Source organism: Streptomyces sp. NPDC047841 (genome assembly GCF_040704085.1).
GTDB classification, from domain to species: Bacteria; Actinomycetota; Actinomycetes; order Streptomycetales; family Streptomycetaceae; genus Streptomyces; species Streptomyces argyrophylli.
Genome location: NZ_JBEYRP010000018.1, coordinates 57672 through 173014 on the forward strand (window position 1 = coordinate 57672; position 115343 = coordinate 173014).

Sequence of the window (115343 nt, forward strand, 5' to 3'; positions counted from 1 at the left end):
CGACGGCCCTGCGCAGCGGGAATGCCACGCCGCCTTCCCCGGTCCATCCGAAATTGCCCTTGACGTCCCTGGTGGCGAGTTCGTGGAGCTTCTTGTGCTCCGTCGAGTTCAACCGCTTGGCGATGAACGTCTTGTCGTCCAGGGCCGCCTTGTAGGCGGCTATCATGCTCTGCTGATAGCCGGGGGAGGGCTTGTAGGTGCTGTCGGGGAGCTGCACATCGAAGTAGCGTCCGGGGTCGCGCTGAAGCTCGGGGATCTTGAGGAGGTCCCGCTTCGCCAGTCGGTGGGCGTTTCCGGTGATGTAGAAGTTCCACCAGTCTTTCTCGGGGTAGTAATCGGAAAGCGTCTTGAGTTCTGGTGCCGCCTTCTGTTCGGTGGGGTCGGATTCTTCCTGTGCGTCATAGATCTTGATGACGGCGCGGGTGATCTCTTCGGCGCTGTGGTCACCTCTGAACATGTGTTCGATATCGGACGAGACGACCGGAGGGAGTCCCTGTTCGAGGAGGAGCTTGGGAAAGAGCAGGTAGTGGTTGACTGTTGCGGAGGGAGGGTCGACGGGGTTGAGGAGGCTGAGGGCCCGGACGGTGCGAGCGATCGACATGATGATCGCGTGTTCGTTCTTCGTGCCTACGCGCTCCATCTCGCGGTAATGGCGTTCGAACACCGCGTCGATCAGGGCCGGCGCCTCGTGGCCTTGGTAGCGGACCATGATGGCGGGAGTGGCCTCGTCCGACACGACGGTGAGCAGGGCGTCACCCGTATAGGGCCAGGCGTCTCCCAGGTGCCGGGTGATCAGCGGCCGGCCGAGCAGCGTCTCCGAGAAGAGATCGGAGCTCACGTAGTGGGAATCCGGAAGATCGGTGAGCCAGCCGAGATCGGACCACCCGAGCGCATCGGCCTCATGGCCCGTCACGACCTGGTGCATACGGACGTAGTCGGCTGAGTTCACCGGCTTGGCCACGGCCTGCGGATCGTCCAGGAACTCGTGGTACGCGTCCGTCATGTGCTGCTGGTAGCCGGGGTCGGTCTGCTCGTAGTAGCCGCCCGGATTACCGAGCATCCTGGGATCCGTCAGGGAGGCGTTCGCTGCCTTGATGAGGTCATCGGCCCTGATGTAGACGTTCCACCACTGCTCTTCGTCCAGGAAATCCGAGATCGGCTGCGGACCGAGGAACTCGTCCTCGCCGTCCCCCTCCTCGGATTCCTCGAACACCGGCTCATGGGGCTCCTCGGACGTGTGGGAGGTACCGCCGGGAAGGCGGGAGGGCCCGGCTCCCGGCGTGTGCGGAGCGATGTCGTCGAGCGGGTGCGCGCCGCCGGACCTCCGCAGAGGGCCGCCCGTGGCCTCCACGGCGACGATGTGCCCGGCCTTCTCCCGGGTGGTCATGCGTCGCCATTCGGCGTCGTCGAAGTGCGCCGCGGTCTTCCGCAGGAACTCGTCGAACGCGCTGTCGGAGACGTCGCCGTGGCGGATGCCGCGTTGCGCGGCGTACGCCATCTTCAGGTCGGTGAGCGGGTTCAGCGGTGTGTGGACGGGAGGCGTTTCCCGCATGGCGTTGCCCGCCGCAGAGGGGGTCTCCTGGTGCGACGCCGCGGTCTTGCCGAGGATGCCCTTGCCGAAGGGTGTGGACGGCTCCCAGTCCATGTGCGCCGCGTGTGTCACCGCCATGTCGTTGCCGGTGCCGAGAGCGTCCGGCTGCGGTCCGCGCGGCGCGACTCCGTCACCGCGGGACGTGGCCTGCCCGGCCGTGCCGGTCCGGACTGACTGCTGCTGGTGGGATGCGATCCAGGCCCGCTGCTGCACCGAGCGGCTGCTGTTCCAGATGTGCGGGAAGGAGGGCAGGACGTGGGTGACGAAGTCGTCGTACATCTGGGCCGGGCCGCCGTCGTATTCGTTCGGCTTGTTGCTCAGGAAGCCGTCGGCGTACGTCACGTACGCGGCGGTGGCGGAGTCGACCGTCTCAGGGTGCCGCCGCAGGGGAGCGGTGGCCGCCGCGTACTTCCGCATGACGTGGCGCAGGCGGTCCGCGTCGAAGTCGGCCCGGCTCTGCACGGCGCGCTCGTCGAGCCCCAGCTCCCGTCGGATCAGCTCCACGTCCGCGTGACCGAAGCCGTGTTCCTTGGCGTAGGCCATGACGGGTTTGCGCCACCGGGAGTTCGGGTCGGGCGGCTGGTACGTCCCCCGCAGCTCGGGCTTCACCTCGAAGTCCTTGGAGTACCGTCCGGACGCGGTCGGCGGCTCGGAGACGACGATGCGCTCGTACCCGGGGGCGAGGCCTCCGCTGCTGGTCCGCCCGTAGCCCGCGTCGTGCCACGCCTGCATGCGGACGGAGCCGGTCGAGCCGTCATCCTCCAGGTAGTGGACGTCGTGACCGATCAGCGCGACGGCCTCCAGGTTCCCGGAGCGGAAGCCGACGTGTTGCACGCCGTGCCGCCGGTTCAGGTGGTCGTACAGGCGGAACTGGCCGGTGCGGGTGTCACCGCCCCAGGCGCTCAGCGCGGCGTCCTTCCCCCGCCAGAAGCCGGTGAGCTGGTGGATGTCCTCGGTGCCGAGCTCGGCACGCATGTCCCGGACCAGCTCGTCCCACTTGCCCTCCTTGCCCTGGCCGGGGTGCGGGTCGCCGGTGATGATCACCGCCTTGTAGTCCTTCGCCAGGTTCCGCAGGAGCTGCCGCGTGCCCTCGAAGCTGGTGTCGTGCTCCATCCGGCTGCGCAGACCCGACCAGTTCGTGGACTTGCCGGTGAAGCGGGACCACAGCACCAGCACGTCCTTCTCGCCCTCCGGGATCCGCACCCCCCGGCCGGCGAGCCATTCGGTGATCTCGGTGTCGCGGTGGTCGTCCAGCTTCCACGCCGTGCGGATTCTCGTCCGCAGCTCATCGGAGAAGTGGCGGGCGACGAAACCGGTGCCGTCCGTGACACCCCACAACTCCTTCTTCCGGTACATGGCGCTGAACTTCTTGTCGATCTTCCACTGCACCTGGGCGATACGGGTGGCCTCCTGGTTCAGCGGCTTCCAGACCTTGCCCTGCTCCAGGCTCGGGAGCTCCAGCCTCCAGATGCGGTCGGGGTGGATCCCGCTCTCCAGGTAGAAGGCCTCGATGGAGCGGGACTTGTCCCGGACCGGGTCGTGTCCGGGAAGGCCGGGACCGGGGCCGCCCGCGATGAGCACGTGCATGTGGGGCTCGTCGAGCAGCATCGCGAGGATGCCGAACTGGTCGCCGGACGCGTAACCGGGGTGCATGACCAGCGAGTTCTCGGGTGCGTAGACGGGCGGGCGCAGGGTCTGGCGCACACGTGGGTCCACGGCCGGCGCGTGCGCCGCGGACGGCCTCGGGGCAGGCTGTGCCGACGCGGGCCTCCCGAACGTCCGGGGCCCGCCTGGACCGCGAGAGGGGCCGGCCTGGCTGTTTCTTGCGGGACGGCCGTTGGGTTTCGTGCGTGTGGGGCCGGCGCCGAGGCCCTTGGGTGTGGCGGGGGGCAGGCCGTGTGCGGTGCGGAGGCCGACGGTGTGCTGGTGGGCCAGGGCCGCGCCCGCGTCGGGGTCGTGCAGGTGGTCGGCGAGGATGCGTACGGCGTCGGTGAGGGCCGAGTAGGCGGCGGGGCGGGTGCGGGCGAGGCCCCCGTCGAGGTGCGGGGGCATGTCGATGACGGAGCCGGTGATCGCGGAGGCGTCGGAGACGATCTCGCGGTAGGTGTCCTCGTCCAGCTCCGCCCGAAGCCGCTCGTGGATCGCGTCCGCCTCGTCCGGCGACAGCAGCCTGGTGTTTCCGCCCGACGCGTCGGGCTCGGTCGCACGGCCCTTGCCCTTGTCCACCGAACCCGGGGCGGCCTCCCCCGGCTCCGAGCCCCGCACGGCCGGCCCAGGGTCGGCCGCTCGTCCCGGGCCGGCCGGGGACGGCTCCCGCACAGCCGTCGACAGGGACTGGTCGCGGACGGGCGACGGAACGGAATCGGCCACGTGCGTGGCGGAGTCGTGCGGGGTGCCGGTCTGACCGCTGATGGTGAGGCGGGTCTTGATGAGGCCCGTTGCGATCGGTGATCGCAGGGGTGGCTCGGCGACGTGGTGCCCCGAGGACGACGTCTCCGTCACCTGCGTACCGGTCCGGCCGGGCTCGTTCGGCTCGTTCAGCCCCTCGGAGCCGCCCGCGAGAACCCGTGGCGGCGCCTGGTCCAGGTCCAGTTCGTCGCGCAGGGCACGGGCGTGGGCGCCGGCCAGACGGAGGCCCGTCCGGGGGTCGTCGTGGTGCTGGGCCAGAACGACGGCCACCTGGGTCAGGACCGAGTAGGCCGCGGGATCGGCGTCGGCCAGGCCCCTGTCCAGACTGAGCGGCGTGTCGACCACGGATCCGGTGATCCCGGAGGCCTGGAGGACGATACGGCGGTATACATCGGGGTCCAGCTCCGTCCGAAGCCGCTCGTGGATCGCGTCCGCCTCGTCCGGCGACAGCGGCCTGGTGCTCTCGTCCGGCGCGCCGGGCTCGGTCTGACGGCCCTTGCCCTTGCCCGTGTCCGCGGGAGACGGTGTCTTTGTGCCCGTGTTCGCGTCCGACCCGGAGACGGTGACACCGGCGGACCGCGCCCGCTCCACGGTGTCTTCCACCTCCCGCGGGGTTCCCCGCAGCAGCTTGTGGGCGACGATCGCCACGTGCCGGTCCACGGGGGACAGGCCGCCGAAGTCGCCGGCGTGCTCATCGAGCCGCGTGAGCAGTCCGTCCGTGTGCTCCGGGGATCCCCCCAGACGTACGTACGCCTCCGTCACCGCGGCCCGCAACGGGGCGGGGAGCCCGCGGTCGGCGGACGCCTTTCCCCAGAGCCGTCCGAACGACCGCAACGCGTCGGTGTCCTCCCGGTCACCGTCGCCCCGGCCGGTCGCCGAGTGCTCGGTTCCCGGACGGGACGTCGTTCCCGTGCCGGTCGCGGAGGGCACGTCACGCTGCGGACCGGTTGTGTCCGGCGAGGCGTCGTCGTGGGCGGGGGTCCGCGACCGGGTCCCGTCCGTCGCGTCGACGGGACCGGCCGCGGCGTCCTGGCCGCGCGTCGTGGCCGTCTCCGGTGCCGGGGCCGGGTGCGGCGTACCGGAAGCGGGCGTGGAGCCGTCCCGTGCCGGTTCCGCAACGTCCGCGCGTTCCGTCGGCTCGTCGAGGTGCCCGGCGGACTCCTGCACGGTGGCCGGAGTCTCCTGCGCGGCCTGGGTCTCGTGCGCGGTGGCCGGGGTCGCCTGCGTTGTGGCCGGGGTCTCGTGCGCGGGGGGCGTCGGCTGTGACCCCGGGTTCTCCGGCTCCCGGCGTCCGGGCCCGCCGGTGCCGCCGGAGGAACTGGTGGACAGCCGCTCGGGCCCGGTCGAGCCCGGCTGCGACCCGCGGGTCTCCTGACGCGAGGTACCGGCCGCCGGCCTGCCGGTGCTGTCGCTCTGGGTCTCCGGGCGGCCCGGGTCCCCTCCGGCCGTGCTCGTGGTGCTGATGCGCGGCGGGGCGGACGGGGGAGTCTGCCCCGCCGCGGGCGCACCCGGACGCTGCGCGGGAGTTCCGGCTGCCGTGCCCGTGCCCGTGCCCGCACCCGTACCGGCGGTCGTGGTGGAGCCGGTGCCGGAACTGGTGGGCAGCGGCCAGCCCGTCTGCGTCTGGTGGGGGGCGGGGGTGTCGAGAGCCGTCTGAGGCCCTGCCGCACCGAGACCCTCGGGGAGGCTGACGGCCGGGGCGTTGAAGGCAGGGAAACCGAGGGCGGGGGTGTCGACGGACGGCGGTGTGAACGGGTTCGGGGTCGCTTCGCTGTACGTGGGCGGGGGGGTGAACGCCGCGTTGTAGGTCCCACCGAGGCTGGAGTCGCCTCCGGTCGGGTACGGGGTGTACTGGGGCGGGGTGGTGAGGTCGTCGGGGGCTGCCGTGTTGAACTGCCCAGGGGACAGCAGCAGTTGGGGCAGTTTGAGGCTGGGGCCGAGAGAGCTCCTGATGACGCTGTGGACGGCGCCCAGGACGGGATGCTTGGCGTGGCCGAGGACGTCGCCGCCCAGCGCGCCGAACGTGGTCTCCTTGCTGGTGGTGAACTGGCCCTGCTCGATGTAGTTGACGACGGCCTCGGACAGGTTCTGGTGGGCCATGCTGAAACCGGTGTCCAGCATCAGGTGCGGCGGCTTCTCCTTCCACACCGACGGCATCGCCTCGGCCACCCCGTCCGACAGAGCCGTGCGCAGCGGCTGGTACGGCGCCCCGAGCTTCTCCATGGGATCCAGCGCCGACTTCAGCGCGCCGGCCAGGTTCCTGCCGCCGCCCCCGTGCGCCATGAACGCGTTCGCCCACTCCGCGCCCATCTCCCGGGCGACATCCGGACCCAGCCGGGAGCCGAAGGCCCGCTCGAACTGGTCGCCGACCGCGTGCTGGAAAGCGTCCTGGGCGTCCTTGGAGACGACACTGTGGGTGAGTTCGACCCGCATCGGCACCGTCAGCTTCGCCAGTTCGGGACCGAACGTGCCGCTGAGGTCGGCCAGGTCCTTGACCAGCGGGGCGTCGGCCAGGCCGGCCCCGGTCTTCACGGCGGTCGTGGTCCCGGGCGTCACCGCCCCCGTCAGGTCCGAGACGGCGGACCTCGTGGGAGTCGACGTCGAAGGATGCTTGAGGGCGTTCTCGATCGACTCCTGCATCGACTTGACGGCCGCCGGTGAGAACCCCTTCGAGATCAGCTTCTTGATCGGCCCGGTCACCAGCGGCACTCCCGCACCGATCGCACCCTGGACCGCACCCGAGAGCACCGCGCTGTGCCGGTACTGGTCCCCCTGCGAGGTGTGCTCGCCCCCCAGCGCCAGGATCCACCGCGCCAGCCCGTCCAGCGCCGTCGACAGTGCCACGTTCGTCACCATCGTCATCGCCGCATGCGTCAGGAACCGCCGCAGCGTGTTCCCGAACAGGATCTTGAACAGTTCCTTCAGCAGCGCCTGTTCGACCGCCGCCCCGATCGGGTTGAACTCCCACATGATCAGGGTGATCGCCCACTCCATCAGGAACGCCAGCACCTGGAGAACGATCATCAGGTTCGTGTAGTCCAGCTGGTACGCGAACTCCCCGGCCCCGTCCGCCAGCTGCGCCGCCGTGTCCCGCAACCCCGAGATGTAGTCCGCTCCGTCCCCCGACAGGAACGTCTTCATCGCATCCACGTACGCCTTGGGCCAGTCACCGTTGGCCCCCTGCGCCGTTCCGCCCGCGACCTGCGCCACCAGGTTCTGGAACTCGTCCAGGTACTTCACCAGCTCAAGGTGCGGAACCTGGACCTCGTTGCGCATCCGCTCGGACGAACCCAGGGGCACGGACATACCCGCAACGAACACCACGATCGGGTTGTACCAGGGCTCCTCAGTCACAACATCCCCACAGACGCGAACTCATCGATCGGCAACCGGTCACCGGCCCGTCGAGCGTGACACCTCACACAGGACGGAACTCACCATCAGTTATACGCGTCGATACATGTACGGGGTTCACACGTCTCGAATGCGGAGCACCTGCTCGGCGGGATGCGGCCGCACTGCGCAGGCGGGATGAGTCGTAACTCACACGTGCTGTACCCTGCGGTACTCGGATTCGTTGTGTGGTTGTGGGAGTAGGTAGGTGTGCCGAAACCCGACACACCGGACCCGGTCTGCGCTCCCTCGAAAGGAAGCACATGAAGTCTCCAGATCCGCCGCGGCCCGCCCGCGCGGCTCCGGCAAGCACACCAGTCATCCCGGGCGTGGCAGCCGGCACCGGCCCCGCCCCCTCGGAACCAGTTCCTCCGATGCCCACGGAATCGGCGACGAAGCCGCCGGCGCCCAAGGGCACGCCGGACGGACGCAGGGAACCCACCGGCTCGAAGACCAAGGCCCCACGGAAGACGTCGTCGCTCCAGCCCCCGGACGAGGGCGCGGAGACCGAGGCCGAGAGCGGTACGCGGACGCGGACCGACTCCCGTGAGACCGAGACGCAGTCCACCGGAGGCGCGGTCGCCCCGTCGCCGCTGTCGTTGCTGTCACCGCGCGGTCCGCGGCGGCGGGCCGGCACCGCCGCGGCCGAGACGGTCACGCCGGCCACCGCCACGCCGGAGGGTGAGGACGGCGCCGGCCGAAGCCGTCGCGACCCGGACGTCCTGGTCTCCGCGAAGGCGGACCCCGGCACCGGTGGCGCCGCCGCCGGCGAGGCCGCCGGTGTGGCCGAAGGCCGGACGCGGACGGCAGCGGCGGGACGAGGCGCCCGGGCCCTGCTGCGCGGCTCCCACCGCACCCTGCTCACCGTCGCCGCGGTCACCGGCGTCGTCCTGGTGGCGGGTGTCCTGGTCGGTCTGCGCGGTGGCGGTGGCGGCGGTCATGACCGCGCCGCCCCGGACCCCGCCGCCACCCTGCTCGATCCGGGTTCGGACGGCGGCCCGCAGGCGGGTGTGCCCGGTGCGCTCCCGGCGCCGTCCGCTCACAAGTCGGGTGCCGCCGGCGGCCACGTCTCCACGGGGCACGGCGACCCGAGCCCGGCGGGACACGGCAAGCATGCCGGGACCGGCGCGAGCGGGGGCGGCTCGCACGGCTCCTCCTCGGGGTCGTCGGCCTCGCACGGCCACGGCAAGACGGGGGGCGGCAGTACGTCCTCCACCGCGACCCACCCCGCCACCCATGCCACGAAGGCCCCCGCGGCCCCGCGTCACACGAAGGCTCCGTCCACCTCCGGCAGCTCCGGCGGTTCGGGCGGTTCGGGCGGTTCGGGTGTCATGGTGTTCAGCCACGCCTCCGGCCGCTGCCTCACGGTGGCGGGCGGCCAGGGCAAGGACGGTTCCCCGCTGGAGATCCGTGACTGCTCCGGTTCGGCCGCGCAGAAGTGGACCTTCGCCTCCGACGGTACGATCCGCGCCTTCGGCCTGTGCATGGACGCCGCGGGCGCCTCCACCTCCGACGGTACGGTCGTCCAGCTGGCGAACTGCAACGGCGGCCCCGCCCAGCAGTTCCGGCTCAACTTCAGGCAGGACCTGACCAGCGTCCTCGCCGACAAGTGCGTGGACGTGAAGGACCAGCGGACCGCCAACGGCACACGCCTGCAACTGTGGGACTGCGCCGGCACCGACAACCAGAAGTGGTCCAAGAAGTAACCGGACCCGATCACACGAGAGGACCTCACCGCCCCCGGTCTCCCGGTGCGATGAGGTCCTCTTCGCTTGGTGCCACCTGCTCGGCGAGCCGCCGACGCGCCCGTCAGATGTGCGAGTGCGGGGTGGGCAGGTCGTGGATGGCGTTCGTGTTGTCGGTCTGGGTCTTCTCGAAGTTCTTGCCCGAGCTCAGGGTGAGGCGCGCGGCGCTCTCCATGGCTTGCGCCAGGTCGCGTATGCCGTCCCTGAGCAGGTTGTGGAACGGCACGTAGTTCTGGACGTACTGCTTGCCGTACGAGTCGTTGCCCCACGGAGGGTCCGCCGGGTCGAAGGCGGTGTCGTCGGCGAACTGCTCGGCGGCGCGGTCCGTCGTCTCCGCGACCTGGTCGGTGGCGCCGGCGCCGGACTGGATACGGCTGGGGTCGGCTATGAAGACGTTGTCGTCAGCCACGTTTGTCACCTCCGGCGGGCCGCGGGGCGAGGACTTCCTCCAGTGATCCGCCGTCCAGGAGCTTGTCCAGGTCGACGCGGTCGAGGACTCCGCCGTCCAGCGTCGTCGGAGCGCCGGCGCCCGCGGCCTGGACGAGGGCCATGGCACGCGAGGTCACCTGGGCCCGCGACGCCGACATGGCCTCCAGCACGCTGGCCGCCAGTGCCTGCCCGGTCATCTCCTTGAACTTGTTGTTGGGGAAGCGCAGCCCCGACGGCGCCCCGTCGGAGCCGACGGTGACCTCCACGGCACCGTCGCGCGACCGCGCCGTGACGGAGATCGACTGGATCTCCCTCCTGGCCTCCATGAGCGCCTCGCGCGTCTTCATGAACTCGGCCAGTGCCTGCTGCTGCTGTTCCTGCAGTGATGAACTCATGGATTCTCCGTTGGTCGGGTGCTCCGGGTTCAGTGGCCGATCGAGGCGGGCAGCCCGCCCTCCTCGGTGCCCCAGACGTCCTTGCCCTTCCCCTTCCAGGCGGCACTGTCGGTCGCCTGCCGGGAGCCGCCGGCCGGTCCGTAGCCGGACTCGGTGGACGGGCGGCGCGAGCCGAGGAGTTCGTCGGAGTCGGTCTCCTCCTCCTCCCACTCCTCCGGCTCCTCGGGAGTGGCACGGGCGGCGAACGGGGACATGCCGTGCTGGATGACGGCACCGTCCATGTCGTTGCCGTCGTAGAGGTTGCGCTCCCGGTCGCCGCCGCCCTGGCCGCCCTGCTGGCCGCCCATGCGGTTCATGCCGGCCATCATCATCATCGGGGAGAGCAGCCCCATGGCGCTCTGGCTGTCGGTGTTCGCACCCCCGGTCATTGCGCCCGCGCCGACGCCGGCTCCCGCGCCGGCCCCCACCCCTGCCGTGAGCGCCTTGTTGGCCTCCGTCGCCGCCGCGCTCTGCGGGCTCGGGGTCGTCTGGTACCGCCCGTCCGAGGTGGTCACCAGTCCGCTGCCGTCCGTGTGTTTGTACTCGGTGACGCCGCCGGGGTGCCTGGTGATGGCGGTGCCGTCCGGCGTGTGAGTGGTGACCCCGCCGCCGCTGTAGGTGGGGATGTCGACGGACGGTATGTGCACGTTGCCGCCGCCGGAGTGGGGACTCGTCCTGTACCCCGTCGCCTCGGTCGTGGTGATCTTCCCGTTCGGGTGCAGCGTGGTGGTGCTGCCGTCCGGGTTGCGGGTGATGATGTCGCCCTTGCCGTCGACGGAGATGGTGCTGCCGTCGCCCGTGGTGATGCTCTTTCCGGCGCCGAGGTGGCTGGTGGTGGTGTGCCCCTGCGCGTCCACGCTGGTCACGTCCCCGTTGGGGTGCACGGTGACCTTGGAGCCGTCCGGGTTGTCGGTGGTGAGGCTGCCGTCGGAGTTGACGTGGGAGACGGTGCCGTCGGGAGAGGTCAGCTGTGTCTCGCCGCCCGGCTTGACGATTTCCGACGCACCGTTGTGGAACGTGGTCGTCTTGGTGCCGTCGGGTGCCGTCTGGGTCAGACTGCCGTCTGCGTTGCGGGTGATGCTGGTGCCGTCCGGGTTGCGGAGCGACTCACCGACGCCGAGGTGGCTGGTGGTGGAGTTGCCCTGCGGGTCGACGGTGGTCACGTCGCCGCCGGGTGAGACCGTCCGGCGGGTTCCGTCGGGGAACGTCGAGGTGATGCTGCCGTCGGCGCTCCGGGTGACCGAGTTGCCGCCCGGGTAGGTGGTCGTCACGCCGGTGGGCGTACGGGTGGTGGTGCTGCCGTCGATGTTGCGGATGGGCAGTCCGGAGCCGAAGTTCGTGAGGCCGCCGCCGTTCGCCGGCATGGTGGTGATGTTCGGTACGTCGCCGCCGAAGCCGCCGTTGCCCGTGAGGTCAGGTGTCTTGGTCGTGATCTGGTGGCCCGGCCCGTTGTCCAGCCCGTGCGAGGCGCCACCGTTGCCGGTGAGGTTCGCCAGGCTGTTGCCGAGGCCGTTCCCGACGTTGTTGAGCCCGTTGCCGAGGCTCTGGAAGCTGTTGTCGAGCCCGTCGCCGAGGCTGTGGAAGCTGTTGCCGAGGCCGTCACCCAAGCCTTTGAAGCCGTTGTTGACGCCGTCCCCGAGGTGGTTGAGGCCGTCCCCGAGCTTCTTGAGGTTGTCGTTCAGGCTGCTGTTGCCCTTGTCGCCGTTCTCCTGCTGCACGTCCGAGGTCAGCGACGAACCGGTGTCGCTGAAGGAGTACGCCGGATTCCACGACGGGTCGAGCACACGTGACCAGTCCTTCTGGAGGGTTTCCAGCACCTGCCGAGCAGGCGCGTCCAGATTGGTCTCGATGTTGGTGGTCCAGCGGTTCATGGCTTCCTGGACCACCGCGTGCCAGGTGGACGTGGAGGTCAGTCCGCCGAACGCGGTGTCCTCCGAGAAGTTCGACGTGAACGCCGCGCCGATGATCGTGTTGCTCTGGGTGTCGACTTCCTCCAGGATCTGGCGAGAGTTGTGCTCGAAGATCCAGTTCCTCATCTCGCTGAATACCTGGTTGAGTACATCCTGCGGATCGGCGGGGATGTTCTGCTCTGTCTTCGAACCGTCCGGCAGCGAGGTGGTGATGGGCTTTCCCCGCTGCCAGAAGAAATCCGAGTAGATCTTGTACAGGTCCGTGTACGCCTTGTACAGGGACTGTTCGGCCCCGACCAGGTCATCCCCGTGCAGCGTCTTGCTGACGTATCCCGTGGAAGGTGACCGGTGCTGCGGACTGAACCCCGGCGGCTGAAGCTGCGAGGTGTAGTTCTCGTACTTCTTGTGGAGGTCGTCGACCAGGAGCCAGAACGCGCCTGCGGCGTTCCCCTTCCAGGACGCCTGCTCACTGCCGAGTTGCCGCTTCCACTCCGCGAGGACCTCGGTCTGCTGCTTGAAGAAATCCCCTGCGGCGTCGAACGACCAGGCCAGTTCGGCGAACGTCTTGAGCTGCACGCCATCCACCGCGGGCGCACCGTCCCCCCTGACGCTGATCTCGCCCTTCAACGAGGAGTAGTTCGTCAGCAGGCTGCTGAGAGAACCGTCCGACCTGTCCCAGTACCCGTGGAACGAAGGATCGTCCAAGTAGGTGATGTCGGCCCGGCACTTGCGTGCCGCCTTGCCGCCACCACTCGTGAAGAACTCGAAGTGCCAGCCCTTGTTGCCGTCTTTCGGCACGATCCAGGCGAGGAAGTCGTCCTCGCTGTCGAATTGCTTCCCCCCTGCCTTGAACGAGTAATTGATCCAGGGGATACCACTGTCGCCGGTGGCTTTCGTCACGTCGGCGCGTGTGACCAGCGACCAGCCGGTCAACAGGTGGAGGATGTCTTCCCAGCTTTGCGCGGCCATGGTCCTACTACTCCGGGGATGTCGTCGGCGGTCAGAGGTTCAGGGAGTTCTGGCCGTTGCCGGTGCCACTGCCCGCCCCGGTCGCGGAGCCGCCGCCGATGGCTGACTGGTAGTCGCTGATCGCCTTCATGAACTTCTGCGACTCGACCTCCGAGAGGTTGTGCGCCTGCGCGTCCTTCATGGTCGTGATGACGTTGCGCAGATCGGCCTGGAGCTTGGTGAACCCGGCCTTGTGACGATTGAGAACCTCGTCGATCGCGGTGGCGGCCTTCTTCGCGTTGTCGCAGATGTTCTTGCCGCCGGTCTGGTCGTCTCCCGCCATCGGGCCGATGGCCAGTACCTGGGGCTTCTTGCTGACGTCGTAGAGCGACGTGGGGTGCGCGTCCGCGGACCGCATGTTGTCGATCACGCGGAGGAAGCCGCTGACGTCGGTGTCGATGAAATTCTGCAGGGCTGCAAAATCCAGTTGGTCCAGATGGTGGTTCTCGCTACCGGGCATGTGCGCCTTCCTACCGCTTCGACGTGTTGTTGTGCGGAGTTACATCCGGATGTCCATGAACCCCTGCGCGTTCGTCTGCACGACCTTCTTGTAGTTGTCCGAGACGTCGTTCAGGGTCGTGAAGAACCGCTCGAGGATGAGCGACAGGTTGTCCACCTCGGTGTGCCAGGTGGGCAGGACCTGCTGGTAGTAGACGTTGCTGTCGGCACCCGTCCAGGCGCCGACGACGGTGCCGATGTTGGTCTCCAGCTCGCTCATCGTCTTCGCGATCGCCCGGGTCTGCTCCTGCATGGCCGCGACCGACTGGCCGACCTGGAGGTGATCAATGTCAATGCCGTCCGACACGGTTTCTCCTTGGAAGTCGTGGGTGTACTGCGATGTGGTGCTGACCGGCCGGCGGCCGGGTCAGGATCAGGGAACCAGCGCCCCGTAGGTGCTGTCCGCGGTGGAGCCGCCCGAGGAGGCGACGCTCGTGACGCCCTGGCCGAAACCCGACAGGCCGCCACCGCTGTTGACCACGGCCTGGAAGTTGGACTCCTGCACGTGCTCGTCGCGCTGCATGCTCTCGCCGAGCGTGTTCTCCATCGCGATGCAGGTGTTCATGATCCGGTCGACCTCTTCCAGCCAGGTGTCGATCACCTGTCCGAACGCGACGCCGTCCCTGCCCTGGTAGTGCGTGGCGAGGGATTCCCGGTGCGACCTGACCACGTCCTGCGTGGACTGGAGGCCCTTGCGGGCCTGCTCCAGAAACCCGATGGACTTGATGTAGGCCTCTTTTGTTGACTTCTGGTTGTTGGTGTCCATGGTTCCTCTCCGCGGTGTCGTGAGGTGCTCCGATAGGCCGGAGCGGCCGTGCGGCCGACGGGAGGTGTCTCGATGCCGACACCTCCGCCGCCACTGTTGAAGACGAGATACGTGCCTGGACTGGTTCACACTATCCGTTGCGACGTCAACCCGCCTTCGCGTTTCCCTTGTTGCCCTGCTCACACACGGGTGAGCCCGTGGCCGTCGCCCGGCCCGTCACCGCGGCCTGCGCCGACAGGTCGGGGCCGGTGGGGAGCATGTCCAGCAGCGGGGCGGGCAGACCGTCCGCGGCGGACAGGTCGTACCCCAACGCCTTCGCGGCGTCCGCCGTGGGCACCCGGTACTTCACCCCGTTGTCCGTGACCAGATACGTGGTGGTTCCCGTGCCGCCCCCCGAACTGTTGAGCGCGCGCACCAGACTTCCGCTGCCCGGCGCCACCGCGATGCCGTCGACGGGCAGGCACGCGGGTGCCAGCGCCTTCAGCGGCGGGAGGGCCTCCTCGACGACCGTCTTCCCCGGCACCAGCGAGAGCGTCACCCGGATGCCCGTCGCGCCCTCGGCGTCGAGGCCGACGCACACACCGGAGGATTCGGGCACGCCCAGCAGGGCCGGCGGGTGCCCCGGAAGCTGTGAACCGGCCCGCCGTACAGCGGCGCTGGTCGCCGAACCCGAGGGTGCCAGCGCGTCGCCGAGTGCCTGCGCCGACAGGACCACCTCCGTCGGGACGGCTCCCCGGTAGGCCTTCTGCCTGACCTCCGGGTCGCCCAGGGCGAGCGCGGCCTGCGTCGGGGTGATCGGGACGAGACCGTCGCCGCCGAGCACGTAGTAGCGCTTGGCGGACCCGGGGGTCTGAACGGTGAACACCTGGCCGACCCGGGTGGCCTTGCCGTCCAGCGCCGGACCGCTGCCGCCCAGGCCCGTCACCGGGGGAGCCGCCAGGTCGGGGCCGGCGGGCACGGCGTCGAGGAACGCCGCGGAGACGGTGGTGGCGGTCGCACCGCCGTAGCCGAGCGCCGCCAGCGCCTCCTGACCGCCGGCCACCTTGAACCGGTTGTCCTGCCACAGCAGATAGATGTTGCCGTCGGGTCCCTTGACCAGCACGGCCTGGTCCTCCCGTACGCCCGTGCCCTCTTGCGCGCTGTCGACGGCGAGGACCGTCAGCGGCTTGCGGGCTCCGGAACCGGTCGTGGTGGTGGCCGCGCACACCTGCCAGGGGTGGCTGTTCAGGTTCTCCGTGGTGGGCAGCGAGTCGGGGGCGCCGGGGATGCCGACCTCGGTGCCGTGCCGGGCCGAGCTCAGGGAGTTGGCGGACACCGACACGGTGGTCATGCCGGCACCCAGCAGCAGACGCGCGGAGGGGTAGTTGCGCACGGTGTGGAGCCGGCCGTCGTACACGTACCGGGTGCCGGTCTCCTTCTCGACGATGAGCGCCTTGCCGCTTTCCCAGGTGGTGTTGCCGCCGGGCTTGACCAGGCCGAACACCAGGGATCCGGCGGACACGACGGCGGCGATCACCATTCCGTAGGTCATACCGCGGTTGGTCCGCCGGGTGGGCGGCTCCGCCGCATCGGGATCCGCGCGGAGCAAACCCGAGGTCAGCCGGGACACCAGGAACTGGTGGGCGATGACCTGGTCGCGTCGGGACTGCATGACGACACCTCCTCGGTTCAGCCGAACAGGCCGCGCAGGCGCTGGTACACGTCCAGGACCCACAGGGCGAGAGGGAGCAGTGCGAGAGCCGCGCCGGACTGGATCAGGTCGCCCGCCCGGCCCCAGTACGGCAGCAGCCGCCGACCGGGCACCGTCCAGGAGACGACCGCGGCGAGGGCCGCGCACAGCAGCAGGGCGGCGATGCCGAGGAGTTCCCCGTGCCGGCCGTGCCGGGTGGCCAGTTCGACGATCAGGAGCACCGTGCCGATGCCCGCGGGCAGGCTCAGCGCGATCCGCTGCCAGGAGGTGCCCAGGCTGCGCCCGTGCAGACCGAGCAGCACCGCCAGGACCAGCACGGTGACCGTCTCGGGCAGGCCGGGGTGCCGGGCCATCGCGGCGAGACATGCCAGGCAGACCACGCCCACGGCGGCGTACAGACCGGTCATCCAGTGGTCCACGGCGGCGGCGCCGCTCGCGACGTCGTCCTCGGAGCGTGGCTCGATGCCTTCCTGGAGCTGACCGGGGTTGGTGGGCAGCGGGGGCAGCCGCAGCCCCGACAGGGAGAAGGACATCATCGGAATGAAGGCGCCGAGCAGGACGGCGCCCGCGGCGACCGCGGCGGCGGCCCGGTGGGCGGAGACGTCGAGAGCGATCATGAGGGCACCGCCGAGCACCGCCGCCAGCGTCAGGACCCCGCAGGACGCGAACACGACCGGATAGCCGGTCACCACCGCGGTGGCAAGGACCAGGCCCACGGTGCCCGCCGCCCCCGCCGCGAGCAGATGGGCGCCCGCGGTGCGGGCCGAGCCGTCCCCGGCCTGCCCGCCGCCGACCAGCAGCAGACCCGACACCGCCAGGAAGGCGGAGCCGAACAGGCCCAGCAGCACGCCTCCTTGGGGGTCCTCCAGCACCCGGGCGGCCGAGCCCGCCCCGGACAGCGCGAGCAGGGCCGCGCCCGCGGCGAGGGTGATCCGGTCGCCGGGGTCGCCCTTCGCCGTGACGAGCAGCACCAGGCAGCCGAGCAGCGCGGCGGCCATGAGCACCCGCAGCACCCAGCGGCTGATCTGCGGGCTCCACGCGTGCGGGAGGTGCTGGACGACGGCCGAGACGGCCTCCAGCAGACTGTCGTAACGCACCGGCGGCAGGGTCTCGGTGTGCGGGCGCAGCAGCAGCGTCTCGCCCTCCCTCAGGTCGAGCGACTCGGGCGTGCCCTCGAGGTCCAGGGCATGGCCGCCGATCCGTTGCAGCACCCAGCCGCCGTGTTCCAGGCCGTGCTCGCTCAGGTCTTCGCCCGCGTGCCCCGCGATCACGGGCAGCAGGTCGGCTATCGGCACGTCGGCCGGGACCGCGAGGTCGAGTGTCTTGTCGGGGGCGCGCACCGTGAGGCGGCACAGCCCGTTCAGCGAGCCTTCGCTCATGGGGGGCAACAGCCTTCCGTGGAGAGATACACGGCCGTGCCGCAGCGTGCTCCGCCGGAACACGTGTGCGGCAGGGCGAAGCGGTCGGGACGCTCCGCCCCACCACGGCGCGCGTCTTCAGTCTGCCGGGTGAAGCGAGGGCGGTCGAGGCCATGCGATGCCTGAGCCGGAAATACCTGAGAGTCAGATACTCTCATGTCCGGAAGCGTTTCTTCACCCGAGCCCCTGGGAGCACATGTGTCCTCGGGTGGCTGCGATGCCGCCGCGGCCCGGCGCCGGGATCGTCCCCCGCGGTGACAGTCACCTGGATGTCACCCTGTGGTGAGCCCGCTCTCCAGGCCCCTCATCACCCCTGCGCGGGGGCCCTGCCGAACCGCCCTGTGCACAGTTGAAGGAGAGCCCAGTCGTGAGTGTGGTTGTCTTCCGCAGGCCGGCCCGCCGACGCGGCCCGGAACTGCCCGACGGTGAGCTGACGCTCCAGGAACCACCGACGCTCGCGGAGGCGGCCCCGTCGTCCTCGGCCAACATGCTCACCTATCTGCCGATGGCCGGTATGTCCGTCGGTATGGTGCTGCTGTATACACGTATCGGCAGTGGGACGGGCCCGATCATCTATCTGGTGGTCGGGCTGATGCTGCTCTCGATGATCATGATGCTGGTCGGGCAGCTGGTGAAGTCCGGCTCCGAGCGCAAGCAGAAGATGCAGGGGGTACGCCGGGACTACCTGCGCTACCTCGGCGGTGTGCGGCGCCGGGTGCGGTCCGCGGTCACCGAACAGCAGCGCGCGCTGGCCTGGAAGCACCCCGACCCGGCCGTGCTGTGGTCGTTCGCGAAGACCACCCGGCTGTGGGAACGCCGCGCCTCCGACGACGATTTCGCGGAGGTGCGCATCGCGGTCGGCGAGCAGCGCCTCGCGATGCAGCTGGTCAACAAGACGGCGAAGCCGGTCGAGGACCTCGACCCGCTGTCCGCGCACGCGCTCCGCGCCTTCATCAACGCCTATTCCACCGTGCCCGAGCAGCCCATCGCCGTGTTCCTGCGGGCGTGGGCGCGCATCCTGTTCCGGGGGGAACGCGAGAAGGTGCTCGCGACGGCGCGGGCGCTGCTCGCCCAACTCGCGGTGCTGCACACCCCGCAGGACCTGGTGATCGCCTTCTGCGTGGCGCCGGAGAACCGCGTGGAGTGGGAGTGGTCGAAGTGGCTGCCGCACGCGTTGCACCCCAAGGAGTCCGACGGCGCGGGACCGGCCCGGCTGATCACGTCCACCGTGGCCGAGCTGGAGGATCTGCTGGGCGCGGAACTCACCGACCGCGGTGTCTTCGAGGCGGGTGCGTCACCGACCAAGGACGAGCCCTACGTCGTGGTCGTCCTGGACGGCGGTCAGGTCCCCTCCGGCCACCGCTTCGAACGTGCCGGGTACCGCAACACCGTGCTGCTCGACGTCTCCGAGACGCTGGCCTGGAAGCCCGGCCGGACCGTGCTGCGCCTGCTCGTGGAGGAGGCCGAGGGGACCGCGCCGACGGCCGGGGCGTACGACGAGGTGAAGATCGTGCGGACCGACCGGAACCGCAAGGAGACGGCGATCCCGCTGGGCCGCGCCGACCGGCTCGGCCCCGCCGCCGCACGGTCCCTGGCCGCCCAGCTCGCGCCCATGCGCACCGGCGCCACCGCGCAGGTCGCGCAGCCGCTGTCCACCGACATCCAGCTCACCGCCCTCCTCGGCATCACCGATCTGCACCGCTACTCCGCGCAGGAGTACTGGGAGCGGCGGGCCGGGCAGAACAAGCGGCTGCGCGTGCCCATCGCCGTCGGGGCCGACGGCCGGCCGGTGGAACTCGACATCAAGGAGTCCGCGCAGGACGGCATGGGCCCGCACGGCATGCTGATCGGCGCCACCGGCTCCGGCAAGAGCGAACTGCTGCGCACCCTGGTCCTGGGGCTCGCCCTGGCCCACTCGTCCGAGACGCTGAACTTCGTCCTCGTCGACTTCAAGGGCGGCGCGACCTTCCTCGGCTTCGACGCCCTCCCGCACACCTCCGCGGTCATCACCAACCTCGCCGACGAGGCCGCCCTGGTGGACCGCATGCAGGACGCGCTGCGCGGCGAGATGCAGCGGCGCCAGGAACTGCTGCGCGCCGCGGGCAACTACACCTCCGCCCTGGACTACGAGAAGGCGCGCGCCGCCGGAGCGGACCTGGAGCCGCTGCCCAGCCTGCTGGTGGTCGTCGACGAGTTCAGCGAACTGCTCTCGGCGCACCGCGAGTTCATGGACCTGTTCGTGGCCATCGGCCGGCTCGGCCGCTCCCTGGGCGTCCATCTGCTGCTCGCCTCGCAGCGCCTGGACGAGGGCCGTATGCACCAGCTGGAGAGCCACCTGTCGTACCGGATCGGCCTGCGCACGTTCTCCGCGATGGAGAGCCGGGGTGTGCTCGGCGTGCCGGACGCCTACGAACTGCCCTCCCAGCCGGGCGCCGGATACCTCAAGAGCGGTGTGGAGCCGCTCACCCGCTTCCGTGCCGCCTATGTGTCGGGACCGTACCGGCAGCGGGTCGGCGCGCTCGCCCAGGAGAAGATCGCCGGCCAGGTGATGCCCTGGACCGGGGACTGGGTGAACGCGCGGGAGGAACCGGCGGCCGAGGAGCCGGAGAAGGCCGCCGGCGCGCAGGGAGACGACGAGGACGACACCAGCCTGATGGCGGTGGCCATCGACAAGCTGCGCGACGCGGGACCGCCGGCCTACCAGGTGTGGCTGCCGCCGCTCGGCGCACCGCCCACCCTCGACGCGCTGCTGCCGCCGCTGGTCCCGGACCCCGCACTCGGGCTCACCACCGCCGACTGGGAGGGCCGCGGCAAGCTGCGGGTTCCGCTCGGCATCGTGGACAAGCCGTTCGAGCAGGTGCGTGAGCCGATGATGGTGGACCTCAGCGGTTCCGGCGGCCACGTGGCCATCGGCGGCGGGCCGCAGAGCGGCAAGTCCACCCTCGTACGCGACCTCATCACCGCGCTGGCGCTCACCCACACCCCGCGCGAAGTGCAGTTCTACTGCCTGGACTTCGGCGGTGGCTCGCTCGCCTCGCTGGCCGGCCTGCCGCACGTCGGCGGCGTCGCCGGCCGGCTGGAGGGTGAGCGCGTGGGACGCACCCTGGCCGAGATGATGACGCTGCTCGCCCACCGCGAGCGGCTCTTCCTGGAGCACGGCATCGACTCGATGGCCACGCTGCGCCGCCGCCGGGCGGCGGGCGATTTCCCCGAGGAGCGGCACGGCGACGTGTTCCTGGTCGTCGACGGATGGCAGACCGTCCGGCAGGACTTCCAGGACCACGTCCAGGTGATCGGCCAGCTCGCCACGACCGGCCTCAACTACGGCATCCACGTGGTGACCACCACGACCCGCTGGGTCGAACTGACCGCCGCGATCCGCGACCAGTCGGCCACCAAGCTGGAGCTGCGGATGGGCGACCCGCTGGACTCCATGATCGACATCCGGCAGGCCAAGAGCATCCCGCGCATTCCCGGCCGGGGCCTGACGGTCGACTCGAAGCTGCACTTCCTCACCGCGCTGCCGCGCATCGACGGCGTCGACGACCCCGCCGACCTCGGCGACGGCGTCGCCGACCTGGTCCAGGCCGTGACCGAGAGCTGGCAGGGTCCCACGGCGCCCCCCGTGCGGATGCTCCCGACGCTCTTCGACGCCCGCGACCTCGCCCCCGCGCCGGAGGGGCGGCCCTTGCAGATCGCGCTCGGTATCGAGGAGAACCAACTGGCGCCCGCCTGGCACAACTTCGCGGAGACCCCGCACCTGGTGGCCTTCGGCGACACCGAGTCGGGCAAGACGAACCTGCTGCGCGTGGTCGCGAAGGCGGTGACCGAGCGGTTCACCCCGGCCGAGGCACGGATCCTCGCGGTCGACTTCCGCCGCGAACTGGTCGAGTCGGTCCCCGAGGCGTACCGGCTGGGACACGCGGTGTCGGTGGACCAGCTGGAGGAGTACGTGCAGGGTGTGGCACGGGCCCTGAAGACCCGTACGCCCGGCCCGGAGATCACACCTGCCCGGATGCGGCTGGCCGACTGGTGGGCGGGGCCCCGGCTGTTCATCCTCGTGGACGACTACGACCTGGTCGCCGCCCCCATGCGGACCGTCTTCGAGCCGTTGCTGGAACACCTTCCCCTCGGCTACGAAGTGGGTCTGCACATGGTCGTCACCCGGTCCGCGGCGGGCGCGGTGCGCGGCGTCAACGACCCGCTCGTGCGGCGCATGCTGGAGGTGAACGCCCCGGGCCTGCTGCTGTCCTGCCCGCCCAGCGAGGGATACGTGTTCGGCAACGTCAAGCCGCGCGTACTGCCGCCGGGCCGCGGCAACTACATCACGCGCCGCAGCGTGACGCAGATCCAGACGGCGTTCCTGGAGGACCAGACGGCGGAGGCGCCGACGGGCCACTGACCGCGGCGGCCCCCACCTCGGATGTCGAGGTGGGGGCCCGGCCGCCGGGGGAGGGGACCGCGATGGCCGGGGTGCGGTCGTGTGCCCGGTGGACAGGGCGTGGAGCGGGGGCCGCCGAAGGGTGGATGACGGGGCCGGGCGGGGTGAAGGGTCGGGTATCGGACGGTCGTCGGTGGCGGTTTCGGCGCCAGTGGCGGGGGACGCGTGGGGGCCGGGTTCGGCAGGAAGTGTCCGGCCCGGCCCCCGCGTCGCGAGGCCCGGTGGCTCAGGTCCGTCGTTGCCCGGCCGTCCGCCGGGACAGGCGCACCCGGGCCACCGCCATGGCCCCGGCCGCCAGGACGCCCAGCAGCAGGCACGCTCCCGCCAGCGCCCAGGCCCGGGGGACGACACCGCTCGTCGGTGCCGCGTCGGGCAGGTGCAGTGCGGCGTCCGGCCCGCTGGACGGTGCCGCCCCCGTGGGCAGCACCGTGCTCAGCGCGCCGGAGGGATCGAGCAGCGGCACCTCGGCGTGCGCTGCGGTGGCCTTCAGCCGGGCGGCGGTCTGGGCCGCGGTGAGGTGCGGCAGATGGGCCCGCACCAGGGCGGCGGTCCCGGCCACGAAGGCGGTGGCCACGGACGCGCCGCTCGCGACGTAGTTCCCGGTGCCCTTCGGGCCGATCCCGGTGATGCCGTCGCCGGGCGCGGCCAGGTCCGCGTGTTCCGGCTGCGGTATTCCGTCGGGGCGTTGACCGTTGATGTCCACGTCCATGACCGAGAGCACACCGACCGAGGCGGCCGGCCAGTAGGAGGCGGGCGGGGGAGCCGAGGACTGTCCGGAACCGGTCCGCGGCGCGGTGTCGGGTGCGGCCGGAGCCACCACGAGGACGTCCGCGGCGGCGGCGTGCTTGATGGCGGCCCGCAGCCGGGCGGTGTACGCGGGCAGGGCCGCCGAGACGTCCACCACCTTCGCGCCGGCCGCGATGCCCGCCTCGATGCCGTCGGCGACCATGTCGGCGCTCGGCCGGCCCCACTGGTCCGTGCCCCGTTCCGCGACGATACGGGCCTTGGGCGCGACGCCCGCGAAACCGCTTCCGGGCACCGCCGAGCCGGCGATCACCCCGGCCAGGAACGTGCCGTGACCCACGCAGTCCTGAGCGGCGGCACCGTCCGCCCGCACGCGCCCGGCGAGCCCGGCGGCCTGCGGAGCCACACCCGTGTCCACCACGGCGACCAGAACGCCGCCGCCCTGGGTGTAACGGTTGGCCTGCGCCAGGTTCAGGCTCAGCTGCGCCCAGGGTGTGGCGGCCACCTGGGTCGGCGAGGCCTTGGTGCAGGTGCCGGACTCCGGGTCGAGCGAGGGGGGTATCAACCGCAGTTTGGGCCCGGCCGACGCCGAGGCGACCGGCGTCGGCGTGGCGTCCCCGGCGGCCTCGGCGCTCACCGCCGGAACCACGGCGAGTGCCGCGCCGAGCAGCGGGGCCAGCACCGACAGACGCGGCGCACCGGGCCCGCGTCCCGGTCGGACCACCCGGACGTCTCCTTTCCGGGTTCCGCGTGTGAGACGGCGCGGGAACAGGCTGTCGTCGGTCATGTCATCGAATTCCCTGGCCCTGGCGACCGGTTGGCATGCCACCGGCCGCGGCTGAGGTGTCCCGCTGGATGTGGGCATGGGGACATGCTAGTCAGCTCGCGGTGGGGGCTCGGAACACATGTGACGATCGCGTCCCAGACACGGTGCCCTGGCCCGACCGTTGCCGACAGCGGGTAAGCTGCCCATGAGAAACACGTGTGGCAGTGGGCCGACGCCGACCAGCCGTACGTGGCCTCGCAAGGGGCGAACCGTAGAACACCGTTTCTTCGTTCGGTTTCGGCTCGGCACCGGCCGGCCGGCATCGACGGGTCACTTCCCGCGCCGGGCGGTTGCGATGCCACCCCTGCCGGATGTGACCGCGGACTGTGAGGACCGCGTGGCCGCCGTCCTCGTGAGGAGTGTGTGATGATCCGGCGCGGCACCGGTAGGCGAGGCGGGCAGGCCGACCGGCACCCGGCCCCCCGCCTGACAGTGTCGCGCGCCGGTGAACGGGTGCACCTGGTGCACACGGGCAGCACACCGCCACGGCGGCTCGCGGACATCGCCGACTGGCTCGGGCCCGCCCGTCCCGAGGAGGCCGCGGTGCTCGTCGGCGCCCCCCTCGGCGAGGACGGTGTCGAGGGACTGTGCGACCTGCTCGCCCCGGTGCTCCAGCGGTTCAAGGACGACGACGTACGGCTGCTGCGGCTGGTGATGTCGGCGGGAGCCGACGAGGCGGAAGGCCGCTCCTCCACGGCCAGGCTCATCTGCGAGCGGTGGGAACTCGACGTACTGGCGACCGCCGGGCCCGCGGTCGTCGTCCCGGACGGCACGCTCTTCTCACCCGACCTCCCCGACGCCCCCGGCGGCTGGTGGCACTTCTCCTTCCGCGAGGTACCGCGGCCCGTCGGCAGCCGGCTGCCCATCCCCGACTGGGAGGCCGGGCTACGGCGGATGGACCCGAGCCTGGTCGCCGACCACGTCGTCGAGCCGGTACCGGCCGGCCTGCTGATCCGGCACGCGGGCGTGGCCCCCGCCGCCGTGCACACCCTGCCGTACGCCGTGCCTCCGGACCCGGACCGGCCGCACCTGCTCGTCGACGCGGCGGACGTGCCCGCCGCGGGACTGGCGACCGTGATCGCCGCGCTGCCGGGACGGGTGCGCAAGGACATCCGGCTGCTGTCCCTGGACGGGCGCTCCCTGCTGGAGACCGGGCAGCAGGTGGCGGACCTGCTCGGCACCGACGTGCACGTGGCCAACGGGATACCCGTGGTGGTCGACGGTGACGACCCGGAGACGGACGAGGCGGGCGGGGCGTCGACGGAGCTGTACATGGTCGACGCCGACGGCACGCCTGCCTGGCGGCCGTTCGCGCAGACGCTCACCTGCGCGCCGGCAGCGGACGGCCGCGGGGGGCGCGCTCTGGTCAGTTCCTGGCACAGCCCGGCCCCGCTGCTCAAGGGTGCCCGGCCCGACGCCCTGCCCTTCGACCCGACCTGGAAGGTGGCGCTCACCCCCGCCGGTCTGTGGGCCGGCCCGCGCAGCAGCGAGCCCCCGCTCACCGCGGTGACCCGTACGGCGGACGCCGACACCGTGGCCATCGAGCTCGGTGCCCCGCGCCGGGCCCTAGACGACGCGCTGTGGCCGAGCCTCGACCGCCTGTTCGGGGAGCTCGACCCCGAGGTGCGGGAACGGGCCGTCGTCCACGTCCACGGTGTCCTCGGCAGCAAGGGCATGGAGCACCTGCGGCGGCTGACGGTCCGGCACAACTTCTCCCTGATGCCACTGGCACGGGAGGAGGCCGATGCCGAAGGGGCGGCGGCGTCCGTGCCGTCCACCGCCCCCGAGCCCTTCCCGTCCTCCGGCCTGACATCCGATCCGGAGCGGGAGGAAGAGGCCGCCCAGACGGACGAGACGGACGAGACGGACGAGAGCAAGACGGACGAGAGCGAGACGGACGAGACGCAAGAGACCGAAGAGACCGAAGAGACCGAAGAGACTCAAGAGTCAGAAGAGGCGCAGGAGTCCCAGGAGACCCAGGAGTCCGAGGAGACCCGCGAGGTCTCGCGGGCCGACGGGTCCGCGTTCCCCGAGCGCGGGAGCCGGGCCGAGACGCCGGTGGTTCCGCGGGAGCTTCCCACGCAGACCGGGTCCACGAGCGCGGTGCGCGCCTCCGGGCCGTCCCCGGCACGAGCACGCGTGCGTCCGCAGGAGCAGACGCAGTCGCCGGCCACCGTCCGTCCGCCGTCCGGCTCCTCCCCGGAGCCCGCGGTCGGCGCACTTGCGGCGTCGACCGGCACCACCGCCGCGTCCGCCCCCTCGGCGCCGTCCGGTCCGCGTACGGCGGCGGCGGGGGAGGTCTCCGCGTCCGGCACCGGCACGCCGGGGAAGCCGCCGAAGACGTCCCCGACGCCGGCAGGCACCCCTTCCGCGCCGCCTGCCTTGGGCACCCCTTCCGCACCCGCCCCGGGCATCCCTTCCGCGCCGCCTGCCCCGGGCATCCCCTCCGCGCCGCCCGCCGCAGGCACCCTCTCCGCACCTGCCCAGGACACCCCCTCCGCGCCGCCCGTCGCAGGCGCGTCGGCGCGGGAGGCCGCCGTACCGCCTCACGTGGGGGAGAAACCGGCCGCGCCGCCGGAGCCGCAGCCCCCGTCCGCGGGCGTCGGTTCCCCCTCCGAGCCGTCGCGTCGTGCGACCGGCCGCGCCGGCGCTCCGGACACGTCACCGGAGCGCGGCGCCTCGGACAGCGACCACAAGAAGCTCCGCGCCTATCTCGGCCCCTTCTGGAAGCAGCACCGCACGGCCGCCTCACAGATCGTCGAGCGCCTGTTCCCCGCTTCCTCGCGTGAGCAGTCGGACGCCCTGATCGCGGAACTGGTCGCGGTCCACGTCTATATGACGGCGGTGGACGACGCGCAGCTGCGCGCCGCGCTCGCGCAGGGCGACGACCAGAGCCGGACCCTGCTGCGCTGTCTGCGGTCCGGCATGCGCCGACTGCCCTCGTACCGGGGCGCCGCGGTGAGCACCGCCGAGGAATTCGTCGCGCGCCTCACGCCGGAGGCCGTCGGCGACGAGTGGGAGGGGAAGCTGCCGGTCCGCGCGGTCTCGGTCGGGCGTACCTATCCGGGGCCGTCCACCGATCACCTCCTCATCTGGTCGGTCACCGGGCGCCGTAGCGGCACCCGCGCCGGCGACGACGGCCAGGACGTCCTCTTCGCCCGGGAATCACGCTTCCGCGTCCTGGGGGTCGCCCGCCGTGGCCCGGCCACCGTCGGGCTCCTGCAAGAGGTGCCGCGACACGCGCACGCCTCGCTGCCGCACCTGGACGCGGCCCTCCTCAACCGCCTGCGGACCGTCCTCGACCCCCCCTCCGCGGCGCCCGAGCGGTACACCGGTCCACCCGCCCCGCCCGCCGGGACGTCGCCCGTCCCCGACACGGGTGACCAGGCGACCGGTCCCGCGGACAGCAGTCAGTCCCGACCAGCCCCTGCCTCCAGCGTCCCGCCCCGAGGAGCGTCATGACCCCCAGAACGCCGAGGTCCGCCGCCGAACCGATCGCCACGAGCGGCAGTGCGTCCGCCGACCGGCGGATCCGTCGCGCCGCGGCGCTGCCCATGCCCGACGGAGCGAGCATGAGCCCCCTCGCACCGGCGGATCCGCTGGGCGCCGGACCGGACGAGAGCACGCTGCGATCCCTGGCCTCGGCGCTGGCCGCGTCCCGCACGGCGCAGGACGAGCCCGAGACGGACCCGGCCGCATGGCGCCCGCGCGGCACGGAGGAGGCCGGCCAGGAGGCCGCGGCCACCGGCGCCGACGGCGCGGCGACCGCCCCGGCGGGCTCGCCGCCGCGCCGTGCGGGCGGCGGCCGGCTGACGTCGAAGGTGGCCGAGCGGCCGTTCCTGGTCGCCGCCGCCCTGGCCGGGGCGGTCGTCGCGGCCACCCCGTTCATGACGTCCAACGGCAAGGGCCACACGACGACGTACGAGGGCCTCGGGCAGGCGGACCCGGTGGCGGTGGGGTCGGGGGGCGCCCCCGACCGGCACCCCGACGCCTATCCCAGCCAGGTACCGTTGCAGGACCCGGGTACCGGTGGGGGGACGACGTCCGCGGACAACCTGCTGGACCCCGACGTCGGCGCCTGGCACGGCTCGACGGACACCTCCGCGGCGGGTGGCTCGCCGACGGCGCAGTCCCCGGTGGTGCCCGGCGTGCTGGCGGCGGATACCTCCGGCGCCCATACGCCCACGCCCTCCACCGGCACCACGGTGGCCGCCGCGCGGCCGGCGCAGGACGCCGACGCACCGGGTCCGGCGGTGGTCGCCGCGTCCTCGAAGAACGCCGCCGCCCACGGCACCGGCGCGCCCAAGCACGCGGCGACGGATTCGAAACCGGCGCGGACGACTGCCGCCGATGCTCCCGCCAAGGCCGCGACCACGACGGCGGCGGCCCGAACCGCGGGCACGGCGGCCACCGGCACCGCCGTGAAGTCCGGCGGCGCGGCCGGTACGGCCGCTGCCGCGCGGACCGCCTCGCCGACGTCCACCGATGCCGCCACCACGACGAAGGCCGCGGGCACGAAGGCCGCGGACACGAAGGCCGCGGGCACGAAGGCCGCGGGCACGAAGGCCGCGGGCACGAAGGCCGCGGACACCAAGCCCATGGATACCAAGGCCGCTGATACGAAGGCCACGGACACCAAGCCCGCGGACACCGGCGCGACGGACACCAAGCCCGCTGACAGCAAGCCCACGGAAACGAAGCCCACGGAAACGAAGCCCACCGACACCAAGCCCACCGACCCCAAGCCCACCGACACCAAGCCCACCGACACCAAGCCCACCGACACGAAGGCCGCCGACACCACACCCACCGGCACGACGGACACCAAGGCCGCGGACAGCACCCCGGCGTCCGACCGTCAGCAGGCGACGTCCACCCAGGCGGCCGGCACCTCGGCCGACACCCCCGCCGACCAGGCCGCCGATCCGTCACCCGCTCCGGCCGAGGCGGCCCCCGCGCCGCAGTGGAGCACCAAGGTCTTCACCTCCACGCTGACCCTGCGCCCCGGCGAGTCGGTGCACTCCGACCGGATGCGCATCACCATGCGTGCCGGCGGTGACCTCGTCATCTCCGACGAGAACGGCACCGTCCGCTGGTCGTCGGGCACCACCGGACAGAACAACTACGCCACCTTCAAGGCGGACGGCGAACTCGTCGTCCGGTCCGCCTACCAGCACACCCTGTGGTCCTCCCGGACGGGTGGTCACACCGGCGCCAAGCTGGTCATCCAGAACGACGGCAACGTCACGATCCTGAGCTCCGGCGATCAGACCCTCTGGGCCGCCGGAACCCAGCACTGACCCACCGCGAACACCGCGAACACGAAGGAGCAGGCGTGGCCCGCCATCTGATCACCGTCGGCCAGGAGAACGGGTGCGACCACACCACCATCGGCGCGGCACTCGCCAACGCCCGGCCGGGAGCCGTCATCAGCGTCCGGCCGGGCAGCTACCGGGAGACCCTGGTGGTGAACAACCGGGTGACCATCGTCGCCGACGGCCCGCGCGGCAGCGTCGAGATCGCCCCGGACAAGGGCGCCGCCGTCACGCTCGCCGCCGACGCCGTGATGCTGACCGACCTGCTCCTGCGGGGAGGCGCGGGCGAGCTGCCGGTGATCGACGCGGTCCGCGGCCAGGTCGCCCTGGACGGCTGCGAGGTCCTCGGAGCGGGCTGGACGGCCCTGCTCAGCCGCGGCAGCGGCTCCCTCGCCATACGGTCCTGCCGGATCACCAACCCCGTCGGAGCGGGCGTGGTGGAGGCCGGCACGACCGGCAGCGTCATCGCGGACTGCCTGATCGAGAACCTGGGCACCTCCGGTGTGGTGATCAGCGAGCAGGGCCGCGCCGATGTGCGCAACTGCCGTATCCGGGACGCGCGTGGCAACGGCGTGCTGGCCAACGGCCAGTCCCGGGGCGTCGTGGAGGACTGCGAGATCACCGCCGTGGAGAAGCCCGGACTCGCCCTGGAGGGCGGTACGTCGCTGCGGGTGGTGCGCACGACGCTGCGCGAGTGCTCGGTGGGCGTGCATCTCGCGAGCTCCGTGCGCACCGAGCTGTCCCATGTGCAGGTGTACGACTCCAGCAGTCACGGCTTCGTGGTCGCGGAGCGCTCCGACCCGCAGCTGTCGTACTGCGAGACCGCCCGCACCCGGGGCAGTGGCCTGTACGTCACCGGCCGCTCCCGCGGTTACTTCGTGAACTGCGCGTTCGACGCCGCCGAAGAGGCCGCCGTGTACGTCGACGAGTCCAGCACCCCGTCCCTGACCGGGACCCGGGTGACGAACAGCAAGACGGTGGGCGTGCTGCTGGAGGGCGAGTCCGCCGCGGAGTTCGACCAGCTGGACGTCGTACGGGCCGGCGGCAACGGGGTGTCGCTGTCCACCGGGGCCAATCCGCTGCTGCGCCGGGCCCGGATCACGGAGGCGCGCGGCGCGGGCATCCTGGTCGCCGGGAACGGCCGCGGCCGGTTCGAGGACTGCGAGGTGGGCGACTGCGCCGGGCACGCCCTGCGCGTCGAGGGCGGCGGCAATCCGCACATGGGAACCTCCGCCCTGCGCGGTGCGGGCCGGTCCGGGGTCTGTGTCGGTGCCAACGGGCGGGTCACGCTGCGGGACTGCGAGATCTCCGGCTGCTCCGCCTCGGGAGCCGCGGTCGAGGAGGACGGCGACCTGTCGCTCGTCCGCACCCGGGTGCTGGGCAGCGGCGGCCACGGTGCCCTCGTCGGCACGGGCGGCCGGGTCGCGCTGAAGTCCTGTGAGTTCAGCGGGAACGCCGGGGACGGCATCCGGATCGACACCGACCGCTCCGTCGAGGTCACCGACTGCACCGTACGCTCCAACCGCGGCGCCGGCATCAAACGCGCGCCGTCCCGGGGCGAGTTCACGCTCTCCGGTCTCACCAGCGTCGACAACAAGTCGCCGGACGAGGGCACCGACCCGGCCGCCGATCCGGTCGTACCCGAGCACACCGGAACCGATGCCGGCGGCACGGAGGGCGGCGTGCCGGAGAACGCCCTGGTCGCCGAGTTGAACGACCTCGTCGGTCTCACCCATGTCAAGGAGCAGGTCAACATGCTCGTCAGCCTGGGCAAGCTCGCCCAGCGACGGGCCCGGCTGGGCATCCCCGCCCCGCCGATGAGCCGTCACCTGGTCTTCGCGGGCCCGCCCGGCACCGGCAAGACGACGGTGGCCCGGCTCTACGGCGGCATCCTGGCGAGCCTCGGGATGCTGTCGTCCGGGCATATCGTCGAGGTGGCCCGCGCCGACCTGGTCGCCCAGGTGATCGGCGGCACCGCGATCAAGACCACCGAGGTGTTCGAACAGGCGCAGGGCGGTGTCCTGTTCATCGACGAGGCCTACACCCTGCTGTCCGACAGCAAGGGTTCCAGCGTCGACTTCGGCCAGGAGGCCATCGACACCCTGGTGAAGCTGATCGAGGACCACCGTGACGACACCGTCGTGATCGTCGCGGGCTATCCGAAGGAGATGGAGGAGTTCCTCGCCGCCAACCCGGGCCTGGCCTCGCGTTTCACCCGGACCATCGAGTTCGAGAACTACTCGGTGGACGAACTCGTGACCATCACCGAGTCCATGTGCGCGGGCCACCGCTACGTACTGGACCCGCTGACCAGGCAGGCGCTGGGGCTGCGGTTCTCCCGGATGCGACGGGACGCGACCTTCGGCAACGGCCGGGCCGCCCGCCAGGTCTTCGAGGAGATGGTCGACCGGCAGTCGCTGCGGCTGGCCACCCTGCCCGAGGCCAGCGAGGCGGACCTGATGCTGATGCTGCCCGAGGACGTCGGCGCCGACCTCGCCGAGGAACTGCGCACGGAGGTCAAGAAGAAGGGGCCCGGCGAGTCCGACGTGCTGGCCCGGCTGCGCGCCATGACCGGTCTGGGGGCGGTCAAGCGCGAGGTCGGCGGCATCGTGAACCTGCTCACCAACTACCGGCAGCGTGCCGCGCTGGGACTGCCGACCCCCTCGGTCAGCCACCACGCGGTGTTCTCCGGCCCGCCCGGCACCGGCAAAACCACCGTGGCCCGGCTCTACGCCGACCTGCTCAAGTCCTTCGGAGTGCTCTCCCAGGGCCAGCTCGTCGAGGTCGCCCGCGCCGACCTGGTCGGACGCTACATCGGGCACACCGCGCAGCTCACCACCGAGAAGTTCGAGGAGGCCGTCGGCGGTGTGCTCTTCATCGACGAGGCGTACACGCTGACGCCCGAGAACTCGCCGCAGGACTTCGGCCGTGAGGCCGTGGACACCTTGCTGAAGCTGATGGAGGACCGGCGCGACGAGGTCGCGGTGATCGTCGCCGGCTACCCGGCGGAGATGGACCGGTTCCTGGAGTCCAACCCGGGCCTGGCCTCCCGCTTCTCCCGGCACGTCACCTTCGAGGACTACTCCACCGACGAGCTGCTGTCGATCATGGAGGAGCAGGCGTCGACGGCGGGATACGTGTGCGCGCCGCAGACCAGGGAGGCCCTGCGCCTCCACCTCGACGGCCTGCCGCGCACCAAGAGCTTCGGCAACGCGCGTCTCGCCCGCCAGCTGCTGGAGACCATGATGACCCGGCAGGCGGGCCGGCTGGCGTCCCTGCCCGCACCCGACCTGGAGGCGCTCACCACCCTCCTCCCGCAGGACCTGCCCGAGGCAGCGCTCGCGGCGCTGCCGGGCGGGGAAGGGTGAGGTGCGGTGACACCGTGGCGGGCGGCGCCGGCCGGGCGCGGTGACTTCGCTCCCCGGTGCGTCCGGCCGGGCGCACCGGGGAAGCGGTCCGCCCGGCCCGAGGCCCGTCAGTCGGTGTCCGGTGGGCGCGGGGCGGCCCGCGGCGCCACCCGGGAGGCGATACCGAGCTTCGGACAGATCTGGAGCAGGTGTTCGCCGACGGTACGGTGCGAGAGGAACAGCCGCTCGGCGATCCGCTTGTCCGTCAGCCCGGTCACGGCCGGCTCTGTGGCCCACGGCCTCCGCGGAACCTGGAAGCTGTCGCCGTAACCGGGCCGGACACGGCCCGGGGCGAGCCTCTCGGCCGGGATGTGCACCAGTGCGGAGCGCAGCCACGGGGCCGCGCTGTCCGTGTCGAACGGCTTCACGGCGAGCAGGACCCAGCGCACCGGCCTCAGATCGCTCGGGCCGGTCACGACCCGCAGCGGGAAGCGCTCGCCCCGTGCGCCGTTCTCGATCCGCAGTTCGTCGAAACGGGTACGCACGCGGACCGTCACACCGGGGCCTGCTCTGTGCGGCGCCGACGCGACCACACCTCCGACGGCACCCGCGCCGATCACGGCGATGGCGGGCCGATGTGCCGACAGTCACACGTGTCCAGTAGGCAGAAATGGGTCAGGAGCCGCACGCCGGAAGTGGGGTGCGCTGCCGGGACCGGCCGGAGCCGGAGGCGGGTTCACGTGCGATGCCAGGGCGTCCCGCGGGCTCCGGCCGGGGCGACGTCACCGAGTCGGCGCGCCGCAGTCCGTGACGGACCGTCAGCCCGTGCAGCAGCTCACCGTCCCCTGCGTCGAGCACGCCGTGGACGTGCACCACGGCCCGGACACAGACCTCGGGCTCCAACTGCCCGAACAGCCTCTCCAGCGCCGGCCACAGGGATGCGTCGAGCGGCCGGTGCGGACCCCAGGGCCCGAGGTCGAGTGCGACGGTGTCGGCGCGGGCGGGGCGGGCCGTGGCGAGCAGCGGTGGTGCGGCGTCACGCGGTCCGATCCACAGACCCGACGAGGTCACCTCCGCCTTCCAGTCCCGGCCCAGCGACAGCGCGTCGGGCCCGGTGCCCGCGCTCAGCACCGCGGGGACCCGCCATTGCGTGACGCGCGCCGGCCGGCTCCCCTCGCTCGTCGCCGGCCCGTGGGCGAGGGTCCGGGCGAAGGGCCGCCAGGCGGGCCGGCCCTCCTCGTCGAACAGGTACTGGTCCGCGTCGGCGTCGCCGGCCGAGACGCCCTGCGGGACGGCCCTGCCGTTCATGACGGGCACACCCAGCGCCACGCCGACCTCGCGGCCCAGGAGGTCCGACACCTCCTGAGCGGTCCGTGACATCGGCCGACCCGCCAGCGAAACCAGCCGCAGCGAGCCGCGGACCCGCTCGGGGAGCGTCCCCATGACCACCGCGAGGACGGTGGCGGGAGTCCGCGGCGAGGTGATGATCAGCTGCGGCCGGCCGTCCTCCGGCGGTACGGCGTGCAGCCGGGCGTGGGTGGCGGGCGACACCGGTCCCGCGGGCCGCACGGCCAGCCCGGCCGGCACGGGTTCGACGGTGTGCCCGGCCAGTGTCTGGCGGCCCACCCGACGCACCGCGATCTCCCAGTCCGGAACGGGCAGATGACTGCTCACGTGCCGGGCGGCCGTGCCGGGCGAGAAGTGCCACCAGCCGCCGGGTCCCCCCGGGTGGCCGGGCGCGAAGAGACGACCCGCCGCCGTCACGAGCGCGGACCCGGCGGTGGCCAGGACGTCCACTCCCCACCGTTCGCTGATCAGCCGGGCCGCCGACGGGCTGTCGTCGGCGTCGTGGGCGCCCTCGGACATCACCAGTGTCAGCAGGCGCACCCGCGCGTCCCGGCCCGCCTCCAGCGCGGGCGCCAGCAGCCGGCCCAGCCCCTCCGCGCCGCCCTCGACCGAGGGCACGCCGACCACGACGAACGCCTCGTTCGGCCGGGTGGGGCCGAGCCGGCCGGCGAGCCGGGTGAGCCACACCGGCGGCCTGCTCCCCGAGTGCACCAGATGCAGGTGTTCGCCGACGGAGGTGACCGTCGATGCCGTCGCCGTGTCGTACCGAGCGCGGCCCGGGTCTCCCGCGGGGATGACGGTCATGCGGCCCTCACAGTCCATGGTCACGACGGAAGGAGACACACGAAGGGCAGCACACGGACACGCGTCGTCGACCTCGCGGCCGGCCCTGTGCTCCCCTGTGCCCGCCGGGTCCGTCTCCGGCACACGTGTCTCCGGGCCGGAGTCTACCGGACACATGTCGAGCGAAGATATGTGCATGATTCGCTGGTTTTGCCCTCGACGGGGGCGTAGGTTCGTCCAGATAGGTGTGAGACATCCCTGGGGAGAGGCGGACGTCATGGCGGCAGAACCGGTGCGGTTCAGCTCCGACGAGCGGCTGGAGGTGGTGACGATCCCCGTGTCCGACGTCGAGCGGGCGAAGGCGTTCTATCTACGGCTCGGCTGGCGACTGGACCGCACGCCACCGGCGAAGGTGCAGGTCACCCCGCCGGGATCGGCGTGCTCGGTGCAGTTCGGAGCGGGCCTGACCACGGCCGAACCCGGCTCGGCCCAGAACATGTACCTGTGCGTCCCCGACATCGTCGCGGAACGGGACAGGCTGGTGGAGCTGGGGGTCGAGGTGGGCGACTACTACCACACCGGAGGGCCCGCCCCCGAGCCCGGACTGCACCCCGGGCGGGAGAGCTACCGTTCGCACTTCCCCTTCCGCGACCCGGACGGCAACGGGTGGCTGGTCCAGGAGGTCACCTCCCGCCTGCCCGGCCGTATCGGTCCCGGCCCGACGGCCTTCACCTCCGCGGACGACCTCGCCCGGGCCCTGCGCCGGGCGGCCGCGGCACACGCCGAACGACCGGAGGGCACCGGCGACGCGGACCCCGGCTGGGCCGAGTGGTACGCCGCGTACCTGGTGGCCGAGCAGACCGGGAGCGGCGGCAGCTGACGCGCCGGGCCGGCGCGCGGCCAGTCAGATGACGTATGGATCCGCACGGGCGATGCCGCATCCTGGACCGGGGCAGGCCCTCCGGTACGCGTCACGAGCGCCGCCGGGGGGCGACCGGAGCCAGAAGCAGAGTGAGAGAGAGTGGGATGCACGACCCCGCAGACAGCCACCCGGACATCCACTGGCCGTCCGGCTTCTCACCTGCCGAAGCCCACGGCTTCCACCACGTCCAGGCCGTCGTGCCCGGCCCGCCCGAGCGGGTCTTCCGCGTGCTCACCGACGCGGCGGACTGGACCAGCTGGGTCCCGGGGTGCGAGGAGGTCAGCACCCGGACCTTCACCCAGACCTTCGAGGTGCTCTGGTGCGGCCACCGGTTCGAGGTCTACGTGGGGGAGAACGTACCGCCCCGCCGGCTCGGCTGGATGTGCCTGGGCACCAGTGTCCGGCTGTACCAGGGGTATCTGCTGACCGAGGTAGGGGAGGACACGGAGATCGTCGTCGAGAGCGCCGTCCGCGCCTTCCTCCCGAAGGCGTTCGACACGTTGTCGCCCACCTGGGTGGAACGCCTGGACGAACTGTGGCAGGCCCAGCTCGCCCGGCTGTCCGACGGTCCGCCGCCGGGCGTGTGAGCCGTTCCCCCGCCGCCGGGCGCCCTCCGGTGACACGCGGGCCGGGCGTGGGCCCGGCCCGGCGGCCCACCGGCCGGCTGGGCCGCCGTCACCTGCACGTCAGGCCGTGAAAGCCGTCCACGACTCCTCGGTGCGGAAGCCGGCCTGCTCGAAGAGCGGCAGCGCCTCCTCGCTGGAGTGCAGATACGCCGTGTGCGCCCCGGCGGCCCGGCCGTCCCGCAGGATCGCCTCGGTCACCGCGCGGCCGACGCCCCGCCGCCGGTGCTCGTGCAGGGTGCCGATGTTGGCGAGTCCGACATGCCGTTCGGTGAGGACCGCCAGACCCGCTCCGGCCGGCACCCCGTCCACCTCGGCGACGTAAGCCTGGACGAAGGACTGCCCGAGCACGCGGGGCGTGTACAGACTGCTGATGATCATCGGGGGAGCCCCGAAGGCGGCGCCGAGCACGGTGGCGAAGGTCTCGTCCTCGTCGTCGCGGAGCGGACGCACGGTCACCGGCCCGTGGCCGGACTCCCGGCTGTCGCGGTCCCCGTCCAGCGACAGCAGCATGAAGGGCTGCCGGGTCACTGTGCGGAGCCCGTGAGCGGCCGCGATGCCGACGATCTCGGTACCGGGCTCGCCCCGCAGCCGGATGCTCCAGGGCAGCTGTGCGACATGCGGTGCGGCCTTGTCGCAGAGCAGCTCGATCTCCGCCGCGTCCGGCACGTCGGCCACACTCATGATGCTGTTGAGCAGGGGGATCAGCGAGCGGGTGACGGCCAGCAGGGCGCCGCCCGGACCGCGCTCGTGCAGGCCGTCCGGGAGGGCACCGGCGAGCCGCTCCGTAGCCGTCTGGAAAGCCGCCGCGGCCTCGGAAACCACCTCGTTATTGGTCATACGTGTGAGTGTATCCCGAATCACATGTGGGCCGCCGCGCCGGTGAGTATGTGACATGTGTGTCCCGGGTCGGCCCGGTCCATGGACACATGTGCTGCCCCGCGGTCACGGGCGGCGGTCGGCACGCGTGACAGCCCGCTGTCGGAGCCCGACTGCCCGGCCTCATCTGAAATAGCCCTTATACCCATATTGTGCGTAGTGACTGCACACTGCGCGACAGGCTGATTCGTGGTGTTTGCGTGCGCCTTTCGCGGGAGGCTTGCAATGGCCCGGGGCCGTGCGGGACGGTTGCCGGAGGAAATCTGTTCCCGTATGGCAGGAAGGTGGTGAGGTGCGCACCGTGCGTGCCTCTGTTTGTGACTGCTTCTCGCAGCTGTTCCGCCCCTCGACCCGAGGCCGGCCGGCAGACCGGCCCGGCGTGGACTGAGGCTCCCTATCCTGTGCTGGTCTCCGACCGGCACGGCCGTCTCGTGCGCCTGAACGACGCCGCCCGGCTGGTACTGCCGGACGCGGTGAACGGCGCCCGGCTCTCCGCGCAGGTGCCGGCCTGGCTCGCCGACGCCCATCAGCGGGCCGTCTTCGCATCCCCTCCGGGCACTGCAGCCGAGGCCCCGCACGGAGCCATCGGCGACCGCTACTTCGAGGCGCACCCCACCGTCAGCGAGGGTGACGTGGTGTGGTGGCTGGTCGACGCCACCGACCGCCGCCAGGCCGAACGGGCGCTCAGCGACGCGCGGCGCCGCTCCGAGGTGTTGTCGCAGGCGTCCAGCACACTGCTGTCCACGCTGAACGTGCCGCGGTGCATGGAGGTGGCCGCTTCCCTGGCCGCCGAGCACCTCGCCGACGCCGCCGTCCTGATCGCGCCACCCCAGGGACGGCGCTGCTCCCTCACCCACGCCCGCCGAGGCGGCCCCGCCGTCCGGACCAGCCGGCAGGTCGACATCGCCGGTGTGCCCGGGCTCACGGAGGCGCTGCAGGGGTACCCGCCGGTCCCGGCCCGCTGGATCAACCCCGACGACATCCCCGACTGGGCGATCCCGGACGGCTTCACCGGCCCGGTCGGCTCCGTCATCGTGGCCCCGCTGCCCGGGCACGGCGTCCCGGCCGGCGCGCTCATCCTGCTGCGCTCGAGCACGGAGCAGGCCTTCACCGAGGGCGAGGAAGGCTTCGCCCGCCTGTTCGCCGCACGCGCCGGCGCCGCCCTGTCCGCCGCCCGCCTCTACACCGAGCAGGCCACGATCACCGCCACGCTGATGCAGGACCTGCTGCCGCCCACGCTGCGCACGGTGCACGGCGTGGAGTACGCCGGCAGCTACCGGCCCGCCAAGGACCACGAGCGGATCGGCGGTGACTTCTACGACGTCCACCCCGGCGCCGGCCCGGCCGAGGAGACGCTGGTCGTCCTCGGTGACGTGGCGGGCAAGGGCCTGGACGCGGCGGTCCTCACCGGCAAGATCCGTAACACCCTGCACGCCCTGCTGCCCCTGGCCGAGGATCACCAGCAGATCCTCAACCTGCTCAACAGCGCCCTTCTCACCTCCCGGCACACCCGTTTCGCCACCCTCGCGCTGGCCTCCGTACACCGCCGTGACGACCGGGTGCGGCTTCGGCTGACCAGTGCCGGACACATGCCGCCCCTCATCGTCCGCACCGACGGCACCGTGGAGGAGGCCGGCACCCGCGGCACTCTGGTCGGCGCCCTGCCGACCGTCACCGCGCGCACCGTCGAGACGGCCCTCGCGCCCGGCGAGACCTGCCTGCTGTACACCGACGGGATCACCGAGGCCCGCGGCGGCCCGCTGGGTGACGAGTTCTTCGGGGAGGACCGTCTGAGGCGGGCGCTCGCCGACTGCGTGGGCATGCCGGCGGAAGCGGTGGTGGAGCGGGTGCAGATGCTGGCCGCGCAGTGGCTGGGCACCGGCCGCCACGACGACATGGCCGTCATGGCCGTCACCGCCCCGACACCGGCGCGCTGAGCACCGTCGACGGCCGTGCGAGCGGTGGACCGACCAGGAGGAGCAGGTAGTGAGTGAGCCCACCGCGACAGCCGGTGCGGTGCAGCGGCTGTGGCAGGCCGTGATCGACGGTGACGAGGACCGGGCCGCGGCGATCGTCCACGACGCCCTCGCGCAGGGGGTGAGCCAGGAGACGCTCCTGCTCCGGGTCATCGCGCCCGTGCAGGAGAGAGTCGGCCTCGCATGGGCGGCGGACCGTATCAGCGTCGCCCAGGAGCACGCCGCCACCGCCATCAACGAGCGGGTCATCGCCTCCCTCGCCCACCACCCCGGCGCCGGCCGGCCCGCGCCTGACCGCGGCCGGGTGACGGTGGCCTGCGTGGACGGGGAATGGCACGCGCTGCCCGCCCGCCTGGTCGCCGAGGTCCTCGCCCTGCACGGCTGGCGGGTGGACTGCCTCGGCGCCCGGACACCCACCCCGCACCTGGTCGCCCACCTGCACCTGACCGACCCCGACGCGGTCCTGCTGTCCGGATCGATCCCCACCCACCTGCCGACCGCGCACGCCGCCATCACCGCCTGCCAGGCCATCGGTGTCCCCGTCCTGGCCGGCGGCAGCGCCTTCGGGCCCCGGGGGCGCTACGCCACCGCCCTGGGTGCCGACCGGTGGGCGGCCGACGCGCGGGCCGCGGTCGCCGTCCTGGCGGCAGGCGTACCGCGGCCGGACGCCTCGGCGATCCGGCACACGGTGGACGACCTGCCGCACCTGGCCGACCAGGAGTACACCCTGGTCGCCCGGTCCCGGCCCCAGGTCGTCAAGCAGACCCTGGCCGACCTGGACCACCGCTTCCCCGCCATGCGCGCCTACAGCGGCGCCCAGCGCGAACGCACCGCCGAGGACATCGCCCACATCGTCGACTTCCTGGCCGCCGCCCTCTACGTCGACGACCCCGACCTGTTCACGACCTTCCTCACCTCGACCGCCGGCATCCTCATGGCCAGGGGCGTCCCCGCCCACTCGCTGCCGGCGGGCCTCGACGCCCTGGCCGGCCAACTCCACGACTTCCCCCGCGCCCTGAAGATGCTCGACCACGGCAGGACCGCCCTGACCGAGGTCATCGCCCGTCCCGCCCCCGGCACACACGCATGACGCACATGCCACCCGGCGACTTCACCCTGACCGTCCGCCGCGAGTCCGGCACGCTGACCGTCCTGGTCGGCGGCGAACTCGACTACGACACCAGCGACGACCTCCTCGACGAGGTCAGCCGGCGGCTCACGGCCGGCGGCCCACCGCCGGCCGTACTTCCGCGAGCTGGCGTACATCGACTCCTCCGGGCTGACGGCCCTGCTCATGATCCACCGCCGTACCAGCGTCCTCGGAGCCACCCTCCACCTGGACAACCGGCCGGCCCACCTCGAACGCATGCTGCACGTCACCGCCGTCCTCGGCCACCTCACCGCACCGCCCACCCCCACCTGACCCCGCCAGGCCACCCGCACGCCGAGCGAGTCGCCCGGCCGGGGCTCCGGGAGTGTGGATCGGTATGTTCCCGGTGAGTCGCTGGTGCTGAAAAGGCATCATGCGGCCGGCGGCCGGCTCCGAGCGGTGCCCGTGCCCGCCCTGTGACCCCACGGTGCCAGGGCCCGGGGCGCCGTTCCTCGGACGCCGCACGCCCGGTGAACTCCCGCGCCCGCACACCTGCGTGGGGTGCCGGACCTCGATATGACGTCGGTCACTTCGGCAGGTTTTCCGCTCCCGCGTGTAAGGAACGGGCCGCAGCGCGCATTGCTGGGTGTGAAAGCCAGGAGGAAGGGAGCGCGTCCGTGACAACTGCCGAGCGCTTCCGAGATGTTTACGAGGAGTGCTACCCGCGCGTCCTCGGCTATGCGACGAGCCTCGTCGGACGGCAAGCAGGGGAGGACATCACCAGCGAGACGTTCACGGTCGCCTGGCGGCGAAGGCACGACATCCCCGACCCGGCGCTGCCGTGGCTTCTGGGGGTGGCCCGCAACCTGGTGCGCGAACTGCGCCGCCGGGACGCCCTCCGATACGCCATCGCCGCGGAGGAAGCACAGCGCATCAGCCGCGGCACCCCGACGTACGTCGGCGACGTCGCGGCGGAGGTCACCGACCGGCACATCGCGTTAAAGGCCCTCGCGAGCCTGCCGGACAGCGACCGGGAACTGCTGACGCTGATCGCTTGGCACGGTCTGAGCGCCAAGGAAGCGGCCCGGGTCCTGAACTGCACCGGCGCCACGCTGACGGTCCGGCTGTTCCGAGCCCGCCGTCGTCTGGAGAAGGCCCTGGAGACGGCACAGGCCACGGAGGCGGCGGCAGAAGCGGCGACAGAGGCGGCGTCCGCACACACCCCTTCGGAGGCAACGATCCACATCCAGCAGCAAGGAGCGCCCGCATGAAGAACTCCGACAAGCGGTCCGGACGGCCCGATGCCATGAAGGCGCTCACGGACGCGCGGCCCGACGAACTGAACCCCTCCCGGCTGGTGGACCCGCTGCGGCAGCGCCAGCTCTACGCGCACATCACCTCCGACCCGGCGGACGGCCACGTCACGCGCCGGAAGAGCCGGTACCGGCCCCTGGGAGCGGCGGTGGTCCTCGCGGCGGTGACGGCGTCCGTGGTGGTGACCGTGGGCACGCTCGACACCCATGCGCCGGACGACGCCTCCGCGGCCCGACCGCGGCCCCCCGCTGCGACGCGAGCGCCGGGCGGCGCCGCGGAGGTCCACGTGGACGGTCGTATCGAACTCCTCAGCGCGGCGAAGAAGGCGGAGACCTCCGCCGAAGCGACCTACTGGCAGACCACCACGCGATCGCAGTACACGGACGTCGCCGAAGCGAACGGCCGGCTCTTCGCCCTGCGCGTGACGTCGACGGAGGAATGGTCGGTGGGCGTGCGGCCCGGTACGGGGAGCCTGGCGGTCTCGGGGCTGAACTCCGTGACCGAGCCCCGGACCGCGGCGGACCGGGCGCGCTGGCACGCGGCGGGCTCGCCCCGCAAGGTCGAGACCGGGACGAGTACGACGTCGGGGGCCTTCAAGCACAGCTTCGTGATGGGAACCGGGCGCCCGACGGTCATGCGGACGAACACCGACGACAAGATCTACGCCCTCGGCCCGGACAACGTCTCCTACAAGGAACTGCGGGCACTGCCCTCCACCGACGGGGCACTCCGCCACTACCTGGAGAAGCTCTACGCCCAGGACGACAGCGCGGACAACGACACGTCAGGTCGCAGTACCTGGATGCTGCGGCAGGCGGGCAACCTCGTCACGATGCCCGTGAAGCCCGCCGTCCGTGCCGCGGCGTACCGCGTGATGGCCGATCTGCCAGGGGTCCGCGTGGTCGGACGCGTCACCGACACGCTGGGGCGCGAAGGCGTGGGAATCGAGCCCCCCGACACGTATCAGACCCCTCTGGGGACCACCAGGCAGCGACTCGTCTTCGACCCCGCCACCGGCGCCATGCTCAGCGACCAGTACCTGCTGGTGAAGCCCTCGGCCAGGGCCGGCAGGGCGGGCCTGGAGGCGGGCACGATGGTCGGTTGCCGGGCGACCACCAGGATGAACTGGGGCGAGCACCAGATCACCGTGCCCGAGAACGCCCGCGGCTGAACCTCGGCCCGGCCCCGCGACACGGAAACACACACGGCGGGCCGGCTTCGCCGCGCGCACACCGTATGACGTGCCCGGAGCGCCGTACGCGGTCTCGGCGCCGCGGGTCCCACCACGCGAGGTCCCCCGACCCCTCTCGATCGAGAAAGCCTGCACCCATGCGTCTTCACAAGATCTGCCTGTCGGCGGCCGCGGCGCTCGTCGTCTCCGCGCTGGGCGTGACCGCCTGCCGGCACCTGCCCGTGGGCGCCTCCGCCCCGGCGGCCAGGAGCATCTCCGACGACCAGGCCGCCGCCGGGCCGGAGACCGGACGGTCGGCGTCCGCCCCGGCCGCGTCACAGGCGGCCAGCCGGGCGCGGCCCGGGCTCCCCGCCCGGCTTCCGGGACTCGGCCCCAAGACCCTGGCGAAGGTCCCGGCCGACACCCGGCAGGTCGTCCTCGTCACCGGAGCCGGCCGGAACTCGGCCACGTCGAGAGTCGTCCTCTGGCAGCGGACCGACGACGGCTGGCGTCCCGGGGCCGTGTGGGAGGCGCACAACGGCTACAAGGGGTGGACCGACGAGCACTACGAGGGCGACCTGCACAGCCCGACAGGAGTGTTCGGCCTCAGCGACGCCGGCGGCCGCCTGCCCGACCCCGGCACCAAGTTGCCCTACCACCACTCCGGCGCCTTCTGGGTCGGCGGCACCGGCTTCGAGGGCGAACCGCTCAGCGGCTCCTTCGACTACGTCATCGCCATCGACTACAACCGGCAGCCCGGTACGTCACCGATGGACGGCACCCACCCGATGGGGGCGAACCGCGGCGGAGGCATATGGGTCCACGTCGACCACGGCGGCCCCACCCACGCGTGCATCAGCGTCTCCAAGACCCACATGAAGCAGCTGCTGCGCACGCTGGACCCCGCCGACCACCCCGTCGTGGTCATGGGCGACGCGGCTTCCCTGGCCCGTTGACGGTTCCGGGGCCCACCCGCACCGGCGGGCGCGGCGGTGCCTTCTCCTCGTCTCGGCATGCCGGTCCCGCACCCCCCGACGAGGTGCCGTACCGGGGTGACTTCGTGCGCCGGGGTGTGCGCGCGGCGGGGGAGTCGTCGCCGCGCTCGGCCGCCCCCGGGGCCGAGCGGGAGCCGGCCGCCCGGCCGCCCGGCTGCCCGATCGCCGTCGCCCGATCGCCGTCGCCCGACCGCCCGCTGCCGTCCGATCGCCGTCGCCCGGCTGCTGCCGCCCGCCCGGCCGGCTAGTGCTCTGACCGCATAGGTTGGCCGGTTTGGTGATCGCGGCGGTTGGATGGGGGGGTGACGTCCGTTCCGACCGCTGGAGGTGCGGTGGCCGAGCCTGTCCGTGTGCGCAGACTGACCGACCAAGAAGGGCAGAAACTGCAGCAGATCGTGCGCCGGGGCAGCACCAACTCGGTGCGCTACCGGCGCGCGATGATGCTGCTGGCCTCGGCCGGCGGGAACCGGGTGCCCGTGATCGCCCAGCTCGTGCAGGCCGACGAGGACACCGTCCGGGACGTGATCCACCGCTTCAACGAGATCGGCCTGGCCTGCCTGGACCCTCAGTGGGCGGGAGGCCTTCCCCGCCAGCTCAGCCCTGACGACGAGGACTTCGTCATCCAGACGGCCATCACCCGCCCGACCAAACTCGGCCAGCCCTTCACCCGCTGGTCCCTGCGCAAGCTCGTCGCCTACCTGCGCAAAGTCCACGGCCACGTGATCCGGATCGGCCGCGAGGCGTTACGCTGCCTGCCCGCCCGCCGCGGCGTGACCTTCCAGCGCACCAAGACGTGGAAGGAATCCCCGGACCCCGACCGCGAGGCGAAGCTGGACCGGATCGAGGAGGTCCTGGACCGTTTCCCCGACCGGGTCTTCGCCTTCGACGAGTTCGGCCCGCTCGGGATCCGTCCCACCGCGGGCTCGGGCTGGGCCGAGCAGAATCGTCCCGACCGGCTGCCCGCCACCTACCACCGCACTCACGGTGTGCGGTACTTCCACAACTGTTACTCGGTCGGTGACGACACCCTGTGGGGCGTCAACCGCCGCAAAAAGGGTGCCGCCAACACGCTGGCCGCGCTGAAGTCGATCCGTGCCGCCCGGCCCGACTGCGCCCCGATCTACGTGATCATGGACAACCTGTCCGCCCACAAAGGCGACGACATCCGCCGCTGGGCGAAGAAGCACAAGGTCGTACTGTGCTTCACCCCGACCTATGCATCCTGGGCGAATCCGATCGAAGCCCACTTCGGACCGCTGCGGCAGTTCACCATCGCCAACTCCAACCGCTCCAACCACACCGTCCAGACAGGGGCCCTGCACCTGCACGCCTACCTGCGCTGGCGCAACGCCAACGCCCGCCACCGTGACGTCCTGGCCGCCGAACGCAAGGAACGCGCCCGCATCCGCAGCGAGAAAGGCATCCGCTGGGGCGGACGTCCTCTCAAGACCGCAGCGTGAGCGCACTTTCTGCCCAGTGCGCAGCTCCTCGTGAAAGGCTGGGAGCATGATGGGTGGACCGTCTGAGAACCCAGAACTCTGGGCATTCCTGGAGTCACTGCACCGCGGCGAGTTCCTTTCCGGCACCGTCACAGCGATCGAACGGTTCGGTGTGTTCGTAGCGCTGGACGACGGACCCGACCATCCGGTCTTCCCCGGCGTCGGGTTCATCTCCTTCGCTGAACTGTCCTGGCGACGCTTCGAGGCAGCCACCGACGTTGTGCAGGTCGGGCAGCGCGTCTCATGCGAGTTTCTCCAGTTCGACACATGGAACCTGGAGGCCAGACTGTCCTTGAAAGCCACACAGCCGGACCCCTTTCAGGTATTCGCCGACGCCACCGCGGTGGGGCAGAAACTGCCTGGCCGGGTCACCAAGCTGATCCCGTTCGGCGTCTTTGTCCAGGTCGCCGACGGGATCGAGGGACTGGTTCACCTGCGCGAGCTCGCCTGGACACCGGTGGAGGCTCCAGCAGATGTCGTCCAGGTCGGCGACGAGATCACGGTGGTCGTCACCGAGATCGACCGAGAGCGACGCAGGCTATCCCTCTCCCGACGACAAAGCTCATCCGCCGACGTGTGACGCGCAGCGTTCCTGCGACGGTTTCCTTGCCCGAGCGCTCCTGAACGTCTGCTCAGCCAAAGGAAGACACACGCCCCAGGCCGGTGAACCTTTGCGGTCACAGCACTAGGCGCCCGGTGCGGGCGTCGGTGCGTCGGCGAGTGCCTCCGCCTTGGCGCGCGTCTCCGCGGCGCGCGCGACCCGCAACGAAGCGAAGAGGTCGGCCGACCGGGCCAGGTTCGCCCGTGCCTCTTCCCTCTCCCCGCGCTCCAACTGGGCGGAGGCCAGGTCGTCGAGCACCTCCGCCTGCTTGTACTCGTCGAGGACCTCCTCGTAGAGCCGCAGCGACGCGCGGTAGTCGGCGATCGCGCCGTCGAGGTCGCCCAGGCGCTGCCGGATGTAGCCGATGTTGCCCCGGACACCGGCCTCGTCGTGACGGTTCCCGGTCGCCCGCAGCAGGGGGAGCGCTTCCTCGCACGCGGCGAGTGCGTCCTGGTACTCGCCGAGGGCGGCGAGGAACCAGCCCATGATGGCGATCGAGCGCGCGATCTCCCACCGCCCGCCCAGCGACCGGGCGATCGCCAGGCTCCTGCGCGCGTTCTCCAGGCCCTCGGCGTAGCGCCGCTGGAAACTGCGCACACGGCTGGCGTACCGTTCGGCGAGCATCCGCTCCTTCGCGGGCAGCCGGTCCAGCTGACCGAGCATCAGGCCGATCGGCTCGTCGGCCCCGGCGACGTCACCCGTCTCGACCATGGCGATCGACAGGTTCGTACCGGTCCGGGCCACGGCCACCGGGTCGTCGAGGATCAGGGCCGCGTCGAGCCCGATGCGCGAGGCCGTCAGCTCCTCCGCCCAGCGGCCCGCCACCGAGTTGTACGCGGCCCACTCCCGGGTCAGCGCGATGCGGTGGCGCAGCAGCCGGGGGTCGTCGAAGGCGCGCACCGCGGCGGCGGCGGCCGACTCCTCCTGGCGGTACCAGTCCAGTCCCTCGTCGCGGTCGTCGATCGTCACGAGCACCACTCCCGGCGCCGGATCGCCGATCGGCTCGTCCGGGAAACGGGACACGAAGGTGTTCGCGGTGTGGGCGTTGTGGCACAGGTAGTCCAGCAGACGGGTCTCGGCGCCGGAACGGTCGTCCTCCTCCTGCCCGGCCAGTTCGGCGCCGTAGGCCCGTACCAGGTCGTGCAGGACGTAACGGCCGGCGGCGTCGCGGGAGAGCAGGCTGGCCGTGGTCAGTTCGCGCAGGTGGCGCCGGGCCGCCGGCATCGGGACACCCGCCAGCGAGGCGGCGGCCTGCGCGGACACCGCAGGGCCCGGGTGAACCGCCAGATGCCGGAAGAACCGGGCGGCTTCCGGGGTGAGTGCCCGGTAGGACCAGGAGAACACGGCGCGGACGTCGGCCCGCCGGTCGTCGCCCGTGAGGGCGTCCAGCCGGGGTATGGCCTGCCGCAGCTCACGCACGCCCAGCCGCAACGGCATCCGGGGTGCCGCGCTCAGCTGGGCACCGACGACGGCGACCGCCAGCGGCAGGTACCCGCACAGCTCGACCAGCTCGGTGGCGGCCTCCGGTTCCGCCCGGCACCGCTCCTGTCCGATCCGCGCGGCCAGCGCGGCCAGCGCCTCCGGCGGCGTCCAGACGTCGAGGCTGACGAGGCGGGCCCCTTCGGCAACGGCCAGACCGGTGAGCCGACTTCGAGAGGTGACGATGGTCAGGCACCCCGCGGAAGCGGGCAGCAACGGCCTGACCTGGTCCGGGTCCCGGGCGTTGTCCAGGACGACGATCAGCCGCAGGGACGCGGTCCGCTCCCGGAACACGGCGGCGCGCTCCTCCGTGTCCGGCGGCATCTCGCTGCTCGGCACTCCGAGTGCGCGGAGGAACCCGCCGAGGGCCACTCCCGGATCGAGGGGGTCGTCGGTCTCCTCGAAGCCGCGCAGGTTCACGTACAACTGGCCGTCCGGGAAGCGGTCGGCCACCTGGTGCGCCCAGTGCACGGCCAGCGCCGTCTTGCCCACTCCCGCCAGGCCGCCGATCGCCGAGATCACGACATGGCCGCCCTGCGCCGCCACCTGCGAGGTGATGCGGTGGACGGTGGCCAGGGCCTCTTCGCGTCCACGGAACGCCGCCAGGTCCGGCGGCAGCTGCCGTGGCACCCGTCCGGCACGCCGTACCGACGCCTGCACGAGGTGGCGCCGTTCCTCCTCGCTCAGTTCCAGGGCGTCCAGCAACTCGTTCAGCGTGGCCTGCCGGGGCAGGCTCCTGCCCCGTTCCATGTCGCTGATGGCCCGGACACTCACCCCGGAAGCCTCGGCGAGGCTCTCCAGGGTCAGCAGGGCCCGCTGTCGTGCCGCACGCAGCAGTCGGCCGAACGTCGCCTCGTCCATCCCACACCCTCTCCCGGAACCGCCGGCCCACGTGCCGAGGGCGCGACCGGCCAGACGCTAACAGTTCCGGAATGGGCGTCATCGGTGCGACGAGGGTCCGCGGGACCCACGCGCGGCCCGGTACAGGCAGGCAGGGACCGAAGGGGCCGGGATCTCGGAAACGTCATCGGATCCGCCGAAGGCCGGACGCGGCCACCCCCGGCCCGGCACGCCCGGCGCCGGGCGGAGCAGGCCGTGCGGGCAGCGTCACGCGGCCTTCTGCGAGGCGGCCGCGTCCGGGTGGAGGTCGTCCAGGGTGAGCCGGTGCGCCGGGGGATCGGGGAGGACGACCTGGTGGGTGAGGCGGAGGTCGGGGCCGGCGTGGAGCAGTTCGCCGGGCTCCATCTCGCGCCAGTGCGGGTTGTCGTCCATGCGCTCGCTGGCGACGACGACGGCGGGGAACTCGGCGAGGTTCGACGAGTGGACGCGCATGCGGCCGTGGGTGCCGCTGTGGTCGAGGTGCCGGCTGCCGTGCTGGCCGCCCGCCCGGCGCTGGAGGACGTAGAGGTCGTGGGTGTCCGGGTAGCGCAGCGCCCACAGTTCCTCCGGGGTGATGAGGATCAGGTTGACGGCGTAGACGGGCAGGTGGGCGGCGATCCAGTGGGCGGCGTGCCGGATGCCCTCGGTGACGTCACCGCCGTGCCGCCGGGTCTCCCGGGTGATCAGGGCGAAGAACCGTTCGGAGTCGGTGTCGCCCGCCACGAGTGACCGGTCCTCGCCCAGGTGGTCGTCGAGCTCGTCCAGGCCCTCGACGACCCCGTTGTGGGCGAAGAGCCGCCCGTCCTGCTCGAAGGGATGGGTATTGCGGACGTCCAGGCTGCCGGTGGAGGCGAAGCGGACGTGGGCGATGAACGTCGCCGACTCGACCTCGCGGGCCTCCTCGGCGAAGGCGAGGTCGCGGTAGGCGGCGGTGGGGGCCTTGTCGACGCGCGGGGTGCCGTCGGCGGCGTAGTGGCCGAGACCGGTGCCGTCGGGGTCCCGGTGGCTCTGCCGGCTGAGGCTGTCGGGGGCGTCCAGGAGCCAGAAGGTGGCGCGGGTACGGCGCGGGGCGCTGCTGAGGCCGAAGAGACGGCACACGGCGTTCCTCCAGGGGGCTGGCCGGGGCGTGGGGGTTCGGACAAGTCACCGAAGTCACCGGTTCCCGCTGCTGTGCTGGAGGGCGCACGGGGTGGGGCCGGTGGACGCCGGGCGGGACGGCAGTGGTTGAAGCGGTGTGCAGACGGGTGTGGCGGCGCCGATGAGTTCGACCAGGCCGTCACCACCGGTGGGCGGGGCCAGCTTGGACCAGTTGTTGGCCAGCCAGACGTTGCCGGACTGGTCGAGCTGGACGGCGGTGAGGTGCTGGATGGACTTGCTGCGGAAGCCGTCGGGCGGTGACAGTACGGAGCCCGTGGTGGAGCCGGGCGGGCAGGCGCCGGTGTTCGCGCCGCACAGGACGGAGACGGACGGGGTGCCGAAGCCGGCCACCCACACCCGGTCGGAACCGTCGACGGCCACGGACCAGGGGGCGATGCGCCGGGACAGCTTGTGCACACCGACGACCTTGCCGTCCGGCCCGATCTCGGTGACCGAGTCGCTGAAGAAGCTGGGCACCCAGACGTTGTTCCGGGAGTCGACGGCGAGGCCGAGGGGCCAGTCGAGCGAGGCGTCCTTGACGGGCGAGAACGAGGTCGGCTTGAAGTCGGGCCCGATCACGGTGACGCTGCCGCCCGCGTGACCGTCGAGGGGGCGCTTGTCCAGCAGCCTGGCGCCGTTGAGGCGGGCGTTGGAGACCCAGGCCCGTCCGTAGCCGTCGATCTGGAGGGAGAACGGGTGGTCGAGGCCACCGCCGGTGATGGTGATCGCCCTGGAGGGGTCACCGTGCGGGTACACGATCACGTTCCCCTTGCCGCGGTTGCCCTTCAGGCCGTAGAAGTTCGCTATCCACACGTTGCCCCGCTGGTCGACCGCGGTGCCCTGCGGGTGGTCCAGGCCGCCGTCCTTGAACCCCGTCGCGGGTGACAGCGGCTTCCCGGCGGACGAGTACGTCGACATGGCGTCACCGCCGTAGCTCGGCACCCAGACGGAACCCTGGTGGTCGATGGCGATGCCCCAGGCCCCGGCCTTCATGCCGCCGCCGCTGATGGGGCTGTTCAGCACGGGGTTGCCCACCGGGTCCTGAACGGTGACGAAGGAACTGGGGTTCCGCGTGCCGGGCAGCCAGTTGACGGAGGACCAGACGTTTCCCTTGGCGTCCACGGCCATGCGTCCGGGCGCGTAGACGTCGGGAGGGGTGTAGTGCAGGGCCAGCACCCAGGCCGTGGGCGCGGAGGTCAGGGCGGGGCGGTAGGTGTGCGCCCGTCCGGCCAGCGCGTACAGCTCGCCGGTGGACCGCCTCGGGTCGTGGGCGAGGTTGGACACGGCCTGCGCGGTGTCCTGCGGGGCGGCGGCCCGCGCGGGCGCCGTCCGGCGCAGCATGTCCCGGCATCGTCCGGTGTCCGCCCCCGGAGCGCACAGGGAGACCAGGTTGGCCAGGGTGCCCAGGGTGGCGAGGGTGGCGTTCTTGTCACCGTTGTCGTGGTCCGTGACGACCTTCCCGGGCCTGCCCGTGGCCGGGTCGGCCAGGTTGTACGACGTGGCCGCGGCGTTCTCCAGGCCGGGGCTGGGGCCGAAGATGCCGTGCCGGCCGGTGAACTGGGCCAGGGCGTAGCCGGTGGCGACGGTGGTCAACTCGTTGACGGTGACGGCGGATTCCCTGCGCTGCGGCACAGCGCCGCCCGGGCCGACACCCGCGACGGAACGCAGCCGCAGGGCCTTGTCCCCGGCGGCGACCGCTTCGACGTACTGCACGGAGCCCCCGCGCTGCACGGGGCGGAGCCGGAAGGAGCCGTGCGCGTCGGTGGTGGCGCGGCCCAGTTGCCGGACGCCGTGCCGGTCTCCCGCGAAGAGCCTGACGGTGGCGTGGGACAGCGGCTTCCCCGCGCTGGTGACCGTCCCGCGCAGGACACCCGCCGGGCCGGGCGGTGTTGTCGCGGGCAGCGCCGTGAGGGTGAGGGCCAGGGTGGCGGACGCGGCCAGGGCGGTGCCGCGCAGGGCGGGGCGGGACGCGGACTTCCGAGCGGTGCCCGGCTTCCGGGGCACCGCTCCGCGGATGCGTGTGACGGGGAACAAGGTGGGGGCCTTTCGTCGGGGCGGCACGGTGCGGGCCCTCGCACGGCGCCGGGCCCGGCCTGCCGACGGGTCCGGTGCCGGACGGCCGGGGGAGGCGGTACGGGCGGGGCGGGCGTTCTAGCCCCGCACGCTGCCGGGGTCGCGCAGGGTGAACCAGCCGATCCTGTGGCCGGCCAGCCAGATCAGCCCCAGGTACAGGTCCGGGTCGACCTGGCGGAGTTCGTCCCGTACGGCCCCGAACACGGTGGACGTGCGGGAGTAGTCGATGACGATGCATTCGCGGTCGTCCAGGCGGCTGGGTCCGGGCCCGACCATGGCGACGATGGACAGGATGTCCAGCGCGGTGAGCCGGTTGCTGAGGTAACCCTCCGGGCTGAAGACCTTGCCCCGCCAGCAGAACCGGTTCACCATGCCGGCGAGCACCCGTGCCCCCGTGCGCCCGGCCCCCGGGATGATGGCCACGCCCTCCATCGGGCCCCGGGGGACCTCGCCCGCCGGACTCTCGCGGAACAGCTCCTCGATCTGCTTGTCGTCGCTCCTGAGCAACTCGGTCTCGGTAGGCATCGCGATCTTCCTTCCGACCGTCGCCGCCGCCCCGCGCGGCACCCGCGGCCACGGTCCGCGACCGGAGACGGGCGAGCCGCGCGCGCGGGCACGTGGAGTCGGAAGTCCCGTCGCGGCCGGACAGCCGGGTCGCATGTCCGCGGCGACCAGTCGAGCGCTGTGATCGTTCGTGGATTCGTGCGCCGCTTCCTCCATCGTGAACCCACCGGGAGCGGCCCACCACCGCTGGGCGAGGCGGTCACGAACCGAAGCGAGGACCGTTCGGGTGCCCGACGCGCGGCCTGGGCGGGCGCGGGCGCGGCAGCGGTGCGAGCGTGGAAGCACAGGGGCCGAGTACGGGCGCTGGAGGACACGGGACGGAGCACGGTCATGGCTCGGGCGATCTGGTCAGGGGTGATCACCTTCGGGCTCGTCACCGTCCCCGTCGGCCTCTACACGGCGACCGAGGACCACACCGTTCACTTCCACCAGTTGCAGCGGGGCACCTCCGACCGGGTCCGCACCAAGCGGGTGAACGAGCGCACCGGCGACGAGGTCGGCACCAGCGACATCGTCAAGGGCTACGAGCTGGACGAGGGCCAGTACGTCGTGGTCGAGCCCGGCGAACTCGACGAGATCGCGCCGGGCCGCTCGCGGACCATCGACATCACCGACTTCGTCGACCTCGACCGGATCGAGCCGGTCTACTTCGACCGCACCTACTACATCGCCCCGCGCGGCAAGGAGTACACCGAGGTCTACGAGCTGCTGCGCGCCGCGCTGGCCGAGACGGACAAGGCGGGGATCGCCACCTTCGTCATGCGCAACAAGCAGTACCTGACCGCGCTGCGCGCGGAGGACGACGTGCTGGTGTTGCAGACGCTGCACTGGGCGGACGAGGTCCGCGACCCGGGCCGGGAACTGCCCGGGCTCCCCTCCGGCCGGGCGGGGCGGGGCAAGCAGCTGGACATGGCGCTGCAACTGGTCGACGCGCTCAGCTCCGACTGGGATCCCTCCCGCTACCGCGACACCTACCAGGAGAAGGTGCGCGAGCTGGTGAAGGCCAAGGCCGGGGGCCAGGAGATCGCGACGGCGCAGGAGCCTCCGGAGGCGACCGACGTGATCGACCTGATGAAGGTCCTCGAAGGCAGCCTGAAGGCCGCCCGGTCCGGCCGTGGCGACAAGGAGCCGGCCGGCAGGCACGAGGAGGAGGCCGGCAGGCACGAGGAGGAGGCCGCGCCGCGCAGGGCGGCCGCCCGGTCGTCGTCGGGCGCGTCGGCGAAGGCGCCGGCGCGGAAGGCTCCGCCGGAGAAGGCCGGGGCGGCGCGGGCCCGCGGCCGCGGTGCCGGCGGCAAGCGGGAGCTGGAGAAGCTGAGCAAGGCGGAGCTGTACCAGCGGGCGACCGAACAGGACGTTCCCGGCCGGTCGAAGATGAGCCGCGAGGAGCTCGTCGACGCCCTCGCCTCCCGTGGCCGCCGCCGCGGGAAGACCGCCGCCTGACCGCTCCCGGACCGCGCGTGCCGCCCGTCGTCACAGGTATCGCTCGGCGAGCGTGCCGGTGGCCGAGGCGCGCAGCGCCGCTTCCGCCGCGGCGATGCGGTCCACCGCCTCACCGTCGGCCAGGCCGGGCACGCACACGACCTCGCCGGTTTCCAGGGCCCTCAGTGAAGCGGTCACCACGTCCTCGGCGGGCATGCCTCCGTCGTCGTGTACGCGTGCTACCTCACCGGCCACCGGATCCTGGCCCTGGGTGAGGTGGAACTCGGTCGCCGTCAGCCCGGGGCACAGCACCTGGACACGGACCGGCGCCCCGTCCAGCTCGGCGGCGAGGGTGCGGCTGAAGGTGACGACGTAGCCCTTGGTCCCCGCGTACACCGCCCGCACCGGCAGCGGGCCCGGCGGGAGCGAACCGGCGAAGGCGAGAGTGGAAGCCACGTTCACCACGGCGCCGCGGCCGCGTGCCAGCATGCCTGGCACCGCCGCACGGGCGAGCCGGGTGAGCGCCACCACGTTCACGGCCGTCACCTTCTCCAGCAGCGCCGCGTCGGTCTCGGCGAAGGGGCCGTAGCCGTTGATGCCCGCGTTGTTCACCAGCAGCCCGACGTCGTCCCCGGCCGCTCGCCGGGCGACCCGGTCCAGGTCGCCGGCCTCGCCGAGATCCGCGACGACGGTGTCCACGCGTACGTCGTGCCGCCCGGTCAGCTCCGCGGCGAGGGCGCGGAGACGCTCCCCGCGACGCGCCACCAGCACCAGATCGTGCCCCTTGCCGGCGAGCCGACGCGCGTAGGCCGCACCGATGCCCGAGGAGGCACCGGTCACGACGGCTGTTCCCCCGGCGGGAAGGGGTTCGGGACGGTTGGACATGACTCCTCCTCGTATGCGTCGAGAGCACGACACGCCGGTACCCGTCGATCCGCCCCGGCACGCGGGGGGCTCATGCCGTGCGCAGGGTCCAGCTCCAGCGGTGCACCCCCGGTGCGACGAGGTAGGAGGGGAAGGTGTCGGGGCCGCAGGAGGCCGTACCGAGGCCCCGGTGCGCGGCGTCGATGTGGACCACACAGCCGGCCCGCGGTGTCAGCTCGTCGTGGTGCGCGGCGGCGGCGAGGTCCTCGGCGCGGTAGCGGGTGACGGAGACCTGGCGGGGCTCGTCCAGCTCGACCGCGAGTCCGCCGGCGCCGGGAGACGACAGCGTGAACCGCCTCACGCCGTGCCGGCCGCCGCTTTCCTGGGGGCGCAGGTACGGGGTGTACAGGTCGTCGACGGGCAGTGCGTGGTGGCCGACCGGCGCCCCGGCGGCCCGGTCCGGGTACGACTCCCAGGGACCCTGTCCGAACCACTCCATCAGACCGAACCCGGCCACCGTCTCGAAGACCGAGCCGATCCGCGCGACGTCGTGGAACTCCCCGGGCAGCTCGGCCGACTCCTCGGCCCGGACGCCGCCCTCGACGGGCGTGAACGTCTGCCGGTGCCGTACCTCGCCGAGGGCGCAGGCGTACGCGGCCTCCACGGTCACCCGTTGGCCGTCCCGGTGGACGGAGAGCACCCTGCGCACCAGCCGGTCCAGGCCCCAGGCGCGCCAGCGCGCCGCCATCCCGCCCAGCTCGTCGTTGTCGGTGGGCGCCCGCCACAGCGACAGCGTCGGGGCGGCGGTCAGCAGCGGGTGGCGCAGCAGCCCCTCCGGATCCACGTCGACGGCCGGCCCGGCCACGACCGGCTGCCTCGGCGCGTCCGCCGCCCGCAACCGGATCCGGGGCGCGCACACCTCCGTACCGGCCGGTGCCCACGGCTGGTCCCCGGCCGTCGTCACCCGCAGCGTCAGCCACGCCTCGCCGCCGTCGGCCGGCACCGCGAAGGGCAGCGGTACGGCCGCGGTCTCACCCGGCCGCAGACCGGGCAGCTCGGCCGGGGCGGTCAGGGTGCGGCCGTCGGCCAGCGCCAGCTCCCAGGTGCCGGTCAGCCAGTCCAGGCCGCGGAAGTGCTGGTGGTTGGCGAGGACGACGCCCTCGTGCCGGAAGGACCGGATGCGGACCGGTGCCGCGATCTCCCGGTGCTCGTACATCACGGGCTTGGGGGTGCGGTCGGGGAAGACGATCCCGTCCGCGACGAACGCCCCGTCGTGCAGGGCCTCGCCGAAGTCACCGCCGTACGCCCAGCGGTGGCCGGGCGCGGTGACACCGTTGCCGTACAGTCCGGCGCCCGCGCGCCCGACCGGCCTGCCGTCGCTCACGCGCTGGAGGATTCCGTGGTCCCGGAACTCCCAGATGAACCCGCCCTGAAGGCCCGCGGTGGCCTCGATGGCGGCCCAGTGGTCGGCCAGCGTGCCGTTGCTGTTGCCCATCGCGTGCGAGTACTCGCACTGGATCAGCGGCTTGGTCTGCCGCCCGGACAGCGCGTGGGCCAGGCAGTCCTCCAGCGGGGCGTACATGGGGCAGGCGATGTCGGATGCCACGTCCGGGTCCGCCCAGCCGCGCTTGGCGGCGCCCTCGTACTGGATCGGCCGGGTGGGATCGTGCCGGCGCACCCAGCCGGCCGCCGCGTCGTGGTTGGCGCCGTAGTCGGACTCGTTGCCCAGCGACCAGACGATGACCGAGGGGTGGTTCCTGTCGCGCAGCACCATGCGCGCGACGCGGTCCACGAAGGCGTTGAGGTAGCGCGGGTCGTCGGCGATCTCATGGGCGTGGTCGTGGGACTCGATGTCGGCCTCGTCGACGACGTAGAAGCCCAGTTCGTCGGCGAGGTCGTACAGCCACGGGTCGTTCGGGTAGTGGGAGGTGCGGAGGGCGTTGAAGCCGAACCGCTTCAGCAGCACCAGGTCCGCGCGCATGTCGTCGTACGACACCGTGCGCCCGGTCAGCGGGTGGAAGTCGTGCCGGTTGACGCCGCGGATGAAGACCCGCTCGCCGTTGACCAGCAGGTCCCGGCCGACGACGCCGACGTCCCGGAAGCCGATGCGGTGGTGCGAGGAGTCGGCGACCGTGCCGTCCGCGCGGTGCAGCCGGACGGTCAGCCCGTACAGCTCGGGCTGCTCCGCGTTCCAGGTGCGCACCCCGGGCACCACGGCGTGGATACGGGCCTCGCCCAGGAAGTCGGAGACCCGCTCGTCCTCGGCGTTGAGCCGGTCGAACTCGGCGTCCTGGGCGAGGAGGCCGCCGTCCAGGTCACCGGTGACGTACCAGCCCTGGGGCAGCGCCCGGTCGCCCGCCGCGTTGCGCACCAGGCAGTCCACGCGCAGGTCGCCGTCCCGGCGTGCCCGTACGGTCACGTCCGCGAGGTGCAGGGGATCGGTCGCGTAGAGCAGCACGGACCGGGTGATCCCGCCGTGCCACCACTGGTCCTGGTCCTCGATGTGCGAGGCGTCGGACCACTTGACCACCGTCAGCCGTACGACCGAGGGCTCACCGGGGCGTACGACGCCGGTCAGGTCGAACTCGGCGGCCAGGTGGGAGTCCTTGGAGATCCCGACGGGCCGTCCGTCGACGTGCACCAGCAGCACGCTCTCGGCGGCCCCGACCTGAAGGACGATCCGGCGGCCGGCCCAGTCGGCCGGGACGTCCACGTGCCGTTCGTACACACCGGTGGGGTTCGCGGCGGGCGCCAGCGGAGGGAACTCCGCGTACGGCATGCGGACGTTCGTGTACTGCGGCAGGTCGTCGGTGTCCTGCATGGTCCACGCGCCCGGGACGTGCGCCGTCGACCAGGTGCCGTGGACCGTCGCCTCCGGCGCCGGCAGCAGCTGGAAGCGCCATGCGCCGTCCAGGAGCAGCGCGCCGGAGCGCCGGTCGACGGCGTGCATGGGCAGCCGCCCCCAGGAGGTCACCTCGGGTGCCTGCCAGGGGCGCAGTGCCAGGAGTGGGTCCGTCAACGGATGGCTCCCTTGCCGAGGTCACCGATGATCTGCCTGGCGCCGATCGCGAAGACGATCAGCAGCGGGATGAGTGCGAGGAGCGCGCCGGTCACGACGATGCCGTAATCGGTGGTGCCGTGCGTGCCGTTGAGCTGGGACAGGGCCACCTGGAGGGTGACGTTGTCGGGGTTGGTGAGGGCGATCAGGGGCCAGGCGTAGTCGTTCCACTGGCCCATGAAGGTGAAGATGCCGAGGAAGGCCAGGCCGGGCCGGACCACCGGCAGGGCCACGTGCCAGTACTGGCGCAGGAAGTTCGCGCCGTCGATGCGGGAGGCGTCGAGGAGTTCGTCGTGGATGGCGCCCCTCATGTACTGGCGCATCCAGAAGATGCCGAACGCGTTGGCCGCGGCGGGCACGATCAGCGAGGTCATCGTGCCGATCCAGCCCAGCTTCGCCATGATCACGAACTGCGGGATGGCGGACAGCTGCGCCGGCACCGTGAAGATGAGCATCAGCAGCGCGAACAGCGCGTTCTTGCCGGGGAAGTCGAACTTGGCGAAGACGAAGGCCGCCAGCGAGTCGAAGAACAGGACCAGGAACGTGACCGAGCCCGCCACCAGCAGCGAATTCCACATCGAGCCGAAGAAGGCGACGCTGTGGAAGAGGTTGCGGACGTTCTGGAGGAAGTGCGAGCCCGGCAGCAGCTTCGGCGGGTAGGCGAAGATCTCCGACGACGTGTGCGTCGACATGATGACGGCCCAGTAGAACGGGAAGGCCGACAGCAGCAGACCGACGACGAGTACGGCGTGCAGGGCGATGCCCCGGGTGCGGGTTCCCCGGATGCGCCCGGACCCGCGGGTTCCTTGGATGGATGCCATGGTGAGGGGCCTTCCTAGTCTTCGCCCCGGCGCTGCACCAGGCGCCAGTTGATGATCGAGAAGAGGATGACGACGAGGAAGACGCCCCACGCCACGGCGGCTCCGTAGCCGAAGTCGTTGTTGTCGAAGGTCTGCTGGAAGAAGTAGAGGACCATCGTCCGGCCCGCGTGGCCGGGGCCGCCGGAGAACGTGGACTCGTTGGCGGTGTTCTGCAGCAGCACCTGCGGTTCGGAGAAGCTCTGCAGGCCGGTGACCGTGGACACGACGAGCACGAACAGCAGCACCGGCCGCAGCATCGGCAGCGTGATCCGGAAGAAGGTCTGCACGGGGCCGGCGCCGTCCATGCGGGCCGCCTCGTACAGCTCGCTCGGGACGGTCTGCAGGCCGGCCAGGAAGATGATGGCGTTGTAGCCGGTCCACTGCCAGGTCATCAGCGTGGCGATGGCGATCTTGATGCCCCACGGCGTGTTCAGCCACGCCACCTGATCGAGGCCGACCGCCTGCAAGAGGGCGTTGACCAGGCCGAAGTTGGTGGAGAAGACCGAGCCGAAGACGATCGCGACGGCCACCACCGAGGTGACGTTCGGCAGGAAGTAGGCGAAGCGGTAGACGTTCTTGAAGCGGACCGCCGAGTTCAGCATCACGGCCGTCACCATCGCCAGGAAGATCATGGGGAAGGTGGCCAGCGCCCAGATGACGATCGTGTTCCCGACCGACTGCCAGAAGTCGCCGTCGCCGAGCAGGTACTGGTACTGCGACAGGCCCGCCCACTCCATCGAGCCGAGGCCGTCCCAGCGGTGCAGGGAGACGTAGAACGAGAAGCCGACCGGTATCAGGCCGAAGCAGAGGAAGAGGAGGTAGAACGGGGAGATCGCGGCGTAGAGGTGCCAGTACCGGCGCAGACCCGTGCGGGGCCGGCCGGCCGGGAGGCTCGCCGCGGTCGGTGCGGGCTTGTCGAGTGCGGTGGCCATCAGTGGCTCACCCCCAGGTGCTCGGCGATCCGGCGGCACTTGCTCATGGCGTCGCTCCAGGCCTTGTCCGGGTCCTTGCCGAGGACGCCGACGTTCTTGATCTCGTCGAGGATGGGCTGCGAGAGCGCCACGTCGTACGGGCTGTTGTAGGCGACCGCGATCCTCTGCGCGGCGGGCCCGAAGACGTCGGTGGTGACCTGACCGCCGAAGAAGGGGTCCGGCTCCCGCAGTTGCCTCATCTCGTACGTGGCGGGGGTGGAGGGGAACAGACCCGCGTCGACGTACCCCTGGGCCTGGTTGGCGGCGTCCAGCATCCAGGTGATGATCTGGAACGCCCGCTCGGGCTCCCGGCACGCCCTGGTGATCGACAGGAACGATCCGCCGCTGTTGGAGGGCCGGACCGGCATCTGCGCCACGCGCCACTTGCCCTTGGTCCTCGGCACCCCGCTCTTGAGGTCGTACGTCGCCCAGGAGGCGCCGAGCTGGCTGGGCAGCTTGCCGTCCTGCACGGCCGACAGCTGGTCCGGTGTGCCGGTGACCAGGTCCGACACGATCTTCCGCCGCTTGGCCTCCACGGCCAGCGCCCAGGCGTCGCGCACATGTGCCTGGTCGCCGATGAAGTGCCGGTCCTTGTCGACGTACCGCTTGCCGCCCTGCTGCACCGCGTTGGTGAAGACGGACGTGATGTCGGTGAGCAGGCAGGTCCCCGGGATCCGCTTCCTCAGCCGCTCGCCGGCCGCGAAGAACTTCTCCCAGGTGTTCAGCTCCCGGGAGACGTCGTCGGGTTCGTAGGGCAGCCCCGCCTTCCGGAAGACGGTGTACTGGTAGAAGTGCGCGACCGGACCGCAGTCGATCGGGAACCCGACCATCGTGCCGTCGTCGGCGAGACCCTGCTCCCACTTCCACGGCAGGTACCGGCTCCTGTACGTGTCGGCGCCCAGGGTCCTGAGGTCGACGAACTGGTCGGCGTCGGGCAGGTAGGACGCCATGTCCTCGCCCTTGAGGCCTGCGATGTCGGGGATGTGGGCGCGGCCGGCCATGGTGGTGAGCAGTTTCGACCGGTAGTAGCCGCCGATCTTGATGGCCTGAAGGTCGACGTTCGCGCCGTAGCGGGCCTTCGCCTTCCGCACGACCGTGTCGCCGAGCCCGCCGTCCCAGTACCACAGGACCATGTTCCGGCCGGTGGAACCGGTCGGGACGGCGCAGCCGGACGCCAGGCCGCCGAGCGCCGTGGCGGCCGTGCCGGCCAGGCCCGCGCGCAGCAGGCCCCTACGTGAGAGCCGCACTGCTCCCACCGCCTTTCGGATCTGTTCGTGACGTCGCATGAGCGTGGGGGTGGGGTCAGCCGTGCGGTGCGGGGGGAGTGACGGGCGCGTACCGCACCGGTGGTCCGGGGTCGGCCGGCAGCCGGTCCGCGAGGAAGCCGTAGGCGCTCGCGAGGCCGGGGTCGGTGAGCGCGCGGCGCCACCAGCGGTCGACGCCGTACCAGCCGGGGGCGGCGAGTGCGCCGCCGTGGTGTTGGACGGACAGTCCGGCGGCGAGGACGGCGAACCGCAGCCGTTCCGCCAGCGGCCAGCCGCCCAGCGAGGCGGCGACGAAGCTCGCCCCGAACACGTCCCCGGCGCCCGTCGCGTCGAGGACGTCCACGGCGAGGGCCGGGACCTCCGCGTACTCGCCGGTCGTCTGGTCGACGGCCACCGCGCCGTCACCGCCGCGCGTGACGACCGCCACCGGGACCAGCTCCGCGAGGGCGCGCAGCGCGGCGGCCGCGGTGTCGGTGCGGGTGTAGGCCATGGCCTCGTGCTCGTTGGGGAGGAAGGCGTGGCACAGCGCGAGCTGGTCGAGGAGGCCGCGGGACCACCGCCGGGTGGGGTCCCAGCCGACGTCCGCGTAGACGCGGGTGCCGTTCGCGGCCGCCTCGGCGATCCACTCGCGGGGCTCGGCCTCCAGGTGCACCAGGGCGGTGCGCGCCCCGGGCGGGTCGCCCATCAGCGCGTCCTGCGAGTACGGCGGCTCCTGGCCGTGGGTGACGAGGGCGCGGTCGCCGCCGTGGGCGAGGGAGACGGTGACCGGGGTGGGCCAGCCGTCGGCGGTGCGGGAGAGCGAGAGGTCGACGCCCTCCTGGTCGCGCAGCACCTCCCGGCAGTGCGCGCCGTAGAAGTCGTCGCCGAAGACCGTGGCCAGCGAGGTGCGCAGACCGAACCGGGAGGCGGCCACGGCGAGGTTCGCGATCCCGCCGGGGCCGCAGCCCATGCCGGCCGTCCAGATCTCCTCGCCCGGTGCCGGCGGCTTCGCGAGCCCCGTGAGGACGAGGTCGTAGAAGAGCAGACCGGTCAGCAGCACATCGGGCCTGTCGTCGTCCACACGCCACCCTCTCGTCAGAACCCGTCAATTTCGATGACCGGAATCGTGCGCCGCTCGCCGAGATTGGTCAATAGTCGAGCATAAGTGAGCATGGATTTGATTGAAGATGAAGAGTAGTGTTCACCGCGTGCTGGCAGAGCGACGACATCAACTCATCCTGCGGGCCCTGCGCTCGGGCGGCCCCGCCGCCGTGACCGATCTCTCCGAGCAGCTGGGCGTGAGCCCCGCCACGGTCCGGCGCGACCTGGTCAAGCTGGAGGAGGACGGGCTGCTCACGCGGGTGCACGGCGGCGCGGTCGTGGAGGAGGGCGACCAGCCCTTCGCCGAGGTCGCCGAGGTGCGCGTGGCCGAGAAGGACGCCATAGCGGAGCGCGCCGCGGCCATGGTCGCCGACGGCCAGTCGGTGCTGCTCGACATCGGCACCACCGCCTACCGGCTGGCCCGCCGGCTGCACGGCCGCCGCCTCACGGTCATCACCAGCAACCTGGTGGTGTACGAGGAGCTCGCCGACGACGAGGGCATCGAACTGGTGCTGCTCGGCGGCATGGTCCGGCGCGAGTACCGGTCCCTGGTCGGCTTCCTCACCGAGGACAACCTGCGCCAGCTGCACGCCGACTGGCTGTTCCTCGGCACCAGCGGGGTCCGGCCGGGCGGACAGGTGATGGACACGACGGTCGTGGAGGTGCCGGTCAAGCGGGCCATGATCGACGCGAGCGACAAGGTCGTGCTGCTCGCCGACGCGGCCAAGTTCCCGGGTACGGGCATGGCGAAGGTGTGCGGTCCCGAGCACCTGGACATGGTGGTGACCGACGCCCCCATCGACCCGGCGACCCGGTCCTCCCTCGAGGAGGCCGGCGTCGAGGTGGTCATGACAGGAGCAGGAAAGGTGCGGACGTGAAACTGACGATCCTGGGCGGCGGCGGGTTCCGGGTGCCCCTGGTGTACGGGGCACTGCTGGCCGACCGCGGCGAAGGGCGGGTGACCGAGGTCGTCCTGCACGACCTCGACGACGGCCGGCTGCGGGCGGTCGCCCGTGTGCTGGCCGAACAGGCGTCGGCCGTGGCCGACGCGCCGGCCGTGACCGTCAGCACGTCCCTGGACGAGGCCCTGCGCGGCGCCGACTTCGTCTTCTCCGCGATCCGCGTCGGCGGCCTGGAGGGCCGCGCCGACGACGAGCGGGTCGCGCTGGCCGAGGGCGTCCTCGGCCAGGAGACGGTCGGCGCGGGCGGCATCGCCTACGGCCTGCGGACGGTCCCCGTCGCCGTCGACATCGCCCGGCGGGTGGCCCGCCTCGCCCCCGACGCCTGGGTCATCAACTTCACCAACCCCGCCGGACTGGTCACCGAGGCCATGTCCCGCCACCTCGGGGACCGCGTCATCGGCATCTGCGACTCCCCGGTCGGCCTCGGCCGCCGCATCGCCAGGGTCCTCGGTGCCGATCCGCACACGGCCTGGATCGACTACGTCGGCCTCAACCACCTCGGCTGGGTACGCGGCCTGCGCGTCGCGGGCCGGGACGAACTGCCGCGCCTGCTCGCCGACCCCGCCCTGCTCGGCTCCTTCGAGGAGGGCAAGCTCTTCGGCGCCGACTGGCTGCGGTCCCTCGGCGCGATCCCCAACGAGTACCTGCACTACTACTACTTCAACCGCGAGGCCGTCCACGCCTACCAGCAGGCGGAGAAGACCCGCGGCGCCTTCCTGCGCGACCAGCAGGCCCGCTTCTACCAGCAGGTCAGGGACCCGGACCGGAAAGCCCTCGACGTCTGGAACCGCACCCGCGCCGAGCGCGAGGCGACCTACATGGCCGAGAACCGCGAGACCGCGGGCGCCGGCGAACGCGACGCCGACGACCTCTCCGGCGGCTACGAGAAGGTCGCCCTCGCCCTGATGCGCGCCATCGCCCGCGACGAGCGCACCACCCTGATCCTCAACGTCCGCAACCGCGGCACCCTGTCGGTGCTCGACGACGAGGCCGTCATCGAGGTGCCCTGCTTCGTCGACGCCAACGGCGCCCACCCGGTCGCCGTCGACCCGCTGCCCGGCCACGCCACCGGGCTGGTCTGCGCGGTGAAGGCCGTCGAGCGCGAGGTGCTCGCGGCCGCCGAGTCCGGCTCCCGCGCGACGGCCGTCAAGGCGTTCGCGCTGCACCCGCTGGTCGACTCGGTCAACGTCGCCCGCCGGCTGGTCGAGGGCTACACCGCGGTCCATCCCGGCCTGGCCTACCTCGCCTAGGGCCTCTCGTCCGGCTCATGCCCCCTGATCCGGCCTGATCCGGACGGAAGATCCCAGCCAGCCGCTGAGCAAGCGCTTCCCGCCCTCTTCTGGAGACCTCCATGCACGACGAACGCCGCCGGATCGAGGAGCGCGCGGAGCGCCTCCACACCCAGCGCGTCAAGCCCGCGGTCCACGCGGCCACCGTCCCCTTCGAGGTGGCGGCCTGGCAGGCCCCCGGGGAGCCGGTGCCCTTCGAGGAAGCCGCGGCCGCCCCGTACGAGCCGTTCGCCACGGACACCCCCTGGGGCCCGCCCTGGGGCACCACCTGGTTCCGGCTGCGCGGCCGGGTGCCCGCCGGGTTCGCGGGCCGCCGCGTCGAGGCCGTCATCGACCTCGGCTTCGTGGGCGACTGGCCCGGCAACCAGGCCGAGGCCCTGGTCCACCTCACCGACGGGACCCCGCTGAAGGCGGTCAACCCGCTCAACCAGTACGTGCCGATCGCCAACCCCGCGACCGGCGGCGAGGTGGTCGAGTACCTGCTGGAGGCCGCCTCCAACCCGGACATCCTCGCGGGCGACTTCGCGGCCCCGACCCCGCTCGGCGACGTCCTGACGGCCGGCGACGAGCCGCTCTACACCTTCAGGCGCGCCGACATCGCCGTCCTCGACGAAGAGGTCTGGCACCTCGACCTGGACCTTCAGGTGCTCCGCGAGCTGATGCCGGAGCTGGGCGAGCACGACCCGCGCCGGCACGAGATCGCGCACGCCCTCGACCACGCGCTGGACCTGCTCGACCTGGACGACGTCTCCGGCTCGGCGGCGGCCGTCCGCGAGGCCCTGAAGCCGGTGCTGTCGAAACCGGCGCACGCGAGCGCCCACCGCATCTCCGGCGTGGGCCACGCGCACATCGACTCGGCCTGGCTGTGGCCGATCCGCGAGACCAAGCGCAAGACCTCCCGGACCTTCTCCAACGTCACCTCGCTGGCGGACGAGTACGAGGAGTTCGTCTTCGCCTGCTCCCAGGCCCAGCAGTACGAGTGGGTGCGCGACAATTACCCGCGCGTGTGGGCCCGCATCCAGGAGTCCGTCAAGAAGGGCCAGTGGGCGCCGGTCGGCGGCATGTGGGTGGAGGCCGACGGCAACCTGCCCGGCGGCGAGGCCGTCGCCCGCCAGTTCGTGCACGGCAAGCGGTTCTTCATCGAGCACTTCGGCATCGAGACCAAGGGCGTCTGGCTGCCCGACTCCTTCGGCTACAACGCGGCCTACCCGCAGCTCGCCAAGCTGGCCGGCAACGAGTGGTTCCTCACCCAGAAGATCTCCTGGAACCAGACCAACAAGTTCCCCCACCACACCTTCTGGTGGGAGGGCATCGACGGCACCCGCATCTTCACCCACTTCCCGCCGATCGACACCTACAACGCCTGCTTCAGCGGCGAGGAGATGTCCCGCGCCGTGCGCAACTACGCCGAGAAGGGCGCCGCGACCCGGTCGCTGGCCCCGTTCGGCTGGGGCGACGGCGGGGGCGGCCCCACCCGCGAGATCATGGAGCGCGCCCGGCGCCTGCGGAACCTGGAGGGCTCCCCGCGGGTCGAGATCGAGCACCCGGACGCCTTCTTCGCCAAGGCCCGTGCCGAGTACGAGGACGCGCCGGTCTGGGTCGGGGAGCTCTACCTGGAGTTGCACCGCGCCACCTACACCTCCCAGGCCCGCACCAAGCAGGGCAACCGGCGCAGCGAACACAAGCTGCGCGAGGCCGAGTTGTGGGCCACGACCGCCGCCCTGCACGCGCCCGGCTACCGGTACCCGCACGACAAGCTCGACCGGCTCTGGAAGACCGTCCTGCTCCACCAGTTCCACGACATCCTGCCGGGTTCCTCGATCGCCTGGGTGCACCGCGAGGCCGAGGCCGAGTACGCGCGCGTCGCCGGGGAACTGGAGGCGCTGACGGCCGAGGCGATCGCCGCGCTGGGCACCGGCACCGCCCGGGTCTTCAACACCAGCCCCTACGCCCGCGCGGAGGTCGTCCGCGACGGCGCGGGCGCGCCGGTGTACGTCGAGGTCCCGGCGAGCGGCAGCGCGCACCTGGCGGGCGGCGCCGAGGCTCCGCGGCCGGTGACGGTCGACGGCGGCCGGGTCCTCGACAACGGCCTGGTGCGCGTGCGGATCGCGGACGACGGCACCCTGTCCTCCGTGTACGACCTGCGGGCCGGCCGCGAGGTCCTCGCCGGCCAGGGCAACCTGCTGCGCCTGCACACCGACCTGCCGAACTACTGGGACGCCTGGGACGTCGACAAGCACTACAGGAACCGCTACACGGACCTGCTGGACCCCTCGGAGATCACGGTCGTCGAGCAGGACCCGCTCCTCGGCGCGATCCGGGTCAGCCGCTCCTTCGGCAACGGCTCGACGATCACCCAGACGATCACGCTCCGGGCCGGCAGCCCCCGGATCGACTTCGAGACGGACATCGACTGGCACGAGGCCGAGAAGTTCCTCAAGGCCGGCTTCCCGGTGGACATCCGCGCCCCGCACTCCTCCGCCGAGATCCAGTTCGGCCACGTCCAACGGCCCACCCACACCAACACCAGCTGGGAGGCGGCCCGTTTCGAGGTCTCCGGTCACCGCTGGCTGCACATCGCGGAGCCCGGCTACGGCGTCGCCGTCATCAACGACTCGACGTACGGCCACGACGTCTCCCGCACGGTCCGCGAGGACGGCGGTACGACCACCACCGTCCGCCTCTCCCTGGTCCGCGCCCCGCGCATTCCGGACCCCGGGGCCGACCAGGGCCGGCACCACCTGACCTACTCCCTGCTGCCCGGCGCGAGCATCGCGGACGCGGTCGCCGAGGGCTACGCCCTCAACCTGCCGCTGCGGGTCGCCGAGGCCGCGGGTGAGCCGCGGCCCGTGGTCTCGGTCGACGGCGAGGGGGTGACCGTCGAGGCGGTCAAGCTCGCCGACGACTCCTCCGGCGATGTCGTGGTCCGCCTCTACGAGTCCCGCGGCGGGCGCGCCCGGGGCCTCCTGCGCACCGGCTTCCCTCTGGCCGCCGCCCAGGTCACCGACCTGCTCGAGCGCCCCCTGGAGGACGCCGCCACGGACGGCGACACCGTGGCCGTCGAGCTGCGCCCCTTCCAGATCCTCACCCTCCGCCTGCGCAGGAGCTGACCGATGGCGATGCAACCGTGGTTCACCGACGCCAAGCTGGGAATCTTCGTGCACTGGGGCATCTACGCCGTCGACGGGGTCCAGGAGTCCTGGTCCTTCTACGACGACATCGTGCCGCACGACCGGTACATGTCCCAGCTCGAGCGCTTCACCGGCGCCCGCTATGACCCCCGGGCATGGGCGGACCTGTTCGCCCGCGCGGGCGCCGGGTACGCCGTCCTGACCAGCCGCCACCACGACGGCGTCGCCCTGTGGGACACCGCGTACGGCGACCTGAACCTGGGCAGGGACTACGTCGGCCCCTACGCCGACGCCCTGCGTGAGAGGGGCCTGAAGGTCGGCCTGTACTACTCGCACTCCGACTGGAACCACCCCGACTACGCCAGCACCCGCAAGCCGGGCCGCCCGCCGGAGCTGGAGGACAACCGCTACTCCGAAGTGGCCGCCGAGGACGAGGACCTGGACGCCTGGGAGCGGTTCATCGCCTACCGGGACGGCCAGGTACGGGAGCTGGCCTCCCGCTACCGGCCGGACCTGATGTGGTTCGACGGCGAGTGGGACCGCAGCGAGGAGCAGTGGCGCATCCCCGAACTGGCCGCGCTCATCCGCTCGTACGTCCCGCAGGTCGTCTTCAACGCGCGCATGCTCGGCGAGGGCGACTACGCCACTCCCGAACAGGGCGCCCCCGTCGTGCCCCCGGACGGCCCCTGGGAACTGTGCCTGACGATCAACGACTCGTGGGGCTACCAGCACCACGACCACAACCACAAGTCCCTCGCCCAGCTGATCCGCTACTTCACCGAGACCATCGGCGGCGGCGGCAACCTGCTGCTCGACGTCGGCCCCACGGAGGACGGGACCATCCCGCAGCCGCAGGTCGAGCGCCTGGAAGGGCTGGGGAAGTGGATCCGCCGACACGCGGAGGCGGTGTACGGCACCGTGCGCGGCCTGCCGGCCGGGCACCACTACGGTCCCAGCACCCTCTCTCCCGACCGGCGCACCCTCTACCTCACCCTGTTCGACGCCCCGCGCGCCGGGATCGGCGTCCGGGGCCTGGCCACCAAGGTCGACAAGGTCACCGTCCTCGGCACCGGCACCGAACTCCGCCACCGGGTGATCGGCGGGCTCCACGAGGCGGTCGGGGTGCTGTGGATCGACCCGCCGGCCGAGTCCGACCTCGACCCGCACGCCACCGTCCTCGCCGTCGAACTGGACGGCGAACTGGAGCTGTACCGGGGGTCAGGCCGGTTCTGACCCCGGTGCCGCCTCCCGGACGACGCCGCACGGGACCCCTCACCGTTCGACCGGTTGCGACAGGGCGCGCTTGACCTGCCGGGTCCGCTCGTCGGTGAGGACCTCGACCCGGTCGTTCGCCAGAGCGTCCATGGTCTGCCCCGCGACATCCTCCACGCTGATCTTCGACGCGTCCGTGAAGGAGCTGAGATCCGTCTCCACGAAACCGGCGTGGACCCCGATCACGAGGGTCCCCTGCTCGCGCAGGCCCTCCCGCAGCGCGCCCGTCAAGGACCACTGGGCCGCTTTGGAGGCCGCGTACCCGGGATAGTCCGGCCGGGAGGCCCACGACGCCGTCGACAGCATGTTGACCAGTGCGCCGCCGCCGTTGCGGGCCAGGACCGGGGCGAAGGCACGGGAGACGGCCCAGGTGCCGAAGTAGTTGATCTCCATCGCCTCGCGCGCGCCGTCGAAGGAGCCGGTCAGCAGCTTGGTGTCAAAACCTCCGACGCCCGCGTTGTTGATCACGATGGTGACGTCGTCGGCGGTCGCGGCCGCCGCGGCAACCTCCTCCGGCACGGTGACGTCCAGACGGAGCGCGATCAGGTCCGCGTCGCTCACGCTCGCCGGATCGCGGACACCGGCGTAGACCTTCGCCGCTCCCCGTGCGATCAGCGCGCGGGCGAACGCGTGGCCGATGCCGCGATTGGCCCCGGTCACCAGGGCAGTCGATCCTTCGATGTCCATCACACTTCCTTCCCGCTGCCGCCCGCCGATCACAGCCGGCACCCGGCGAGGGACCCGCTTGCGCTCCCTCACCAGCGTGCATCGAACGCCGCGGCGCCGCACGCGAGACAGCGCGCGGCGGTGCGGGCCCGATGCCGGCGCCCCCAACCGGCCACATCGCCGCCGAGCCACGGCCCAGGTCCTCGCAGACCCCAGGCACCCCGTCCGGCCGTCCGGGCCGACGGCCCGGCCGGACGGCACGCACCCGACCGAGGGCACTGAAAAGGTTGAAGCCTCATCCCTCGGGCCGGGCAACTCCTGGGCCGTGCACCGGTGACGGTCGCTCGGCCTGTCCGCACCCGCCTTCGCGCTGGGCGAGGCGATGTACGAGAGCTGGCGGTACACCACCGCCGCCAACAACTGTGACGACACCGTCAGCGTCTCGGTGACCTACCAGGACGGGGCGACCGGCCCCTGCGCCACCCTCCCCCCGGGCGCCGTCACCACGGTCGGGGAGGGCCACCTCGGCCAACACGGCCATCCGGACCCCCTGGCAACCTGCCGGCCGTACTGAAGTCCGACGCAGGGGCGCGACGGCGGCTATCGGGCAGCGTCCACCAGGCGGGCTTCCTCCGCCCTCGTCGCCGTCGGCGGTCGCCGCCCGCCGGCCCGCGAGGTGAGCGGTGCCTCCGCGAGGAGCACGAACCGGCCGTCCTCGCGGACGCCCGCCTCCGCACGGCCGCCCAACTCCGCCAGACGCGCGCCGAGATTGGCCAGCCCCTGGCCGCCGCGGCGTCCGGCGGCCGCCGGGACGACGCCGTCGTTCACCATGACCAGCCGCGCGCAGCCGCCGGACACGGTGAACGTGACGTGGCAGCTCCTGGCCTCGCTGTGCCTGATGACGTTCGCGGCCCCCTCCCTGAGCACGATGGCCAGGGCCTCGTCGAGTGCCGGGTCCAGCTCGTGGGGGGTGGTGATGTCCATGGTCACGTCGGCGCCGGCCATGGTCAGGACCGATCGCACCGACTCCTGCTCGGCCGCGAACGAGAGGGGGCTCCGGTACCCCCTGGCCACCCTGCGCAGGTCGGTGAGGGCCTGACGTGAGGCGGCCACCATCGCCTCGATCTCCTCACGGGCGCGGGCCGCCTCCGCGGGGACCAGCCGGTGGGCCAGCTCCCCCTTCAGGATGATGGAGGAAAGGCTGCACCCGAACACGTCGTGGACGTCCCGCGAGAAGCGCAGCCGTTCCCGCGCCACCGCGGCCCTGACCAGCTCCTCCCGGTCCTCCCGGGCCTCGCGCACCTGGGTGACGAGACTGGAGAGTCTGCTGAATCCCCAGATCATCCAACTGGTCAGCACCGTGTCCACGGCGTCCGACACCGCAGGGAGGAACGGCTCCCGGGGCCAGGAGACGCCCAGGACGCTGAGGACGACCAGGGACCAGACGAGCCAGGCTCCGCGCATGTCGACGAGCAGGACCGAAGCCGCCAGCAGCCCTGTCATGCCGGTCCAGGGTTCGCCGAACCAGTGCAGCGGCAGATAGGCCAGCGCGGCCTGCACCCCGAGGACCGCCAGCAGCCGGCCGTCCGGCACCTGCCGGGTCCCCGTCGTCATGACGACCGCCTGCGCGGCGAGCATGAGGGCGACGAGCACGAAGAAGGCCACCAGGAGCGCGGGCCGCGTGTGCGCGTACAGCAGGCCGAGCAGGCTCTGCCAGACGATCCAGGCGAACGGGGCGAAGGCGACGATCCGGGTCAGGGGACGCATGGGAGTGTCATGGTCCGGCAACCGGCCGAGTTCTCGTCCGCATGTGGCCTCCGGGGGACAAACAAATCTCCGCTTCACCGCACGGTGCTCCCTGCCCCACGACCCCCGCACGTATGCGGCCCGCGCGCCCAACATGACGTAGATCACGGCGACATGCACACCCATGAAATATTCACATCGGTACTCGTGAGGGGATCACTGGGCCCCACGACACGTTTTTTGCGAGGCTGCTAGGCAGGTTCCGCATGACAGTAGAGGACTCAGATGACAGACATCACGGTTCTCGGGCCGTTCTCCGCTGCCTACAAACAGTCTTCGTTCGCGCCCAGCGCCACCAAAACCCGCCAGATCCTGGCGCTCCTCGCACTCCAGGCAGATCGCGTCGTCGCCGCGTCGACCCTGATGGAGGAGATATGGGGCGAGAAACTGCCGCGCAGCGCCACGACGACACTGCAGACCTACATCGTGCAACTGCGCCGGAAGCTCTCCGCCGCGCTGGAGGACGGCACCGACCCGAAGGACGTGTTGGTGACCCGGCACGGCGGGTATCTCCTGCGGGTCCGGCCCGGACGTGTGGACGCGCAGGAATTCGAGAAGCTGGCGGCTTCCGGGGGCAAGGCCTTCGAGGGGGGTGACGTCCGCACGGCCTCCAGGCTCCTCGGCCAGGCTCTCGGGCTGTGGCGCGGCCCCGCACTGATGGATGTGAAGGTGGGCCGGGTGCTGGAGCTGGACGTCGTCCGGCTCGAGGAGAAGCGGATGACCGTCCTGGAGCAGCGGATCGACGCGGACCTGGCACTCGGCCACCATGGTGAACTGGTGCCCGAGCTCTCGGTCCTGACCGCCCGGCACCCCATGCACGAGACGTTCTGCGCGCAGCTCATGACAGCCCTGTACCGGTCCGGCGGCGCGTGGCGGGCCCTGGAGGCCTACCAGCGTCTCCGTTCGGCCATGGTGGAGGAACTGGGTCTGGAACCCTCGCAACGGCTGAAGCGGCTGCACCAGGCGGTGCTCTCCGGTGAGGAGTTCACCGACCACCGCAGCCTCGCCGCGCCCCGCCCCCGCACCACGGTCCGCCTGAGCAGCCGTACCACGGCTGCCTGACGCCGCGCCCCGCGCCGGTCCCGGGCCCCGGTGGCCCCCGGGACCGGCGCGTCCCGTGCACCGCGACGCCCCGACGAGGCAGTCGCGTCGCGTTCCGGCGGAGGCCCGCTTGAGGCCCGGCAGGACACCGCGCGGACGTTCACCCGGTGTTCAAGGCAGATTCCAGGCGGGCTGGCCAGGCTTCGGAGCATGAGGAATCCCCATCTCGCGGACCACGGGCGGGAGCGGAGGAAACCCCTGGAGAGTCGCCCGTCCCCCCATCCGCCGCACTCGTGAGGCCCCATGTGCACCCCCTGTACATCCGACACGCCCACAACCGGCGCCGAGCCCCGCGACGCCGACGTCATCCCGCTGCCCGATCGCCACGCCCCGCAGGTGAACCTGCTGTTGCCCCGCGCCCAGGCCGGCGACCGGCAGGCCATGAACGATCTGCTGCGGCACGTCGCCCCCATGGTCGTGCGGCAGTGCCGGCGGGTCACCCAGCGGTACGGCCCGGACGCCGCGCAGGAGGCCATGCTCGCGATCTACCGCGGCCTTCGCGGCCTGCGCGAGCCGGGCGCCTTCTACTCCTGGGCCCGCGCGATCGCGGTACGGGAAGCCGTCCGCGTCCGCCGCCGCCTGGGCGACCTCGGTGACCAGGACCTGCCCGATCTGGTGCAGGACACCAATCCCATGACCAGCGTCCACATCAGCGACGTCCTGGACCGGTTGCCGCACCACCATCGTCAGGTGCTCACCCTGCGCGCGATCTACGGCCTGGACGAGCAGGAGATGGCGACGGCACTCGCCCTCCCGCTCGGGACGGTCCGCTCCCGGCTGTACCGGGCCCGGCGCAACTTCCACGACGCCTGGCACCAGCAGTCCGCCTGACCGTCCGGGAACCCGGCGGGACGGCGGGGACCGCCGTCCCGCCGGGTTCCCCGCGCGGTACGGCGGTCCCCGCCGCGCCGGGCCGTCAGGTGACGGCGGCGCGCTGCCGGTGGCGTGGCTCCAGGTGCTCCCGCAGGGTCACGGCCTGCCGCAGGTGCCGTACGGCGGTCAGCACGTCGTGGTGGGAGACGTACAGGGAGTTGACGCCGAACCGCAGCAGGTCGGGCGCGCGCATGTCGCCGATCACACCGCGGGCCGCGAGCGCGCTGACCAGCGGGTAGGCCTCCGGGTGCCGCAGGGCCACCTGGCTGCCGCGCCGGTGCGGTTGCCGTGGGGTGACCACGGTGAAACCCAGACCGTCCAGCAGGGCGTCGGCGCAGTCCATGAAGAACCCGGTCAGCGACAGGCTCTTGGCCCGCACCTGGTCCATACCGACGCCCTCGAAGGCGGTGAGGGCCGCCTCCAGGGCCAGCAGGGAGAGGATCGGCGGCGTGCCGATACGGGCGCGCTCCACTCCGCGGGCCGGAGCGTACTCGCCGCGCAGCGCGAAGGGGTCCGCGTGCCCGTTCCAGCCGGTGAGCGGCTGGTCGAAGGCGTCCTGGTGGCGTCGGGCGATGTAGAGGAAGGCGGGGGCGCCGGGGCCGCCGGACAGGAACTTGTAACCGCAGCCCACCGCCAGGTCGACGCCCAGTTCGTCCAGCCGTACGGGCAGCGCACCGGCCGCGTGGCACAGGTCCCACAGCATCACCGCCCCGGCTCCCTGGACGGCACGGGTGACGGCGGCCATGTCGTAGAGCTCGCCCGTGCGGTAGTCGACCGGCGAGTAGCCGGCCACCGCCACCTCGTGCCCGCGTTCGGCCAGGCAGCGCGGCAGGTCGTCCACCGCGACCCGGAGGACCTCCAGGCCGAGCAGCCGGGCCACCGAGTCGGCGATGTACACGTCGGTGGGGAAGTGGCCGGGATCGGTCAGCAGCAGCCGCCGTGCGGGGCGCAGCCGCGCCGCCGCGGTCAGGGCGTTGAACAGGTGCACGGTGGTGGAGTCCCCCACCACGGTCTGTCCGGGCGCCGCGCCGAGCAGGCGCCCGATCGTGTCCCCCACCCGCAGCGGCGCCTGCCACCACCGGTGCTCGTTCCAGGAGCGGATGAGGCCCTCTCCCCACTGCCGGTGGACCGCGTCCGCGAGCGCCTCCGGCACGGCGGCCGGCAGCGCGCCGAGCGAGTTGCCGTCCAGGTAGACGACGCCGTCCGGCAGGACGAAGCGTTCCCGCTGTGCCGCCAGCGGGTCCCCGGCGTCCAGCGCGGATGCCCGTGCCGCCAGTTCCTCCAGGACGGTCGCGCTCCCGGGGGAGTCCGGTCGCCTAGACACGTCCCCGCACCGTCCAGATCTCCGGGAAAACGGGACGGGCGGCCCGTTTCTCCAGCCAGGCGACCCCCGACGAGCCGCCGCTGCCGCTCTTGGCGCCCATGGCCCGGCGGGTGGCGAGCAGATGGTCGCCGCGCCACCGCATGACCGTCTCGGCGATGTCGGTCAGCGTCTCGCCGAGGGCCAGCAGCGGGTCGTTCTGCGGGCCGGCGTAGACGCGCCGCCAGACGTCCTCGACGCCCGGGTCGGCCTCGTAGGGGGCGGTCACGTCGCGGTCCAGCACATGGCGCGGGACGGGGAGTCCGCGGCGGTGCAGGTAGGCCAGCGTCTCGTCGTACAACGAGGGCTGGTTCAGCAGCTCCTCCAGTTCGGCGTAGGCGATGGGGTCCGCCCGCTGCGGGTTCATCAGCGAAGGGGACTTGTCGCCGAGCAGGAACTCCATCTGCCGGTACTTGGCCGACTGGAAGCCGGACGCCGCGCCGAACGCCTCGCGGAACCCGTTGAACTGGGCCGGGGTCATCTTCGCTATCGGCCGCAGGGAGTCGTTGAGCGCGTGGTGCGCGCTGATGCTGCGGCGCAGGGCGTCCATGGCGCACTCCAGGTCGTCCTTGGCCAGCGCTCCCCGGGCGGTCCGCCACTCGTGGACGACCAGGGTGAACCACAGTTCCATCACCTGGGTCGTGACCAGGAACGCCATCTCGTACGGGGCGTCGGTCAGGGGCTGTTGCAGGGAGGACAGTACGGAGGCGTGGACGTAGTCGTCGTAGGGCGTCCTTCCCCGGAAGGCCACCAGAGGGTCGTCCGTGCCCCGGTGGCGGGGCAGTGACGTGGTGTCGGTCATCGTGTCTCCTCGATAGGGGGCACTGGTCAGCGGGAGCGGGAAGACGCCGGCGGTCGTCGAGCGGCGCTCTTCCCGCCCGCTCACGAGTCGAAGTCCAGCACCGTCTCGTCGGTCTCCGGACGGGCGCGGCAGGCGAGCGTGTACCCCGCCGCGAGTTCCGCCGGCCCCAGCACGTACTGACGACCGGTCGTGACGGCTCCGCGGGTGACCTTGGCACGGCAGCTTCCGCACAGGCCCTCCCGGCAGGAGTACGGGATCTCCGGCCAGGCTCGCACCAGTGCGTCGAGCACCACCCGGTCCCGGTCCCCCATGGCGGTCACGGCCGTACGTCCGCCGAACGAGGCGGTGATCCGGGCGCGGCGATCGCCCTGTCCGGCCTCCGGCGGTGCCGGGTCGCCCGGTGCGGCGGAGAAGAGTTCGAAGCGGGTCCGTGCCGGGTCGGCGCCCCATCCGGTCAGCGCCTCGCGCAGCGACGTGACCATCTCCCAGGGCCCGCAGAGGTAGAAGTACGTGTCGTCGTCCGGTTCGGCGCCGACCGCGGACAGGAGGGCCGGCAGCCTCGTGGTGTCGAGGCGACCGGAGAGCAGTGCGGCCTCCCGGGTCTCCCGGGTCAGGAGGTACAGCGGCTGGAACCGGTCGAGGTACGCGTCCTTGAGGTCGGCCAGTTCGTCGGCGAGCAGCACCGACCGGGCCGTACGGTTGGTGTAGATCAGTGACACCCGGCAGCGCGGGTCGTCGCGCAGGGCCGCCGCGGCCATGGTCAGCAGGGGGGTTATCCCGCTGCCGGCGGCCACCATCACATGGTGTGCGCCGGGCCGTTCCACGAGCCCGAAGCCGCCGCTCGGCGGTGCGACGTCCAGCGTCTCACCGGCTTCCATCGCGGTCGTGGCGTACTCCGCGAAGCCGCCGGGCCCGAGTCGCCTGACCACCAGGCGCAGTTCGGGCGGCGCGAAGGGGGGCGGGCAGACGGAGTAGCTGCGCCGGATCTCCGTCCCGTTCAGGACGTGCCGTACGGTCACGTGCTGGCCCGGCCGATGGACGAAGGTGTCGGCCAGCCGGTCCGGGAGGTCCAGGGTGAGGGCCACCGCGTCGTCGGTGAGCGGCCGTACCCGCCCCACCCGCAGCCGGTGCCATCCGGTGTCCTGGACGGCGGGCGCCGCCATGGCCTGCTCGGTCGTCGTCACGGCGCCGTCACACCGCCTTCAGGTGGGCGAAGGACTCACGGCAGGCGGTGCACACCAGGATCGTCTGGCACCCCGTGGCACCGAACGGGCCGAGCGGGCGGGTCGCCACGGAACCGCAGTGCGGGCAGGGCCGGCCCAGGCCGAGCCGTACCGGCAGCGGCGCCGCGGCGGGTGCGGGGGGCACGATGCCGTGTGCGGCGAGCTTGCGGCGGCCCGCCTCGCTGATCCGGTCGGTGGTCCAGGCGGGCGCGAGCGCACGGGTCACCCGTCCTTCGGGGTGCCCGCACTCCGCGAGGACGGCCCGCAGCTCGGCCGTGATCACCGGGAGCGCCGGGCAGCCGAGGTAGGTGGGCGTGAAGACGACCTCCATCACGCCGTCCTCGCCCTCGCCCACCGACCGGATCACGCCGAGGTCGGCCAGGGTGATCATCGGCAGTTCCGGGTCCGGCACGGCCTCCACCCGGGCGCGGACCCGGTCGGCGTCCAGCCGCGGGACCGCGCTCACCAGACGCCTCCGGGGTACTGCCGGAAGACCGACTGGAACTCGGCCAGGAGCGGGGCGAACGCCTCGGTGTGCACTCCCGCCCGCCCTCCGGTCGCCTGCCACGACGGTGCCGGGACGGTGAGCCCGGCCTCCGCCAGGACCTCCGCCACCTCCCCTTCCCAGGCGGCCCGCAGCCGGGCCGGGGCGCAGGCCGTGCCGGCGGCGTCGAGCCGCGCCGTCAGCGCGTCGGCCTCGAACAGCTCGGCCGTGTACGGCCAGACGTGTTCCAGCCCCGCCTGCATCCGCCGGCGGCTCTCCTCGGTCCCCCGGCCCAGCCGCACGGTCCACTGCGCGGCGTGCAAGCGGTGGTACTCCGCCTCCTTGGCCGCGCGGGCGGCGAAGGACGCCAGCTCCTCGTCGGCCGATGCCGCCAGCTCCGCGTAGAGCAGGCTCGTGCTGTGGGTGTACGCCAGCTGCCGGGCGATGGTGACGGCGAAGTCGCCGTTCGGGAGCTCCGACAGCAGCGCGTTGCGGAACTCGCGTTCGGTCCTGCGGTAGGCGAGGTCGTCGTCGCTGCGGTCCGTGCCGTCCCGCCGGCCGCTGAGGGTCAGCAGCGCCCGGGCGTGGCCGAGCAGGTCCAGCGCGATGTTGGACAGGGCGAGGTCCTCCTCGACGGTGGGCGCGTTGGTCACCCAGGCACACAGCCGCTGGCAGAGGATCAGCGCGTCGTCACCGAGCCTGAGCGCGTACTCGGCGATGTCGTGGTCCCGGGTGCCGGCCAGGGCACCGGTGCGTTCACTGGTCATGGTCGTCTGCCTCGTTGAGCGGCGTGTACATCTGCGGGTACCGGTAGGGCTTGCCGGCTCCGTTGCTGAAGAAGGGGTCCTTCTCCCCGGGGGAGGAGGCCCGCACCGCGTCGGAGCGCACCACCCAGATCGACACCGGGTCGCCGCGCCGGGTGTAGAGGTCCCGGGCATGGGCGAGGGCCATGTCGGCGTCCGCGCCGTGGACCGATCCGACGTGCTGGTGGGCGAGGCCGCGGCGGGACCTGAGGAACACCTCCCAGGACACCTGCGCCCGGCCGGTCTCGCGGCTCATGCCTCCTGCCCTTCCGCCGCCCGGCGTGCCGCGTAGGCGTCGGCCGCCGCGCGCACCCAGGCCCCGTTCTCGTGGGCCGCCACCCGGTGCGCGAGGCGCTGTCTGCCGGTCTGCGCGCCGCCGGCCAGGGCCGTGCGGTACAGCTGCCAGTCCACCGGGGTGAAGTCGTAGTGCCCGCGCTCCTCGTTCCAGCGGATCGCGGGGTCGGGCAGGGTCACGCCGAGACGCTCCGCCTGCGGGACGACGCTGTCCACGAAGCGCTGCCGCAGCTCGTCGTTGGTGTGGCGTTTGATCCCCCACGCCATCGAGCGCCGGCTCACCGCGGCGCCCAGGGCCGCGGCCCGTGCGTCCCCGCCGCCCTCGGTCGTGTCCGGCGGGCCGAACATCAGGGCCACCGCGGGCAGCCACCACCGGTCGACCGCGTCCTGCGCCATCTCCCGCTGCTCCCGGGTGCCCCGGCACAGCGCCCACAGCAGGTCGTAGCCCTGGCGGACGTGGAAGGTCTCCTCCTGGCACACCCGCTGCATGGCCCGCGCGTACGGGCCGTAGGAGGTGCGGCACAGCGGCGCCTGGTTGATCACCGCAGCGCCGTCCGTCAGCCAGGCGATGGCCCCGGTGTCGGCCCAGGTCAGGGCGGGATGGTTGAACGTGTCGGAGGACCGCTGGTGTCCCTTGTGCAGCGCCTCGAGGAGTTCGGCGCGGGTGACGCCGAGGGTCTCCGCCGCCGCGTACAGGTACAGGCCGTGTCCGGCCTCGTCCTGCACCTTGGACAGCAGCACGGCCTTGCGGTGCAACGACGGCGCCCGGGTCAGCCAGGACCCCTCCGGCTGCATCCCGATGATCTCCGAGTGCGCGTGCTGGGCGATCTGCCGGATCACCATCCGCCGGTAGCCGTCGGGCAGCCGGTCCCGGGGCTCGATCGTCTCGCCGGCCGCGATGAGTGCCTCGAAGTACGCGTCGCGCTGCCCGCCGTCGTCCGCGCCGGCGGCCGTGGAACCTGCCTCCGTGATCACGTGGAACCTCCGCTCGCCTCCGTCCGGCCCGTGTGCAGCACTGCTGGACAAGGGCCTCACCTACGAAAGGAGTGCCGGTGCGGCCGGTCCAATCCCCCGGCCGCTGACGGAAATCGAGTGAGGAAGGCCACAGTGGCGGCAGGGATTGCCGGAGGGTCCCCCGTCCTCCTTACCGATCGAGATCTTGGCGTACCGAGAAAGGCGGACGGCATGAGCACCATACGAGAGCTACTCACCGAACTGACCGGGACGTCGGAGTACGCTGAGAAACTCAGCGACGACACCCCCCTGGCCGCCAGCGGCATCGACTCGGGGGACCTCGTCCGGCTGATCCTGCTCATCGAGCAGCGCACGGGCGTGGAGATCACCGCCGGGGACATGGAGCACCTGTCCACGATCGCGGACTACGAGCGCTTCCTCACCGACCGGGCCGGCTCCGGTGCGCAGCCGGGCAGCGCGTGATGTGGCTGACCCAGCTGCTGCAACGCAACCGGCAGTGCTTCCCCGGCCGGACGGCGCTCGTGGACGCGCACCGTTCCGTCACCTGGGCCGAGTTCCACGACCGGGTGACCCGGCTCGCCCACGGACTGCACGAGCACGGCATCCGCCCCGGCGACCGGGTGGCCGTCCTGTCCCTGGACCGCATCGAGGTGCTGGAGACGTACTTCGCGCTGGCCCGTCTGGGCGCGCTGTTCGTCCCCCTCAACCACAGCCTCACCCCCGCCGAGGTGACCGGGATCGCGGAGCGCTGCGAACCGGCGGCGGTGATCGGTGAGTCGGCCCTGCTGGATCGGCACCCGGATCTGCCGGTGCGGACCCGACTGCCGCTGGACGGACCGGAGTTCGCCGCACTGTGCGAGGCGGGCGGGCCGGCACCCGCCGGCCCCGCCGCACCGGCCCCTGCCCTCCCCGACGTGCCGGACGACGCCCTGGCGGCGATCCTGCACACGTCGGCGACCACGGGCCGGGCCAAGGGGGTCGTCGTCGACCACGCCTCGTTCCGGGCCATCGCGCTCGGCTGGCTCGCCCAGGTCCGGCCCACGGACGACATGGTGCTGGTCAACTGCTGCCCGCTGTACCACGGCAGCCTGGTGGTCTCGCTCACCTACATGGCCGCGGGCGCCACCGTGGTGCTCATGCCGGGGTTCCAGCCGCAGCGGGCGCTGGCCGCGATCGCGGACAACCGGGCCACGCACATCTGGCTCGTGCCGCAGATGCTCCGTTTCCTGCTCCAGGCGAAGTCGCTGCGGAACACGGACCTGTCCAGTCTGCGCGAGGTGCTCTACGGCGCCGCGCCGATGCCCGCGGAGGTCCACGCCGAGGCCGTCGAACGGATCGGCTGCGGCTTCCGGCAGGTCTACGGGATGACCGAGGTGGGCGGCCCGTTCGTCACGCTCGGTCCGGACGAGCACCCCGCGCCGGGCACCGTCGACGTGATCCCGGCCGGCCGGGTGATCCCCGGCATGTCGGTGCGGGCACTGGACCCGGAGGACCGGGAGGCGCCCCCCGGCGTCATCGGGGAGATCTGTGCCCGCGGCCCCGGAGTGATGCGCGGGTACTGGAACGACGACAAGGCCACCGCGGAGATCACGACGGACGGCTGGGTCCGCACCGGCGACCTCGGCTTCGTCGACGGCGAGGGCCGGGTGCATCTGATCGACCGGTGCAAGGACCTGATCATCCGGGCGGGGCAGAACGTCTACCCCCGGGAGATCGAGCAGGCGCTGCGGTCCCACCCCGCGGTGCACGACGCCGCCGTGATCGGGGTGACGGACGCCGACTACGGGGAGGTGCCGCTGGCCTTCGTGGTGGCCGAGGACGGGACGACGGCCGACGAGGTGCAGGCCCATCTGACCGGCCTCCTCGCCGCGTACAAGCGGCCCCGGCGCATCCGGTTCATCGACGAGGTGCCCAGGAATCCCGCGGGCAAGATCCTCAAGAAGGCGCTGCCCGTCTGACCCGCGCCCGCGCCGGGCGGCGATCCCTCCGCCGCCCGGCGCGACGGCGCGGTGCACCGGACGAAGCAGCTCCGCACACCAACTGCCCTGCTACAGCCGCCCGTTGTCGTCGGGACACCCGATGACGAACATCACACTCGGGCGGCAGGCGGGCTATCCGTCGTGCGCGGCCGTGCGAAACCACAGGTCGGCGGCGTCAGCCCCCTCACAGCTCACGTGTCCGCGGAGTACGTCACGACGATCCCCCCGGCTGCGTGTGAACCCACCGTAGTGATGCCGACGTGGTGACAGTAGAGTCAAGCGGCACCGCAGGGACGCCGGGGCGCATCGATCGGGACGGAAGTGCGGAACCATGCCCATCAGAATCCTGCTCGCCGAGGATGTCGAGATGGTCCGCGGGGCACTGGTCGCCTTACTGGAGCTGGAGGAGGACCTGCTCGTCGTCGCCTCCGTCAGCCGGGGGGACGAGATCGTGCCGGCCGCCCTGGAGACCCGGCCCGACGTGGCGGTGCTCGACATCAGTCTCCCCGGCACGGACGGGCTCACGGCAGCGCAGGAACTCCACCGCAAGCTGCCGAGCTGCCGCACCCTGATCCTCACGTCCTTCGGCCGGCCGGGCCTGCTGCGGCGTGCTCTGGCCGCCCACGTACAGGGCTTCCTCCTCAAGGACGCCCCGCCGGACCAGCTCGCCGCGTCGGTGCGCACGGTCGCCGCCGGCCGGCCCGCCATCGCCTCCGAGCTGCTGCTGGAGGCCTGGGAGCATCAGGAGAGCCCCCTGTCGGCCCGGGAGGCCGAGGTCCTCCGGCATGCCGCCCGGGGCGCTGACGTCGTCGAGATAGCGACGAGCCTGTGCCTGTCCCAGGGGACCGTGCGGAACTACCTGACCTCCATCGTCGCCAAACTCGGTGCGCGCAACCGCGTCGACGCGGTCCGGATCGCCTACGAGGAGGGATGGGTGTCCTGAGCCCGGACGCGGCCGGCACACCTCGCGCCGCAGCCGTTCAGCACCGCGGGCGCTGGTGGCCGTCGGCGGGCAGGGCCGCGGTCAGGCGGCGGAGGGTGGCGGCGACCGCGAGCGCGCCGGGGGCGCCGGGCTCGATGAGCGTGTAGTGGCCGACGCCGGGCAGCACGACCGTCTCCAGGTCGTCGTGGACCGCCGCGTAGTCCGCGAACTGCGTCAGCGGCACCTCCTCGTCGACCGAGCCGTGCAGCAGCACGGTCCGCACACCCGTCGTCCTCGGCCCCCTGAGCAGCGTCAGCGGATCCACGTACGGCATCCGCGCCTCGAACAGGTCCTGTCCTCCCAGGAGTTGCAGCGCCGCGTCGTTGCTGAGCCGGTCCCGGCGGGTGGCCTCCAGGTCGGTCAGCGGAGCGAGGGCGAGCACGGCGGGCGGGAGGGACGACGTGTACCACGGCGAGCCTGCGGGCAGCAGGGCCCGCGCCGCGCACCACAGGGCGAGATGGCCGCCGGAGCAGTGGCCGGCCAGGACGTACGGCCGTCCCTCGGGCAGGGTGTCGACGATCCGGGCGACGTCGTCGAACGTCTCCGGATAGCCGCCGGCGCCTCCGGACCGGCGAAAGCCCGGCAGCAGCACGGAGAAGCCCTGCCCCGCCAGCCAGGCGGCGAACGGCGTCAGGTGCATCCGGTCGTAGCGCCAGTACCCGCCGTGCAGCAGCAGCACCAGTGGGGCGTCCGCGTCCTCGGCGGGCCAGGCGTCGTAGACCTGGTGGGGATGGTCGCCGTATCGTCCGTGCACCGGCGCGAGGACCGGCCTGAGGCTCAGAACGCGCCGCTCCTCCTCGGCGGCGAAGGCCGAGATCTCCCTGGCGGTCATGCGGTGCTCCTTCCGCCTACAGGCCGAGGTGGACGCCGCCGGCCGCGTCGAGCCACTGACCGGTCACCCAGCGGGCGCCGTCGCTCGCCACGAAGGCGACGACGTCGGCGATGTCCTCCGGCTGGCCGAGCCGGTCGAACACCGAGTGCGCGGACAGCGCCTGCCTGATCCGCGGGTCCTTCAGGGTCGGGTTGATCTCGGTCTCGGTGAAGCCCGGGGCGACCGCGTTCACCGTGATGTTCCGCGGGGCGAGCTGGACGGCGAGGGGCAGCGTGAGATGGTCCATGGCCGCCTTGGTCATGCAGTACGCGATGATCGACGGGTACGCGAACCGCGTGGCCGCCGACGACACGTTGACGATCCGGCCGCCGTCCCGCAGCCGGCCGAGGCCCTGCTGGATGATGAAGAACGGGGCCTTGGTGTTGACGGCGAAGACGCGGTCGTAGGCCTCCTCGGTGACCTGCTCGATCGGCCGGGGCAGCGTGATCCCGGCGTTGTTGACCAGGATGTCCAGACCCGGTTCGGCGTCCGGGGCGTACGCGGCCAGCTCGCGGTCGAACGCGGCCCACAGGGCGGCCGCGTCGCCGGGGACGCCCAGCTCCGCACGGATCGCGAACGCCCGGCCGCCGTCGGTCTCGATCTCCTTGACCGTACGGTCCGCCGCCGCCTCGTCGTGCCCGTAGTGGACGGCGATCAGCGCGCCCTCGCTCGCGAGCCGTCTGCTGATGGCCCGTCCGATGCCGCGGCTGCCTCCCGTCACCAGAGCGGTCCTGCCCTGGAGTCGTCCTGTGCCTGCCAATGTCGTCTCCTTCGTGTCCGGCTCGGGCGCCATCCGACACTGATCGACGAGGAGCCGGCCGGTCAAGGTGGTCCAGGGGAACTCAAGCCGGATGTGCGGGGGGACCCAAGGTGATGTCAAGCGGGCTTCCACCGGAGCTCAAGTCCTCCTGATATCAAGCGCCTTATCCTGCCGTACGACAAGATCACACAGTGCGGAGAAAGGCTGTTCAGATGCGACGTGCGCTGTGCCCCGCGGAAAACCTCTACGTCGCCCAGCGGAGCAGGGCGGTCCTCTCCTGCGTCCTGGAGGGCCCCGTCGAACCGGCCCTCCTGGCCGAAGCGTTCGAGGCGGTCACCGCGGCGCAGCCGACGCTGCTGACACGTATCGTCCCGGACGGAGACGGCCACGCCCTCGCCCCCCTCCCCGAGGCCGAGCGGCCCCGGCTGCGGCTGCGCACCGGCGGCGAGGAGGCGTACCTGGAGGAGTTCAACACCCCGCTGCCGGTGGGGGGCCCGCTGACCCGCGCGGTGCTCGTCAGCCATCCCGACACCGAGCGGTACACCCTGATCCTGAGCATCGACCACGTCGTCACCGACGGACACAGCGCGATCGCCCTCCTCAACGCCCTCTGGGACCGCTACCGGGAGCTCGTCGAGGGCACCGCGGCCCCGTGTCCGCCCGTGACCGAACTCCCCGGTCCCGTCAGCGCGTTGCTGCCGGCCGAGGATCCGGAGGAGACCCGGAAGTACCTGCGGCAGCGGGTGGAGCGGACCGGCAGCCACCCCGTCGAACTCGTCCCGTTCGACACCGGCGCGAACGGGGAGGAAGCCGGCGGGGAACCCCACCGGATCGAGGTCCGGCGGCTGCTGCTCGACGCCGGACCGACCGCCCGGCTGCGCGAACGGGCCCGTGCGGAAGGCGTGTCCGTGCACGCCCTCATCAGCGCCGCCATGCTGCTCGCCGCCCGTCGGCGCCTGGACGGCACCGGCACGCGCGTCCTCGGGTGCGTGTCACCGATCGACCTGCGCTCGCGCCTGACGCCCCCGGTGCCCGCCGGCCGCATGGTCGCCGCGGTCACCATGCACCTGCAGACCCTGCCCGTCGGCGAGGACACCGGCCTCGTCGAGCTGGCCCGCGAGGCCGGCGCCGGGATACGGGACCTCCTCGACCGCGGCGACCACTTCCGGGAGATGCGGATCATGCCCTCGGCCGCACAGCATCCGGCGCTCCACCTCGGCACGGTCATCGTCACCAACATGGGCGTCGTGTCCGGCCCGCGCCTCCCCGAGGGCACGCGGCTCACCGACGTGCGGCTCGTGCCGGCCCGCGAACACTACTTCCCGCAGGCCGGCCGCAGCCCGATCATGGCCTGCGTCACCTCTTTCGACGGCCGTCTCGCCATCGAGTTCCCGCACCACACCGCCTGTTTCAGCCGGCCCTTCATGCGCGAACTGCGCGACGAGGTCCGCGCGAGCCTGCTCGCCCTCGCCGAATAGGGCGAGGGCGAGCAGGAAACGGCGGCGGCACGCGCGGACGGTGAATCGCTACGGGAGATTCCCCTTCTCCAGAGCCGCCGCCACGATCCCACCGATCCGCGCGATCGGCTCCGGCTCGGTCATCTCGTAGTGGCCGCAGGCCACCTCGTGGTCCTCGACCACACCGTCGACGTACGCGCCCCACTCCTCGGCCTTGCCCCGGGCGTCCGAGGGGTCGTCCGAGCCGCCGGCCCCGGCCGCACCGCCGACGGCGCTGAAGAACAGCACGTCCCCGTGGAACACCTCCGGGCTGAACCCGGGCGCGATGCGCAGGTTGTTGCGCATGACGCGGGCGATCCGCTCCGCCTCCACAGCCGTCACCTCCGCACCCGCCGCCGGGCCGGACGCGTCGAGCAGCCGCAGCAGTCCGGCCACGTCGGCGGGCGCACCGTCCGGCAGGTGGACACCGGTCAGCCTGGAGAGCAGGGACACCACCTGCCGTTCGGCCACCTCCGGGGACGGCGGATGCCGGTGCAGCAGCGGAGCGTCCAGCATGGCCAGCAGCTCCACACGCTCGCCCTCCCCCTGCAGCGCGGTGGCCATGGCGTGGGCCACCATCCCGCCGTAGGACCAGCCGAGGAGCCGGTAGGGGCCCTCCGGCTGGATCTCGCGCAGCAGTCCCAGGTACGACTCGACCATGTCCTTCGGGTCGGCCGCGGGCGGTGCGCAGCCGTCCAGCCCGCGCGCCTGGACGGCGTAGACGGGCTGCCGGTCGCCCAGGTGGGCGAGGAGCCCGGCGTACCGCCAGCCGATGCCGCCGCCGGGATGCAGACAGAACAGCGGGCGCCGGTCGCCCGCCGCGCGCAGCGGGAGGACCGGGGCGAAGGCGTCCAGCCCCCCGCCGCGGCGGCCCGCGTGGCCCAGCAGCCCGGCGACGGTGGGGGAGGCCAGCACCGCCGAGCCCGGCACGTCCAGCAGGCCCGCGTCGCGCAGCCGGCCGGCCAGGATGACCGCGCGCATGGAGTCGCCGCCCAGGTCGAAGAAGTTGTCGTGCACGCCGACCGGCTCCACCCCCAGGACCTCCTGCCACTGCGCGGCGACCGCGCGCTCCAGGCTGCTGCGGGGGGCCTCGTACGAGGTCCCGAGGTGCGGCCGGGGGGCGGACGAGCGGGCCGGTGCGTCCGTGCCCTCCGGGGCGTCCCCGGGGAGCTCGGAGCTCGACGGGGCGTCCGGCGCGGCGGCCTCCGCGCGCGGGCGGGCGGCCGGGCGCGGAGGGTCGATCCAGTGGCGGCGGCGGTCGAAGGCGTAAGGCGGCAGGGGCGCCCCCGGCCCATGGTCCCGGGCTCCGTCCAAGGGCGCGAGATCGACCGGTACCCCGGCCGTCCACAGCCGGGCCAGCGCCTCGGTGAACACCTGGACGTCGGACCGCGTGCCCTTGGCGTGGCGCATGGTGGTGACCGTGGCCGGCGGCGCATCCGGCAGACACGCCCGGACCAGCTTCGACAGCGTGTCGCCGGGGCCCACCTCCACCATCAGCGGTTCGCCGTGCCCCCACAGGGTCCTGACGCCGTCGGCGAAACGGACGGTCCGGCGGAGCTGGTCGACCCAGTGCTGGACACTGGTCGCCTGTTCGCCGGTGACCCAGGTGCCGGTGGTGTCGGTGACGTAGGGGATCCGGGGCGGGCGCAGGGTGACGCCGCGCACGGCCTCGGCGAAGTCACCGAGGATCGGGTCGAGCAGGTGCGAATGGGCCGCGAGGGACAGCGCCAGCCGGCGATGCGGGACCTCCTCGGCCGCCAGCCGCCGCTCCAGCGCCGCCACCGCCTCCTCACTGCCCGCGACGGTGCAGGCGTCCGGACCGTTCACCACGCTGAGCGACAGACCGCCGGTCAGCAGCGGGCGCAGCCGCGCCTCGTCCAGGGCCACGCTGACGGTGGCGCCGCCGGCCGCGACCATCAGCCGTCCGCGCTCCGCCACCAGCGCCAGCATCTCCTCCAGGTCCATGACCCCGGCGAGACAGGCCGCGGTGTACTCGCCGAGGGAGTGGCCGATCATGGCGTCCGGACGGACCCCGCGCTCCATCAGCACGGTCGCCAGGGCGTACTCGGTGACCACCACCGACAGCAGCCCCTGCACACCGTCGTCGGCGGTACCGGAGGCGAACAGCGTGTCCCGCAGGTCCCGTCCCAGCACGGGCCGCAGGACGCCGGCGCAGTGGTCGACGACGTCGCGGTACGGGGCGCAGCCGCGGTACAGCTCCGCGCCCATGCCGGGGTACTGGGCGCCGCCGCCGGGCAGCAGGAAGGCCAGGCGCGGGGGGCGGTCCGCGCCGCGCGGGGGCGTGTCGGACAGCGGACGGCCCAGCGCCTCGACCGCGTCCCGGCCGTTCTCGGCGACCACCGCGGCCCGGTGGGGCATGGCGGGGCGGCGGGTGCGCAGGGTGTGGGACACCTCGGCCAGGTCCGCGCCGGGGTGGTCGGACAGGTGCCGGGCGAGCCGGTCGCACTGGCCGCGCAGGGCTCCGGGAGTGCGGGCGGACAGCGGCAGCACCTGCCACCGCGCCCCGGGGGTGTCGCTCCGGTGCACCGGCCGGTCCCGCTCCGGTGCCGGCGGTGCCTCCTCCACGACGACGTGTGCGTTCGTACCGCCGATGCCGAAGGCGCTGACGCCCGCCCGGCGCGGACCGTTCCCCGGCTGCCACGCCTCCGGTTCGGCCGGCACCCGGAACGGGCCGCCGGCCAGGTCGATCAGCGGGTTAGGGCGGCGGAAGTGCGCGACCGGCGGGATCAGCCGGTGCTCCAGGACCAGCACGGCCTTGATGAAGCCCGCCATGCCGGCCGCGGCCCCCAGGTGGCCGATGTTGGGTTTGACCGACCCCAGGGCGCAGAACCCCGTGCGGTCGGTGGTCTCCCGGAACACCTTGGTCAGCGCCTCCACCTCGATGGGGTCGCCGAGGTTCGTGCCCGTGCCGTGGGCCTCCAGGTAGCCGATGGAGTCCGCGTCGACGCCGGCCAGCGCCTGGGCCGTGAGGATCACCTCGGCCTGCCCCTCGGTGCTGGGCGCGCTGAAACCCACCTTCCGCCGGCCGTCGTTGTTGACCGCCGACCCTCTGATCACGGCCCTGATCCGGTCGCCGTCCGCCAGGGCGTCGCCCAGGCGTCTGAGGACCACCACGCCCACGCCGTCTCCCGGCACGGTGCCCGCGGCGTCCGCGTCGAAGGCCCGGCAGCGGCCGTCCGGCGAGAACATGCCGCCCGGGACGTGGCGGTAGCCGAGCTTCGCCGACGGGTTGACCGAGACCGCCCCGGCCAGCGCCATGTCGCAGGCGTGGTTCAGCAGCTCCTGACAGGCGGTGTGGATGGCCACCAGCCCCGTGGAGCAGGCCGTCTGGAGGGACAGGCTCGGGCCCGTCAGCCCGAGTTCGTAGGAGATCCTGGTGGCCAGGGTGCCGAGCGAGTTGGCGGCGGTGCTGTGCATCAGCTCCACTGAGCCGGGCCGGCCGGCGAACCGCGGATACACGTGGGACGCGTAGTAGCGGCTGTCGCCCGCACCCGCGTAGACCCCGATCGTCCGCTTCTCCCGGTCGGCCGCGTACCCTGCCGCTTCCAGCGCGTGGTAGGCGCACTCCAGCAGCAGCCGCTGCTGCGGGTCCACGACCGCGGCCTCGGCGGGGCTGTAGCCGAAGAAGGCCGCGTCGAACAGGTCGACCCCGTCGACGACCGAGGCCCTGCGCACCAGGGAGGGGTCCTCCAAGTCCGCCGGATCCCCGCCCGCGGCGAGGAACTCCTCGTCGGAGAGGGGACGGATCGACTCCTTGCCGGCGGCGACGTTCTCCCAGAACTCCTCCACTGTGTCGGCTCCGGGAAACCGTGCTGCCATGCCGATGACGGCGATGTCGTTGTCCGTGGTGTCAGTCATCGCCGCCGGCCCCCTGCTCCTGCCTGCTCCGCCGCACGGACCTGTTCCGTGCGGTGCGCTGCCGCTGCGCCCGTTGCCGTGCGTCCGCCAGGGAACCGTCCCCGGCGGGTCCGCCGTCCTCCGGTACGGGGACGGCCACCCGGTCGGCGAGGTACCGGGCCAGTGCCGCGACCGTGGGATGGCTGAACAGGTCCACGACGGTGAGGGCGCAGCCCAGTTCCCGGTTGATCGAGGTCATCGCGCGCACCAGCAGCAGGGACGTGCCCCCGAGGTCGAAGAAGCTGTCGTCGACCCCCACCTGGTCACGGCCCAGGACCTGGCGCCAGATCCCGCACAGCCGGTCCTCCAGCGCCCGGCGCCGGCCGGTGTCCGGATCGGCGGGCCGCGGTACGGGCGGCGCCTCGCTGGGTGCCGTCCCGGCCGCCCGCAGGACCCACCTGCCGTCGGCACCGGCCGGCCCGGCGGCGTCCGCGGCGGCCCGGTGCAGCTCCCCGATGTCCGTGCCCTCGCGCAGCGCCACCCGGGCCGCGAGCCGGTGCACCGGGCGCGCCGGGCCCGAGAGCCGGCCGCGTACCCAGGGACGTGCGCGGTCGACGCCGATCAGCAGGTGCGGCTCGTCCAGGGACCGGGCGAGGTCGAGGGAGCGCAGACCGTCCCTGTGGCCGAGGACCCGGTAACCGCGCGCCTCGGTCAGCGCCCGCAACGCGTAGCCCCGGCTCATGCCGATGTCGTCCCACATGCTCCACGCCAGGCTCTGGGCGGTCAGCCGGCCCTCGCGGTGCTGACGCACCGCCAAGGCGTCCAGGAAGGCGTTGGCGGCGGCGTAGGCGCCCGTCATGGAGCCGCCGAAGAAGCCGTTGACCGAGGAGAAGGACAGGAACGAGGAGGCCGCGTGCTCCTCGGCCAGCCGGTGCAGCACCCAGCCGCCGGTGACCTTCGCGGCGAGCGCGCCGCGCCACCCGTCCAGGTCGTACTCGGCCACGGGCCGCTGGTCGAAGGCGCCCGCGAGGTGCACCACCCCGGCCAGCGGGGCCGACCACTCGGCGGCGGCCTTCTCCACCGCGGCGCGCACCTGCGCCGGGTCGGTGACGTCGGCGCACTCGTAGCGCACCTCCCCGCGTTCGCGCAGCCCGCGGTACGCCTGGATGCGCCGGGCCGTCTCCGGGTCCCGGCCGGCGGACGCGTCCCAGGTGTGCTCGGGCGGCAGCTCGGTGCGGCCGATCAGCAGGAGCCGGGTGCCCGGGGTCGCGAGCAGATGCTCGGCGACCAGCGCGGACACGCCACCCAGGCCGCCGCTCACCAGCAGGAAGCCGTCGGCCGCGGCCGGGGACCTGCGGGGGAGCGGATCGGGCAGTGGTGCCAGGCGGCGCACCCAGCGCTCGCCGTCGCGGTACGCCACTTCCGGGTCGGTCACCGGACCGCCCGCCTCGGCGAGGATCAGGCGGGCCGCCTCACCGGGGTCGGCGACCGGGAGGTCGAGCCGGCCGGCGTCGAGCCAGGGCAGTTCCTCCCGCAGGCTCCTCAGCAGGCCGCCCGCGGCCGCGTGGAGGCAGGACGGCCGGTCCTCGGGCAGCACGTCCTGGGTTCCGCCGGTCACCAGGCGCAGGCCGACGGAGCGCTCCGGGGTGCCGTTCCCCGCCAGCGCCCTGGCCAGGCACACCAGGCTGTCCACGCCGTCCCGCTGGGCTTCCTGGAGGTCCCCCACGCACGCGGGCTCCTCGCTGCCGGAGGTCAGCGCTCCCAGATGGATCACGGCGTCCACCGGACGCCCGTCCACGGTCAGGCCGGCGAGCAGTGCCTCGTAGTCCTCGGGCCGGTCGACGCGGACGCGGTAGTGCGCCGCGTCGACACGGCGGAACCCGGCGGCCGCGGTGACGACCGTGCACAGGGCACCGCCCCGCCGCAGCTCGGCGGCCACCTCCTCGGCGACCCGGGCGCCCAGGGCGTCGCGTCCGGCGAGCACCAGGGTGTGCCGTGCGGGGGACGCCGTGCTCCACGGGCGCCGCACGCGCCGCCACACCGGGCGCAGGAACCAGTCCGGCACGGTCGCCGCGGTGCCCAGCAGCACTTCGGTGCGCCGTACGTCCTCGTCGAACTCGCCGGCCTCGAAACGCTTGCGCAGCTGCGTCCGCTGGATCTTGCCGATCTCGGTCTTGGGTATGGTCCGCTGCTCCACCGGAATCACGTAGGCGGGGGTGATCCCGGTCTGCCGGGTCACCTTGCCGCGCACCGTGCGCAGTGCGTCGGCCAGGTCGGTGCCGGGGGCGACGTTCAGGAACAGGGCCAGTTCGTCGGTGTCCGCCGCGGGGTCCGGCCGCACCGCGCAGGCCGCCGTGAACGACCGCTCCACGAACGGCAGTTCCTCCACGCACGCCTCGATCTCGTGGCTGTAGTGGTTGACGCCGTTGATGATGATGACGTCCTTGGCCCGGCCGGTGATGTACAGCTCGCCGGAGCGCAGGAAGGCCAGGTCACCGGTGTCGAACCAGCCGTCCTCGGTGAACGACTCGGCGTTCTTCTCCGGGTTGTCGTGGTAGCCGGAGGTCACCGAGGTGCCGCGGACCTGGAAATGGCCGACCGTGCCCTCCGGCACGACGTGGCCCTGGTCGTCCACGACCCGCATGGCGAACCCGGGGTAGGGCAGCCCGCAGCTGACGAAGCCGTCCTCGTCCGCCGCCGGTTCGGCCGGCAGCACGGCGTCCGTCACCACCGAACAGGTCTCGGACATCCCCCAGCCGGGGTGCACGACCGTCGACGGCAGCCCGAACGGGGCGAGCACCTTGAGGAAGCGGCGGGCGGTGGCGGCCACCACGACCTCTCCGCAGTTCATCACCAGCCGCATCGGCGACAGGTCCCAGCGCCGGCCGGCCATCCGGTCGGCGTGCTCGGCGGGCAGACCGAAGGCGAAGTTGGGGGCCCAGGTGACGGTGACCCGGTGCCGGTCCGCCAGGTCCATCCAGCGCAGCGGGTCCTCGAGGATCCAGGACGTGGGCGCGTGGACCTGCCGGCAGCCCAGGTAGACGTCCCTGAGGTGGAACATCACGACGCCGGTGACGTGGTCGAGAGGGATCCAGTTCAGCGAGACGTCGTGTTCCGTCAGGCCGTTGACCTGGGCGGTGGCCGCGGAACGGGTGAGGACGCCCCGGTGGCTGATCCGGACCGCCTTGGGCAGGCCGGTGCTGCCGGAGGTGAGCAGCAGGAGGATCAGGTCGTCGGGGCGCGCCGGATGCCACGCGGAGTCGGCGGGTCCCGAGCGCAGCTCGTCCACCGTGGTGAGCCGCAGGTCCGTCAGCCCGCGCCGGCCGGCGAAGGCGCGCAGCCCGTCCTCGTGGCCGCCCGAGGTGACGATCCAGGGGCGGCCCAGCATCCCCCAGACGCCCTCCAGCTTGTTCACCGCCCCGCTGTCCTCGGCGTAGGAGGACGGCACGGTCAGGGGCACGGTGACGAACCCGCCGAGGATGCAGCCCCACAGGGCCGCCAGGAAGTCCTCGGTGTCGTCGCACTGGAGTATCACCTGGTCGCCGGGGCGCAGTCCCAGCCCGCGCAGCCCGCCCAGGACCCGGGACGCCTCCTCCGCCAGGCTCGCGTAGCTGCGGCGCAGGACGCTGCCGTCGGCCCGCACGTGCACCACCTCGGCGTGCGGTCCGCCGGCGGCCGCCCGGCGCAGGGCTTCCGCCCACGTCCGCACCTCCGGCTCGGACAGCTCGGGGCCCTCGCTGAGCGAGGGAACCGCGTCCCGCCCGGTGCGACCGGCCGCCGCCTTCGGGGCTTGACCGGCCGCCGTGCCGGTGCGCCCGGCGGGGCGGGAGGCGGCCGGCCCCGCGTGCAGCCGGCCCAGCGGCTCCGCGTCCTCCTCCAGCTCCACGGTGACGTCGGCCACCCCGGGCAGTTCGGCCAGCGCCCTGCGCCACCGCTCCGCCTGCTCCGTGCCGATCCGCGGGAGGCTTCGCAGCGCGGCGGTGTCCAGGGCGCCGTCCGCGGTGCGGGGCAGGTCGCGGACGCCCACGACCCGCGGCGTTCGTCCGCCGGGCGCCGCACCCCGCAGAGCCCGCTCCGCCCTCTCGACCGCGTTCGCCCGGGTCGGTACGGCGAGGACGGTCGGCCCGGCGGTGTCGCGGTCCTCGGGCGGCAGCACCGCACACTCCCGGATGCCGCCCACCGCGAGCACCGCCCGTTCCAGGGCCCCCGGGTCGAACGGCTCCTCCACCGCGGCGGCCCGCGAGGACCACGGGCCGGGGTCGGGCAGCCCGCTGATCCGCAGGTCCGGGTCCGCGGCCACCGCGGCGAGGGTCTCGCGCAGTGAGTCGGCCAGCCGACGGACCGTGGCCTCGGCGAAGAGGTCGGTGTCGTACTCGACGTGGCAGGTCAGCCCGCCGGGTGCCCCGTCGCCGGCCCGGCGCTCGGTGAACTCGACGAACAGGTCGAACTTCGCCGTGCCGGTCGCCGTGGGATGAAGAGGGGCCGCGTTGGCGCCGAGCCGCAGGACGGCCTCGGTGTTGTTCTGCAGGGCCAGCATCACCTGGAACAGGGGGTGCCGGGCGGCCGCGCGGGCCGGGTTGAGCTCCTCCACGAGCCGGTCGAACGGCAGGTCCTGATGGTCGTAGGCGGCCAGGTCGAAGGCCCGCACCCGGGCCAGCAGGTCGCGGAAGGCGGGGTCCGCCGAGGTGTCGGTGCGCGTGACGAGGGTGTTGGTGACCAGGCCGACCATCTCGTCCAGGGCCGCGTCGCCGCGCCCCGCGACCGGGGTGCCCAGGGGGATGTCGGTGCCGGCGCCGCAGCGGGTGAGCAGGGCGGCCAGGGCGCCCTGGAGGACCATGAACAGACTGGCCCCGCCGGCGTCCGCCAGCCGCAGCAGGGCACGGTGGAGGCCGGCGCCGATGTCCACGCTCAGGCTCCGGCCGCGGCGACCGGGCACGGCCGGACGCTCCCTGTCCGCCGGCAGCGCGATCTCCTCCGGGAGACCCGCCAGCGACTCCTTCCAGAACGCGAGCTGACGGCCCATCAGGGAGTCGGGATCGCGCAGCCCGTCGAGCAGCTTCCGCTGCCACAGCGTGTAGTCGGCGTACTGGACGACCGGCGGCGCCCAGTCGGGGGCCCGGCCCTCCAGCCGGGCCGCGTACGCCGTCGAGAGGTCGTGTGCGAACGGCACCAGCGACCACCCGTCGGCCGCGCTGTGGTGCAGGACGAGCACCAGCGCGCGGGGCCCGCGCCGGGGGCCGTACAGCCCGGCCCACAGCGGCAGGTCCCGCGTCAGGTCGAACGGGCGGCGCTTCGCCGTCGCGACGTGCGCCTCCACCTCCTCGGCAGGACAGTCCACGACCTCCAGATCGGGCCGCACGGTTCCCGGCGCGCGGATGTCCTGGTACGGAGTGCCGTCGGCCTGCGGCAGGAGGGTGCGCAGGCTCTCGTGCCGGTCGACGACGTCCGCCAGGGCCGCGCGCAGGGCCTCGTCGTCGACCGGCCGCTCCAGCCGTACGACGAGCGGCATGTTGTAGGTGGCGACCGTGGTGTCGATCTGGTTCAGGAACCACATGCCCTGCTGGGCGGAGGACAGTGCGATCCGGCCCGCGCGCCCCGCGGGCACCAGCGCCGGCCGTGCCGTTTCCCGTGCGGCGGAGGGGGCCGGCAGCCCCTCGGCGATCTGGGCGGGAGTCGGCTTGGTGAAGATCGTCCTCAGGGCCACCTCGGCGCCGGTGACGGCACGCAGCCTGGTCCGCAGCTTGGAGGCGAGCAGGGACTGCCCGCCGAGGTCGAAGAAGTCGTCGTCCGGCCCGACCGTGTACGCGGGCAGCCCCAGCAGCTCCTCGAAGAGGCGGCAGACCACGGCCTCGGCCTCGGTGGCCTCCGGGCCGCCCGGGGTCCCGACGCCGTCGGCCGGCGGCGCCTCGCGGCCCGGCGTGCCGTCGGCGGCCGGTTGTGGACCGCCGTCCGGCCCGGGGGACACGTCGGCGGAAGCCTCACCCGACGTGCGCGGGGCCGCCCGGCCCACCGTGAACGTCGTTCCGGTCCCGCCCAGTTGCTCCAGCAGGGCCAGGAGTCCCTCCAGGTGCCCGGCGAGCGCGTCCTCGGTGTACAGCGCCGGATTGGCGTCGAAGGCGAAGTCGAGACCGGCGCCGTCCGCGCCCGGCCGCACGGTGATCAGCAGGTCGTCGACCGCGCCGCCCGACAGGTGGTGCGGCGTCGCGGGGTGGCCGCCGAAGTGCAGCCGGTGGGAGAACGGGACCAGGTTGACGAGCGGCCCGAACAGCCGCCGGTCACCGCCCAGGAGCTTCAGGTCCCGGCGCAGGTCCTCCCCGCGGTACTGCTGGTGCCTGCGCACGGCCCGCAGCTCGGCGGCCGCGGCCGGGACCAGCTCCCCCGCCGTGGTCTCCGGACGCACGGACAGTCGCAGCGGGAGGTTGTTCGACACGGTGCCCGGCGTGCGCAGGGCGGCCGATCCGAGCCGGCTCATGGTCGTCACGCCGAGGATCACGTCCTCGCGGGCCGTCACCCGGTGCGTGTACGCGGCGACGGCCGCCAGGAGCAGTTCGTTGCGGTTCGCGCCGCACTCGGAGGCGACGGCCGAGAGCCGCCCGGCGGTGGCCGGGGACAAGGCCGCGGCACGGCGCAGGAAGGCCGGCGAGGGCAGCGCGCTGCCCTCGGTGAGGGTGGCGGCCCCGGGGAGGCCGGCGAAGCGCCCGGTCCAGTAGGCGCGGTCACGCTCGTACCGGTCCGAGGCCCGGTAGGCGGCCTCCTCCTCCAGCAGGGACCTAACGGGGGCGAACGACGCGCCGGGTACCTCCTGCCCGGACACGAGGGCGGAGTAGATCTCGGCGGTCCGGCGGAAGACGAGCAGGTAACCGTAGCCGTCGAGGAGGATGTGGTGGGCCCTCATGAACCACAGGTGGCGGTCGTCGGCCACGGTGAAGAGGGCCTGCGTGAACAGCGGGTGGTCGTCCAGCGACACCGCGGTGGCGAGTTCCGCGCGCATCCACGCCTCGGCCGCCGCCGTCGGGTCCGGCGCGGACCGCACGTCCTGCACGTGCAGCACCCAGTCGGTGCCGGGCGCCGACAGACAGCGCGGTCCCTCGGGCGTGTCGACGAAGCGCAGCCCGAGTGCCTCCGTCTCGGCGACGGTGCGGCGCAGCGCCGTCTCGAACAGGTCCTTGTCGACGGGTCCGTGGATCTCCAGGTACTCGCCGGTGTTGTAGGCCGGGCTCCCCGGGTCGAGCTGCTGCCCGTACCAGATGCCTTCCTGCGCTCCGGTGAGGCCCGCCGGCGCATGGCTCTGCCCGGCCGACGCCGCGGGACCCGAGGCCGTGGCCGGCCCGGGATCACGCCGCGGCGGCGACATCGGAACCTTGGATCCGTCTGCGTCTTGGAGCACGGTGATCACCCTCGTCAGACAAATGGACAACGGCTGCGTGGCTCGCACGCCGTGGTGGCGGCGGCACGGGGGTCCGGTCACCCCGGACAGGAAAGGGGTGGCGGCCGTCCCGGACAGGCAGGGGTGGCGGCCGGGGCGCGGGGACCTCATCCACCCCGCACCGGCCGCGTTCCGGCCAGCCGGACGGCGGCCGGGGACACGGGAACCGAGCGGTCGCCCGGCGCGCGGGCCTGGCACGTCCACCACGCGGGAGTCCCGTCCGCCGGGACCCGCGGAGTGCCACCGCGGTCTCCGGTCCCGGCGGCCGGCACAGACGACGCGGCCGTCAGGACGGCGTCGGCGGGAAAGCCTGTCACGGACCGCTCGGCGGTCTTCGCCCCGGGCCGGGTGAAGGCGCTCCGAACGGCACGGCCCGGGCGATGCCGCCGGTCGCCAGGGCAGTGGTCCACTCGGAGTGCGCGGGGGCGTTCATCAGGTCTCCAGCGTCGGAATGCTCGGCGCAGCCAGCTTCGGCACCCCACCTAGAACCCCGGTCAAGAAGCGGTTGAGAACGTGACCGCGACGGCCAAGGCACCCTCAAGGCCGGCTCAAGCACGCCGTGACACAGTCGCATCGCCTCGCGCGCCGAGGCACGTCACCGTGCAACGGACCGCGCGAGACACCGTCCGGGCCACGGCACGGACAGGCCGCTGACCGGCAGGCGGCTGCCGCGACGTCCGCGAGCACCGTCCTGGCCGTCCCGCGCCGCCCAGGGGCGCATCCGGTGCCGCGCGCCACCCCCCGCCCGCGCACAGCCCGTCCCCGACCGACAGCCTGTACAGGCGACTGACAGGAGCCGTACCCCCATGACCGTTCCCCTGCTGTGCTTCCCCTTCGCCGGAGCAGGCGCCAGCTTCTTCACCCCCTGGCAGCGCTACGACCTGAAGGCCACCCGGGTCCACCCCGTCCAGCTCCCCGGGCGTGAGCGGCGCCTCGACGACCCGCCCTTCCCCGACGTCTTCACCGCGGTCGAGTCGCTGGCCGGCGAACTCGTCGCCCAGGCCGGTCCGCCGGCGGGACCGGTGGCCCTCTTCGGCCACAGCTTCGGGGCGATCCTCGCCTACGAGATGGCGCGCCACCTGAGCGAGCGGCGGGGGATGACGGTGGCCCACCTCTTCGTCAGCGGTTCGGCCGGCCCCACGACCAGGCGCGAGGCCGGTGCCACCGGGCTTCCGGACGAGGAGTTCCTGGCCCGGGTGCGCGAGTTCGCCGGGTACGACCACCCGACGCTGGCGGACCCGGACCTGCTGGAGCTGCTGCTGCCGGCCCTGCGTTCCGACGTGGAGATGCACGAGGCGTACGTACCGGCCGCGACCGACCCCCTCGACGTGCCGATCACGTCCGTGCGCGGCCTGGACGACACGCTGGTCTCGTCCGAGCAGGCACGTCAGTGGGAGACGGCCACCCGGTCCGGGTTCCGCATCGAGGAACTGCCCGGCGGCCACATGTACCTGACCGAGTATCCCGGACCGCTGCTGAAGCTCATCGACGACGAACTCAAGGCGTGGGCATGAGGCTGCGCGGAAAAACGGTCATCGTGACGGGCGCCGCCCGCGGCATCGGCCGCGCCTGCGCCGAACTGCTCGCCGCCCACGGCGCCGACCTGGTGCTGGTCGACGTCGCGGACGATCTCCCCCTCGTGCCGTACGCCCTCGGCAGCGAGGGCCAGCTGGCCCACACGGAGAAGCTGTGCCGGGCGCACGGCGCCACCGTCGTCTCCTGCCCCGCCGACGTACGTGATCTCCACGCCGTCGAGGCCACGGTCGCGACGGCCGTCGAGCGCTTCGGACGGGTCGACGCCGTGGTGAACAACGCCGGTATCGCCGCCCCGTCGGGCAAGGCGGTCCACGAGATCGCCGAGGACGAGTGGAACATCATGCTGGACGTGGACCTCTCCGGGGCCTGGCGCATGACCCGGGCGGCCGGCGAGGTGATGGTCCGGCAGCGCTCCGGCAGCATCGTCAACGTCTCCTCCACCGCCGGGCTGGTCGGCTACCGCAACTTCGCCGCCTACGTCACGGCCAAGCATGGTCTGATCGGCCTGACCCGTGCCGCCGCCCTGGACTACGCGCCGCTCAAGGTACGCGTGAACGCGGTGTGCCCGGGGTCGGTACGGGACGACCCGGTGCTGGAAGGACGCATGCTCTCCGAGATAGCCAAGTCCCTGGACGTGCCCGTCGCGGAGCACGAGGAGATCTTCGTCCAGGCCCAGCCGACGAACGAACTGGTCGAAGCGGGCGACGTCGCCGAAGCCGTGCTGTGGCTGGTCGGCGACGGCTCGCGCGGTGTCACCGGCAGCGTGGTCACCGTCGACGGCGGATTCTCGGCCAAGTAGTACGGCCGCCACGGCCCGCACCTGCGACAGGGAGCCCCAGATGTCAGCGGTCCTGACCGCATACGAGTCACACAACGCACTTCCGCGCACCGAACGTTCCCGCCCCAGCGACCAGCACGCGGTCGTCCTCCGCGCAGACCGGCGAGTGGACCCGGAGGTCCTCGCCGAGCGGCTGCGGGACGTCGTCGAGGGGTGTCCCGTACCCGGCGAACGAGACCTCTGCGCGGTGGTGCGGCGCGGTGCCGGGACATCCCGGACGGTGTGGCTGGAGACGGTGCCGCACCGCTCGGACGACCCCCGGGCGGTGCGGGCACTGCACCGGGAACTGCTGCGGCCGGTACCCCGGTACGGTCCGGCGCCGGTGCGCCTCGTGATCCTGCGCTGCACGGACGGCGACCGGCTCGTCTTCACCGCGGCACGGCGGTGTCTCGACCGGGCGTCCCTCACCTCGGTCGCCAGGGCCGTGACGGAGAACCCCGACGGCCCGGTGCCGCGGCTGTGGTGGGACCTCCCGGTCCCGGGCCCGGACGACGGGGCGGAGTCGGCACGGGTGGCGAACGCCGGCGTGCGCGGCGCCGACAGCGGCCCCGGCTGCCGAGCGGCACACCGGTTCACGGTTCCCGCGGCCGGCCACCGCCCGGCACCGGCGGCGCCGGAACTGCGCGCCGCCCAGCTGGCCGCGGTCGCGTACACGGCGATGCGTTACCTGGACCGCGCCGAGGCGACCGTGGACGTGGTGCGGCGCCGCCACCGCAGCGCCGCCGTGCTGGGAGCGGCGGAGGAAACGGTGCCGCTGACGCTGACGGAGACGGACACCACGGGCGGGCTGCTCGCGCAGGCGCGGTCCGCCCTCGACGGTCTCGCCCGGGCCACAGGCGCCGGATCCGGGCCCGGGGGCGACGGCGAAGGCGAGATACCGCGGATCACCGTGGCGTTCGACGACGACAACCCCGGCGGTGACAACCCCGGCGGCGAGGTGTCGTACTTCCCCGGCACCCGGCCCGGCACCCCCCTCGCCGTCCACTGGTTCGACCAGGGCTCCGACGGACTGGAAGGGGTGTGCCTCTTCGACGAGAGCAACCATGACAGGACCCTCGTCGAACAGTTCTGCCGGCACCTGACCGCGGTCCTCGGACAGCTTCTCGGACAGCCGCCCACGACGCCCGTCGACCGTCTGCGGATCCTGGACGACGAGGAGGAGGCCGCGATCCGGGCCCTGGCGGACGGAGGCCCGCTCGACGCGGAACCCCGCTGTGTCCACCGTGCCTTCGAGGAGGTCGCAGCCGCCCAGCCCGACGCCGTGGCCGTCGCGTACAAGGAGGAGACGCTCACCTACCGCCGGCTCGACGCGCGGGCCAACCGCTTCGCCCACGCGCTGAGGTCCCTGGGCGTGGGGGAGGGGGACCGGGTCGGGGTCTGCATGGAACGCTCCGCCGATCTGGTGGTGGTGCTCCTGGCCGTCCTCAAGAGCGGAGCGGCCTACGTCCCGACCGACCCCGGCTATCCCGCGGAGCGGATCGCCTACACGGTCAAGGACGCCGGTCTGCGGCTCGTGATCGGCCCCGACGAGGACTCGGGGCCGGGCATCGCCGGGGTCCGCACGGTGTCCGTCGGCGACCTGGCGTCGCGCGCCGAGCAGGAACCGGACACACCCGTGCCCGACCGGACCGACCCGGGACGGCCCGCGTACGTCATCTACACCTCCGGCACCACCGGCCACCCCAAGGGGGTGCTCGTCCCGCACCGCAACGTCACCGCACTCGTGGAGGCCACCCGCTCGGACTTCGCGCTCTCCGCCGACGACGTGTGGTCGCAGTTCCACTCGGTCGCCTTCGACTTCTCCGTGTGGGAGATCTGGGGCTGTCTGCTCACCGGGGGGCGGCTGGTGATCGTGCCGTACTTCGCGGCCAGGTCACCGCAGTCCTTCCTGGACCTGCTGGTGTCGGAGCGGGTGACCGTCCTGAACCAGACGCCCTCGGCGTTCGGCGAGCTCGTCCGGCTCATGGGACCCGGCGCGGGCGAGCAAACGGTGTCGGTGCGGCTGCTCGTCTTCGGCGGGGAGGCGCTCGACCCCCGTGTCCTCAGGCCCTGCCTGGACGCCGACGGCTGGTCGCGGTGCCGGTTCGTCAACATGTTCGGCATCACCGAGACCACGGTGCACGTCACGGCGCAGACCGTGACCCGGACCGAGATACTGCACGGCGACCGGTCGGTGGGCCGCGCGCTGCCGGGCTGGCGGGTGACCGTCCGGGACAGCAGGGGCCGGCTGCTCCCGCGGGGCGTACGGGGCGAGATCCACGTCGGTGGCGCCGGCGTGGCGCTCGGCTACCTCGACCGTCCGGAACTCACCGGCGAACGCTTCCTCGACGATCCGGCCGACGGCGGCACCGTGTACCGCAGCGGCGACTGCGGCAGGCTCCTCCCCGACGGCCGCATCGAGCACTGGGGCCGGCTGGACAACCAGGTCAAGATACGCGGCTACCGCATAGAGACCGACGAGGTGCGGGCCGTCCTGCTGGAGGACCCGGCCCTGTCCGACGCCGTGGTGGTCCCCGGCCCCGACAACGTCGGCGGTCTCCGGCTCGACGCCTACCTGATCTTCCGCGACGGCGTGCACACCGGCCACGCCACGGCGGAGGTGCGGGAACGCGCGGCCAGGACCCTGCCGCAGTACATGCTGCCCAGCACCTGGACGCCGATCACCGAGATCCCCCGCACGATCAACGGGAAGCTGGACGCCGGCAGGCTGCCCGCACCGCGGCCCGGCGCGCCGGAGAACCCCGTCGGCACGGTGCCCGGACCCGAAGCGTCCGAGGCGGCGGAGACCGGGCTGCTCGCCCAGGTGTGCTCGGTCTGGAGCGAGGTGTTCGGCTTCGGCGTGGGGCCCGACCACGACTTCTTCGGCATCGGCGGGAACTCCCTGCTCGCCACCCGGCTGACGGCCCTCTTCCGGGAAAGGGGCCTGCCGGCCCCGCAGACACGGGACCTGTACCGCAATCCCACGCCCAGAACGCTCGCCGCCCGACTGGAGCGCTGACCGGGCCGGCGCTTCAGCAGGTCGCCGTCGCCGTCGCCGGCTGCGCGGTGCGGCCGGTGTGGTGACGGCGCATCCGGTGGAAGGGGACCAGGGCCAGGGAGCGGACGGCGACGGCTGCGATGACACCGGTGGCGACGGCGACCACGACCCAGCCCAGCGGGGTGCTCCACGGCGCCCCGGTGAGGGACAGCAGCCGTATGCCGTAGGTCGCGCTCGCCGCGGTGGTGAAGGTGAGGGCCCAGAAACCGAGGCCGAAGGGCAGCTGCAGGTAGTCCTTCACCAGGACGAGGTGGGGCAGGAGCAGGGCGGCCATCGCGCCGAGCAGGATCTCGTGGACCGTTCCGGGCCGGCCCCCGGTGATCGCCCACCAGGCGTTGCCCGCGACGGCGGGCGGCGCCGAGAAGATCGCCAGGGTCGGCAGCAGCGGCCGGGGGAGTTCGGGACCGGTCGCGAAACGGGCCAGCAGCAGGCTCCCGGTCAGCAGCCAGAACAGCATGCCCGCGGCGAACAGCACCTTCGCCGCACCGGGGTGACCGATCGTCGCGACGGACTGGGCCGAGATCAGGGACGCCGCGACCGTGGGCAGCAGATGCCCCCCGTGCAGCGTCGCCGGGTCGCGCGGCACGGTCAGCAGCCTGGCGACGAACCACGCGCCGAAGCCGGCGCCGAGGGCCAGCATGACCCACACCAGCCCCCTCCCCACCAGCGGGAACCACACGGCGAGCCGGGCCGACATCAGCGAGGCGGCGGCGGGCACGAGGGCGGCGAACGGGCCGAGAACGGGGTGGCGCAGATCGTCGGCGACCTCGCGCGGCCCGAGCCCGGCCGCGGCGTAGCGCAGCACGGTCACCACCCACGCGGTCGCGGCCACCACCCAGAGGACGGTCCCGATCACCCGCGGCGCCCCGAGCCCGGCGGCGGCCGTCCAGGTCGCGGCCAGCCCGGACAGGCCGAAGGAGATGCCGAAGGCGTTGAGCGGAAGCCTGCCCCGGACGCGCCGCGCGGCGTGGCCGGACCGGCCCGGACGGGGGGTGGATACGGACATCGGGACTCCAGTGGTACGGGCGGTCGACGCCCTGCTTCCGAGGACGCTCCGATCTTGCGGTGTCGCCGTGGCATGAGTCCAAGGAATGATTCTCATCGGTTCGATAGGTGTGGCGCATGAGCGGTGCGCGAGAACAGGAGGACCCCCGGCCCCGCGAAGACGCAGAGCACGCACGAGCGAACGGAAAACCCTTTCGGCGCTGTCGGTGCCGGCTGTTAGCTTCATGCGACTCGCGTCGGACTCGAGCGCCAAGCGCTCGCGAAGGAGGGCTACTTGACCAGGTTCGGAAGGACGGGCGGGAGCAGACGGACGGTGGTGGGCGGCTGTGCGGCGGCACTGCTGGCGATTGCTTCCGGTACTGCGTACGCGGTGGACAACCTGCCGCCGAAGCAACCGCTGCTCCAGGATCTCCAGACCCAGAGCAAGCCCTGCGCCACCGGTGACGCCACGCCGTACGTGTCGGCGCCGCCCAGGCTCAGTGCCCTGCTGTACGACCCGGAGGAGGACAACCGGCCCTTCGAGTCCAGCCCGGTGCAGGGCGAGTTCGAAGCCTGGTGGACGGACCCGGCCGGGGCGGAGCAACGCCGTACCTACACGACCTCCACCTTGTCGTCGGGCTCGCGGTTCTACTGGACGTTGCCGGACGACACACCCGCGAACACGGTCGTCTCCTGGCACGTCCGCGCGAACGACGGCCAGGCGAAGTCCGCATGGAGCGATGAAGGCGACGGCTCGGTCTGCTCGTTCGTGTACGACGACGCGAACCCGGAGAAGGCGGCGATCAGCTCCCCCGAATACCCTGAGCCCGAGGACGTGTTCTGGGTGGACGGGGTCGGCGTCTACGGGCACTTCACCGTGGACTCGCCCTCGGACGACGTGGTGTCGTACACGTACAGTTTCCTGGACGGCCCGCATGGCACCGTGTCCCCCGAGCGGCCGGGCGCTGCCGTGACCATCCCCTACCTGCCGCTGACTTCGGGACCCAAGAATCTGACGGTCCGGGCGATCGACCGGTCCGGCCGCAGCAGCGGAGAGACGCTCTACCGTTTCAACGTGAAGTCCGGGCGTCCCCCCGTCGCCCGCTGGAAACTGGACGACCCGGCAGGCTCCCGGACGGCCTCCGCCGAGACGGGCGCCCCCGCCCGGGCCGGCACCGGAGTCACCTTCGGCGGTCCGGCGCCCTCGGGGACCGGGACCACCGCCGCAGTGCGCCTCGACGGCGGCGGTCACGGCTTCCTCACCCCGGACGCCGCGGTCGCCGACACCGGCAAGTCGTTCGCGGTCAGCGCCTGGGCCCGCCCCGCTGCAACCAGTGGGACCATGACCGTCGCCAGCCAGGACGCGGACGTGCGGCCCGGCTTCACCCTCGGGCTGCGCACCCCGGGCAGCGGGCCCGTCTGGTCGTTCACGATCGGGGGCGCGACGGTGTCCGGCGGCGCGCCCGAGACCGGAGAGTGGGCCCATCTGGTCGGGCTGTACGACGCCGAGACGGGTCGCGCACACCTGTACGTCAACGGTCATGAGGTCGGCAGCCCGACCGAGGCGACTCCCGCCGGGACGCCCGGCGCGTTCCAGATCGGACGGGCGCAGGGTGCCACCGGGTACCGCGACCGGTGGCAGGGCGACATCGGCGACGTACAGGTACACGACCGGGTCGTCGTACCGGGCGAGGCGGCCGAACTGGCGCGGCGCAAGCCGGAGTCACGCGGCCACTGGTCGCTGGAGACCGAGGCGGACGGCGCGAGCCCCGAGCAGTCGGGCGGCGCACCGCTGCGGCTCGGCGGGGGAGCCTCGATCCACCGCGACTCCGGCGACGGCTGTCTCCCGGAGATGGACCCCGACTGCGCCTACGCGCCGCCGGCCCTCGTCGGCGAGGGGCATCTGCACCTGGACGGCGAATCCGGCTACGCCGCTGCCGACGGACCCGTCGTGGACACCGGGGACAGTTTCACCGTCGGTGTCGTCGTACGCCTCGCGGACTCCGCACCGGCCCACCCGATGACCGTGCTGTCGCAGGCCGGCGCACACACGGACGCGTTCAAGGTGCGTTACGAGCCGTCCACGTACACCTGGCAACTGGTGATGCCGGAGAAGGACGAGGCCGGAGCCCGCGAGACGGTGGTGGCCCAGATCGAGGGCGCGGACGGCGGCGAGGGGCCGGGTCACCGTCTCGCCGTGACCTACGACGACGGAACCGACACGATCAGGCTCTACCTCGACGGTCAGACGAACGCCGGGGCGACCGCGAGCCTGCCCGACGGCTGGCACAGCACCGGTGCCCTCCAGATCGGTCGGGGCAGAACCGGTGACGGCTGGGGCGAGTACCTCCACGGTGACGTGGACGAGGTCCAGGCCTTCTCCGGCGCGCTGCGGGACACGGACGTGCTGGGCCTCGGCTCGGGGACGGATCCCTGCCTGTGCTGATCCGTCCGTGCTGAGCCCGGAGCCCTCCAGGGAACTCGGCAGCGGGAAGGCGGCACTTCCGGCTTGCGCCGCGGTAGCCGCAGCGGCCCTGCTTCCCACCTCTTGCAGCCAAGGCTCCGAGGGCCCGACACGCGAGTCCCCGGGCGGATCAGCACTCTGTAGAAGGAGTCGGTGCCTGTGAGCGCGGTGTCCCGTCCGCCTTTCAGGGGGACACCGCCTCGCGCCCGTGGTCGCCGCTTCCACCGCGTCCACCGGCGCGGGGTGCGTGGGGGAGGCCGCAACGGCCCACTCGCCGGAGGCGCGATGCCGCCTCCGGCGTACGTCCGTCCTCGTCGCGCTGTCGAACGTTCAGCCCCGGCCGGCACGGAAGCCGTTGGCGCCGCCGGGGGCCCCGGCGTCACGCCAGGGCGAGGGCCGGGTGGAGCAGGGCGGGCCGGAGCTGGACGGTGACGCTGGACGTGAACGCCTCGTGGCCGTCCTGTACGCCGGTGATGTCGACGGTGTCGGGGCTGCCTTCGGCGGTGCCGCGGCGTGTCGTGGTGACGAGGCAGGGCTTGTCGAGTTCGACGTAGCGCAGGAACGTGGTGTCGAAGCGGGTGGGCACGGCACGCAGCGGATGGACGGTGGCGATGGCGGCCTGGCTGCACGCCTCGAGCAGTACCATGCCGGGCACGTGGTCGTGCGGATGGTCGAACAGCACCGGGTGGGTCGTGTCGACCCGCAGCAGCCAGGAGCGGGGAGCCCGGGTGGCGGTGAGGACGACATCGCCGGTTCGGCGGCTTCCCGTCAGGATGGGTGCCGGTGCGGAGGGCGGGAGCGCACGTGAAGTCGCCGTACAAGGGTCGGCGTACGGGCCGCGCAGTCGGTCGTAGATCGCTGGGGGGTGCGCGCTGTAGGCCACGTGGGCTGATCCGAGGTGGTGACCGTCGCGGGTCGCCTCGACGGACGCGGTGAGGCGCACGGACCCCCGCTTGCGCGGTGTGACGTGGGAGTGGGTGACCGTCAGGCGTATGTCCGGGTCGCCCTCCTCGCTGTACAACCGGCTCGCCGCCACCGCTAAGTTGAAGGTCTGCCAGCCCATGCGGCTGGACAGCGGGACTCCGAAGGCCGTCCTGGAGATGAGCGCCAGGGCCTGCCTGATGCTCTCGGTGAGTATGTGAGGGTCGTAGCCGCTCGGGTCGGAGGTGTAGTAGCGGTGGGCCCGGGGCCATTGGGCGGTGACGACGTGCGTGTCGTCGGTCTTCGCGGCCAGTGCGCGGACGAGCACCTCGCTCACGTCTGTCTTGCCGACGTAGCGGTGCAGGTCAGGCGGTAGGGAAGCCATGCTGCTGTGAGACATGTGATCCTTTCCGGAACATCATCGTTCGAGCCGCGTCTCCGCCGGGAAACATTCGAAGATAAAAATAGATACGGTTATGTTTCTTGTCGAGAGGGTGACTGGAGACGTGGGACGGATGACGGGTAGAAGGTCGGCGCCGCAGCAGGCGAGGGCGCAGCGGACGCGCGCCGAACTCCTGCGGGCCGCGGCCGAGGTCTTCGCCGAGCAGGGCTTTTTCGCGACGACCCTGACGAAGATCACGGATCGCGCCGGAGTGACGCTGGGGGCTATGTACTTCCATTTCAGGAACAAGGAGGAACTCGCGCGGGAAATCGTCCAGCTACAACCGGAACGACTGAGGCCGGTTCTTGACGACCTGGAGTCGGAGGGACTCCAGTTCTCTGTCGACGTCACGCTCAGCTGGGCTCACCAGATGATGGACGACGTCTTCCTGCTGGCGGGCGCGCGCCTGGTGATGGACCAGGAGTTCTTCATGAACGGGGAACAGAACTCGCATCAGCAGTGGACGGGGGTGCTGGTGGAGAGCCTCAGGGAGGCCCAGCGCCGGCGTGAGGTACGGGCGGCCGCGGAAGTCGAGGCGGTGGCGCGGTTGATCGTCAACGCCTGCACGGGCGCGCAGATGCACGCGCATCTGGAGACGGAACGCCAGGACCTGCCACTGCGCGTCCGCGACATGTGGCGGTGCCTGCTTCCCGCCGTCGCCACGCCGTCCGCGGCGGGCAAGGTCGCGATGGACGAAGAGCGTTACCTGTCCCGTTAGTCGCCGTGGGGCGCGATCCGGGAGTGAGTCCGGGGGCAGTGGTCGCTTCGAACGTCTCGAACCCGGTCAACTCGGCAGCGGATTGGTGGAGTTCGGAGCGGACGGCGGTGGTCTCGTGCCACTGTGTGCGCAGTGATGTCGCTGTCGGTTCGTCCACGCTCACTTCACGGGGGGTCGCGTGCTCGCGGGAAAGACGATCATGATTTCGGGTGCTTCCAGCGGTATCGGGGCGGCGGCTGCTCGCCTCTTCGCCCGCAGGGGAGCCCAGCTCGTGCTGATGGCGCGCCGGGCGGAGTCGCTGCGGAAACTCGCCGAGGAACTCGCCGCTGACGGAGCCCGGGCTCGCGCCGTCGTCGGGGACGTGACGTCGGTGGAGGACGTCAAGTGCGCCGTCGACGAGGCCGTCCGGCACTTCGGCCGTCTCGACGCCGCGTTCAACAACGCCGGCTGGGGCACGGCGGGCCCCGCCCTTCACGAGGTTCCCGACGCGATGTACGACCAGATCATGGACGTCAATGTCCGTGGGGTCTTCAACTGTCTACGCGAGCAGATACCGGTCATGCTCGAGCAGGGCGAGGGTGGGGCGATCGTCAACACCTCCTCGACGGCGGGACAGGTGGCCACCGGCGCGGTGGCGCCCTACGTCGCCGCCAAGCATGCGGTGATCGGTCTGACGAAAGCGGCGGCGGCGGACTACGGCGGCCGGGGGATCCGCGTCAACGCGCTGGTCGTCGGGAGCACCAGGACAGCGCTGATGGAGGCCGCGATGCGCTTCATGCCGTCGGAGGAGGCCGCTTACACGCGGGCGATCCAGCGGCGACTCGCCCTCCCGGAGGAGGTGGCCGAGGCCGCCGCGTGGCTGTGCAGCGATCAGGCTTCGTTCGTGACCGGGGCCGCGATGGCCGTGGACGGCGGAGTCGGCGCGGTCTGACCGACCGCCCTCGGCGACTCGTGCCCTCCAGCGCGGCGCTGCCGGTGCCCGAGCTGCCGCCCTCCAGCACCCGAAGCGGACGCTCAGGCCGGTACGCCGCGCAGCGCCCGGCCGGAACGCAGGGGAGTGCCTGCCAGCCGGCGGTAGGCGTGGGCCGCCGACATCAGCGTCATGAAGTGGTGCCAGCCCGGGTAGGAGCGGCCCTCGAAGTCCAGCAGCCCGAAGTCCTCCTCCAGTTCACGGACGCACGCGGTCGTGGGGACGAGGTGCTCGGTGAGGAGGCGCAGTTCGCTCAGGCGGCGGCGGACCATGTTGGTCAGCCAGATCCGCTCGGGCTGATGCGGGTCGGTGAACAGCCGCAGGACGCCGTGCCGCCACGCGCCCGCCGTGGGGACGGGCAGGCGGGCCAGGCAGGTGAGTCCGCGTCCCGCGCGCTGACCGTGCCGCAGGGCGCTGCGGGCGTGGAGGACGGAACTGGCGGAAGGGGACAGCATCAGCGTGCGCCGGCCGTCCGAGGAGGGCAGCTCCGCCAGTCCCGTGGCGGACGGGTCGATGGCCATGACGGGCAACGCGGGCGGCACGGCGATCACGAACTCGTTGCGCTGGCGCAGCAGTGCGCACGCCAGGTCGGCCGTCGGCCGCGCGCCGCTCATGTCGGCCACGAGCGGGGCCGGTGTCAGACCGTGGCACCGCCTGAGCCTGTCCGCCATCTCCAAGGCGTCGGCCCACGGGGGTAAGGACCGGGCGTCGCCGGGAATCCGCGCCCGCCGGCGCAGGTGGGGGTGCATCCAGCGTTCGGGGAGGTGCAGACGCCAGTCCACGGGCACCGCCGTCGTGCCGTCCGACATGAAGAGCCCGACCGACATCTGGCCGTTGACGTGCTGGCCGAGATGGGGCACGAAGCGCCGGTGCACACCGCAGGAGTGATCGCCCCGCTTGGCGGCGACCGTCGTGGAGACGGTCCACGCACGTGGGGACAGGCGTGCGTCGCTCCAGCGCGCCAACTCGTCCCGCACCGGCTCCCACTCCCACGGACTGGAGTTGACGAACTGCTGAAGCGACTGGAACGCCGTCGGGGACGCCGTGGAGGCCGCGGCCAGGCGCCGGACGGTCTTCTTGCCCGGGACCGTCAGCAGGCCCTGGAGGTAGGCGTGGCCCCAGCGCCTCTGGTCAGCGCGTTGCAGATGGGCGAACACGGTGTCCGTGAACGTGGACAGGCGGTCGGCGGAGCCATGCGGGCCGACCGGGGGCGGGTAGAGCAAGGACATGACAATCCCTTCTCTCGGGAGCTCATAGAATAATTGAGTCAACTATGTTTTTGGCGAGTCGGGAATCGGACATTGCGCTGGGGGGCAAACCGCGAGAGTGGAAGGCCACGGGGGCGCGCGCGAGCCGAAACAGGCCATCTCGGCCGAGCGTGTGGGGAAGTTGGACTTGTGGCAACGGCCAGGTGACCGCGAGGCTTGGTGTTCCGTTGCATGATCGTTCAAGGGGATGCGGGATGCCAGCCGCTGACCGCGTCGCCGCAGTGGTGAGTCCGGTCGGCAGCCCTCGCGCAGCCCTGAGGGAGGCCCGCGCACGCGACCGTGGCCGCCAGACAACCAGATAGCGTCCCGGAGCACAGATGCAGGAAAGAGCAGCGCGTACACGGCGCGCGTTGGTGCAGGCGGCCGCGTCGGAGTTCGACCGCTACGGCTACGCCGGCACGTCCCTGGTGCAGGTGTGCAAGACGGCCGGCATCACTACCGGTGCTCTCACCTTCCACTTCCGCAGCAAGAGCGAACTGGCCGACGCCGTCCAGGCGGAAGGGTGCACGGCCATCCGGCGAGTCGTCGAACACTTCGCCCGGGGGCACAGCCCCGCCCTCGAACGGCTGGTTGAACTCACCCTCTCGCTGGCGCGGCTGCTGGAGGACGAGACGGCCGTACGGTCCGCGGCGCGCCTGACCCGGGAGCGGCCTGCCAACGACCTCGGCTGGGCGTCCTGCTGGCTGCCGGCCGTGGGGGAACTGGCGTACCGCGCCCAGCGCACGGGTCAGCTGCGTGCCGGCACCCAGCCGGCCGCGGTGGCCCACCTCGCGGCCTACCTCCTGGTCGGCACCGAGATGCGCGTACGGACCTCGCTGCAGGCCGCCCGCGAACCGGACGCGGTCCAGCAGCTGGAGCAGATGTGGAACCTTGCGCTGCGCGGCATCATGCCGTGAGCGGCGGGCTGTCGGCCGGGCGCCGTGGGCTGGGGGGCGTGGGGCCTGGGCTGTGGGGTGTGGTCGTGGGTTGTTAGCCGTGGGCCGTGGCTGTGGGCTTTGGGTCGTGAGCCCTGTGCCGTGAGACCCCTGGTCTGGGTAAGCGGTGAGCCGTGAGCTGGTGAGCTGCGGGTCGTGAGCCCTGAGTCGGGCGTCGTGGGTCTTCGGTCGGGCGCCGTGGGCGGTGGTGTGTGAGTCGTGAGCTGGTGAGCCATAGGCCGTGGCCGTGAGCCCTGGAGCCGGGTGCCGTGAGCCGTGACCCCTGAGCCGGGCGACGTGAATCAGGCGCCGGCCCCGGCCCAGGCCGCCTCCGGGCTCTCGCGCGAAGCCTGCGGCCGCACCGCACCCCCAGCCGCTCGGCGGGCACACCGCGGAGTCCGGGCACCGGCGGGCGGCCGGCCCGAGCCGGGCAACCGGGGGCGGAACCCTTGCGCGAGGCTCGCCCACGGTGCGGACGGCGAACGCTTCCCGGCACGGACGGTGCTGTCCGCCGGCACCCCTGCGGGGAACGGCACCCGAGGACCGCGCCGGTGCAGAGCCGAACCGCACCCGCCGCCCGCCCGCCGCCCCGCCCGTATTCGCCACCGGCGCCACCCGCCGTTCGCGGCCCCCGCACCTGCCGCCCGCGCCACCCGCATCCGCCGCCCCCGCATCCGCGGCCCGCGCCACTCGCATCCGCCGTTCGCGGCTCCGCACCCGCCGCCTGCGGCCCCCGCACCCCCAGCCCGCCCCCGCACCCCCCGCCCCCACACCCACCCCCCCACAGCCCCCGCCTCACTTGAGCAAGTCGCCGTTGGCGGGCGCGGGTGCAAGGGGCAGGCTGGCCCACGTCACAGCCAGCACGGTGACGCGTCCGACGGGCAGCCAGGAAACTCCCTGCATTCGGCGCGTCGGGAAATGTTCGGGCATCGATGACGCCGGAGGAGGGTCCCGCTGACCCAAACTGGACGATGAATGTCACATACACCTCTCGTGCGGGCCCATAGAAATAGCAAGGATTAACCCGTCACCACCCGGCATAACTCGGCTGAGATTCCGGTCAGCCATGTCAGGCATGCCCTCATAACGGCGTACAGGAGGATTGATGGCGGAAACCGAGCACTTCGACGTGGTCGTCGTCGGCGGTGGTATAGCCGGATCCGCTCTGGCAGCAGCCCTGGCCGGCGACGGGTACGAGGTGATGCTCCTGGAGCGGCAGACCTCCTACCGCGACAAAGTACGAGGCGAAGTCATCAACTGCTGGGGCGTACAGGAACTCATCGACCTGGGCCTCGAAGAATGTATTCTGAAAGCCGGCGGAACCTACGTCGACCGTTTCATCGGTTTCGACGAGATCGTCGATCCGGAAACCGCGAAGTCCAAGGCACTGCATCTCGACCGTATGCTGCCCGGAATTCGCGGAGTTCTCGATGTGGGGCACCCGGCCGCCTGTGAAGCGTTGTCCACCGCCGCCGAGGAGGCGGGCGCCACCGTCGTGCGGGGAATCGGCGACGTCCTGGTGAGCGCAGGGGACGATCCCACGGTCCGCTACGAGCTCAACGACATGGAACACCAGGTGTCGTGCCGGCTGATCGCGGGCGCGGACGGCAGGATGTCCACGGTGCGCCGCCAGCTGGGCATCGGGCTGACGCAGACACCGCCCAACTCGCTGGGCGGCGGAATGCTGGTGGAGGACCTGCACGACTGGCCGGTCAACGTCACCTCCATCGGCACCGAGAACGACCTGCTGTACTTCGTCTTCCCGCGGGAGGGGGGCCGCGCCCGCCTCTACCTCCTGCACGACGTCGGCCAGAAGGGCCGCTTCGCCGGCCCGAACCGTCATGCCGAGTTCCTCCAGGCCTTCCAGCTCGACTGCATCCCCGGCAGCGAGATGTTCGCGGCGGCGACCCCCACCGCCGTGTGCGCCTTCTACCCGATGAACGACGCATGGGCCGACACCCCCGCCGTGCCCGGCGCCGTGCTGCTCGGGGACGCCGCGGGCTGGTCCGACCCGGTGATCGGACAGGGGCTGTCCATCGCCCTGCGCGACGCGCGCATGATCCGCGACTGCCTGCGCACCGCCGGCACCTGGGACGCGAAGATCTTCGAGTCCTACGCGGAGGAGCGCAAGGAGCGCATGCGCCGCCTGGAGATCTCCGGCTCGGTACGCACCACGATGAACATGACCTTCACGGCGCAGGGCAGGGCCCGGCGCTCGGCCTACGCCGAGGTGTGGCCCACCGACCCCGTCCTGGCGGGGTCCCGGCTGGCCACCTTCCAGGGGCCCTTCCACGTGCCCGCCGAATCGTTCGCACCCGACACCATCGAGCGCCTGTTCGCCCTGGGCTGAGGCAAGCACCCCGCGCGGCAGACGCCTTACGAGAGGAACCGCATGCACGTCAAGACCAGCGCCGGCGACGAGCTGATCCGCAAGAACGGCTGTGACATCCGCCAGCTCTACCCCTGGGAGGGCGTCGTCACCCCGCCGTGGAACAGCACGCTGTGCTCCATCCGGCCCGACGAGTCCAGCACCCCGCACGGCCACGCCACCGACGAGACGTTCATCTTCGTCAGCGGCCGGGGCCGCGCCCGGGTGGGGGACGAGGAGCGGCAGGTCGTACCCGGGGACGTGATCTACATCCCGCACGGGACCGATCACATCGTCACCAACACCAGTGCGAGCGAACCGCTGACGTTCGTGTCCATCTACTGGCTCCAGCCCACCGACTGAGGGGGATCCTCCCGCATGACCGACGCCCCTTCAGGCCGGCGACGCATCAACGTCACCTTCTCTCCCCCCACCCCCAACGGCGACTTCCACCTCGGCCACCTCGCCGGCCCGGTGCTCGCCAGCGACGTCTGCGCCCGCTCCCAGAAGATCCTCGGAAACGACGTGGCCTTCGGCACCAGCACCGACGACAACCAGACCTACGTCGTCACCACGGCCGAGCGCATCGGAACCGACCCCGAGTCGCTCATCCGGCACGCCTACGACAGCATCAGCCGCACCCTGGGCCTCGCAGCCGTCGACGTCGACCTCTTCGAACGCCCGGACGGCGAATACACCGCCTTCGTGCGGGACTTCTTCACCCGCCTGTGGGAGAACGGCGCCTTCGACCGGCGCGAGGTGGACCTGCCCTACGACGCCGCCACCGGCACCTACAAGGCCGAGGCCTTCGTCACCGGGCGCTGCCCCACCTGCCTGGCACACGCCAGGGCCGGCGTCTGCGAGGCCTGCGGCCTGTACAACCTGCCCGGCGCGCTGCTGCCCACCGGTGGAACGGGCGGCGACCTACCGCGCCGGTCCGTCCCCATCTGGGTCCTGGACCTGGAGCGCTACCGCTCCATGCTCACCGACTGGTACGAGGACTCCGACATACGGCTGCGCCCCGACCTGGCCCGCGTGGTCGAGCAGACACTCGCCGGCCCCCTGCCGTACATCCCGATCACCTATCCGCTGACCTGGGGCATCCCCGTCGACTGGGACGGCGCCGGCCAGATCGGGCAGACCATCAACGCCTGGCCCGAGATATACGTGGGCCACGTCTACTGGCTCCGGCAGACCCGCGGCGGCCGCCGGGAGAGCGTCGACGAACTGGTCCAGTTCATCGGCATCGACAACGGCTTCTACAACGCCTTCGTCTACGTGGCGCTGTCCCTGCTCGCCGCCCGCCACGGACTGCCCGTCGAACCGACCAGGACACGCACCCTCACCAACCAGTACTACCTGCTGGAGGGCCGCAAGTTCTCCACCAGCAAGGGAGACGTCCGCTGGGCGGGGGAGTACCTGGACAGCGTCGGCCGCGACCGCACCCGGTTCGTGCTGTCCCTGACCAGCCCCGAACTCCAGCAGTCGGAGTTCAGCGAGCCCGTGGCCGCCGCCACGATCACCACACGGTTCGACACCCCGCTGTCGAAGATCCGCGGCGCCCTCGCGGAAACCGCGACCGGCCGGCGCGTCGACACCGACCCCTCCGCGTGGTGGGCGACCGCCCTGAACGCCTCCCGGCAGCGCTTCGAGGACGCCTACCGGCTGGAGTCGTTCTCCATCCGCAAGGCCGCCGAAGCGCTCGCACTGCACCTCGAAGTCCTCGCCCTGCGCTGCGAGAACCTCGACGCCGACGACCCGGCCGACGTCAGCGGCGCCCTCCAGTTCCTGTGGAGCCTGCGCACGCTCGCCTGGCCGCTCACCCCCGACCTGTGCCGGCACATCACCGCGGCCTTCGGCGCGACGGCCGAGACCGCCCCGCCGCTGCTCGCCGATCTCCACGGCCGGCCCCCCGGCGCCTTCGCCGGCCTGACGGACTCCCTTCCGTAACAGGCCCGCCCGAGATCCCGGCCCCCGGCCGCGGAACGCGCCCTCACACCACCTGCCGCAACCGACCGACATCACACACCTGGAACAGGAGCCGCACCATGCTGCGCACGTTCATGCACTCGAAGATCCACCGCGCGACCGTCACCGACAGCAACCTCAACTACGTCGGGTCCATCACCATCTCGCCGGAACTGCTCGAAGCCGCCGGCATCGGCGTCCACGAACTCGTGCACGTCGTCAACATCAACAACGGCGCGCGCTTCGAGACCTATACCATCCTCGACGAGTCGCCGCAGGCGCCTAAGGGACACGTCGTCATCAACGGGGCCGCGGCCCGGCTCGTCCAGCCCGGCGACAAGGTCATCATCATCAGCTACGCCCAGCTCAACGACGAGGAGCGGATCGGCTTCAAGTCCCGCGTCGTCCACGTCAACGAGGCCAACGAGATCACCGACACGGCGCTGCTCAGCTCCTGAGCGCAGATCAGCCCCGCTGCATCGCGCAGCCCCCCACGCGCAGAACCTGCCGGCGCCGCAGGGCCGCTCCAGGCACCTGCGGCAGCTCGCCGCAGGTGCCTGCCGCCGCCTTTGCACGCACGACAAGCCGAGGGACACCAAACGATGGAACAGATAGTCCACCCCATTCTGGGCATCGGGTTCGGACCGGCGAACCTCTCCCTGGCCGTGATCCTCGAAGAGGTCGGACGCCTGAGCGACGCCCATTTCATCGAACGCTCACCCGGCTTCCAGTGGCAGGACGAACAGCTCCTGTCCGGCGCGGACATCCAGAACAACCCCTTCCGCGACCTCGCGATGCAGCGCAACCAGGACAGTCCCCACACGTTCATCAAGTACCTGGCCTCCCGCGGAGCGCTGACCGACTACCTCCACCTCAACGCCAAGTTCCCGCTGCGCCGCGAATACGGCGCCTACCTCGCCTGGGTCGCCGGCGCGTTCGCCGACCAGGTCGACTACGGACGGAGCGCCGCGCAGCTCACGCTCCAGGACGACGAGGACGGCAACGAGGTGTTCCGCGTCAGGACCCAGGACGGCCGGCACTACTTCGGCCAGACACTCATCCTGGGGACCGGGCGCTCCCCCCGCATCCCCCACCCCTTCCCCGCCAGCCTCGGCGACACCGTGTTCCATTCCACCCGCTACCTGTCCTCCATCAACGCGTTCAACGACCAGGACATCCGCGTCGCCGTCATCGGAGCCAGCCAGAGCGCCATCGAGATCGTGCTCAACCTGCTGGAGCGGCCCAACGTGCGCGAGGTGACCTCCATCCACCGCAGCATCGGCTTCCGCCTCAAGGACACCAGCCCCTACAGCCGCCAGGTGTTCCTGCCCGAATTCGTCGACTACTTCCACCCGCTGCCCGCGGCGGTCAAACGCCGCCTGCGCACCGACCTGCGCTCCATCAACTACGCCGCCTGCGACCAGGACGTCATCGACCGTCTCGTCACCGTGCAGCGCGAGTACGACCTGATCGGCTCCAACCGCCTCCGTCTGCGTCCCTTCACCGAGGTCACGGAGGTCGACACCCCCTCCGGCCACGGACCCCACCGCCTGACCATGCGCGAAATCAACCACCACACCTACGACAGCCTCGACGCGGACGTCGTCATCCTCGCCACCGGATTCAAGGACTTCGGCATCAGCGCCGACGACGAGCGCTACCACCCCCTGCTCGAAGGCGTCGCCCACC

The 115343-nt window shown here is 72.3% G+C and carries 77 protein-coding genes and 2 pseudogenes (2 of these 79 cut by a window edge); 39 read left to right on the top strand and 40 right to left on the bottom strand.

Annotation, left to right across the window (positions count from 1 at the left end; translation table 11 throughout):
- On the bottom strand, window positions 1-7306 hold the 5' end (the start) of the coding sequence (locus tag AB0947_RS29035) for a hypothetical protein (RefSeq protein ID WP_366753297.1). Its footprint begins 11345 nt before the window's first position; 7306 of the gene's 18651 nt are visible here — the first part of the coding sequence; its start codon is at window positions 7304-7306; the stop codon falls past the left edge of the window.
- Between the two features lie 461 nt (window positions 7307-7767).
- On the opposite strand from AB0947_RS29035, the gene AB0947_RS29040 reads away from it, so the two are divergent.
- Complete coding sequence (locus AB0947_RS29040) at window positions 7768-9099, top strand: RICIN domain-containing protein (RefSeq protein ID WP_366753298.1); 1332 nt, start codon at window positions 7768-7770, stop codon at window positions 9097-9099.
- Between the two features lie 103 nt (window positions 9100-9202).
- Here AB0947_RS29040 and AB0947_RS29045 read toward each other — a convergent pair whose 3' ends face one another.
- From AB0947_RS29045 to eccD, 8 genes are all read right to left on the bottom strand, one after another.
- Entirely contained in the window at window positions 9203-9547 is a 345-nt protein-coding gene (locus AB0947_RS29045) for a hypothetical protein (RefSeq protein ID WP_366753299.1), read from the bottom strand.
- Complete coding sequence (locus AB0947_RS29050) at window positions 9540-9962, bottom strand: YbaB/EbfC family nucleoid-associated protein (RefSeq protein WP_366753300.1); 423 nt, start codon at window positions 9960-9962, stop codon at window positions 9540-9542. Before AB0947_RS29050 ends, AB0947_RS29045 begins: the two co-directional genes overlap by 8 nt.
- Window positions 9963-9991: 29 nt before the next feature.
- Entirely contained in the window at window positions 9992-12880 is a 2889-nt protein-coding gene (locus AB0947_RS29055; RefSeq protein WP_366753301.1) for an AAWKG family protein, read from the bottom strand.
- 31 nt (window positions 12881-12911) lie between these two features.
- Window positions 12912-13379, bottom strand: coding sequence for a type VII secretion system-associated protein (locus tag AB0947_RS29060; protein ID WP_366753302.1), 468 nt, complete (start codon window positions 13377-13379; stop codon window positions 12912-12914).
- A 39-nt stretch (window positions 13380-13418) separates the two neighbouring features.
- Window positions 13419-13724, bottom strand: coding sequence for a hypothetical protein (locus tag AB0947_RS29065; RefSeq protein WP_366753303.1), 306 nt, complete (start codon window positions 13722-13724; stop codon window positions 13419-13421).
- A 66-nt stretch (window positions 13725-13790) separates the two neighbouring features.
- Complete coding sequence (locus tag AB0947_RS29070; protein WP_366753304.1) at window positions 13791-14183, bottom strand: hypothetical protein; 393 nt, start codon at window positions 14181-14183, stop codon at window positions 13791-13793.
- Window positions 14184-14328: 145 nt separating this feature from the next.
- A complete protein-coding gene (eccB, locus tag AB0947_RS29075; RefSeq protein WP_366753305.1) occupies window positions 14329-15834 on the bottom strand; it encodes a type VII secretion protein EccB in 1506 nt (501 codons plus the stop codon).
- Between the two features lie 17 nt (window positions 15835-15851).
- On the bottom strand, window positions 15852-17252 hold the full coding sequence (gene eccD, locus AB0947_RS29080; protein WP_366753306.1) for a type VII secretion integral membrane protein EccD: 1401 nt from the start codon (window positions 17250-17252) through the stop codon (window positions 15852-15854).
- Window positions 17253-17658: 406 nt separating this feature from the next.
- Here eccD and eccCa point away from each other — a divergent pair, with 406 nt between their 5' ends.
- Window positions 17659-21693, top strand: a complete 4035-nt coding sequence (gene eccCa, locus AB0947_RS29085) for a type VII secretion protein EccCa (protein ID WP_366753308.1) — start codon at window positions 17659-17661, stop codon at window positions 21691-21693.
- 265 nt (window positions 21694-21958) lie between these two features.
- Here the strand turns inward: eccCa and AB0947_RS29090 are convergent, their stop codons facing one another.
- Window positions 21959-23200, bottom strand: coding sequence for a S8 family serine peptidase (locus AB0947_RS29090; protein WP_366753309.1), 1242 nt, complete (start codon window positions 23198-23200; stop codon window positions 21959-21961).
- Between the two features lie 468 nt (window positions 23201-23668).
- Here AB0947_RS29090 and AB0947_RS29095 point away from each other — a divergent pair, with 468 nt between their 5' ends.
- Genes AB0947_RS29095 through AB0947_RS29105 form a run of 3 tightly spaced genes read left to right on the top strand, consistent with a single transcriptional unit; the run spans window position 23669 to window position 31985 of the window.
- Window positions 23669-26764, top strand: coding sequence for a hypothetical protein (locus AB0947_RS29095; protein ID WP_366753310.1), 3096 nt, complete (start codon window positions 23669-23671; stop codon window positions 26762-26764).
- On the top strand, window positions 26761-28602 hold the full coding sequence (locus AB0947_RS29100; protein WP_366753311.1) for a hypothetical protein: 1842 nt from the start codon (window positions 26761-26763) through the stop codon (window positions 28600-28602). The genes AB0947_RS29095 and AB0947_RS29100 overlap by 4 nt, the downstream gene beginning before the upstream one ends.
- Window positions 28603-28637: 35 nt before the next feature.
- The gene (locus AB0947_RS29105; RefSeq protein WP_366753312.1) at window positions 28638-31985 is read left to right on the top strand and encodes a right-handed parallel beta-helix repeat-containing protein; all 3348 of its coding nucleotides are present in this window, start codon (window positions 28638-28640) and stop codon (window positions 31983-31985) included.
- A gap of 107 nt (window positions 31986-32092) precedes the next feature.
- Here the strand turns inward: AB0947_RS29105 and AB0947_RS29110 are convergent.
- The 3 genes and pseudogenes from AB0947_RS29110 to AB0947_RS29120 form a co-directional block, all read right to left on the bottom strand.
- Window positions 32093-32236 (bottom strand): annotated as a pseudogene (locus tag AB0947_RS29110) (LuxR C-terminal-related transcriptional regulator); the annotation flags it as partial.
- A gap of 117 nt (window positions 32237-32353) precedes the next feature.
- Window positions 32354-32584, bottom strand: a pseudogene (locus AB0947_RS29115) (2-dehydropantoate 2-reductase N-terminal domain-containing protein); the annotation flags it as partial.
- 55 nt (window positions 32585-32639) lie between these two features.
- Window positions 32640-34133, bottom strand: a complete 1494-nt coding sequence (locus AB0947_RS29120) for a hypothetical protein (protein WP_366753401.1) — start codon at window positions 34131-34133, stop codon at window positions 32640-32642.
- A gap of 238 nt (window positions 34134-34371) precedes the next feature.
- On the opposite strand from AB0947_RS29120, the gene AB0947_RS29125 reads away from it, so the two are divergent.
- Both AB0947_RS29125 and AB0947_RS29130 read left to right on the top strand, forming a co-directional pair.
- A complete protein-coding gene (locus AB0947_RS29125) occupies window positions 34372-34974 on the top strand; it encodes a VOC family protein (protein ID WP_366753313.1) in 603 nt (200 codons plus the stop codon).
- Window positions 34975-35120: 146 nt separating this feature from the next.
- Entirely contained in the window at window positions 35121-35603 is a 483-nt protein-coding gene (locus AB0947_RS29130; protein ID WP_366753314.1) for an SRPBCC family protein, read from the top strand.
- A gap of 99 nt (window positions 35604-35702) precedes the next feature.
- Here the strand turns inward: AB0947_RS29130 and AB0947_RS29135 are convergent, their stop codons facing one another.
- Complete coding sequence (locus AB0947_RS29135) at window positions 35703-36479, bottom strand: GNAT family N-acetyltransferase (protein ID WP_366753315.1); 777 nt, start codon at window positions 36477-36479, stop codon at window positions 35703-35705.
- A gap of 440 nt (window positions 36480-36919) precedes the next feature.
- Between AB0947_RS29135 and AB0947_RS29140 the strand changes: the two genes are divergently transcribed.
- The 8 genes from AB0947_RS29140 to AB0947_RS29175 all read left to right on the top strand — a co-directional run bounded on the left by AB0947_RS29140 (window position 36920) and on the right by AB0947_RS29175 (window position 45143).
- Entirely contained in the window at window positions 36920-38455 is a 1536-nt protein-coding gene (locus AB0947_RS29140; protein ID WP_366753316.1) for a PP2C family protein-serine/threonine phosphatase, read from the top strand.
- 49 nt (window positions 38456-38504) lie between these two features.
- The gene (locus AB0947_RS29145; RefSeq protein ID WP_366753317.1) at window positions 38505-39584 is read left to right on the top strand and encodes a B12-binding domain-containing protein; all 1080 of its coding nucleotides are present in this window, start codon (window positions 38505-38507) and stop codon (window positions 39582-39584) included.
- A gap of 204 nt (window positions 39585-39788) precedes the next feature.
- Entirely contained in the window at window positions 39789-39917 is a 129-nt protein-coding gene (locus tag AB0947_RS29150) for a hypothetical protein (RefSeq protein WP_366753318.1), read from the top strand.
- Between the two features lie 344 nt (window positions 39918-40261).
- On the top strand, window positions 40262-40855 hold the full coding sequence (locus AB0947_RS29155; protein WP_366753319.1) for a sigma-70 family RNA polymerase sigma factor: 594 nt from the start codon (window positions 40262-40264) through the stop codon (window positions 40853-40855).
- A complete protein-coding gene (locus tag AB0947_RS29160) occupies window positions 40852-42069 on the top strand; it encodes a CU044_5270 family protein (protein WP_366753320.1) in 1218 nt (405 codons plus the stop codon). Before AB0947_RS29155 ends, AB0947_RS29160 begins: the two co-directional genes overlap by 4 nt.
- Window positions 42070-42227: 158 nt before the next feature.
- Complete coding sequence (locus AB0947_RS29165; RefSeq protein ID WP_366753321.1) at window positions 42228-43025, top strand: L,D-transpeptidase family protein; 798 nt, start codon at window positions 42228-42230, stop codon at window positions 43023-43025.
- A 371-nt stretch (window positions 43026-43396) separates the two neighbouring features.
- Window positions 43397-44524: an IS630 family transposase gene (locus AB0947_RS29170; protein ID WP_366753322.1), complete on the top strand. Its 1128-nt coding sequence runs from the start codon at window positions 43397-43399 to the stop codon at window positions 44522-44524.
- Between the two features lie 46 nt (window positions 44525-44570).
- Window positions 44571-45143, top strand: a complete 573-nt coding sequence (locus tag AB0947_RS29175; RefSeq protein WP_366753323.1) for a S1 RNA-binding domain-containing protein — start codon at window positions 44571-44573, stop codon at window positions 45141-45143.
- A gap of 105 nt (window positions 45144-45248) precedes the next feature.
- Here AB0947_RS29175 and AB0947_RS29180 read toward each other — a convergent pair whose 3' ends face one another.
- The 4 genes from AB0947_RS29180 to AB0947_RS29195 all read right to left on the bottom strand — a co-directional run bounded on the left by AB0947_RS29180 (window position 45249) and on the right by AB0947_RS29195 (window position 51257).
- The gene (locus AB0947_RS29180; RefSeq protein ID WP_366753324.1) at window positions 45249-47504 is read right to left on the bottom strand and encodes a tetratricopeptide repeat protein; all 2256 of its coding nucleotides are present in this window, start codon (window positions 47502-47504) and stop codon (window positions 45249-45251) included.
- 246 nt (window positions 47505-47750) lie between these two features.
- On the bottom strand, window positions 47751-48620 hold the full coding sequence (locus tag AB0947_RS29185) for a class II glutamine amidotransferase (protein ID WP_366753325.1): 870 nt from the start codon (window positions 48618-48620) through the stop codon (window positions 47751-47753).
- 54 nt (window positions 48621-48674) lie between these two features.
- On the bottom strand, window positions 48675-50663 hold the full coding sequence (locus AB0947_RS29190) for a hypothetical protein (RefSeq protein ID WP_366753326.1): 1989 nt from the start codon (window positions 50661-50663) through the stop codon (window positions 48675-48677).
- 147 nt (window positions 50664-50810) lie between these two features.
- Window positions 50811-51257 carry a hypothetical protein gene (locus AB0947_RS29195; RefSeq protein WP_366753327.1) on the bottom strand — a complete coding sequence of 149 codons (447 nt, stop codon included), beginning with the start codon at window positions 51255-51257 and terminating at the stop codon, window positions 50811-50813.
- 369 nt (window positions 51258-51626) lie between these two features.
- On the opposite strand from AB0947_RS29195, the gene AB0947_RS29200 reads away from it, so the two are divergent.
- Window positions 51627-52736 carry a Ku protein gene (locus AB0947_RS29200; protein ID WP_366753328.1) on the top strand — a complete coding sequence of 370 codons (1110 nt, stop codon included), beginning with the start codon at window positions 51627-51629 and terminating at the stop codon, window positions 52734-52736.
- A gap of 30 nt (window positions 52737-52766) precedes the next feature.
- Here AB0947_RS29200 and AB0947_RS29205 read toward each other — a convergent pair whose 3' ends face one another.
- The 6 genes from AB0947_RS29205 to AB0947_RS29230 all read right to left on the bottom strand — a co-directional run bounded on the left by AB0947_RS29205 (window position 52767) and on the right by AB0947_RS29230 (window position 60793).
- Window positions 52767-53600, bottom strand: a complete 834-nt coding sequence (locus tag AB0947_RS29205) for an SDR family oxidoreductase (RefSeq protein ID WP_366753329.1) — start codon at window positions 53598-53600, stop codon at window positions 52767-52769.
- A 70-nt stretch (window positions 53601-53670) separates the two neighbouring features.
- The gene (locus AB0947_RS29210; RefSeq protein WP_366753330.1) at window positions 53671-56598 is read right to left on the bottom strand and encodes a glycoside hydrolase family 2 TIM barrel-domain containing protein; all 2928 of its coding nucleotides are present in this window, start codon (window positions 56596-56598) and stop codon (window positions 53671-53673) included.
- Window positions 56595-57458, bottom strand: a complete 864-nt coding sequence (locus tag AB0947_RS29215) for a carbohydrate ABC transporter permease (RefSeq protein WP_366753332.1) — start codon at window positions 57456-57458, stop codon at window positions 56595-56597. The genes AB0947_RS29210 and AB0947_RS29215 overlap by 4 nt, the downstream gene beginning before the upstream one ends.
- 14 nt (window positions 57459-57472) lie before the next feature.
- Window positions 57473-58429, bottom strand: coding sequence for a sugar ABC transporter permease (locus AB0947_RS29220; RefSeq protein WP_366753333.1), 957 nt, complete (start codon window positions 58427-58429; stop codon window positions 57473-57475).
- Window positions 58429-59715, bottom strand: coding sequence for an extracellular solute-binding protein (locus tag AB0947_RS29225; RefSeq protein ID WP_366753334.1), 1287 nt, complete (start codon window positions 59713-59715; stop codon window positions 58429-58431). The genes AB0947_RS29220 and AB0947_RS29225 overlap by 1 nt, the downstream gene beginning before the upstream one ends.
- Window positions 59716-59770: 55 nt before the next feature.
- Window positions 59771-60793, bottom strand: coding sequence for a carbohydrate kinase family protein (locus tag AB0947_RS29230; protein WP_366753335.1), 1023 nt, complete (start codon window positions 60791-60793; stop codon window positions 59771-59773).
- 127 nt (window positions 60794-60920) lie between these two features.
- Here AB0947_RS29230 and AB0947_RS29235 point away from each other — a divergent pair, with 127 nt between their 5' ends.
- From AB0947_RS29235 to AB0947_RS29250, 4 genes are all read left to right on the top strand, one after another.
- Window positions 60921-61691, top strand: coding sequence for a DeoR/GlpR family DNA-binding transcription regulator (locus AB0947_RS29235; RefSeq protein WP_366753336.1), 771 nt, complete (start codon window positions 60921-60923; stop codon window positions 61689-61691).
- Window positions 61688-63025 carry a 6-phospho-beta-glucosidase gene (locus AB0947_RS29240; RefSeq protein ID WP_366753337.1) on the top strand — a complete coding sequence of 446 codons (1338 nt, stop codon included), beginning with the start codon at window positions 61688-61690 and terminating at the stop codon, window positions 63023-63025. The genes AB0947_RS29235 and AB0947_RS29240 overlap by 4 nt, the downstream gene beginning before the upstream one ends.
- Window positions 63026-63126: 101 nt before the next feature.
- Window positions 63127-66174, top strand: coding sequence for a glycoside hydrolase family 38 C-terminal domain-containing protein (locus AB0947_RS29245; RefSeq protein ID WP_366753338.1), 3048 nt, complete (start codon window positions 63127-63129; stop codon window positions 66172-66174).
- Between the two features lie 3 nt (window positions 66175-66177).
- Entirely contained in the window at window positions 66178-67428 is a 1251-nt protein-coding gene (locus AB0947_RS29250) for an alpha-L-fucosidase (RefSeq protein WP_366753339.1), read from the top strand.
- A gap of 39 nt (window positions 67429-67467) precedes the next feature.
- Here AB0947_RS29250 and AB0947_RS29255 read toward each other — a convergent pair whose 3' ends face one another.
- A complete protein-coding gene (locus tag AB0947_RS29255; RefSeq protein WP_366753340.1) occupies window positions 67468-68154 on the bottom strand; it encodes an SDR family oxidoreductase in 687 nt (228 codons plus the stop codon).
- Between the two features lie 361 nt (window positions 68155-68515).
- On the opposite strand from AB0947_RS29255, the gene AB0947_RS29260 reads away from it, so the two are divergent.
- On the top strand, window positions 68516-68707 hold the full coding sequence (locus tag AB0947_RS29260) for a hypothetical protein (protein ID WP_366753341.1): 192 nt from the start codon (window positions 68516-68518) through the stop codon (window positions 68705-68707).
- 26 nt (window positions 68708-68733) lie between these two features.
- On the opposite strand, the gene AB0947_RS29265 is transcribed toward AB0947_RS29260, so the two are convergent.
- Entirely contained in the window at window positions 68734-69900 is a 1167-nt protein-coding gene (locus AB0947_RS29265) for a histidine kinase (protein ID WP_366753342.1), read from the bottom strand.
- A gap of 264 nt (window positions 69901-70164) precedes the next feature.
- On the opposite strand from AB0947_RS29265, the gene AB0947_RS29270 reads away from it, so the two are divergent.
- Window positions 70165-71001, top strand: coding sequence for an AfsR/SARP family transcriptional regulator (locus tag AB0947_RS29270; RefSeq protein WP_366753343.1), 837 nt, complete (start codon window positions 70165-70167; stop codon window positions 70999-71001).
- Between the two features lie 282 nt (window positions 71002-71283).
- Entirely contained in the window at window positions 71284-71871 is a 588-nt protein-coding gene (locus AB0947_RS29275) for an RNA polymerase sigma factor (protein WP_366753344.1), read from the top strand.
- 85 nt (window positions 71872-71956) lie between these two features.
- On the opposite strand, the gene kynU is transcribed toward AB0947_RS29275, so the two are convergent.
- The 7 genes from kynU to paaA form a co-directional block, all read right to left on the bottom strand.
- Window positions 71957-73237, bottom strand: coding sequence for a kynureninase (gene kynU / locus AB0947_RS29280; protein ID WP_366753345.1), 1281 nt, complete (start codon window positions 73235-73237; stop codon window positions 71957-71959).
- Complete coding sequence (locus AB0947_RS29285; protein ID WP_366753346.1) at window positions 73230-74075, bottom strand: tryptophan 2,3-dioxygenase family protein; 846 nt, start codon at window positions 74073-74075, stop codon at window positions 73230-73232. Before AB0947_RS29285 ends, kynU begins: the two co-directional genes overlap by 8 nt.
- A gap of 80 nt (window positions 74076-74155) precedes the next feature.
- The gene (locus AB0947_RS29290) at window positions 74156-75259 is read right to left on the bottom strand and encodes a 2Fe-2S iron-sulfur cluster-binding protein (protein WP_366753347.1); all 1104 of its coding nucleotides are present in this window, start codon (window positions 75257-75259) and stop codon (window positions 74156-74158) included.
- Between the two features lie 7 nt (window positions 75260-75266).
- Window positions 75267-75764 carry a 1,2-phenylacetyl-CoA epoxidase subunit PaaD gene (gene paaD / locus AB0947_RS29295; protein ID WP_366753348.1) on the bottom strand — a complete coding sequence of 166 codons (498 nt, stop codon included), beginning with the start codon at window positions 75762-75764 and terminating at the stop codon, window positions 75267-75269.
- Window positions 75761-76549 (bottom strand): 1,2-phenylacetyl-CoA epoxidase subunit PaaC, encoded by a 789-nt coding sequence (paaC, locus tag AB0947_RS29300; protein WP_366753349.1) that lies wholly within the window; start codon window positions 76547-76549, stop codon window positions 75761-75763. Before paaC ends, paaD begins: the two co-directional genes overlap by 4 nt.
- A complete protein-coding gene (paaB, locus tag AB0947_RS29305) occupies window positions 76539-76841 on the bottom strand; it encodes a 1,2-phenylacetyl-CoA epoxidase subunit PaaB (protein ID WP_366753350.1) in 303 nt (100 codons plus the stop codon). The genes paaC and paaB overlap by 11 nt, the downstream gene beginning before the upstream one ends.
- Window positions 76838-77851: a 1,2-phenylacetyl-CoA epoxidase subunit PaaA gene (gene paaA / locus AB0947_RS29310; protein WP_366753402.1), complete on the bottom strand. Its 1014-nt coding sequence runs from the start codon at window positions 77849-77851 to the stop codon at window positions 76838-76840. Before paaA ends, paaB begins: the two co-directional genes overlap by 4 nt.
- A gap of 213 nt (window positions 77852-78064) precedes the next feature.
- Here paaA and AB0947_RS29315 point away from each other — a divergent pair, with 213 nt between their 5' ends.
- The 3 genes from AB0947_RS29315 (at window position 78065) to AB0947_RS29325 (ending at window position 80776) form a co-directional block, all read left to right on the top strand.
- Window positions 78065-78316 carry an acyl carrier protein gene (locus AB0947_RS29315; RefSeq protein WP_366753351.1) on the top strand — a complete coding sequence of 84 codons (252 nt, stop codon included), beginning with the start codon at window positions 78065-78067 and terminating at the stop codon, window positions 78314-78316.
- Entirely contained in the window at window positions 78316-79812 is a 1497-nt protein-coding gene (locus AB0947_RS29320; RefSeq protein WP_366753352.1) for an AMP-binding protein, read from the top strand. The genes AB0947_RS29315 and AB0947_RS29320 overlap by 1 nt, the downstream gene beginning before the upstream one ends.
- Before the next feature lie 352 nt (window positions 79813-80164).
- Window positions 80165-80776, top strand: coding sequence for a response regulator transcription factor (locus AB0947_RS29325; protein ID WP_366753353.1), 612 nt, complete (start codon window positions 80165-80167; stop codon window positions 80774-80776).
- A 37-nt stretch (window positions 80777-80813) separates the two neighbouring features.
- On the opposite strand, the gene AB0947_RS29330 is transcribed toward AB0947_RS29325, so the two are convergent.
- Together AB0947_RS29330 and AB0947_RS29335 are read right to left on the bottom strand one after the other, a co-directional pair.
- Window positions 80814-81647, bottom strand: coding sequence for an alpha/beta fold hydrolase (locus tag AB0947_RS29330; protein ID WP_366753354.1), 834 nt, complete (start codon window positions 81645-81647; stop codon window positions 80814-80816).
- 16 nt (window positions 81648-81663) lie between these two features.
- A complete protein-coding gene (locus AB0947_RS29335; protein WP_366753355.1) occupies window positions 81664-82446 on the bottom strand; it encodes an SDR family oxidoreductase in 783 nt (260 codons plus the stop codon).
- Window positions 82447-82658: 212 nt separating this feature from the next.
- On the opposite strand from AB0947_RS29335, the gene AB0947_RS29340 reads away from it, so the two are divergent.
- Window positions 82659-83924 (top strand): condensation domain-containing protein, encoded by a 1266-nt coding sequence (locus tag AB0947_RS29340; protein WP_366753356.1) that lies wholly within the window; start codon window positions 82659-82661, stop codon window positions 83922-83924.
- Between the two features lie 48 nt (window positions 83925-83972).
- Here AB0947_RS29340 and AB0947_RS29345 read toward each other — a convergent pair whose 3' ends face one another.
- Window positions 83973-87821 (bottom strand): beta-ketoacyl synthase N-terminal-like domain-containing protein, encoded by a 3849-nt coding sequence (locus tag AB0947_RS29345; protein ID WP_366753357.1) that lies wholly within the window; start codon window positions 87819-87821, stop codon window positions 83973-83975.
- Window positions 87814-95187, bottom strand: a complete 7374-nt coding sequence (locus AB0947_RS29350; protein WP_366753358.1) for an SDR family oxidoreductase — start codon at window positions 95185-95187, stop codon at window positions 87814-87816. The genes AB0947_RS29345 and AB0947_RS29350 overlap by 8 nt, the downstream gene beginning before the upstream one ends.
- A gap of 845 nt (window positions 95188-96032) precedes the next feature.
- Here AB0947_RS29350 and AB0947_RS29355 point away from each other — a divergent pair.
- The 3 genes from AB0947_RS29355 to AB0947_RS29365 are packed head-to-tail and all read left to right on the top strand — an operon-like array spanning window position 96033 to window position 100598.
- Entirely contained in the window at window positions 96033-96740 is a 708-nt protein-coding gene (locus AB0947_RS29355; RefSeq protein ID WP_366753359.1) for an alpha/beta fold hydrolase, read from the top strand.
- The gene (locus AB0947_RS29360; RefSeq protein WP_366753360.1) at window positions 96737-97561 is read left to right on the top strand and encodes an SDR family oxidoreductase; all 825 of its coding nucleotides are present in this window, start codon (window positions 96737-96739) and stop codon (window positions 97559-97561) included. The genes AB0947_RS29355 and AB0947_RS29360 overlap by 4 nt, the downstream gene beginning before the upstream one ends.
- 40 nt (window positions 97562-97601) lie before the next feature.
- Window positions 97602-100598, top strand: coding sequence for a non-ribosomal peptide synthetase (locus tag AB0947_RS29365; RefSeq protein WP_366753361.1), 2997 nt, complete (start codon window positions 97602-97604; stop codon window positions 100596-100598).
- 13 nt (window positions 100599-100611) lie between these two features.
- Here AB0947_RS29365 and AB0947_RS29370 read toward each other — a convergent pair whose 3' ends face one another.
- A complete protein-coding gene (locus AB0947_RS29370) occupies window positions 100612-101643 on the bottom strand; it encodes a C4-dicarboxylate transporter (RefSeq protein ID WP_366753362.1) in 1032 nt (343 codons plus the stop codon).
- Window positions 101644-101955: 312 nt separating this feature from the next.
- Here AB0947_RS29370 and AB0947_RS29375 point away from each other — a divergent pair, with 312 nt between their 5' ends.
- On the top strand, window positions 101956-104067 hold the full coding sequence (locus tag AB0947_RS29375) for a LamG domain-containing protein (RefSeq protein ID WP_366753403.1): 2112 nt from the start codon (window positions 101956-101958) through the stop codon (window positions 104065-104067).
- A 397-nt stretch (window positions 104068-104464) separates the two neighbouring features.
- Here the strand turns inward: AB0947_RS29375 and AB0947_RS29380 are convergent, their stop codons facing one another.
- A complete protein-coding gene (locus AB0947_RS29380; RefSeq protein ID WP_366753364.1) occupies window positions 104465-105406 on the bottom strand; it encodes a ScbA/BarX family gamma-butyrolactone biosynthesis protein in 942 nt (313 codons plus the stop codon).
- Window positions 105407-105521: 115 nt separating this feature from the next.
- Here AB0947_RS29380 and AB0947_RS29385 point away from each other — a divergent pair, with 115 nt between their 5' ends.
- Window positions 105522-106166 carry a ScbR family autoregulator-binding transcription factor gene (locus tag AB0947_RS29385; protein ID WP_366753404.1) on the top strand — a complete coding sequence of 215 codons (645 nt, stop codon included), beginning with the start codon at window positions 105522-105524 and terminating at the stop codon, window positions 106164-106166.
- A gap of 178 nt (window positions 106167-106344) precedes the next feature.
- Window positions 106345-107097, top strand: a complete 753-nt coding sequence (locus AB0947_RS29390; protein ID WP_366753365.1) for an SDR family oxidoreductase — start codon at window positions 106345-106347, stop codon at window positions 107095-107097.
- A gap of 83 nt (window positions 107098-107180) precedes the next feature.
- On the opposite strand, the gene AB0947_RS29395 is transcribed toward AB0947_RS29390, so the two are convergent.
- Window positions 107181-108365 carry a transposase gene (locus AB0947_RS29395; protein WP_366753366.1) on the bottom strand — a complete coding sequence of 395 codons (1185 nt, stop codon included), beginning with the start codon at window positions 108363-108365 and terminating at the stop codon, window positions 107181-107183.
- 356 nt (window positions 108366-108721) lie between these two features.
- On the opposite strand from AB0947_RS29395, the gene AB0947_RS29400 reads away from it, so the two are divergent.
- The 6 genes from AB0947_RS29400 to AB0947_RS29425 form a co-directional block, all read left to right on the top strand.
- Window positions 108722-109300: a ScbR family autoregulator-binding transcription factor gene (locus AB0947_RS29400; protein ID WP_366753367.1), complete on the top strand. Its 579-nt coding sequence runs from the start codon at window positions 108722-108724 to the stop codon at window positions 109298-109300.
- A gap of 1123 nt (window positions 109301-110423) precedes the next feature.
- On the top strand, window positions 110424-111668 hold the full coding sequence (locus AB0947_RS29405; protein ID WP_366753368.1) for an FAD-dependent oxidoreductase: 1245 nt from the start codon (window positions 110424-110426) through the stop codon (window positions 111666-111668).
- Between the two features lie 42 nt (window positions 111669-111710).
- Entirely contained in the window at window positions 111711-112049 is a 339-nt protein-coding gene (locus AB0947_RS29410; protein WP_366753369.1) for a cupin domain-containing protein, read from the top strand.
- 15 nt (window positions 112050-112064) lie between these two features.
- Window positions 112065-113636 (top strand): class I tRNA ligase family protein, encoded by a 1572-nt coding sequence (locus AB0947_RS29415; protein WP_366753370.1) that lies wholly within the window; start codon window positions 112065-112067, stop codon window positions 113634-113636.
- Between the two features lie 98 nt (window positions 113637-113734).
- Complete coding sequence (panD, locus tag AB0947_RS29420; protein WP_366753371.1) at window positions 113735-114112, top strand: aspartate 1-decarboxylase; 378 nt, start codon at window positions 113735-113737, stop codon at window positions 114110-114112.
- A 144-nt stretch (window positions 114113-114256) separates the two neighbouring features.
- Window positions 114257-115343 carry the 5' portion of a SidA/IucD/PvdA family monooxygenase gene (locus AB0947_RS29425; RefSeq protein WP_366753372.1) on the top strand. The gene runs 245 nt beyond the window's last position, so only the first 1087 of its 1332 coding nucleotides appear in the window; it begins with the start codon at window positions 114257-114259; the stop codon falls past the right edge of the window.

Coding starts and splice junctions, on each gene's coding strand:
- AB0947_RS29040 (WP_366753298.1), top strand. CDS start 7,768: ATGCCCACGGAATCGGCGACGAAGCCGCCGGCGCCCAAGGGCACGCCG.
- AB0947_RS29050 (WP_366753300.1), bottom strand. CDS start 9,962: ATGAGTTCATCACTGCAGGAACAGCAGCAGCAGGCACTGGCCGAGTTC.
- AB0947_RS29055 (WP_366753301.1), bottom strand. CDS start 12,880: ATGGCCGCGCAAAGCTGGGAAGACATCCTCCACCTGTTGACCGGCTGG.
- AB0947_RS29060 (WP_366753302.1), bottom strand. CDS start 13,379: ATGCCCGGTAGCGAGAACCACCATCTGGACCAACTGGATTTTGCAGCC.
- AB0947_RS29070 (WP_366753304.1), bottom strand. CDS start 14,183: ATGGACACCAACAACCAGAAGTCAACAAAAGAGGCCTACATCAAGTCC.
- eccB (WP_366753305.1), bottom strand. CDS start 15,834: ATGCAGTCCCGACGCGACCAGGTCATCGCCCACCAGTTCCTGGTGTCC.
- eccD (WP_366753306.1), bottom strand. CDS start 17,252: ATGAGCGAAGGCTCGCTGAACGGGCTGTGCCGCCTCACGGTGCGCGCC.
- AB0947_RS29095 (WP_366753310.1), top strand. CDS start 23,669: ATGATCCGGCGCGGCACCGGTAGGCGAGGCGGGCAGGCCGACCGGCAC.
- AB0947_RS29100 (WP_366753311.1), top strand. CDS start 26,761: ATGACCCCCAGAACGCCGAGGTCCGCCGCCGAACCGATCGCCACGAGC.
- AB0947_RS29120 (WP_366753401.1), bottom strand. CDS start 34,133: ATGGACTGTGAGGGCCGCATGACCGTCATCCCCGCGGGAGACCCGGGC.
- AB0947_RS29125 (WP_366753313.1), top strand. CDS start 34,372: ATGGCGGCAGAACCGGTGCGGTTCAGCTCCGACGAGCGGCTGGAGGTG.
- AB0947_RS29130 (WP_366753314.1), top strand. CDS start 35,121: ATGCACGACCCCGCAGACAGCCACCCGGACATCCACTGGCCGTCCGGC.
- AB0947_RS29135 (WP_366753315.1), bottom strand. CDS start 36,479: ATGACCAATAACGAGGTGGTTTCCGAGGCCGCGGCGGCTTTCCAGACG.
- AB0947_RS29150 (WP_366753318.1), top strand. CDS start 39,789: ATGATCCACCGCCGTACCAGCGTCCTCGGAGCCACCCTCCACCTGGAC.
- AB0947_RS29160 (WP_366753320.1), top strand. CDS start 40,852: ATGAAGAACTCCGACAAGCGGTCCGGACGGCCCGATGCCATGAAGGCG.
- AB0947_RS29165 (WP_366753321.1), top strand. CDS start 42,228: ATGCGTCTTCACAAGATCTGCCTGTCGGCGGCCGCGGCGCTCGTCGTC.
- AB0947_RS29175 (WP_366753323.1), top strand. CDS start 44,571: ATGATGGGTGGACCGTCTGAGAACCCAGAACTCTGGGCATTCCTGGAG.
- AB0947_RS29180 (WP_366753324.1), bottom strand. CDS start 47,504: ATGGACGAGGCGACGTTCGGCCGACTGCTGCGTGCGGCACGACAGCGG.
- AB0947_RS29195 (WP_366753327.1), bottom strand. CDS start 51,257: ATGCCTACCGAGACCGAGTTGCTCAGGAGCGACGACAAGCAGATCGAG.
- AB0947_RS29200 (WP_366753328.1), top strand. CDS start 51,627: ATGGCTCGGGCGATCTGGTCAGGGGTGATCACCTTCGGGCTCGTCACC.
- AB0947_RS29205 (WP_366753329.1), bottom strand. CDS start 53,600: ATGTCCAACCGTCCCGAACCCCTTCCCGCCGGGGGAACAGCCGTCGTG.
- AB0947_RS29215 (WP_366753332.1), bottom strand. CDS start 57,458: ATGGCATCCATCCAAGGAACCCGCGGGTCCGGGCGCATCCGGGGAACC.
- AB0947_RS29220 (WP_366753333.1), bottom strand. CDS start 58,429: ATGGCCACCGCACTCGACAAGCCCGCACCGACCGCGGCGAGCCTCCCG.
- AB0947_RS29245 (WP_366753338.1), top strand. CDS start 63,127: ATGCACGACGAACGCCGCCGGATCGAGGAGCGCGCGGAGCGCCTCCAC.
- AB0947_RS29250 (WP_366753339.1), top strand. CDS start 66,178: ATGGCGATGCAACCGTGGTTCACCGACGCCAAGCTGGGAATCTTCGTG.
- AB0947_RS29255 (WP_366753340.1), bottom strand. CDS start 68,154: ATGGACATCGAAGGATCGACTGCCCTGGTGACCGGGGCCAATCGCGGC.
- AB0947_RS29260 (WP_366753341.1), top strand. CDS start 68,516: ATGTACGAGAGCTGGCGGTACACCACCGCCGCCAACAACTGTGACGAC.
- AB0947_RS29265 (WP_366753342.1), bottom strand. CDS start 69,900: ATGCGTCCCCTGACCCGGATCGTCGCCTTCGCCCCGTTCGCCTGGATC.
- AB0947_RS29270 (WP_366753343.1), top strand. CDS start 70,165: ATGACAGACATCACGGTTCTCGGGCCGTTCTCCGCTGCCTACAAACAG.
- AB0947_RS29275 (WP_366753344.1), top strand. CDS start 71,284: ATGTGCACCCCCTGTACATCCGACACGCCCACAACCGGCGCCGAGCCC.
- AB0947_RS29285 (WP_366753346.1), bottom strand. CDS start 74,075: ATGACCGACACCACGTCACTGCCCCGCCACCGGGGCACGGACGACCCT.
- paaC (WP_366753349.1), bottom strand. CDS start 76,549: ATGACCAGTGAACGCACCGGTGCCCTGGCCGGCACCCGGGACCACGAC.
- paaB (WP_366753350.1), bottom strand. CDS start 76,841: ATGAGCCGCGAGACCGGCCGGGCGCAGGTGTCCTGGGAGGTGTTCCTC.
- AB0947_RS29315 (WP_366753351.1), top strand. CDS start 78,065: ATGAGCACCATACGAGAGCTACTCACCGAACTGACCGGGACGTCGGAG.
- AB0947_RS29320 (WP_366753352.1), top strand. CDS start 78,316: ATGTGGCTGACCCAGCTGCTGCAACGCAACCGGCAGTGCTTCCCCGGC.
- AB0947_RS29325 (WP_366753353.1), top strand. CDS start 80,165: ATGCCCATCAGAATCCTGCTCGCCGAGGATGTCGAGATGGTCCGCGGG.
- AB0947_RS29330 (WP_366753354.1), bottom strand. CDS start 81,647: ATGACCGCCAGGGAGATCTCGGCCTTCGCCGCCGAGGAGGAGCGGCGC.
- AB0947_RS29340 (WP_366753356.1), top strand. CDS start 82,659: ATGCGACGTGCGCTGTGCCCCGCGGAAAACCTCTACGTCGCCCAGCGG.
- AB0947_RS29345 (WP_366753357.1), bottom strand. CDS start 87,821: ATGACTGACACCACGGACAACGACATCGCCGTCATCGGCATGGCAGCA.
- AB0947_RS29355 (WP_366753359.1), top strand. CDS start 96,033: ATGACCGTTCCCCTGCTGTGCTTCCCCTTCGCCGGAGCAGGCGCCAGC.
- AB0947_RS29360 (WP_366753360.1), top strand. CDS start 96,737: ATGAGGCTGCGCGGAAAAACGGTCATCGTGACGGGCGCCGCCCGCGGC.
- AB0947_RS29365 (WP_366753361.1), top strand. CDS start 97,602: ATGTCAGCGGTCCTGACCGCATACGAGTCACACAACGCACTTCCGCGC.
- AB0947_RS29370 (WP_366753362.1), bottom strand. CDS start 101,643: ATGTCCGTATCCACCCCCCGTCCGGGCCGGTCCGGCCACGCCGCGCGG.
- AB0947_RS29380 (WP_366753364.1), bottom strand. CDS start 105,406: ATGTCTCACAGCAGCATGGCTTCCCTACCGCCTGACCTGCACCGCTAC.
- AB0947_RS29385 (WP_366753404.1), top strand. CDS start 105,522: ATGACGGGTAGAAGGTCGGCGCCGCAGCAGGCGAGGGCGCAGCGGACG.
- AB0947_RS29395 (WP_366753366.1), bottom strand. CDS start 108,365: ATGTCCTTGCTCTACCCGCCCCCGGTCGGCCCGCATGGCTCCGCCGAC.
- AB0947_RS29400 (WP_366753367.1), top strand. CDS start 108,722: ATGCAGGAAAGAGCAGCGCGTACACGGCGCGCGTTGGTGCAGGCGGCC.
- AB0947_RS29405 (WP_366753368.1), top strand. CDS start 110,424: ATGGCGGAAACCGAGCACTTCGACGTGGTCGTCGTCGGCGGTGGTATA.
- AB0947_RS29410 (WP_366753369.1), top strand. CDS start 111,711: ATGCACGTCAAGACCAGCGCCGGCGACGAGCTGATCCGCAAGAACGGC.
- AB0947_RS29415 (WP_366753370.1), top strand. CDS start 112,065: ATGACCGACGCCCCTTCAGGCCGGCGACGCATCAACGTCACCTTCTCT.
- panD (WP_366753371.1), top strand. CDS start 113,735: ATGCTGCGCACGTTCATGCACTCGAAGATCCACCGCGCGACCGTCACC.